Here is a 113,486-nt window from a genome sequence, read left to right as displayed (position 1 = left end):
ATCGGTTCATCCATATCGGAGCCGGCAACCAAAACGCTGAAGACCGCGGTTATATCACCCTGGTCTCCGGTGCCGGGACCTGCTCGTTCGCACATGCCCGTGATCAGCGGCGTGACCGAGGGTGGGAAGCCGCGCAGGGCCGGCGCTTCGCCGGAAGCCGCCGAGATTTCGCGGTGGGCTTCGGCAAAACGCGTAACCGAGTCGGCCAGCAGCAGGACGTTCTTGCCTTGGTCGCGGAAATGTTCCGCAATCGTCATCGCCGCCCAGGCACAGCGCCGTCGCACCAGCGGCGATTGATCGGATGTCGCGGCAACAACAACCGCGCGGCGCATGCCTTCCGGCCCCAGAACCTGCTCAACAAAGTGATTTACTTCGCGCCCACGCTCCCCGATCAGCGCCATGACGACCACATCGGCCTCCATATGCTGTGCCAATTTTGCCAAAAGCGTCGATTTACCAACACCAGACCCCGCAAAAAGGCCAATCCGCTGACCACGCACAATCGGGAGAATCGTATTGAACACCGACAAACCCGTATCCAGACGCTCTCCCATATGGCGGCGTCCGGCGGCTTTTGGCGGCGGCGTCATCAGGTCACGTGCTTGTGACCCCCGCAGCAATGGCCGCCCATCAAGAGGCTCTCCGAAAGGATCGATAACCCGACCGATCCAGTTGTCACTTGGTGCAAACTGCGGCGCAGGATAGAGAAGAACCGCATCCCCGATCGCGACACGATCCGGAGTTTTGTCTGACAACATACTGATTTTGCTTGCTTCAATCTTCAGAACCTCGCCATGAAGTTCGTCATTTGGACCGCGACGCAACACCAGGCGATCCCCGATGCGGGCGATATTCTGCAGGCCTGCAATCTCGATCTCACCGCCAACAATACCAATCACACGCCCGACCGGCGTCGACAGTCGTTTGCTGGCGATTTCTTCAGTCATGGCTTTTAGCTCAGCAATCATTGTCCTGGCCTCCAATTGTTTCCTGCAACAATTTCTAAAGGAATCGGGGTTAAGCCTTGATTGAAATTGATCGAGGGAGAAGCCCCGGTGTTTACGGAACTGAATGTTTTTAAAATCGCATATGCCATGGCGACCCATGCGGGTAAGCGCCAGGCTCTGGTGTCGCAGAACGTCGCGAATGCGGACACCCCTGGCTATCATGCCAAGGACATCAAACCCTTCAAGGAAGTCTACGCTGCAAAGGCACGGCCCGGCGACATGATCGCCAGCCGCGGCTCTCATCTGAATGGCGCCTCCGGCGTCGGCATGGATTGGGCCGTGACAGAATCGGTAGATGGCAGCGACCCCAACGACAACTCCGTCTCGATCGAGACAGAGATTCTGAAAGGGGTCGAAACGAAGCGCCAGCACGATCGGGCACTGGCGATCTACAAGTCGTCGATGAACGTCCTGCGCACCAGCATCCGCACCACCTAGACCGAGGGCTGATCCATGAGCGAATTTGCCAAATCCCTGAGCGTAACCGCCAGCGGCCTTCAGGCCCAAGCCAAACGTCTGCGCCACGTATCTGAGAACATCTCCAACGCCGACACCCCCGGTTACCGCCGCAAGACCGTGCCGTTCCAGGCCGTGCGCGACATCAACACCGATGTCGAAAGTGTCAAGGTCGGCCGCGTGTCGCTGGACCGCAGCGAATTGGAACAGGTCTATGACCCCTCGCACCCGCTTGCCGATGAAAGCGGCCACTACAAGGGCTCCAACGTAGATCTGATGATCGAAATCGCAGACGCCCGAGAAGCCCAGCGCAGCTACGAAGCTAACCTCAAAATGTTCGACCAGACGCGGCAGATGTCCTCGTCCTTGATGGACCTGTTGAGAAAATAAACTCCCCCTGAACCAGGAGATCCAGAATGGATATTCGCACTCTTTCCGCCGCAACCGGCTATGCCGCCGCCCGCCCTGCAACGCAGGCAGATCCGGAATTCACCGGCGCCACGCCGGGTGAACGGGCCAAGGCGAGCTTTGAAAACTTCACCAACACACTGCAGCAGGGTGAACAGATGTCCGTGCAGGCCATGACTGGCAACGGCGACCCCCACGCGCTGGTGCAGGCGCTGGCACAAACGGAACTGGCGGTAGAAACCGCAGTGACCGTCCGCAACAAGGTGGTCGAAGCCTACCAGGAAATCCTGCGGATGCCGGTCTAAGCCATGATGAGTGAGGGCGTTTTCTACGACACGTTGCGGCAGGCCCTTTGGGCAGCCGTGGTGATGTCGACGCCGATTCTGGTCGTGGCACTGGTCGTCGGCCTGGCCGTCGGCCTGTTTCAAGCTCTGACATCGGTCCAGGAAATGACGCTGACCTTCGTGCCCAAACTCGTCGCGATCCTCATCGTCTTCTGGATGTCGATGGGCTTCATGACACAAACACTCGTGGCGTTTTTCAACGGCCACGTCATTCCAATGATTTCCGGAGGTTCGTGATGGAAACCGCAGGGTATGCAACACTGTCCCGTCAAACCGGCCTGATGCGTGAAATGCGGGTGGTGGCGAACAATATCGCCAACTCCGCAACCACGGGCTATCGCTCCGAAGGGCTGATTTTTTCGGAATACGTGCAATCAGCGCCAGGGCAGCAATCCATGTCGATGGCACGCGCGAATATTCACAACACCTCGATGGAGCAGGGCCAGCTGACCAAGACCAACGGCACCTTCGATTTTGCGATCGAAGGCGATGCCTTCTTCATGGTCGAAACCCCGCAAGGTCAGCGGCTGACCCGCTCCGGCGCGTTTTCATCCAATGCCCAGGGGGATCTGGTCACCATGGATGGCCACCGGGTGATGGATGCCGGTGGCGCACCGTTGTTTGTGCCGACGGATGCCGAATCCTTCCAGGTCGGCTCTGACGGCACGCTCAGTGCCGATGGCCAGCCCCTGGGCCAGATCGGTTTGTTCAAGCCGGTCGAGATGCACACCATGTCCCGCGAAGACGGGGTGATGTTCCGCGTCGATGGCGAAATCGAACCCGCGCTTGAAGGCCGGGTCCTGCAAGGATTTCTCGAAGGATCGAACGTTAATGCCATTCAACAGGTGTCGCGCATGATCGAAATCCAACGGGCCTATGAAATGGGCCAAAGCTTTCTGACAACCGAAGACGAGCGCATCCGCGCCGCCATCAAGAACCTGATCAAGTAGGAGAAACACCATGCGTGCCCTTAAAATCGCGGCCACCGGTATGAGCGCGCAGCAGCTGCGTGTCGAAACCATTTCGAACAACCTCGCGAATATGAACACCACCGCCTACAACGCGCGGCGGGCGGAGTTCGCCGACCTGCACTATCAGCAGGTGTCGCGGGCGGGCACGGTGAATGCCTCGGATGGGACCGTTCTTCCCACCGGTGTTCAGGTTGGCCTTGGTGTGCGTCCCGCTGCCATCTCGGTTCATCTGTCGCAGGGGCCGCTGCAGGAAACCAACAATGACCTGGATGTGGCCATCGACGGCAAAGGTTATCTGGAAGTCACCCTGCCCTCTGGTCAGACCGCATACACCCGCGATGGTGCCTTGAAACAATCTGGAGAAGGGCTGATCGTCACCTCTGACGGCTATACCGTTTCTCCTGAAATCACCATTCCCGATGATGCCCGCAGCATTTCGATCAACGCCGAAGGTGAAGTTTACGCCTATTTCGACGAAACCGCCGAAGGTCAGATCCTGGGCCAGCTGACCCTCGCGGGTTTCTCCAACCCCAAGGGGCTGGAGGCGATCGGCAGCAACCTCTTCACTGAGACCGAAGCTTCCGGGGCACCTCTGGTTGCCACCGCAGGCGAAGACGGTCTTGGCACCCTGCGCCAGGGTTATCTGGAGGCCAGTTCGGTCGATGCGGTGCGCGAAGTCACCGAACTAATCGAAGCGCAGCGCGGCTATGAAATGAACGCCAAGGTCATCTCGGCAGTCGACCAGATGATGGGCGCAACCACACAGGTCCGCTGATGAAACTCAAGCTCGCCCTCCTTGTGACGCTGATCGCGCAGACCGCCTGGGCCGATATCCTGGTCCCGGTTCGCACGGTACGCCCCAAGGAAATTCTGACGGCATCGGATCTGGCGCTCAAACCCGGCGAGGTTCTGGGTGCCCTGTCCGACCCCGAAGAGGTGATCGGTCAGGAAGCCCGCGTTGCGCTTTATCCGGGTCGCCCCTTGCGGCCCGGCGATGTTGGCCCCCCGGCCATCGTCGAGCGCAACGACATGGTGATTCTGACCTTCGTTCAGGGTGGGCTTTCCATTTCCGCCGAAGGGCGCGCGCTTGGACGCGGCGCCGAGGGCGAACTGATCCGCGTGATGAATCTGGCATCACGCACCACTGTAACCGGACGCATAGCAGCCGACGGATCCGTCGAGGTACGAAAATGAAACACACAGCATTCACTTCCAAAGCCGCCCTGGCAGGGCTGATCATTCTCGGCGCTTGTGGGCGGGCTGATCACCTTGGCAAGCCACCGTCGTTTTCGCCGGCCAATGAATCTTCCGAACATGTCGCGATGCTCTGGCAGGGCCTGCCGCAGGACAGCCAACCGCGGCGCGCTGTCGATAGCGCCTCTTTGTGGAGCGGTTCGCAACAGTCCCTTCTGGGCGACCGCCGCGCCATCAAGAAGGGCGACATCATGACCGTGGTCATCGAGATTGATGAAACGGCAGAGATCAAGAACGACACCGCGCGCTCCCGCTCCGGCTCGGAAAGCATGGCACTGCCGCAGCTTCTGGGGCTGCCTCAGCGCCTGGATCGTCACCTTCCGGATGGAGCCAGCGCCTCGAACGCGGTGGAACTTGGCAGCTCCAGCTCGGCTGCGGGCAAGGGATCGGTGAAACGCAGCGAAAAACTGGAACTGCGGGTGGCAGCCACCGTGGTTGACGTACTGCCAAACGGAGTTTTGGCGATCAGCGGCTCGCAGGAGTTGCGAGTGAACTTCGAAATGCGCGAACTCCTAGTGTCCGGCTATGTACGGCCGCAGGATATCAGCCGCCAGAACGAGATCACCTACGACAAGATCGCGTCGGCCCGCGTGTCCTACGGCGGACGCGGCCAGATCACCGACATGCAGCAACCGCGTTACGGCCAACAGGTCCTGGACGCCATCCTGCCATTCTGAGGTAAACCATGCTTGCAAAGATACTGCCTCTCATCCTGCTGATTGTGGGCACCGGCGCTGGAATTGGCGCCGGGATCATGATGGCGCCCGAACCGGCCCCCGAGCATGAAATGGCCTCAACCGGGGAAGAACACATGGCCCCGCCGACGGAAACTATGGACGACGGGCATGGCGCCGCCGAGTCCATGGAGGGTGGAGAGCATGATTACGTCAAGATCCCGAACCAGTTCATCGTTCCCGTTGTTGAACACGACGAACTGACCTCTTTGGTTGTGATCACTCTCAGCCTGGAAACAAAACCCGGTATGGCGGATAAAATTCGCACCTTTGAACCCAAACTACGCGATGTATTCCTGCAGGTACTGTTTGACCATGCAAACATGGGCGGCTTCAAAGGCGCGTTCACTCGCTCTGACGTGATGCACCCCCTACGCACGGCGCTGCGTGAAGCCGCACAGCGGCAGCTTGGACGTGACGTCTATGACGTCCTGATCATGGATATGACCCGCCAAGACGTCTGATACAACTTACCTATATACAACAAAAAGGCCGGACCTTGATTGGTCCGGCCTTTTGCGTTTCGCCTGTCACTGTTGCGTTTCGCCAATACGTTTCGCCTGCCACCAAAGCTGTGTGACCTTGCCTGAGACCTCTTCGCGCCGCTCTTGTTTCAGAGCTGGTCGGGCGCTCCCAGCACCCGGACTTAATTCAACAACTTTTCCTGCAGCGCCTTAATACGCGCGGCCTTGTGCAGATCGCGTTCGGCCTTGGCCATGTCCGCAATGGCGGTCTTGCGGCCAAAGGATTTGCGCAGTTTGTCCATTGCCATCAGCTTCTTTGCCGTGACCTGGGCCAGTTCGGTGTTCAGTTCCCGCTTTGCCCGGGTGTGCCAGCCTTCCCACAGCAGATCAGCGCCCAACGCTTTCATCATGTGGTTTTCATCTGCTTCACTGCGTGTGGCCTGCACATGGGCGTTCAGCTTGGTAAGCTGCCCACGCAAACGGGCTTCCTCATCCAGAATCGGCTTCACCCGCGCATGTTCGCGCAGATATTGCGCCGCAGTCACCGCTGCCATTTGATCCAGCATCTTCTGTTTCATCAGACCCCTCCTTTCGCCCGCTGGCGCATGGCCTCGGCAAACCGGATGGCCGCCGCAACAGGAGCATAGTGCTCTTCCATGATTTCCTCACCGATTTCGATGGTGGCGTGCAACGCCCGGGCAGTGGGCGGATCACTGTGGATCGGTACCGCATGTTCGTTGGCAACCCGCCGGATTGCGGCGGCAACCTCATCCACCCCTTTGGCAACGCATTTCGGGGCAGAGCCTTTTTCCCGGCTCCACTGCAGCGCAACCGCATAGTGGGTCGGGTTGACGATCACCACATCGGCCTTGGGAACATCAGCCATCATCTGACCCATGGCGATTTGTTGGCCCTTCTGACGGCGTTGCCCCTTCACATGTGGATCGCCTTCGGAATCCTTCACTTCATCCTGGATTTCCTGGCGCGACATCATGTTCTTACGTATGTGCTCGGCGTGCTGAAACACCGCATCCACGACACCGACCGGCAATGCGAGCAACAGGGCGATAATAAGAAATTCCATTCCCAGCTGCGCCAACATCGCGACGACGGAAAAGGCACCCGTTCCGGAGGAGGCAATCATCTCTGGCAACCGGTAACTAAGATAGACACCAAGACAAATCGAATAGAGAACTAGCTTTACGAAGCTCTTGAGAAACTCAAACAATCCAGCACGGCCGAATTTGTTCTTCGCGTTCGAAATGATAGAGATCTTTGACATCTTCGGCTCCAGCTTGCTGGGCGCAAAGACCAGCGCGCGCTGTGCCAGGATCGACAACAGCACCGCACCAAAGGGCAGAATGAAGATCGGCAAAATAGGTATCACCAAAGCCATCAGGATCCCGCCGACGGGGGCGCTTGCGGCGCCGGTGAACATTTGCTGGGCCAGCCGGTCGGGTTGATCCAACAGGGATATCAGCACCGTTCCGAAGCCCTCGACCATGCCACTGCCAGAAACATATAGAGCCACGACCAGCCCCAGATAGGCAGCCGCAACCGACAGATCGGTGGATTTGGCAACCTCGCCTTTTTCCCGTGCCTTCTGAAGCTTCTGCGCCGTCGGCTCGAATGACTTATCTGAGTCGTCGTCACCACCGCTCATGGTATGTTGCCTCCCGGATTTGCAAGGAACGTCATCAACGCCCGAACCCAGACATCCAAGATCACCGGGCTGCCGACCATCAAAATAAACAAGCCGCCAAAGGTGATCACCGGCGCCCCGACAAAGGCCACCATCAGCTGTGGCATCGCACGGTTAATGACGCCAAGTGCCAGATTGTAGATCACCGCCGTAATCAGGAAAGGTGCCGCAAGGGTAAATGCCATGTAATAGCTTTTGGCAACCCGGTGGACGCCCCATTCGGAAAGACCGCCCGCCGCCGGGAAAACCCCGGCCGGAAAGGCGTCGTAGGAATAGATCATGAACTCTGCCACCCGCACGTGCAGGCCCATCATCACTGCCAGCGCCAGGCCAGAGATCAATAGAACAGCGCCAAGGGCCGGCATCGGTTCTGCGCCGATACCGCCCAACACCTGCGACAGCGAGGTACTTTGCGCGGCGATGGTGCCGGCGGTCTGGAGACCGTGAACAAAGAACCGGATCCCGACACCAAGCGCCAGCCCGACGACAGCCTCGCTGGCGGCGTACCCTGCAAACTGCAAGGCGCTTGTGGGCTCGGGGATTGCGGGCAGCGCAGGGGCCACAATCGCGGTAAAGGCAATGGATAGCGCCAATTTAACCCGCATCGACACATATTGCTCACCAAAGGCGGGCAGCACGGACACGATCGCCGAGATCCGTAAAAACACGATGGCCGCGTGCCAGAAGCCCGCCCCCAGAAGCGCAACCAGCCCTGGGGGAAGATCCAGCAGGTTCATGCTTGCACCATCCCCACGAGCGCCGGGCGGGCCTCCAGCCCGATTTCCTCGAAGGACAGCACCGGGTTGGTAATGCCGCGCGACTTCAGGATCGTGCGCAGATAACGGCGGCGGCGGGTCGAGGTGACAACCGCAGCAAAAATCCCCTGCTCGGTAATCGTGTTGAGCCGCTCGCTCAACCCTTCGGCCAAGCGGTTGAACATGTCGGGCGGCAGCGCGATATCCATCCCCCCGCCCTGGATGTCCACCTGATAGGTCGAGAAGGTGTCTTCCCATTCCGGCGCCAGTTGGATCAGCGGAATGGTACCATCTTCGCGCTTCATCTCTGCCACCAGTTGGAACCCCATGCGCTGACGCACGTGCTCGCAGATCAGTTCGGGCTGGGTGGTGTGCACCCGTGCCTCTGCAATGGCTTCAAGGATCAGCGGCAGATTCCGGATCGACACGCGTTCATCCAGCAGCAGGCGCAGCACCGAATGTAGCGTGTCCATTGGCACCTTGTCCGGCACCAGATCATCCAGGAGCTTGCGGTTTGCCTCGGCCCGGAAAGCATCCGACAGCTCGGTCATTTCGTTCAGCAGACGGCGCAGCGATTTCAGGGTCAGCAGCCGCGAGAAGTTCTGTTTGATCACCTCAAGCAGGTGGGTGGCCAGGATTTCGGGCGGCGTTACCACGGTCGCGCCCGCAACGGCAGCCGCATCCTGATTCTGGGCTCCGATCCACCGGGCGGGAGCGCCGTAGACAGGTTCTGTCACATCGGTACCGGGCGGCAGTGCCGAATGGTTGTCCGGCATCAACGCCAGCACCATATCCGGGTGCAGCGTGCCACGGGCCTGTTCCACACCCTGAACCTTCACCACATAAGTTCCCATCTCAAGATCCGCCTGATCCGTCAGCCGGATTTCCGGCAGGATCAGACCGAAACTGGTGGCGATATGGGTTCGCATATTGGCAATCCGCGCATCCAGCCCGGTGCCCTCATCCAGAACCATGCTCACCAGATCCGGTGCGAACTCCAGGTGCAGATCGTCAAGGTCAAGAATATCACCAAGCGCCTTGGACGGCGCCGGATTGGCCGCCTCTTCAAGCTGTTCTTCAACCTCGGCCTCTTCGGCGCTCTGTTTTTTCATCTGAATGCGATACGCCGCAAAGCCCAGAGCCGCGCCGCCAACGATGAAGGGCAGGAACGGCAAACCGGGCACCAGCGCGAAGAGAACCATCAGAACCGCAACGGTGGTCAACGCCGCCGGGTGTTTGCCGAACTGTTCGAACAGGGCGATATCGGTGGCGCCGGTGGCACCGCCGCGCGCCAGCAGCAGGGCCGCGGCAATGGAAATGATCACCGACGGGATCTGCGAAACCAGACCGTCGCCGACGGTCAGGATGGCGTAGGTTTCAAAGGCGCTGCCCACCGGCATGCCATGCACCAGAACACCCATCACCAGACCCATCACCAGGTTCAGCAGGGTGATCAGCAGACCGGCAACCGCATCGCCTTTGACAAACTTCGATGCACCATCAAGCGAGCCAAAGAATGTGGTTTCGCGCTGGTCATTTTCACGGCGAGCCCGGGCGGTGGCATGGTCAATGGCACCAGCGGACATATCGCTGTCGATGGCCAGCTGCTTACCAGGCATACCGTCCAGTGCGAAACGGGCGCCCACCTCGGCCATCCGGGCCGCGCCCTTGGTGATGACCATGAAGTTCACGATCAGCAACACCCCAAAGACCACAAGGCCCAGGAAAACACTGCCGCCCATCACGAATTGGGCAAAGCCCTGGATAACATCACCAGCCGCATCGGTCCCGGTGTGACCCTGACCAATGATGAGTTTCGTGGAGGAGACGTTCAGTGACAGCCGCAACATCAGAGAGGCCAGCAGGATCGTCGGGAAGGACGAGAAATCCAGTGGTCTTTCAATGAACAGCGTGATGGTGAAGATCAGAATCGCCAGACCAAAGGAGGCAGCAAGACCAACGTCCAGCACCCAGGACGGCATCGGCAGAATCATCATCACGATGATCGCCATCAATGCCAGCGCCAGCAGCACGGTGGGGCTAAACAGCTGTTGAGGTGTGATTTTGGGCACCTGTAATGTCCCCTATTTCAAAGATGTCAGTGCAGGCCGGGCAGGTGCCACGGCATGCTGGGAATATGTTGAAGACCGCACGGCAGAGGGCAGCTGCCCGGTCCTGGACCGCCGCCGCGAGCGTAGCGAACGGGAAGGACGCAGCGCGCAGCTGTTCGTGCGGGGGAGACCAACCCCTGCCTGTTCAAGCGTTGAGAAAGCGGAGAAAGCGACAGCCGTGTCGCCGGGGCGCAGCCTGTCGAGTGAAGCAGAATCACCCAAGGACGGCGGGACCTGCTCAAGGTGCAACGGCTGCCCAAAGCGCCGCCGCCCAATCAGGCGTATTCTATGTTGTTTTTCCGGCATTCTGCCCGTTCCAATTGCGGATTCATCCGCGGTTCAAGCTAGGCAAAGACGGTTTACAAACCGTTATCGCCCAACGCAAAGACCGCCCTCAAAAGAGAGCGGTCCATGATCTAAAGGAGCCTTCGATTACTCTGTTTCAGCGCGTGCGGCTTTCAGCTGTTTCAGCAGATCTTCGATCCCGCCGCGGGTGCCCTGGCTGCTTTCGACAAGTGCACGGGCATGGGCCAGCGGTGTCAGACCTTCGGGATCCTTCGCAGTCTCGCCGATTTCTGTGGTCATGTCGGCAACTTGCCGGAACGGAGTTCCCTCATCCGCTTCCAACGACTGGATCGCTTCCAGGTTCTCGGAGTGCCAGAAGCCGCGGGCCGCCGCGTTCTTGTCCTCTGCGACCTGCATGTATTCACCCGACCGGCCGTATTCACCATTGCGCCACAGCGCCTCGGCGCGCAGACGGTTGGCCTCGGTACTCTCCAGCCCCATCAGTTCAACCAGAGCCCGCTGAGGCTTATTCAACGCCAGAGCTGCTTCGGCCAGCATCTCGCGGCGTTTCTCGTTTTCGGGCTCCAGCGCCAGTTTCTTCAGCAGGGACATGGCCTGCTCTGCAAATCCGAGATCCAGCAACCGGCGCGCGATGATATCTGCGACCGGCGCCGCTTCTCTGGCGGTGGATTGCATCGCAAAGACGAGCGCATACTGAAGGAAGGTTACGTCGTCCGCGCGCTCTGTGAGAAGAGTCATCAAAGGTTCCAGAGCGGCCGTGCGGGCGGCCGGACCATCGCGGTTGCTGAGTTCCTTCAGCTCTTGGAATGCATCGTGGAAACGTCCGGTGAGCGCCAGGGCTGTGATCTCGGCCTTGCGCAGATCCGCCCCCAGTTCGCCGTCGCGATTCTCGTGCTCATAAGAGCCGACAACATCCGGCACGTCCGGCGACAGAGCCTTGTCTTCCTTATAGCTGAGCGCAATCAGCTCAATCAGGGCAACCGGAGTATTCTCTGTGCGTTCCGCAACAGCTTCGGTCAGTTTTTCCGCGGCCTTTTCCGTGTCCCCTTCCAGATCCGCAATCGCGGCCTCGGCCATATTCAATTCCGGCACGTGATCAACACCGGTCCGGTTCACCGACCTCAGGATCGCCCCGGCTACATGATATTGCTCTGCCTCGGAAAAGAGAGAACTAACCTTGGGGCCAAGGTGCACCCGCAGATGTACAGGCAAACGCCCAAACGCCTGCTGAATGGCATCGGTATTGGCACCTTTCTTGATTTCACCATCCGCCAATACCGACCACAGGGTAGTGTCGCCGTCACAGATTTGCTGTCCGGAAAACGGATGGTTTATCGGCAATGTCTCGCCTTCAACGAGATCCGCCAAAGCATTCAGGATATTTTTGTTTTCCGGTGTCAGCCGGTCCTCGGGCATGGCCTGGATCATCGCCTTGGCTTCGGCGCCAAAGCCGAAAAAAATGTAGAGTTTCGCCAAGGCCAGCACACCTGCCGGATTAACGTCGTCAAACTCGCGAACTAACGCACTGCGCAGCGGTCCCACCTGATCGGCAAAGGAGCTGTCATTGCCCCAGTTGTATACGGCGATACCATGATCAGGCAGGCACAATTCGGATTCATCCTCTTCGTCACGGGCGCGGGCAAGAAGCCCCGCCTCCCGATCGACTGCGGATGTAATGGAGATATTATCCAGTGGATCCAGTGGGCGCCCATCCCGGTCCAGCGGATTGATCTGCCGCTGTCCGGCATCGATCTGCCCACCTGCGATGGCGATGTCCAAAAGACCCTGGTTCGCGGCCCGGCCAATCTGACGCAGCAGGCGCTGTTCAGAGGCGTTCACGGTCGCAGCGCGGGCCGATTCTTCCATATCGAGAAGCAGATTCACTTCCGGCAACGTCATCGGCTCCTGCGGCTCGCCCATATTGGCCTTGACGGGATCCGGCGTCGGCACATTGCTTGCTTCGGCACGCGGCTCCAACGGCAATAGCGTCGGCAGACGTAACTGTTCGGCGCTCGTTGCGGCGTGCATTTCGGACTGGGCAACGGGCGCCTCTACACGAGTTGTACTGGTTGCTGGCGCGGGTGGTGCGCTGCGTTCCACCGCAGCAGCGAGATCCAGCGCCAGGCGGGCATCCGCGATGGCGCTTTGTCCCAGATTGAACCGGTAACCGGATGTCGGTTGCTCGGTTTTCGGCTCCTCGGCGGTTTGCAAAGGAAGGGAGGGCACGAAGGGCCGACCATTGCCTACGGCGGCACCACTGCCTGCCGTGGAATAGACTGGTTCATCGTTGCCATCACGGATATCGATCACGAGATAGCCATCGCGTTGCACGTAAGACCGGATTTCGCAGTTGCAGCCCAGATCCATCCGCAACGGCTGCCCGGGCGCGGCCTGCCCGATGGCCTGCAACCGGTCCCTCGGGATCAGGTTGAAAACGCGGGACGTGTCATAAACGATGTCCCGGGCGCCGATGTTCAATGTCGCACTTCGCCCACTTTGGGTCAGAGACCAGTCCGCCCCATTCGGCAGACGCATAACCAGCCGGGAAAATCCGTCGTGTTCACCTGAGCGGGCCACGATCGTCTGGGCCCGGGCTTCGCCCGAGACCAGAAGACTGGCCAAAACTGTGGCAGTTATCGCGAGTGCGCGCCAAATCATGCTGCGTCCTGTTTCACCGATCTGAGAGCTTCTTCCAGTTCCGAAAAACCGGGGCGGATGTGAGACGGGGTATTCTGACGCCCGACCTCGATGCAGATTGCTGCCGCGTGGTTATGCAGGTTGGCCACCAGTACTTCGCGGATCAGCTGATAGAAATGCGCGTCTTCCTCGGTCACCGATTTGACCTTGCTGGCGAAGGGGCCAACCAGGCCATAGGCCAGGAACACGCCAAGGAAGGTACCGACCAGGGCGCCGCCGATCATCTTGCCCAGAACCTCTGGCGGCTGGTCGATCGAGGCCATGGTCTTAATCACACCCAGAACCGCCGCAACAATCCCCAGGGCCGGCAGGCCATCTGCCATGGTCTGAAGCGCGTGGCTGCCGTGCATGGCGTGATGCAGGTTGGCTTCCATCCGCTTTTCCAGAACTTCCTCGACCTGATGCGGGTCGTCGTAGTTCATCGAGGCCGAGCGCATGGTGTCGCAAATCAGGTTCACCACCTCCTTGTCGGCCACGATTTTAGGGTATTTGTTAAACACCGACGAATTTTCCGGGTCTTCGATATGCTGCTCCACCTCGACCGGGTTCGCACGGGCGATCCGGATCAGGGAAAAGAGCAGGCACAGCAGATCCCGGTAATCATCCGGCTTCCACTTGGGGCCCTTGAAGACTTTCCCAACATCCTTGAGCGTGTGTTTGATACCGCTCATGTCATTGCTGATAAGAAAGGCACCGACCGCTGCCCCGCCAATCATCATCAGCTCAAAAGGAAGCGACTTCAGGATGATGCCCATCTTGCCGCCAGCCATCAGATACCCGCCAAAAACCATGGCAAAGATGACGACAATACCTATAATCCCGATCACAGGTTCACTCCGAATTGTGTTGCTTTATAGAAGCTTAGGTGAGTCTGATTAAAAAAGACTAATCAACTGGGCCAAGTTCGACCGGCCCAAGTTATTCCGTCGGTACGGCGCCATTTCTTCCGGCCAGCACAACGCTGATCGTATAGGCCGCTTCGGGGCTCAGACCGGCCATGATGCCAGCTGCTGCCTCGGGACGCATGCGCGCCAGAAATCCGGCCGCAAAAGTCGGATCCATCTCTTCAAACAGTGCCGCAGATTCTTTCGGCTTCATCTGTTCGTAGACGGTGGTCAGCCGGGCCACATCCGCCTCGGTCGCACCATCGGCCAGGGCCAGAGTGGATTTCAGCTTCTCCTCGGCATCCTGAAGCGCTGCGAGTTTGGTGTCGATCGCCTGGTCCGCGATCTCCAGCGCCTTCATACGGTCCTCGATTTCAGCCTCGCGGGCTGCAAGAGCCGCTTCGCGTTCCTTGAACGCAGCCAGCATCGCCTGCAGCTCTGCCGAAGACGGCATCGATTCGCTGCGCATCTCGCCTTTATCTGCGTGATCTTCGTTGCCTTCCTTTTGAAGGCTGGCAACTTCACGAGCAATCGCCGGACCTGCGTCGAGACCGAGGCGAAGAATCGCTGACCCCATCAGCAGCAATGCAATCATCATCAGGGTGCCGCTTTTTGCGCGAGCGCCCTTCTTTGATTTCTTTTTCTTCTCGCTCATCACGCCACCCGATTCTGACCACGAGCGTGACGGACAAACATCAGGCCGGAGGAGCTGGACGTATCCTCGGCCGGTTTTTCCGGCTCACCCTGCGATCCGTAGGCTTCCGCCAGAGCATCGTGCTCTTCGGTACCCTGGGCTGTGGGCTGCGGCGCTTCGGGCACTGCGGCTTCGGGCATGTCATGCATCGAGGCCATCATCAGCTCCAGCCGCTGGGCAACCGTCTCTGCGCGTCCGGTGAGCTGTTCCAACGCCTTGCTGGAGCCATCCGACACCTTCTGGGCCGATACGAGAGATTTGTTCAGGTCATCCACCTGCGCCGAAAGAACCGCGACGGCACCGCCGACGCCCTTTTCCAGATCGTTGAACCGTTTCAACCGGCGCGACAGCACCAGACAATAGAAACCAGCTCCAAGAGCTCCGGCTGCAAGCAGGATATCAGCAATAAGGTCCATCCTGTCCTCCTAGTTTAGTACGAAATCCATGATCAGCAGATCCCTCACGCGACCCTGTCCGGTCGCGATATTGATCCGCCGCAGCATCTGTGCGCGCAGTTTTGGCAGGGCCATCGGATCGGAAAGATCCTTAACCTCCAAAGCGCGTAGATAGCTGTTCAGAACATCGACAACTCGTGGGAGGACTTTTTCGACCTCGGCCTGATGGGCCAGATCGACCTCTAGTTGTGCACGGAACCGCAAATGCCGAATGCCGCTGGGACTTTGCAGCGATATTACAATCGGTTCCATTTCGATGAAGGCGAGATTGGCAATATCCTCTGCCGTCTCACCACTATCCACGCCTTCTGGCGCCTCTTCGGTCATATGCGCCGATTCGGGCGCTGCTTTGTGACCAAAAGGAAGAAGGCCTGACTGAACGGCGAAGAATCCGCCGCCCGCACCAGCTACCGCAAGCACAACCCCAATAATCAGGGGCATTTTGCTTTTTTTGGCTGGTTCTTCTGTATCTACTACAGCGTCTGTCATGGCTATCCCTAAAACGTCGTGCTCCTCTTCATAACCCGTGAGGAACTAACCGAATGTTAAGGCCGTTCGTTCAAAAAGGTTGCACGCCGGACAGAACGCCGGTGCGACGGAGGTTAATGTGCAGCAGATCAAGAATGTCTGGGCAGGTTTGGATACGCGGAAGCGCCTGATCGCAATTGGCGCGACTTTGGCCGTGATTCTCAGCATCCTGGCGATGTCCAATTTGGCAACCAAGCCAACAATGCAATTGTTATACGCCGGGCTGGAAAGCGGCACGGCCGGAGATGTGGTGAGCTCGCTTGAGCAGCGCAACATCCAATATGAAGTCCGCGGCGGCTCTATTTATGTGCCCTCGGACAAACGCGACGAGCTTCGGATGACCCTGGCAAGCGAGGGGCTTCCGGCAAATGGCGGGCGCGGTTACGAACTCCTCGATTCGCTCAGCGGGTTCGGAACAACTTCGCAGATGTTCGATGCCGCCTACTGGCGTGCAAAAGAAGGCGAGTTGGCCCGGACCATCGTCGGCAGCCCGCATATCACCCAAGCGCGAGTCCATATTGCCAATACTGGAACGAATCCTTTCCAGCGGACCGCAGATGCCACCGCATCGGTATCCGTGGTGCCGATGGGGTCGCCCATTACACCGGCGCAGGCCAACGCGATTCGCTTTCTGGTTGCCTCGGCCGTCACCGGCCTTGCGGTGGAAAACGTCGCCGTCATCGATGCCAATGGTGCCCTGATCGGATCCACCGAGGCTGCAGCAGCAGCGGGTGCAGGCTCCGATGACAGGTCGCAATCCATCCGCGATCGGGTCATGCGCCTTGTTGAGGCCCGAGTCGGCCATGGCAACGCAGTGGTTGAAGTCAGTGTCGAGACCGTAACCGACACCGAATCCATCCGCGAAAAGCGGGTCGACCCGGAAAGCCGTGTTGCGATCAGCACGGATGTGGAAGAACGCGCCGACTCGTCTCAGAACCAGGCCGGAGAGGTGACCGTCGCCTCGAATATTCCCGATGGGGATGCTGCATCAGGCCAGGGTTCCAAGGCGAACACCAGCGCAACGCGGGAACGGGTAAACTACGAAATCTCTGAAACCGAAAAAGAGATCGTGCGCGGCCCCGGTGCCATCAAGCGTCTCACCGTCGCGGTGCTGGTCAACGGTGGCATGGCGACCAACGAAGCCGGTGAAACCGTCTTCGAACCGCGCCCCGAAGAAGAACTGCAAGCCCTGCGCGAGCTGATTTCGGCCGCTGTCGGATTTAACGCGGACCGCGGTGATGTGATTACCCTGAAGTCGATGGATCTTCCCTCTGTCGAGCCGCAGGGCACGGTGGCAACCAGCTCCTTCATGGACAATCTGTATTTCGACGCCATGTCGCTGATCCAGATGGGGGCCCTGGCACTGGTTACCCTAATCCTTGGCCTCTTCGTTGTCCGCCCGATTCTGTCCAACAAAGGATCCTCTGTCGCCGCGCTGAGCGCACCTACCGGCGGTGCATTGCCTGATCTGCCCGCCTTGGGCGGAGGTGGCGACTTCATGTCGAACCCGGACATGGGTGCGAATCTCGCCCTGGACGGAGAAATCCAAGACAACATGGGCGGCGATTTTGCTCCACTTGGCGATATGCCCGGCATGGGTAGCGGCCTGGACGACCTGGGCGGACTGCCCGCACTGGGTGGTGGCGGCGAAAACCCCGTCGACAGGCTACGCTCCATGATCGGTGAACGTCAGGAAGAAACCGTCCAGATTCTGCGCGGCTGGCTGGAAGAGAACGAGGAACGAGTCTGATGAGTATCACGCACCTTCTGGAAGACTTCGGCGGCGGTTCAGCCGTCGAAGCCCCCGACCCCGGGCTTTCCGAGGAGGCCGTCGAAGAACAAAGGCTGGTGTCCTTTGAAAAGGGATACAGCGCTGGCTGGGAAGACGCCATCAGCGCAAAGGATCAGGAAACAACGCGGATTTCGGCCACGCTGGCCAGTTCGCTTGAAGACCTGAACTTTACCTACCACGAGGCCCAGGCCCAGCTCATCGAATCGCTGGACCCGATGTTCAAGGTACTGACCAGTTCGGTCCTGCCGGATGCGATGTCAGCCACCTTTGGCCACCACATCGTTGATCAACTGACCGATATGGCCCGGTTCCAGACCGATCAGGCGATGCAGATCGTGGTGTCGCCGAGCGAAAGCCATGCGGTCCGTGCCCTTGTTGCAGAAAACATCTCGGTTCCGGTGAAAGTTCAGGAAGACGATACCCTGGCCGAAGGTCAGGCCTATCTGCGTGTCGGCGCCTCCGAACGCGAACTAAACAGCTCCGCGCTGCTCGAATCTATTCATGGTTCGATCGACGCCTTTACCTATCATGTCAGAGAGGACAGCCAGTATGGATAATGCAGCCGAACTCAATATGAAAGCCACCGATGCAAGCAACCCCTTCGTATCGGTTCCAGTGGAAGTGGTTGTTTCGGTCGGCAAGGCCCGGCCACTGATCCGCGATCTGGTCAACCTTGGCGAAAACGCGATCCTGACTCTGGACAAACGGGTCGAGGATCCGGTTGACCTTTATGTCGGGGATCGTCTGGTCGCCCGCGGTCAGCTGGAAGAAATGGAAGGCGATCAGGCTGGCCAGCTTGCCGTGCGCCTGACCGAAATTGCCGATCTGCAAAACGGGCTGGGATGACACACAAACCTATCGCCTATGCGGCGCTGGCGCTTTTTCTGGCGCTGGCCCTGCCGCAGGCCGCCGTTGCTCAAGAATTGAGCCTGTCATTGGCGGATGGACAGTCGATTTCGGCGCGGTCCATCCAGCTGATTCTGCTGATCACCGTGCTGAGCCTCGCGCCCGGCCTTTTGATCATGGTTACCTGCTTTCCGTTCCTCGTAACGGTGCTGTCGATCCTGCGCCAGGGCATGGGTCTGCAGCAGGCGCCGCCAAACATGCTGATGATTAGCCTGGCGTTGTTCCTGACCTATTTCGTGATGGAGCCGGTATTCAACGAAGCTTGGGTGAACGGGATCAGCCCGTTGATCGAAGAACAGGTGGACGTCGAAACCGGCATTACCCGGGGGCTGGAACCCTTCAGAGCCTTCATGGCAAACCGGCTGGATCCAGACACCTTTTATGCCATCGCAGATCTGCGCCCAGCCACCCAAGGGATCGATCCAACAGCCGATGCGCCGCTGTCTGTTCTGGTCTCCAGCTTTCTTCTGTCGGAAATCGCGCGGGCATTTCAGATTGGCTTTCTGGTCTTTCTCCCCTTCCTGGTTATCGACCTGGTGGTCGCCGCTATCCTGATGTCCATGGGTATGATGATGGTGCCACCGGCAGTGGTCTCACTGCCGTTCAAACTGGCGTTCTTCGTCGTCGCCGACGGCTGGAGCCTGATCGCAACCGCCCTGGTACGCAGTTACTATCCATCCTAGCCAGACTGGCAGACAATCAAGACAGATCTCAGCCCTCCGAACAGCGATTCGGGGGGCCTTTTATGTTATGTTCCGTGACGCGCTCAGTTTGTTTTTGGAGAAGATCCTCGAATCCTCGATTCCTTTGAAACTGCTCCGTGTCTGCTTGCGAAACGATGCGCATTCCTCACCACGTGCATCAGCCACAAGCAACGAAGCAGGGTCTACAAAACATGTAGGTTTATTGTGCGGACGTTGCCGCCGTTGAAGTGACGCGGGCGGATGGCAGCTTTTGCTGCGGCTTGGCTACTGGTCCTGAAGCAGTAGATGCACGCTGCTTGGGCACGCCATATTGACCTTGGCCAAAACGTCCGATTAGAGAAACTGCCGTGCTCCCTAGATTTGGAATGTCCCGTTCAGGCCTGACACTCAGAATATTGATTGAGCATCGAGATTTTTTTATTCAGTTGCAACCTGACTTCGGGCGATTGGGATGATCAACGCTTCCGGGAGCTCTGAGTTCGCAGACCCGCGATAATAAGGTTTCGAAGTTTTCATTGGGAGAGATTGCGTATTCGATGAACGATTGGATAGCCAGGCTTTCTCTTTCTGCCATTTGTAAGGGCGTTTCTTCGAGACTGCTCCAGACCGTCCAGACAGCGATTAGACGGCTGTCTATGCGCATCGCAGCCGTGCAGAATCTTGTTCCCGAATTAGTGGCGGTGCCATCGCATTCAATCGAAGCGGTTTTTCGATGAATCTCCATCGCCCGAAGTTGGTCGCCGACGCGCTCTTTTCCGACGGTCCAGTGATTGTCAAATGCCGCCAGTGCCTCAGCATCACTGAGATAAAACCGGTTGCGCGGCAGGGCTTGAGTGAGAGGGGCCCAGGGATCGTCGCAAACTGACTTTGCCCAGTGCGTCGTCAGTTGACTACAAATATTACTGAATGATGGATTAAAATCATTCCACCCAAAAGCTCGCACACGGATTTCCAGCTTGTCGAGTTCCGGGGCGGTTTCGCGACGATCCGCTGCCTCTCGAAAGGCTTCCAGGCGAGCTTTGGACCGCTCGCGGTCCCCAGAGCGGTCCAAGCTAAAACTTTGCTTCGATGCTGTATAACCAGGGAGCGCTATATATGGAATTCGTATAGTACGCTCGCCAACTATTACGTGGGCGTCCGAAGCCAAGAACGCAATATACTCCGTTTGTTTCCGTTCATCATTGACGCGATTACTGATCGTCCAGGCCGTCCAGGCCGCTGCGGCTATAGCGAGCAAGAAAAATATGCGAACAACTCCCAAATCAAACTCCTGCCCACTCAGGCTGCCAACATGGTAACTGGGCGAATTCTTAGTCAACTGTTTCAAATTATCTTTGGAGAAGTTTTGCAGAAAACGTGCAGCGCTGAAACGCACCTCTTGATAAATACCCGACCTTCGAACGTCATGCAGCATCGGGCGATAAGGGCTCAAAGCCGAAAAACGCGCTTTGCATACTTGGCCAAAGAAAAGCCCAGACCGCGCAAGCGATCCGGGCTTTTGTAATGTGCTTTGGCTGGCTTCAGCGCACAACGAATTCCGCGTGCAAAGCTCCCGCCGCTTTCAGGCTTTTCAGGATATCGATCATGTCCCGTGGAGAGACACCCAGCGCATTGAGCCCTGCAACGACCTCGGACAGAGACGTGCTCTCCGGAACCTCGGCCAGTTGGATGCCCTCCTCCTCTTCGATGGCAGCACCAGTGCGCGGAACGACAACCGATTCGCCATTTCCGAACGGGTTGGGCTGTACCACAAGCGGTGCTTCTTCTATCCGGAGGGTCAGGTTACCTTGAGCCACGGCCACCCGCGAAATCCGCACGTCGCTGCCCATTACAATGGTGCCGGAAGCCTGATCAATGACAACACGCGCCTTGCGCTGCGGCTCGACAAGGATGTTTTCGATCCGGCCGACCGCATGGGCCGTGGATCGCGCCCGGGTGCGCTGAATATCTACCTCAACCGTGCCAGAGTCCCGCATCAGGGCAACGCTGCGGCCGAATTCAGCGTTAATGGCCCGTTCGATCCGGCCTGCGGTGGTGAAATCCGGTTCACGCAGCGCCAGACGCATCGACGAAAGAGAGGACAGATCGAAATCGATCTCCCGCTCAACCCGGCCACCTGCCGGGATCACACCAGCGGTCGGCACGCCCTGCGTCACACTGGCGGCCTCCCCCTCGGCGACGGTGCCACCGGCCAGGATGGTCCCCTGGGCCACGGCATAGATCTGACCATCGGCCGCATTGAGTGGCGTCATGATCAGGGTGCCGCCCATCAGGCTTTTGGAGTCGCCAATGGCCGAAACCGTCACATCGACGTTGCCGCCAACCCGCGCAAACGGTGGCAAAGTTGCCGTCACAAACACTGCGGCCACGTTCTTCGGACGGAATTGTTCGCCCGTCACGTTAACGCCCAGGCGCTCCAGAATGTTCGACATGATTTCTTCGGTGAAAGGCGAATTGCGCAGACCATCACCGGTGCCATCCAGCCCCACAACCAGGCCGTAACCAACCAGATCATTGCCGCGCACGCCATCAAACTCCACCAGATCCTTCAGCCGGATCGCGCTGGCCTGAGCCATCGCAGGCAGAAGCAGACAGGCGATGAGGAGACGTAGAAATTTCAACATTACATGTACCTCAGCAGCGACAGTTGGGAACTACGCGAGGTCACCGAGTAGAGGCTTTCCAGCTGCAGCTGAGCTTCTTCTAGGCGTGTATGCGTTTCATAGGGGTCCGCGTTGATCAGGTTGTTTTTGGCGATGCTCAGGCTGGTTTCGGTCGCGGTGTTGCGTGTACTCACGCGCTCCAACTGCCCTTCGATAAAGCCGATGCTAGCCTGTTTATCGATGAGCTGTTCGGTGCTGTTGAGCAGTTCCGTCCCAGTCATCTTGGCAAGCTCAACCTTGGTGGTGTCGCTCAACCCCAGCGCGCTTTCGTTGACCAGAGCCGCGATGGCAAAGCTTTGCAGCGGGTGCTTCAAAGCAGGATCATCGGCGCGCAACGCAAGCGATACGGTTTCCCCATCGGCGACCTCGACCGGTGACAGATCCTTGGTGGAGCCCACATACATGGCATCGTCAAACCCCATCGGATCGGCGAACCAATCCTTTACCGCCTGCACGATGTCCGTTGCGCTTGTCAGCCCCGAAACCTCGGACACCAGTTCGGTCATCAGCGTACCTGCATCATTCAGCGGCGAGGTAGAGGTGGCGGTGCCGGCAAACAGGCTGCGGCCACCAGCCCAAGAATTCAGCTTGCTGATGGCATTATCCAGCTGGATCCGTCCTTCCGCACCGAAACGCTCTGCATCGTCAGGCTTGAGCGTTGGTGTCAGGCCCAGCAAATTGTCACGCATGGTCTGAGCCGAAGATTGAATCAGTTCCAGGCTGCCCTGCATGCCCGTTGCAAAAAGCTTTGCCTCGTTGGTGGCAATCACATGGCTTTCCAGGCGGGTCAGGTTGGTTTCGATATCGGAAAGATACGTGAAATCACCACCCAGCCTGGCGGTAATATCAGAGAGTTTCCCGCTGGCAAGCTCTTGCCCCAGCCTTTCGATATCCTGCTTCAGCTCGGCGTTGCGGTTACGCAAGAACATATGCTGCGCCATGTCGCCATAGGACTTAATAATCATTGATCAGATCCCCAGAATAGTTTCCAGCAGGCCATCCACGACGGACAACACCTTGGCATTTGCACCATAGGCTTTTTCATACAGCATCAGGTTCTGCAGCTCGGCATCGGTATCGACACCAAAGCTCGCCTCGGTCTGGGCCATTTCGGTATAGCTGGCTGCCGCAAAGGTCAGCGTGTTCGACGCGCTGTTGTCGTCGCGGGCAAACCGGGACAGCAAGACGGAACTCAGCGTCGAGGCATCGCCACTGACACTGCCAAGACCTGTCGAACTCAGAGAACGGTTTTCCTTCAGGGCCTCTGCGTAGCCATTGATCAGACTGCCGTCACCGGGATCACCCTGCGTGGCTGCGTAAAGCCCGTCCCGGAAACGCCAGGTTTCCGCCTGACCATCCATGGCAACCAGATCATTTAGCTCCAGTCGGCCGGAAATCCCAACCGTGTCGGCGCTATCGAAGAAGTTGCCACCATCAGTGAAGATACCCGCATCCGTGGCGCCGATCGTGGAATCGAGTGCCGGATCCTGGAACCGTTCGATCAGATCGCGGGCAAAGGCATCAAGATCGTCCTGCGCCTTCACGGCCAGCACGTCACGGACCTGGAACTGAGCAACCAGTGTTCCGCCTCGGATGGGGCCGTTTGCGCTTGTGCTGATCGGTTTGCCATTCACCTCAAGCCCTGACAACAGCCCGTTGTCCTGGGTCATATGAGGCAGCATGTCACTTTTGGGAGAGAAGCTGAGCTCAGAAGCTTTACCCTCCAAGAGCGCAGTGCCACCGGAGGAATAGAGCGCGATCCTGCCACCATCCCGGTTGATAACATTGACCGGGATGATCGCGTTGATTTCATCAACCAGCATGCTGCGTTGGTCAAGCAATGTCGTGGTGTCGGCGCCCGCAGCTTTGGCCACGACAACGCGGGCATTCAGCTTTTCAAGCTCCTTCAGGGTGGAATTCACCTTGTCGACCTGAATACCGATCGAGGTATCGGCCTGAACCCGCATATCGCGGAGCCCGTCAGCCGCGTCGGTGATCGAGCGGACCAGAAGGTCCGCCTTCACCGCCAGATCGTTCAAACGCGGCGTGGAGTCGGGCCGAGACAACGTCTCGACCAGACTGCCGTCGAAGTTGGCCATCTGCGATGCGATCGAAGATTCATCGTCAACGCTGCCGACAAGGCTACTCATCCGCGCGTAAAAAGTCGCGTTGACCTCAGCCACGGCATATTCAGCCTCAGAATCGCGGCGCGCAGAGACCACCCCCGGATCGACCATGCGCTGGACCGCACCGATTCTCACCCCCGGAGAGTAGGCATTCGCATTCAGATCCAGTGTCCGCCGCGTGTAACCCGGGGTCAGCGCGTTGGCGAGGTTCTCGGACACGATCTGTGAAGATCGCGACGCAGCATTCAATCCGCTCATCGCGGAGTTAATTGCACTTGTGATAGACATGATCAGCCTGCTCTTTCTAAGCCGGGGTCATTGCGCATCAGCGCCTTAACGCTTGATGTTGGTGGTTTCCTGAAGCATCTCGTCGACGGTCTGAATGACCTTCGCGTTCGAGGAATAGGCCCGCTGCGTCTGGATCATGTTGGTCAGCTCACCCGCCACATCGGTCGAAGATTCCTCACGCGTGAAGCCAGCAATTTCACCGGTGGGTCCATCGCCCGCATTCCACAGGAAGAACGCACCGCTATCTGCTGACGGGAGGAAGGTCTGATAGTCCATCGACACCATACCATTGGGGTTAGGCATATCGACCAGCGGGATCTTGTAGAGGATGCGGCTGGCGCCAGTGCTATAATTGGCCCGGACAAAGCCCGACGTGTCTACATCAACCCCCAGAAGGTTGCCCGCAGTCGCACCATCCTTGGTGATGGTCGCGGGTGCAAAGGTATCGGAAACTTGGGTGAAACCATCATTTTCGCCGATCAGGCCGATATTGATTTCGATCGGGCCGCCATCGACATCAACAATCACACTGCCGGTCGAGGAATCATAGGCACCGCCGGCCGAACCCAACGTGACCGAAGCCAGATTGCCACCATCAGTGCGGCTGTCGTCAAACTCTAGGGTATATTCACCGACAACCGCGCCACCGCTGGCAGTGTCGGTAATGGTCATCGTCCATGTGTTGGATTTACCGGTCGCGGGCACCGTCGGAGTGAACTCGATATCCAGATTTTCCGAGGATCCAAGGTTGTCGAAATACTCGATCGACAGGGATTCAACTCCTGAGGTTGCGCCAGCCTCCGTCGCTGTCGCAGGCAAGTTGGCACCAATCTGCATTGAGGTGGTCGGTTCGCCGACCAACTGGTTCTTATTCAGATATACCGGCTCCAGACCATCGCTCGAGTCGACAGCGCCGGCCAAGGTGTTCCCCGCGGCATCTGTCGGCCATCCAAGCAGTGCCAGCCCCGATTCCGTTGCGAGATAGCCATCGGAATTCATGCTGAAGGCCCCTGCAGTCGTCAGCCGCATCGTCGGTGCGCCATTGCCTGCTGCAATTTCCGAAAGGGTCGTCACAGGCAGGAAGCCGCTGCCACGCACTGCCAGGTCTGTCGGATTATCTGTCGTCACCAGGGGACCGCGCTGATCAACCAAACGCACATTGGTGGTCCGCACACCGCCCGCACTATAGGCACCGCCAGAGGACCCCGCCACGATCGAATGGAAATCCGTCTGGACGCGCTTGTAGCCAGCGGTAGAGGAGTTCGCGATGTTATCGGAGATGGAGGCCAGTCGGCTGGCATTCGCGCCGAGCCCGGATACACCCGCATATAGCGACGAAGAAATGGTCATAGCACGCCTTTCTGCTGCTTCAAATTCTTGATGCAATAGCTAGCGCACGAGCACTTAACGGGCGGCTAACAGATAAAATCCAATCTATCTGTCGCCGCCCGGTGGTGGTTAATTGTCATGTTTTACTTGCGCAAAAGGGTGATTTCGACGCGGTTGTTGCGAACCCGCATGGGGTTTTCAACGGCCAGAGTACGGTCGGCATAGCCCGTGATCCGATGGATTCGGCTAGATTTCAGACCACCCGATTCGAGTAGCTGGCGGGCCGCATCAGCGCGGGCGTGCGACAACTCCCACACCGGGTTCTTGGCAAGCACCACAGGCTGGGACCGGATGTGCCCGCCAATGGCGATACCGTTGGCCACCGTACCGCTGACCCGGGCCACCATGCGCACCAGATCGCGGAACAAGGGCGTCGGTTCTGCTGTACCATCTTCGAACAGCGCTGCGTCTTCGGTTTCGAACAATTCGATGATCAGACCTTCGTCGGTGACCCGTGTCACGATATGGCGCGCCAGGTCGGTCGAGACCATGCTTTCACCGCCAAGCCCTTTCAGCTCCTCTTCGACGACCCGGAAAACCTCCTCTTGGGCGGACTGCTCGCTTGCATCCATCAGCCCGGTCGCGCCTTGAGCCTGCCGCGCATTTGTCGGGTGTTCGTCCGTCGCGCCAATGCCGCTTTGCGGTTTGACGTCCTCGGTGAACATGCTGTCCCCGCTGAACGCGCCGTTGCCGCCACCGGAGACCCGGCTGAGCGGAATGGACGGCGAGAAATAGTCAGCCAGACCTTTGCGCTGCTTTTCAGTGGTCGCATTCAGGAGCCACATCAGAAGGAAGAATGCCATCATCGCGGTCACGAAGTCGGCGTAGGCCACCTTCCATGCACCGCCGTGATGACCATCGCCACCACCTGACTTTTTCTTCTTGATAATTATCGGAGCTACATTGCTTTGAGCGCTCATTTCAACCACCACTTTTTTTCACCCACAATCGGGGTATCAGGCAGTGTGTTAATCAGATCTTAACAGCTAAAATTGGCTGCTATTAAGACATCTAAACAAATGATTTAAGGGCATAAATGTGGTTTTCAGGGGTGAACCGAGACGACCTCAAGTCAACGATGTGGCAGCTTTGTGGCGAAGGTGTGGCGGAGGTCTGACCCCGCCACAAAAAGGGCGGGATCAGAAGGGCGTTTCAAGCGTCCAAAAGGATGTCGCCGAATGATTCGCGCAGCTTGTTCTTGAGCACTTTGCCGGTGCCGCCCAGCGGCAGATCATCGGTAAAGACCACGCGGTCCGGAATCTGCCAGCTTGCAACCTTGCCTTCGTAATGCGCCAACAGCTCTTCTTCGGTCAGACTTTCGTCGGAACGCACCGCAATCACCACCGGACGTTCATCCCACTTGGGGTGCCGGGCCGCGATGGCAGCCGCCTGGGCGACCTTGGGGTGGGACATGGCGATGTCTTCCAGCTCCACCGTCGAAATCCACTCTCCGCCCGACTTGATGATGTCCTTGGACCGGTCGCGGATGATCATATAGCCATCGGCATCGATGGTGGCGACATCGCCGGTATCGAACCAGCCATCCATGGTCAGCGCGCTGGTGTCATGGCCAAAGTAGGTATCGATGATCCAGTGACCACGGATCTGCAACTCGCCCTGGGTCTCGCCATCCTCGGGCAGGCGTTTGCCCGCCTCGTCCACGATGCGCAGTTCGACACCATAGGGCGGACGCCCCTGCCCTTCGCGGATCTTGCCCTTTTCCTCGACGCTCAGGTCGTCGTGTTTCTGCAGAAGGTTGTTGAGCGTACCCAGCGGGCTGGTTTCGGTCATGCCCCAGGCATGGATCAACTCCACCCCGTATTTGTCGCGGAAGGTCGGGATCATAACCGTCGGCAGGGCCGAGCCGCCAACAACTGTACGCTTCAGGCTTTCTGCCGTGCTGCCGGTCTTCTCCAGCGCCTGCAACAGCCCCATCCAGATGGTCGGCACACCCAGCGCAAGGGTGACCCGCTCGCCATCGATCAACTTGACCAGGCTTTCCCCATCAAGATGCGGCCCCGGCAGAACCAGCTTGGCGCCGACAGCGGCCGCAATGTAGGGAACACCCCAGGCGTTGACGTGGAACATCGGCACCACCGCCATAACCGTATCGCGCGCCGAGATCGCCAGCCCGTCCGGCTGGTTGCCGCCCATCGAGTGCAGAACCGTGGTGCGGTGGGTATATTGCACGCCCTTGGGGTTGCCGGTGGTGCCAGAGGTATAGCACAGGCTCGACGGCGTGTTTTCATCCAGGTCGGGCCAACTGTTGTCATCGCCTTCGGCGGCCAGCAGTTCGTCATAGAACAGGATGCCTGGCACGGCCTCGGCGGCCGCCTCATCCCGCGGGCCCATCAGCACGATGTGCTTCAGCGTTTTCAGGTGCTCTTTCAGCTTGCCCACCGCAGACACAAAGGTGGCGTCAATGAACAGCACCTGATCCTCTGCGTGGTTGATAATATAAATCAGCTGTTCCGGCTTCAGGCGCGGGTTGATCGTGTGACAGATCATCCCGCCACCGGAGACACCGAAATAGATTTCCAGATGGCGGCGGTTGTTCCAGGCGATGGTGCCGCAGCGCTCTCCTGCCTTGATGCCAAGACGCTTCAGCGCGGCGGACAGTTTGCGGGCATTCGCCTCGATCTCACCCCAGTTGGAATGCACGACCTCGCCCGAGGTTTCGACCGAAGTCACGGTGGTGTTGCCGTGGTACCGGCCCGCATGTTCGATCAACGAGCTGATCGTCAGCGGTTTGTGCATCATCTTGCCAAGCATTTTGCCTTGCTCCTCCAAAATTCACTCGGCGGCCAGAGCCGCCCGGTTGCGGATCAGATCCGCGGCTTTTTCTGCGATCATGATGGTCGGTGCGTTGGTGTTGCCCCCGATCAGCCGCGGCATGACCGATGCATCCACAACGCGCAGGCCCTCCATGCCGCGCACTTTCAATTCCGGATCGACGACCGCCATTTCGTCCTGCCCCATCCTGCAGGTACCCACCGGATGATAGATCGTATCCGACCGCGCCCGGATGTGCTGCTCCAACGCTGCGTCATCCGGCTCACCTTCGATGAACAGCTCCTTGTGGATGTAGCCCTGCAAGGGTGGCGTCTGCATGATCTGCCGGGTCTTGCGCACGCCCCTGATCAGGGTGGTCAGATCCTCGGGATCGGACAGGAACTGCGGATCGATCCGCGGCGGCGCCATCGGATCGCCCGAGGTCAGCCCGACCGAGCCACGCGATTTCGGTCGCAACACACAGATGTGACAGCTGAAGCCATGGCCCAGGTGCAGCTTGCGGGCGTGGTCATCGACGATGGAAATGACGAAATGCAGCTGCACATCGGCGCGCTCCAGTGTCGGATCGGTTTTCAGAAACGCCGCCCCTTCGGCAAAGGGAGTCGCCAGCATCCCCTTGCCCGTCTTGCGCCAGTCGTTGATGTGCTTCAGCAGGCTGACGCTGCCCGGCAAAGAGATCCCGAAATTGTCCCGGTCCTTGCTTTTGTAGGCGAGGGTGAAATCGAGATGATCCTGCAGGTTCTGCCCGACGCCGGGCAACTCGTGCACCATACCAATCCCATGCGGCGTGATATCCTCAGCGCGCCCCACCCCCGACAGCTGCAAAAGCTGCGGTGAATTGAAGGCGCCACCGCAGAGGATCACCTCGCGCCCGGCGTTGACCGTCAGATCCTGCCCACCTTTCCGGTACGCAACGCCGGTGGCGCGCTTGCCCTGAAACAGCACCTTGGTGGCGTGGGCACCGGTGATCACCGTCAGGTTCGCGCGATCCATCACCGGGTGCAGATAGGCTGCCGCGGCCGAGCAACGCTCGCCATTCTTCTCCGCCGCGTGGAACTGCGTCACCTGATAAAGGCCGATGCCTTCATTATCTCCAGTATTGAAATCCGCCGTCTCGCGGATCTGCAGCGCCTTGCCCGCCTCGACAAAGGCGCGTGTGATGGGGCGCGGGGATTTCTGGTGACTGACCTGCAGGGGGCCATCACCGCCATGCACCGCATCGCTGCCAGCTTCGTTGTTTTCGGCGCGCTGGAAATAGGGCAGCACGTCACTCCAGCCCCAACCATCACAGCCCAGCGCTGCCCATTCATCATAGTCACCCGCATGACCGCGGACATAGAGCATGGCGTTGATCGCGCTGGAGCCGCCCAGCGCCTTACCGCGCGGCTGGTATCCCTTGCGCCCGTTCAGCCCCGGCTGCGGCACAGTCTCAAACGCCCAGTTGTTGATCTTGGGACGGCCCGGCAACATGGCAACCACCGCCGCCGGTGCGCGTACCAGAATGCTGTCACCGCGCCCGCCTGCCTCCAGCAGGCAGACGCTGGTGTTCGGATCCTCGCTGAGCCTTGAGGCCAGAGTTGACCCTGCTGAACCGCCCCCCACAATCACATAGTCGAACTGCATCGCTCCCCTCCCAAGGCTGCATCCTGTTCCAAGGTGAGCGCAGGAAGGGGTATCCTGTCCACGTTTACTGTGCGTAAACCATGATTGCGCGGATCCCGGCTTAGCTGCCCTCGCGCGCGCCGGTTACCGGACGGGCCGAAGTCGCATAGCGCTCCGAGGCTTCATAATAGTCGTCAAATCCGATCCGGCGGCGCAGCTCCATGAAATCCATCAGGTTGCTACGTGGCTGACCCACTTTCATCTCGGCCAGCGTCTGCATCATTGCCTGCATCGCCGAGGCCATCAGCGACAACGGGTAGGCCGCAATACGGTATCCAATCTCCTCCAGCGCCTCGGGCGGCAGGTCGGGGGTTTCGCCACCTTCGACGATATTGGCCATATTGGGCGCATCCGTTGCCGCGCAGACCTCGCGCATCTCCGCCTCGGACCGGGGCGCCTCGACAAAGATGATATCGGCGCCCAGCTCACGGAACTTCTGCGCGCGGGTCAGCGCCTCATTCAGCCCGTGATCATGACGGGCATCGGTGCGCGCGAGGATCAGGATGTCCTGTCCCTCGTTGCGCGCATCCACAGCGGCGCGGATGCGGTCAAAGGCTTCCTCGCGGCCCACCACGGCCTTGCCCGGTGTGTGACCGCAGCGTTTCGGCGCCAGCTGATCCTCGATCATCACGGCGGCGCAGCCCGCATTCGCCATCCCCTGTACCGTGCGGCGCACGTTCATCGCATTGCCATAACCGGTGTCCCCGTCGGCAATCAGCGGCATGGTGATGGCACCCGCTATATTGCGGGCCTGATCCAGCACCTCACCATAGCTCATAAGGCCCAGATCCGGCGCCCCGATCCGCGAGGCAGAGGCGCCAAACCCGGTCATGAAGGTCAGATCGAACCCGGCCTGTTCGATCAGCTTGGCAGACAGCGCATCATAGGCGCAGGGCATGGTGTGAAGGCGGGGCTGCGCAAGAAGCGCGCGCAGGCGGTCAGCAGGTGTCGTCATGTCACTCACAATTTGAAGGGGATATAAAGGGCAAGGTCGGGCACCAGATAGAGCAGCACCACACAGAAGAACATCAGGAGCAGGAAGGGGATCGCCCCACGCGCCACATCGCCAAGCGTGGCCCGCGCCACGGCCTGGATCACGTAAAGGTTCAGCCCCACCGGCGGCGTGATCAGGGCCGCCTCGACCATGACCACCATGAAGACGCCGAACCAGATCGGATCAAAGCCCAGCCCCATGGCAGCAGGCAGCAGCACCGGGGTCATGATCAGCACCATCGACAGCGCCTCCAGTACCAGACCCATCACCACGAGGATACCGGCCACCAGCAGCACGAACATCACCGGGCTGGACACCGCGTCCGAGATGAAGGCGCTGATTTCCTGCGGGATGCGATACAGGGTGATCGCCTTTCCGAACACCTTGGCACCCGCGATGATCAGCAGGATCGCGACCGTGGTCGCCATGCTGTCCACCGCCGCCTCCCAGAAGGCTTTCCAGGTCAGCGTACGCAGGACCAACGCGGTGATGACCACGGCAAAGGCAAATCCGATGGCCGCGGCCTCGGTCGGGGTAAAGGCACCGGAATAGATGCCCGCCACAACCACGGTGGCCAACGCAATCGACGGCAGCGCCCGCAGGGTGGCGCGGCGGCGTTCGGCGCCGGTCGCCTTTTTACTGCGGCCCATGCCCTTCATCGAGGCATAGATCATCGAATAGCCCGCAAACAGCACCAGCAGCGCCAGACCGGGGCCGACACCGGCCAGGAACAGGGCAATCACCGATTCCTCGGTGACGAAACCGTAGATGATCATCGGGATCGACGGCGGGATCAGGATCCCCAGTGTGCCGCCAGCGGCCAACAACCCGTAGACAAAGCGCCGCTCGTAGCCGCGGTTAATCATTTCCGGGATGGCAACGGTGCCAATGGTAGCGGCCGTCGCCACCGAAGAGCCGGAGATCGCGGCGAACAACCCGCAGGAAATCACCGTCGCCACGGCCAACCCACCAGGCCAGTGGCCGACCCAGGCCTGCACGGCGGCATATAGATCACGCCCAACGCCGCCTTTCAGCAGCACATTGGACATCAACAGGAACAGCGGCACCGCCAGCAGAATGAAGCCATCCAGAGTGGAGAGGATCGCCTGCGGCGCCATCAGCGGAGAAAACCCGCCAAGGATCAGCATCGACAGCCCGAGCCCACCAAGCGCAAAGGCAACCGGCACACCAACAAGCAGCAGCGCGAACAGGGCGAAAAGGATCAGGAAAACCGTCATTATTCATGCTCTCCTTCAGCCGCGATATGCCCCTGCGCCGCGCGCCAGACCTCGATCACGGATTGCAGCAGCAGCACCGCAAAGCCGAAGGGCAGCGACAGTTCGACGTACCACATGGGCATGTCCAGCATGGTGCCGGTGGTGCGCCCGCGCATGAAACTGTCGTGGAAAATCTCATATCCGTAGACCAGCACGACAGCGGAGAACACCGCCACCACCGCCATGGCAAAAACATCCGCACCGATCCTGGGACCACGCGGCAATCCGGAGATCACCGCCGTGATGCGGATATGGCGCCGTTCGCGCAGGCACCAGGGCGCCGCGATCAGCGATCCCCAGATCAGGCAGAACTGGCTCAGCTCCGCCGCCCAGATGGTGGGGCGGACAAAGAAATAGCGGGCCATGACCTCATAGGTCAGCATGACCCCCGCAAGAACAAAGAGGACCGCCGCCACAAGGGCCAGCGCGGTCACGAACCTGGCAAAAACGTGCATGGAATTTCCCGAAGAATAAGATGGACCGGCCCCGGATGCGGCGCCAGTCCGTGACTGTCAGGCTCAGAATTTCTCGGCAGCAGACAGGATTTCTGCGCCCAGATCACCGGCCTTGGCGCGGAAACCGTCATAGACGGGCGCGGCAGCCTCTTTCCAGGCAGCGATCTCTGCGTCGGTCGGTTGGTACACCGTCATCCCGGCCTTTTCTGCCTCGGCATAGGCGGCAGCCTCGATCGCGGACATCTCGTCCCGGACCGCGATTTCAGCCTTGCGGGCGGCATCGGCCATAATCTTCTGATGCTCAGCCGACAGACCATTCCACCAGTCGGTGTTGGCCACGACGATGAATTCGATATCGGCGTGGTTGGTGACGGTGATAGTGTCCATGACCTCCCACAGTTTGCGGGATTTCACGCCCGAAACACCGGTCATGCCGATATCAACGGTGCCGCGCTGATAGGCCAGATACTGCTCGGAGCCGGAAATCAGCGTCGGTGCACCGCCGGTCGCAGTGACGAAATCACCCAGCGTCTTGCCGAAGACGCGGGCCTTCTTGCCCTCCATATCAGCAGGCGTTTTCACCGGACCGTCCTGGGACAGCATGATGGCGCCGCCATAGGCCTGCCACCACAGAACCGTGGCCCCGGTATCGGCGATGGCCGCATCGATGGGTCCGCGCACCGGGCTGTCCGGCGCAACCGCCTTGCGCACCTTTTCCTCTGAGTTGAACAGGAACGGCATATAGAAGACATCCACCGCCGGAATATCCCCGACATAGCGCGTCAGCGAAGCTACGCCCATCTCGATGGCGCCAGAGCCGACAGCGGCAGGCACTTCCTTGTCCTTGTAAAGCTGCGCGGAGTCGTAAATCTCCACCGCGATGTCACCGTTCGAGGTCTTTTCGACCTCTTCCTTGAACATCAAGAGGTTCTGGCCAAGGTGGCTTTTGAGCGGCAGCTGCAAAGAGATACGTGCAGTCACATCCGCAGCAAATGCGGGCAGTGCAGTGCACAGCGCCAGCGCGGCGCCTGTCAGCGTCGAAGTCAGTTTCATGAATTTTCCTCCCGTTAATAAAAGAATGTTCCATCAAGGACTTACCTTTGGTCAAGGAAAATGCCGGGGGCCTGCCGGGTGCGATAGTCGAACTTTAAAAAATTTATACAATTCAATTATTTGACTGGTTTTGCAGCTCAATTTTTTTTGGGAAGGCCGCATCCAAAGCGCCCTCAGCCGGGCGATAACGCGCAGCGGCTGCAACAAAAAGAAAGGCGCCGCGCAAATTGCGCGACGCCTTTCTTTTTGCCGGGCCCAACGGGAGAGGATCCTCCCGCAGGGGATCCGATCCGGGCGGGAGCCCCCCGCCCGAGGCGCATCCGGACCTCAGCCCAGGGTATTAGCCCAGAACCGCTTTCACGGCCCGCGCGGTTGCCGCAACCACGGTGTCGGCCTCTTCACGGGTCAGGCAGAAGGGCGGCGCAAAGCCCAGGATATCACCCTGCGGCATGGCGCGGGCAATCACCCGGTCCTGCTCCAGGAGATTGGCCGAGATCTGCGGACCGATCTTGTCAGCCGCGTCAAAGAAGGTGCGGCTATCCCGATCCTTCACGAATTCCACCGCACAGAGCATGCCTTCGCCGCGGATGTCGCCGACATGGGCATGATCGCCCAGCGCGTCCTTCATCGACTGGTTCAGGTAGGCGCCCACGCTGCCTGCGTTTTCAACCAGATTCAGTTCATCGATCAGCTTGAGGTTGGCAACGCCCGCCGCAGCACCGATGGGGTGCGCCGAATAGGTCCAGCCGTGGCCGATGGGGCCGTTCTCATCGGTGCCCTGCTCCAGCACCTTCCAGACCTTGTCGGATACGATCGAACCGGACAGCGGCGCATAGGCCGAGGTTAGGCCCTTGGCGATGGTGATGATATCCGCTTCCAGCCCGTAGTGATCGCTGCCGAACATGGTGCCGAGACGGCCAAACCCGGTGACGACCTCATCCACGACCAGCAGGATGTCGTGCTTTTTCAGCACGGCCTGGATCGCTTCCCAGTAACCGGCGGGGGGCGGCACGATGCCACCGGTGCCCAGAACCGGTTCACCGATGAAGGCGGCGATGGTGTCGGCGCCTTCGCGCTCGATCAGCGCTTCCAGTTCTGCGACGCAATGGGCAACGAATTGTTCTTCGGTCTGGTTCTGATCCTCGCGGCGGAAATAATAGGGCGCATCGGTGTGCACCACCTGCGCCAGCGGCAGGTCGAATTTCTTGTGGAACAGCTCAAGCCCCGTCAGCGAGCCGGTGACCAGCCCAGAGCCGTGATAGCCGCGCCAGCGCGAGATGATCTTCTTCTTCTCGGGGCGACCCAGTATGTTGTTATAATACCAGATCAGCTTGACGTTGGTTTCATTGGCGTCCGAGCCGCCGAGGCCAAAATAGACCTTGGACATATTCGAAGGCGCCCGGTCCAGGATCATCTTCGAGAGGGTGATCGACGCCTCGGTGCCATGCCCGACATAAGAGTGGTAATAGGCCAATTCGCGGGCCTGATCTGCGATGGCTTCGGCGATTTCCTGACGACCATAGCCCACGTTCACGCAGTACAGCCCGGCAAAGGCGTCCAGCAGCTTGGTGCCGTCGCGGTCCTCGATATGCACGCCGCTGGCGGTCTTGATCACCCGGTTCGGGCTTTCACCGCGCGCGTGCTGCGCCAGATGGGTCGAGGGGTGAAAGAAGTTGTCGCGGTCCCATTGGTCCAGTTGATCGTTTTTCAGCATATCTAGTCCTTCTGCGTTTCCCGGTGCCCGCACGGCCCGGGTGTGATCGTTTGATATTCAATTGCCCGGCAAGGGGCCCGTCACGCCCAGTCGCGGCAGACGTATTTGACCTCGGTGAATTCTTCCATGCCCAGACGCGCACCTTCGCGACCCAGACCGGATTGCTTGGCGCCGCCAAAGGGGATCGGCGCACCGGTCACCTTGGTCCGGTTCACGGCCACCATGCCAAATTGCAGCGCCCGCGACAGCCGGTAGATACGGCGCGGATCCTGCGTATGCACATAGGCCACCAGCCCGTATTCGGTGTCGTTGGCACGCTGGGTGATTTCCTCTTCGCTGTCAAAGGGGGCCACCGGCGCCACCGGACCAAAGGTTTCCTCGTGCATGATCTTGGCATCCTGCGGCACGTTGGTCAGCACGGTCGGCTGATAGAACAGCGGCCCCATGGCGTGGCGTTCGCCGCCGCAGGCCAGTTTGGCGCCCTTCTCAATCGCGTCGCGCACATGTTCTTCCTGCTTGGCCACGACCCGGTCGTGCATCAGCGGCCCGATGTCCGGGTCGTCCATGCCTAGACCAACGGTCAGTTTCTTGGTCGCCGCCGTCAGACGCTTGCAGAACTCCGGGTAGACGCTGCGCTGCACGAAGATCCGGTTAGCGCCGAGGCAATCCTGACCCGAGGTCGCGAACTTCGCCTTCATGGTCTCTTCGACCGCCTGATCAAGATCGGCATCCTCGAAGACGATCACCGGTGCGTGGCCGCCCAGCTCCATCACCAGCCGCTTCACCGTATCGGCGCTTTGCCGGTACAACAGCTTGCCCACTTCGGTAGAGCCGGTGAAGGACAGCGCCCGCACACGGGTATCTTCGGTCCAGGGTTTGACCACAGTGGGCGCATCGCCGGTGACGACGTTGAACACCCCGGCAGGCACGCCCGCGCGTTCGGCCAATTCGGCCAGGGCCAGAGCGCTGAACGGGGTTTCCGCCGAAGGGTGCGCCACAACGGTGCAGCCCGCCGCCAGCGCCGCTGCTGCCTTGCGCGTCAGCATTGCGGAGGGGAAGTTCCACGGCGTGATCAGCGCCACCACGCCAACCGGCTCGCGCCACAGCTCGACCTCGGCATCGGGCAGGTGGCTGGTGACGCCTTCGATGTTCGGACGCTTGGCCTCTTCGGCGTAGAACTCCACAAAGCCCGCGCCGTAGTCGATTTCGCCCATCGCCTCGGACAGGGGTTTACCCTGTTCCAGCACCATGATCCGGGCCAGATCCTCCTTATGATCGAGCTGCAGCTGATACCACCGGCGCAGGATGGCCGAACGTTCCTGCGGCAAAAGCCCCGCCCAAGCGGCGAAAGCATTCTGCGCGGCATCGACCGCAGCAGAGGATTCTTCTGCCGAAAGGCTCGCGACATGGCCAACCACATTTCCGGTTCCGGGGTCCTTCACGGCAAAGGTATTGCCGTCTTCAGCCGTCTGCCACCGGCCATTCACATAAGAAAATGAACGGACTAGCGTTTTGTCCGCGATATCGCTGCGGGCAGAAAGGGCGGTGTCGGCCATGGCAAATCCTCCTGAAGTTCAGGAGGACATTCCTCTGCCAGACCCAGAAACAGTAGCCAAAGTTCCCCCATGAAGGAGAAGATTCAGCTGCCAGCCCCCCGTCCCAGCAAAATATCCAGCGGCGGACCGCCCGGACCTTTGACCGGTTTGGTCACGATATAGGTGAAATAGCGCGACAGGCCGATGCGGGCATCCAGCATCGAATCGATCAGCCGCTGATAGGCATCGATGTCATGGGTGACGATCTGCATCAGGTAATCGAAGCCGCCGCCCAGCGCCCAGCAGGCCGTGACCTCATCATAGCGCTGGATCGCCAGCTCAAACGCCTGAAACCGGGCCGCCGTGTGATCGGCAATTTCCACCGCCACAAACACCGTTATATGCGGCGCCAGTTTGCGCAGGTTGATGCGGGCGCCGTAACCTTCGATCAGCCCGGCCTTTTCCAGCTTGCGCAGCCGGTCCCAGCACGGTGTCGGAGACAGGCCGATGCGTTCGGCCAGGGCCGCTTTGGTAATGCGCCCCTCCTGCGTCAGCACGCGGAGAATGGCGATATCCCGGTCATCAAGACGTATCATGCGTCAGGGCTGTATCACGGGTGTGATCACTGGAAAAGCACCCCGCGAATCTGTGAACACTGCGCCACCTGCCGTGCCGGAGAGAACACAGGTGACCGCGATACCGGCGTAGGTTCTACTCTGGACCAAAACTGTCCAAAGATTCGCCAGTTGTGCACAACAATCACGCAACCTGCCGCTCACGACGTCGTAAATGCCGATTATGCGTGTCGTTTTGAGCAAATCCTTTGCCGCGAATAGATCGGAATCGGAGGATGTACTCATCTACAAAGATTACAGTCCCTATTTCCGACACCCCTCCTTTGAACAGAGGTCCCCATGCCACTGGAACTTGCTCCGTTTACTGAGGGCGAATACGCCCGCCGCATCGCCAAGACCCGCAAAGCCATGGAGGCTGCCGGGATTGACGTTCTGTTCGTCACGGATCCGTCCAATCAGGCCTGGCTGACCGGCTATGACGGATGGTCCTTCTATGTGCATCAGGGTGTCATCCTGGGGCTGAATGGTGATCCAATCTGGTGGGGCCGCACGATGGACGCCTTTGGCGCCCTGCGCACCGTCTGGATGGAAGAGCGCAGCGTCATCGGCTACGACGACCGCTATATCCAGTCGACCACCTGCCACCCGATGGAAGATCTGGCCGCGCATCTGACCCGGCTCGGATACGGCAAGGCCCGCGTCGGCGTGGAAATGGAAAACTACTATTACTCTGCCAAGGCCCACGCTGTCCTGCAAAAGAACCTGCCCAACGCCAGCCTGCATGACGCCACCGCGCTGGTGAACTGGCAGCGTGCGGTGAAGTCCGACGAAGAGCTGATGTTCATTCGCCGGGCCGCCCGCATCACCGAAAACATCGTCAATCTGGCCATCGAACGCGCGCGCCCCGGTCTGCGCAAGAACGAGCTGGTCGGCGACCTGCTGCAAGCCGGCACCTACGGGGTTGGCGAAGACTGGGGTGATTACCCGGCCATCGTGCCGCTGACGCCCTCTGGCCTGGATGCCACCGCCGCGCATATGACCTGGGACGGGCGCGAGATGCAGACCGGCGAGGCAACTTTCTTTGAACTCTCTGGCTGCTACCGCCGTTACCACGCGCCGCTGTGCCGTACCGTGCACCTGGGCCAACCGCCGCAGGAGATGCTGGACGCTTCTTCCGCGCTGAACGAAGGGATCGAGGCCGGGATCGAGGCTGCAAAGGCCGGCAACCGCGCCTGCGACATTGCCAATGCCCTGAATGGCGCCCTGAAAAAGGCCGGGATCGACCGCAACGGACGCTGCGGCTACCCGATCGGTCTCAGCTACCCGCCGGACTGGGGGGAGCGGACCATTTCGCTGCGGGACACCGACGAAACCGTGCTGATGCCGGGGATGACCTTCCACTTCATGCCCGCGCTCTGGATGGACAGCTGGGGGCTTGAGACCACCGAGACGATCCTGATACGCGAGAACGGACCAGCCGAAGCCCTCTGCGATGTGGAGCGTAAAATCTTTGTGAAAGACGAGGTTCTGAATGACCTTCCTGCCCCGAACGACGGATTTGTTGGGAGAACTCATCGCGCAACCGACCGTGTCCGCGAGCAGCAACCTGACATTGATGTCGCTATTGGCGGACCGGCTGGATAGCGCAGGCGCACAGGTTCATCTGTGGACCGACGACACCGGCAGCAAGGCCAATCTTTTCGCCACCATCGGTCCTGATACCGATGGTGGCATCGTTCTCTCGGGCCATTCGGACGTGGTGCCTGTGACCGATCAGGACTGGTCCAGCGATCCCTTCGAGATGGTGGAGCGCGACGGCAAGCTGTTCGGGCGTGGCACCTGCGACATGAAGGGATTCATCGCGGCAGCAACCGCGATGGCGCCGCATTACGCGGCGCTGAACCCGACCCGACCGATCCACTTCGCCTTCACCTATGACGAAGAGGTCGGCTGCTTTGGCGCGCAGGCTCTGGCCAAGTCGCTGAAAGAACGGGAGATACGCCCCTCGGTCTGCATCGTCGGAGAGCCTACGATGATGCGCATCATCGAAGGCCACAAAGGCTGCTATGAATATTCGACCCACTTCACAGGGCTCGAAGGACACGGATCCGGGCCGGATCTGGGGGTCAATGCTGCGGAATACGCGGCGCGCTATGTCGCCCGCCTGCTGGAGCTGAAGGACGCCCTGCGCGCCCGCGCCCCCGAAGGCAGCCGGTTCGAACCGCCCTGGACCACAATCAACACCGGCGCGCTGGTCAGCGGCCACGCCCATAACGTGATCCCCGGCAAAGCGCGGGTCGACTGGGAAATGCGCCCGGTGCAGAAATCCGATGCCGACTTCGTCAAAGAAGACCTGCACCGGCTATGTACTCACTCCCTGATCCCGCAGATGCAGGCGGTGTTCCCCGAGGCAGGCATCGTCACCGAGGTGATCGGAGAGGTCGACGGTTTGGAGCCAGTGACCGACAACGAGGCCCGCGAGATCCTGCAGGAGCTGACCGGGGCAAATGGCGCCGATCTGGTGGCATTCGGCACCGAGGCCGGGATTTTCCAGGGGCTTGGTATGAATGTCGCCGTCTGCGGACCGGGATCGATCGAACAGGCGCATAAACCCGACGAATACGTCTCGCTCGACCAGCTGTCGCAATGCCTCGGGCTGCTCGAAGGGCTCTCTGCCAAACTGGTCTGAACAGATATTTGCGCCGACGGGCGGGGACAGGTACACAGGCACCCAACCAAGGGAGGCCTCCAATGACCTCATCCTCGCCCAACATGGCGCTGGATCTCGACAATGCCGACTATAGTGCCCGTGACCGGTTCGAATTGATGCACCGGGAAATCCGGGATCGCATCTGTCTGCTGGACTATGCGCCCGGAACCCGCCTGTCGGAAACCGAACTGGCCGAGGAATTCGGCGTCAGTCGCACCCCGCTGCGCCGGGTTCTTGCCCGGCTCGAAGACGAGGGACTGGTGCAATCGGTACACGGCGTAGGCACCTTCGTCACCGATGTGAACCTTGAGGAACTGGCGCAAACCTACCAGCTAAGGATGGAACTGGCCGGCATGATGGGCCACATCATGCCCCTGCCGCCCAGCGACGCGCTGCTTGCCGAGTTCCGCGCCCTGTCGGATCGCTCCCAATCCCTGCTGCAGGACCCGGCCCCGCGCGAATTTGCCCGGCTGATCACCGATTTCTTCCTCGCCACGCTGAAACTGACCGGCAACATGCCGCTGCGCACCACGGCCGAGCGGCTGTATTACCAGACCTCGCGGATCTGGCTGACCTCGGTGATCGATTCCGTCATCGACCTGTGCGATGAAATGCGCATCTTCGATGGCGAGATCAGCACCGTCACAGCAGCGCTGGAGGCTGGCGACCTTCAGGCTGCCGCGATGCTGCAACAGGCTCATATCTCGATGAGTTTCAGCCGCATGAGAGCTGGATAAAGACTGCCGGATCGAATGCTTTGGCAGGTTTCCTATTTGGCTGACCTGCCTTAAACCGCATGTTAGCAGAAATATCGTCCAGTGCTGCCCGACACCAAGGGCGGGGCTGGGCTACAGTTGAGTTCAGAGGCTTTAGCCCCTATTTCGGCAGAAAGGCGGGCCGCGCGCCCTGCCCAGACAAAGGACCGCTCCATTGGCCAATCATCTTTACAAAAACGACCTGCCGGACGGGCTTGACCTTGGCCCGGTTGTTGCAATCGATTGTGAAACCATGGGGCTCAACCCCCACCGCGACCGGTTGTGCGTGATCCAGATGTCCGGCGGTGACGGCAACTCTCATATCGTTCAGATTGAGAAGGACCAGAGCGAGGCACCGAACCTGTGCCGTATGCTGGAAGATCCAAATGTGCTGAAGCTGTTCCATTTCGGGCGTTTTGACATCGCCGCCATGTACCACGCCTTTGGCGCGCTGGCAGCGCCGGTTTACTGCACCAAGATCGCAAGCCGCCTGATCCGCACCTATACAGACCGCCACGGATTGCGGAACCTGTGTCAGGAGCTGATCGGTGTCGATATCTCGAAACAACAGCAGATGAGCGACTGGGGTGCCGAAACCCTGACCGAAGCGCAGCTGGACTATGCCGCCTCGGACGTTTTGCACCTGCACCGCCTGCGTGAAGAGTTGGACAAACGTCTTGCCCGTGAAGGCCGCACCGACATGGCGCAGGCCTGTTTCGACTTCCTGCCGATGCGCGCGCGCCTTGATCTGGCGGGCTGGCCCGAAACCGATATCTTTGCGCACTCATGAGCGGGCCGGAACACTTCCTCGCCACGGCGCGTCAGGTCGTGACCGACGAAGCCCGCGCATTGGATGCGCTGGCTGCCGGTTTTGACGAGCGGTTCGCCGATGCGGTGCGCCTGATCCTGAAGGCCGAAGGGCGGGTGATCGTCAGCGGCATCGGCAAATCCGGCCATATCGGTCGCAAGATCGCAGCCACATTGGCCAGCACCGGCACCCCTGCCCATTTCGTACATCCGGCCGAGGCCAGCCACGGCGACCTTGGCATGCTGTCCAAGGGCGATGTGGTTCTGGCCATCTCCAACTCGGGCGAAGCGCCGGAGCTGGCCAACCTTCTGGTCTTTACCCGCCGCTTTGACATTCCGCTGATCGGCCTCTCCAGCAGGCCGGAAAGCACCCTGATGACCCAGGCCGATGTGCAGCTGGAAATTCCGGCCCTGGGCGAGGCCTGCGGATACGGGATCGTGCCGTCGATTTCGACCACGCTGACGCTGGCCATGGGCGATGCGCTCGCCATTGCCATTATGAAGCACCGCGATTTCCGCCCCGAGAACTTCCGCGATTTCCACCCCGGTGGCAAACTCGGCGCGCGCCTGTCCAAGGTCCGCGACCTGATGCACGGCGGAGATGCCCTGCCGCTGGTCGGTGAAGCCAACCCGATGTCCGAGGCGCTGCTGGAAATCAGCCAGAAGGGATTTGGCGTGGCCGGTGTCACCGGTGCTGAGAACGCCCTGACCGGCATCATCACCGACGGCGACCTGCGCCGCCACATGGACGGGCTGCTGAGCCAGACCGCTGCCGATGTCATGACCTCCTCGCCGACGACCATCGGCCCCGACGCCCTCGCCGAAGAGGCGCTTGCGGTGATGAATGCCCGCAAGATCACCTGCCTGTTTGTGGTGGATGCTACCCAGGGTCCGCAGGCACTGGGCCTGATCCACATCCACGATTGCCTGCGCGCGGGCCTCGGCTGAACCGCAACGCCAAAAAGAGAAAGGGGACACCGGATGGACCGCTATTCGCGCACAGTCGCCTATCTCAAGGTGCTGCTGCCGCTGGCCGCGCTGGCGCTGCTGTCGACGCTGTTCCTAATTTCGCGCGGTGTCGACACCGAGGCGGTCATCCCCTTTGCGCAAAAGGAGATCGAGGAACGCATGCGCGGGCAGCAGGTTACCCGCCCCTTCTTTTCCGGCACCACCGCGCAGGGCGATGAGATCATGGTTATGGCCTCGGTTGCTCAGCCCAACAGCGACAGCGGCGGCGCCACGGCCACCAATCTGCAGGCCGAAATCCGCATGGCCGAGGGCGGCCGGATGACGTTGGTCTCTGACAGCGGGGCGGTGCATCCCGATCAAGGTCTCGCGCGGTTCAGCGGCAACGTCAAACTGACATCCGCGGATGGTATGACGGTTGAGACCGAACTACTGGAAACCGCCCTGGACGGAGTGCGCGCAGAAAGTCCCGGACCGGTTCATGCCACGGGCGCCCTTGGTGTTCTGACTGCGGGGCAGATGCTGGTGACGGCAAAAACCGAAGGCGGGCCGGTGCAAATGGTATTCAAAAACAGAGTCAAGCTGGTATACGATCCCAATACTAAAGAAAGATAGCCCGTGTTCAGATTGCCCACCTTGCTGATTTTCCTGTCCTGCGCCCTTGCGTCGGTTGCTCCGGTTGCGATGGCCCAGACGGACGTGATTGCCTTTGGCGAGGTCAAGGCCGATCCCAAGGAGCCGGTCGAGGTGACAGCCGATGCGCTGGCGGTCAACCAGGCCGATGGCTCTGCCGAATTCACCGGCAATGTGCTGATCATCCAGGGGGTGATGCGGCTTTCTGCGAACCGGGTACTGGTGATCTACAAGACAGACGACACCGGCAAACGCGGCATCGACCAGCTTGAGGCGACCGGCGATGTGCTGCTGGTCAGCGGCCCGGACGCCGCAGAGGCCGAAAAGGCAGAATACACCATCGATAGTGGCACCATCGTGATGACGGGCAATGTCCTCCTCAATCAGGGCGACAGCACGCTGACCTCGAACCGGCTGGAGGTGAACCTGACCACCGGCACCGCCAATATGGCCGGACGGGTCAAAACCATCCTGAACCCGGATGGCGGCAACTGATGGCGGCAAAACCCGAGCTGAAAGTCACCGAAGGCTCTTCCGGCCTCAGGATCGACCACCTGCGCAAAAGCTATCGCAAGAAGGTGGTGATTCGTGACGTGACCATGCGCCTGGATCGCGGCGAAGTTGTCGCCCTTCTGGGGCCGAACGGGTCGGGCAAGACCACCAGTTTTTATGCCATCGCCGGCCTTGTCTTTCCCGAGGCCGGCACGGTCACCATCGACGGTCAGAACGTCACCACCCTGCCCATGTACCGCCGCGCGCGGCTTGGCATCGGTTACCTGCCGCAGGAAATGTCCATTTTCCGGGGCCTGTCGGTCGAGGACAATATCTCGGCGGTGCTGGATATCGCCGTCAAGCACGAGCACAAGCGACGCGAGCGGCTGGAAGAACTGCTGTCGGATTTCTCCATCGAACACCTGCGCCGCGCGCCTGCGCTGGCCCTGTCGGGGGGTGAACGGCGCCGGGTGGAAATCGCCCGCTGTCTGGCTGCGGATCCGAAATACCTGCTGCTGGATGAACCTTTCGCCGGGGTCGACCCGATTTCGGTTGGCGATATCCGCCATCTGGTCGCGGACCTGAAAAAACGCGGCATCGGCGTGCTGATCACCGATCACAACGTACGCGAAACACTGGAGATCGTCGATCGCGCCTATATCCTGCACGACGGGCAGGTGCTGATGTCCGGCACCCCCGAAGAGGTGGTCGAGAACGAGAACGTGCGCCGCGTCTATCTGGGCGACAATTTCCGCATTTCCTGACCTCCACCGGAGGCCTCTTGAATCCGGCTTTTTCCTGCCGTTTTTCTATTCCTTCACCATCCGCATCGCTTCTCCATTGACTCTTTTCGTCACTTGGCATGGAATTGAGTTATGGCAAATGTGCAGTCCGATGCAGTCCGCAAGCTGGCCTTGGCAACAGGGTCCGCATGCTTGCTTCCGGCGTATTTGCCTAATCCCCTCATCCGCAGCTGACGATAGTCTGCCGGGCTTGGCCCCGGCGGTGTTGCGGGTGGTATTATTGTGAAGGAGATCACATGCGTTACAAAATCAGCGGTCAACAGATCGACATCGGCGAAGCGTTGCAGTCCCACGTTAAGGATGAACTGGGAACGGCTGTCGCGAAATACGCAGAGCGCCCGACGGACGCCACCGTGGTCTTTTCCCGTTCGGCGCATGAATACGTCTGCGAGGCCACCGTTCACCTGTCCACCGGTCTGACCGCTCAGGCCAAGGCTCATGCCACTGAAATCTATGCGTCTTTCGAAGGCTGCTGCAACAAGATGGAAAAACAGCTGCGCCGCTACAAACGCCGCCTGAAGGACCATCACCGCGACCGCAGCGAACCGGTTGAACATTTGGGCGCCAGCTCTTATATCCTCGCCTCTGATGAAGCGGAGACCGGGACCGAACCCGACTCGCTGCAGCCGATCATCGTGGCCGAGATGGAAACCAAGATCCCATCCCTGTCCGTTGGCGAAGCAGTGATGCAGATGGAACTGGCTGGGGCGCCCGTTCTGGTTTTCCGCAACGAAGGCAAAGACGGATTGAATGTGGTTTACCGCAGGGATGATGGCAACATTGGTTGGATCGATCCTTAAGCAGTAGCCCAGCGGCCCACCGGATAAGGTGGTCGAGCGGAGCAAATGACCGAGATGCAGATTTCCAAGATCCTCAAACCGGACGCCGTCCGCGTGATTGGTGCAGCCTCAAGCAAGAAGCGGCTGTTTCAGGAGATCGCCGAGGTTGGGCATCTCGCCTATGGTCTCAATCCGCAACCCACGGTTGAAGCGCTGCTTGATCGGGAAAGCCTGGGCCCGACAGGGGTAGGACACGGTGTTGCCCTGCCCCACGCCCGCCTTGATGGCCTCTCCGAGGTCTGCGGCGTCTTCGTGACTCTGGAAAAACCCTTGGATTTCGCGGCTGTCGACCGGCAACCCGTCGATATCGCCTTTGCGCTTTTCGCGCCCGAGGATGCAGGCGTTGAACATCTAAAGGCGCTGGCTCTGGTCTCTCGCACCCTGCGGGAGCAGAATTTCTGCACCAAACTGCGCGCCAATAACGATCCGGCGACGCTGTTCACCATTCTCACCGAAAACCAGCCGGTTCAGGCTGCCTGAGAGCGGCATTGAACAGTCTATGGGGAAACTGCCCTTGTTCAGGGCAGACACTCGTCAGCGCTGCGGCCTCCAGGCATCGAACCCCAGCATCATATAATCCCGCTGATAGAGCGCTGTGATCATCTCCTCCAGCGCTGCATCATGAATATCGCCCAGCGTATAGGGCTGCGATCTCGGCTGTGACGGCGCATAGGCGGGCGCGGAGGCTGCAAACCTTTTGGCTAGTTCGGGAAGTTCAGTCGCCAGCTCCTCTTCGCGCAGGATCAGGTCGGGCGGGCCAAGTTCGGCAAAGCCCGACAAGGCCTGTGACTGGCTGGACCATTCGGCATCGACCCGGATCGAGGTCTGCCCGGCAAGGTTGGCTTTGACAAAGCTCAGGAACCCTTCAAAGGCGGCGCGGTGATCGGCGCGGGAATAATTCTCATCCGGGCCGTCCTGGGGCAGCGGCACCTTGAACTGGCGGCGCAGGGTTTCGCGAATGGCGCCATAGCTGCCCGGCCCCTTTTGCAGAATGCGGTGACAGAACACCTGGTGAATACGCTCGGCTGGATGGCGCAGAACGGTAAAGCTGCGAAAGCCTTTGTTCTGAGTTTTCCACTGGCGGAGCTCTTTCTGGTTCATTCCGGAGATCAGATCCTCCGACGCCACACCATCCAGCGCTGCCAGCCATTCCGTCACGGCTTCCTCGGGCCCGCCCCGCATCGGCATGTAAAGGAGCGGCGTCTTGGCGGCGGCCAGATAGCCGCGCACCGCCGGACCACGGCGCGGTTCGAAATTAGGCGTGCGCGACAGGTTGAACCAATCCATTGCCGCAAGTGCTGCCGTCATCTCATCCGGGTTGGCCACCTTGGACAGGGTCGGCGCCGGGTTCTGCCGCTTCAGCTTGTCATCCAGTGCCACCAACCGGGAGTTGACGCCCAGCCATTGTGCCAGACCGTTCATCAAATTGAGGTTCTGCAGGTCTTCATAATCCACGTAGAATGCGGTCTGGCCTGAGGACTGAAGCCGGTTCATCAACGTGATCTGAAACGCCTGAAGATCCTCGACATGGCGGGAAAACTCCACCGCATCGAACTCCGCCTGCGCTTCTTTGCGGCGCTTGATATTGGTCAGCTTCCACTGGCCGGTGGCCGCAGCGATCTTGCGCGAGACGTAGCTCTCCAGCGGGTTGCGGGTCAGGATGATCTTGGCGCAGCGAGGATCGTCCAGCGCAATGTCCAGAACCCGCGGATCGTGATCGTGGAAATACCGAAAGCCGCCAAAGGCATCGGGCTGCGACCGGATCCGATCGATCAGCTTGCCAGGGTCCGCTTCGCGCATCTCCTGCGTCAGGCCCAGGATTTCGGTGCGGTTCGGGTAGCCGATGAAATGAGGATTAAAGGCCTCTCCGTGGCAGATCACCCCTTCTAGCGCGTTGAGGTTGGCCTCCAGAAAATTGGAGCCCGTGCGCATTTCGGCAAACACAACGAAGTAATCAAAGGGTTTGGTCATCAGAACCTATCGCACCAAATAAGGTTTTCGGGGGGACTTTGGCATGCTCACCGGCCCTTGTTCCACCGGGAAATCCCCCATCAGATAGGGGTGCATGCCCTGGTTCTTGAGGTTCTGCAGAAACTGTCCAAAGCCCTCCAGATCCGCCATCGTCGGCGCCTCGTTCAGATGGCGCGGGCCCTGCGCCCCAAGATCGTCCAGAATGGCCTGCAGGGGCTCCATCGGTGCCTCGACAAATTCCGCCATGGTCCAGATGCGGACGCGGGCCTTGGTATGCTGATCACGCAGCAGATGCAGATGCGCAGCCTCGATCCGCTGCAGGCGCGCCGCGATGCGCCGCAATTCGGAAAAACTCTGCGTCGAGCGGAACAAGGGCACCGCCCAAGCGCCGCTGATCACCGACACATGCGCATTGGGATCGCCTGCGATAAAGGCGCCGATTTTCTGGTTGTCCTGCGGGCCAAACTGGAAGCTTTGCCGTTGCCCCCGAGTATTCCAGATCAGATTGGTGAGGAAGCTTTCGGGATTATAGTCGCGCAATTTCGCCGTATCGCTGAGTGCGCCATTGATCATGCTGTCGCCATCGGCGAATTCGGCCCTATCCGGCGCAAACAGATGGCCATGCACCCGGCTGCCCGTGGTCCGGTTCAGCCAGCTTTCAAAATCGACGAAGAGTTCAGCAAAGCCCTGGAACACCGAATAGGGATTGGCGGTCACATTGCTCACCGACCATTTGCTCGGGAACCGGCTTTGCATGTAAAGACCCGGTCGCCCCCGGGTGCGCCGCTCCACCGCCTTAGAGAAGACCCGGTCGATCTTGCCTGGGTTGGGTTCCGTCCGCTTCATCGTACCTGCCGGATCGGTCAGGAAGGCATCATAAAGCCGCTGCGCTCGTGGCCAGATCTTGCGGGCGACGAAACAGTCGGACCGGCGCAACAGCTGTAGGTGATCGTCATAGAAGATATGCGGTTTGCCCTCGAAATCGAACTTCGACAGGGTCAGCGAACGGCTTTCGATCTGCGCCGAATGCTGCCGCGCGAGGGTCTGGAAACAGCTTTCGTCGGGGATCCAGACCTTCTTGAAGTAGCGATCATGGATTGGCCGGTCCGGGTCCTCAAGAATCGCCGACAGGGTGCGGCGGGTCAGGCACCACCATTGGCTGCCCATATGGGGCACCAGACCGGGCGGGATGCGCCGCTTGATCCGCAGCCTGCGCTGCAGATTGACATAACCATCGAATAGCGCGCGCTGTTTTTTCCAGGAAAAGGGAAAGCGCAGGGTGAAACGTTCCACATCCAGACCACCCACGATCCAGGGCACATCCGCAGTGGTCGCGCTCTCGATGAAATCGGTTTGCGGGCGTGCGGCCAGATAATCGACAAGTTCCTGCACCGGTCTGAGCGGCAGGCAGGATCCCGACGACAAGTAGACGTGGCGCACGCCGGGACAGGAGCGCAGCATCATCTCCGACGCCGATTGCGAGGCGGCGACGATGCCCCAGGTGCCCCATTCGCAGGTGTGGCGCGGCGAAAACCGGATCAGCTCCTGATCCGACAGCCCGTCGCGGAAGGTTTTGAACGTGCTCTGCGGCACCTTACGGTCCACATGGATCACCACGGGGCAACCCGCCGCCGCCCAATGGCGCGCCACCTGTTCCGCCCGCTCCAGCGCCGTATGCACCAGCATGACGATGCCGACCGTGCCCTTGGTTGCCTCTTGATCGCCAAGATGGCTTGCGCTGCTCATGCCCAGTTGCCTTTGGACATGAGGCCCAGAATCTCAAGCTGGCGCCAGTTGATGTATTTCTCGCTCCATTTGCACCACAGGTCCGGTTGTTCTGCCAGGGCGGCGGCATAGGCTTTGTATTCGGCCGATTGGGCATAGTGCTGGCTGCGCGTCACCTCTTCGCGGGCCTTGTCGCCGAAGGTGTCCAGAAACTTGGTATGAAGCAGCGCCCCGCTGGTCTTTTCGCCGCCATTGGTTTCATAAACTCGGTTCAACCCGCGTGGCAGAAGTGCGTGGGTCGAGCTGACATAAGCGTATTTTCGGTCCCATTTGACCAGTGGTATCTTGTTCAGCGCCGGTGCCTTCTTTGGCCGGTCGGCAAAGAACATGCGCGCACGGGGGCCGCCCTGGATCCACAGGTTGCCATAGGTCGGGTTCGGGCTGATCGTGTAATTTCCGCTGTCGAACCAGTTGGCGATTTCCAAAGGATCCTGACCGGGCTGATAAGCCGCATCGGTGACCTGCCCCTTGGGATAAACATCGATCAGCATGGCGGCAAAACTGCGGATCGCGGAATTGTCCAGCCAATCGGTCAGCGCCCGGATCGGGCGTGTGTCGCAGAAGGGATAGATGAACAGCTCATCCGGGTCGACCACCAACACCCAATGCCCATGGGCATAGCGGCGTTTCAGCGCATTCATCCAGTCCACGCCGTAGTTTGCCCGCCGGTAGCTCGCGTCGCTGTGCCAGAGGGACACATCCGGCATGCCCTGCAGATAGTCACAGGTGCCGTCCTGCGATCCGTTATCGACAAGGAGAAAGTGATCGACCCCAAGGTCCCGGTAATAGTCGAGAAAATAGGGCAGGCGGATCTTCTCGTTCCGCATCGTGGAAACCAGCAGGATATCATCCGGCCGGATCTGGCCGGTGTTGTCCTGAATGGTCTTGAGTTCACGGGATTTGCGCAAGGCCCGGGCCAGCCTGTACCTGCGACGCACACGCATGCGGTATGAATCCCAAAGACCCACGGCTACTCCATATCCGTCTGTTTCCGACCCCGTATGACCCGCGCGGGCACGCCCCGGCGCGCGACTGCCTGCGCGCAATATGTCACGCGCCGATTCTATTAACAACGAATTTAGAAACAGTTACGGGGGCTACACGCACCACCGAACTCGGGTAATTCACACCCTACCACTCGGGCGCCCGCATCAACCCCAGATCGGCCAGTTGCTCTGGCCCCGTGTATTTCAAAGCGTTCTCAAACCACAGGTCCGGGGCCGAGGTCAGGTGATCGTAATAAGGATCGAAATCCTCGGGCGTATGGAAGTGCTGTTTTCGCTGCTTTTCTGTTGCCGATTTTGCGACAATTTCGGGCAGGAATTTTGTGTGCAGCAGCACGCCCGACGGCTGCGGCCCGCCCGGCCCGTCGTATAGGGCGTTCAGCGCCGGCGGCAGCGCCGCATGAGTCGAATTGACATAGGCGTAGCGGCGGTTCCAGCGGATCAGCGGGATCTTGTTCAACGTCGGAGAGCGATGTGGCTCCCCGGCAAAGAACACCCGCTCCCGCGCGCCGCCCTGCAGCCACAGGTTTCCCATCGGGTGCTGCCGGACCGCACGGTAAGGCACCGCATCGAACCACTGCAAAACCTCCAGCGGGTTCTGACCCGGCCTGTAGCTGACCTGATTCAGCGGCCCGCGCGGATAAAGATCCAGCATCATGGCGCCAAACCCGACCTGCCCGCTGCGGTCCAGCAGTTCGGTCAGCGCACGCAGATCATGGGTGGCAATGCCGCCATAGGTCAGCAGTTCATCCGCATCCACCGTCAGGCACCAGTGATCCCTGCCATAGGTCATCAGCAGGAAGGTCAGCCAGTCTAGCCCAAAGCGGGAGGCCTTGTAGCCCGCGGAAGTCTGCCAGAGTGAGACATCGGATTGCTGCCGCAGCATCTCTGCGCTGCCATCATCACTGCCGTTGTCGATGATCAGGAAGTGCCCGACGCCGAGGCGCCGGTAATAGTCCAGGAAATACGGCAGCCGCGTCGCCTCGTTACGCAGCACAACAAAGGCCAGAATGTCCTCTGCCCCGATTGCCGCTGTCTGATCGCGCAACAGGCTCAGCTGGTGACGAGAGCGCCAGGAGCGCCACAGAAGCCGCCGCCGTTTCCACCGCATCCGGTAGGCCGCACGCCAGCCGATATCCGGCATCTCGGCGGCGGGGCGGAGCGGCTCCATGCTCAGGCCTCGTAATTGCCCGTCTGATGCCATTTCCAGGCATCAGCGATCATTATCTCAAGACTGGAACGCTGTGGGTTCCAGCCCAGATCTGTGATCGCCCGGGTCGATCCCGACACCAGTTTGGTGCAATCGCCCGCCCGGCGCGGCCCCACGGTGCAAGGTACCTTGCTGCCGGTGACCTCTTCAGCCTTGTCCATGACCTCGCGCACCGAAAACCCGCTGCCGGTACCGAGGTTGAAGATCTGGCTGCCCTTGCCATCCTTCAGCCACTGAAGGCCCAGAACATGGGCATCCACCAGATCGCAGACATGCACATAGTCGCGGATGCAGGTTCCATCGGGAGTGTCGTAATCAGTACCGAAGATGGTCAGCGCATCGCGCTTGCCGTCGATCGCATCCAGCACCAGCGGCACCAGATGGGTTTCGGGACGGTGGAATTCGCCGACTTCCGCCTCGGGATCGGCGCCAGCCACGTTGAAATAGCGAAAGATCACCGAACGCAGCCCATAGGCGGCACCGAAATCCTTCAGGATATCCTCGACCGCGCGTTTGCTGGCGCCATAGGCGTTGAGCGGCAGCTGCGGTGTGTTTTCATCCAGCACCACGTTATCGTGCTCGCCATAGGTGGCACAGGTCGAGGAGAATACGAAATCAAGGCACCCGGCAGCAACCGCGGCTTCGATCAGGTTCAAGGATCCACCTGTGTTATTGGCCCAGTAGCGGCCTGGCTGGCTCATCGCCTCCCCGACTTGACTAAGGGCCGCAAAATGCATCACCGCGACCGGCTGATAGGTGGTGAATACCTCGTCGAGACGAGCACGATCCGCAAGGTCGCCCTTTTCAAACGGGCCGAATTTGACCGCGTCCTGCCAACCGGTGACCAGATTGTCATAAGTGACGGGTGTACACCCCGCCGCCTTCAGCGCCTTACATGCATGCGAGCCAATATAGCCGGCACCGCCGGTCACCAGAACATTTGCCACTGTCCGTATACCCCTAATTCGATCCTGTATTACCCGGTCTCAAAACCAGAGGCTGGCCAGTGTATCCTACTCGGCAGCCTGTCCGACCTGAGCGATTTCGGTGATATACTGCAGCAGCTCATCCCGCAATTCCTCACGCCCCAGGGCAAAGGCGACAGTGGCCTGCAGGAAACCTGCCTTGGAACCGCAATCAAAGCGCTGGCCGCGGAAGCGATAGCCATAAACAGGCACATCTTTTTGGATGTCCTGGGCAATGGCGTCGGTCAGCTGAATCTCTCCGCCCGCACCCTGCTTCATCTTGTTGAGATTGCGCAGCACCGAGGGCTCCAGAATGTAACGGCCAATCACCGCCAGATTAGAGGGCGCCTCGCCCATAGCCGGTTTTTCGACCATGCCACGGGCCTCGACCACCGATCCCATGTCGTTCTTCACATCCAGAACACCGTAGGCACCAGCCTTCTCCGGCGCGACTTCCATTGCGGCCACCATGTTACCGCCGGTTTCAGCATAGGCCTCAACCATCTGCTTGAGACAGGGAGTTTCCGCCGCGATCACATCGTCGGGCAGGATTACCGCGAAGGGCTCGTTGGCGATCAGCCGCCGCGCGCACCAGACCGCATGGCCCAGACCCAGGGCCTGATGCTGGCGGATGTAGGCGATGGCGCCGCTTTCCATATTGGTGTGCTTCAGAGTTTCGAGCAGCGCATCCTTACCTTTCTTGCGCAGTTCCTGCTCCAATATCGGGGCCTGGTCAAAATAGTCTTCCAATGCCCCCTTACCGCGCGAGGTCACGAAGATGAATTCCTTGATCCCCGCCTCGCGAGCCTCGTCGATGGCATATTGCACCAGGGGGCGATCCACCAGCGTCATGATTTCCTTGGGCACCGATTTGGTCGCAGGCAAAAACCGTGTACCCAGACCCGCCACAGGGAAAATCGCCTTCGTTACTTTTTTACGCATGGTGTTCTCTCAATTATTTTCGGGGCATACTGCCCTCACTGGTTCCGGCCCCACAGGGTCGCGCACTTCACCTGCTGCGCAATCCCTGTCCGTTTCACCCTATACAAAAACACCAAAAAAAGGGTTTTTGATGACATTGGGCCATGTTTTACCCCTATTCAGAGACCTCCCGTTGGCCACCCTTTGGTTAGGCCGCTCCCATTCGAGACATCATCTCCTCTATCCTGGGCACATCTTCCGGATTGTTCAGCTCCCAGAATTCGCGCCCCCGCGCGGTGACCTCGACACACAGAACCTTGCGACCGTTTTCAAGAAAACGAAGCTGCTCCAGCCCTTCCAAGGTTTCCAGCGGCCCTGTCTGCCAATCAGGATAGGCGGCAAGTGCGTCGGGACGGTAGGCGTAGACGCCGACATGGTGGAAAACTGGCGTATTTTCGCCATCCTTATAGGCATTTGCACAAAAAGGCAGCACTTCTTTGGAAAAATAGAGTGCGCTGTGGTCCGCCGCGAAGACTGCAGTGGTGCCACCGACGCGACCCGCGCGCCGATCTGCCAGAAGACTGTTGAGCGTTGCGCCATCACAGCGCAGCACCGGCGTCGCCAACCCCATGCCCGGGGCTGCGCGCAGAGCTTTGACCAAATCTTCGATGAACCAATGCGGCGTCAGCGGCGCATCCCCCTGAAGGTTCACGACGACCTCGTAACCGCCGCCCAGCGCCGCATGGGCCTCGGCGCAGCGCTCGGTGCCGTTGGCGCAGCTTTCCGAGGTCATCACGACCTCGGCGCCAAAACCTTCTGCCGCGCTGCGAATCCTGTCGTCATCCGTCGCGACAACGACCCGGTCGACCCCATCGACAGCACAGGCCGCCCGCCAGGATCGTTCGATCAGGGTCTGCTTTTCACCGGTGGCTCCGGTCAATTCCACAAGCGGCTTGCCCGGATAGCGTGTCGACGCGTAGCGCGCGGGGATGACGATCAGGACAGACATCAGGCCTCTTTCAATTCAACGCCCGGAGCGTAAGCGATGAAAAACGGGTTCGCATAGCCCTCTTTGCCGTAAACAAGGGGGGAATGATCGTCGAAACGCACCACTTTGCCACCTGCACCCGACAGGACCGCGTGGCCGGCCGCTGTATCCCACTCCATGGTGCGGCCCACGCGGGGGTAAAGATCCGCTTCGCCGGTGGCCACGAGGCAGAACTTAAGCGAAGAGCCCGCGCTCTTCATGTCCTTGACGCTGTACTTGTTGATGTAGTCGTCGGTCGCCTGATCCCGGTGCGATTTCGAGGCCACCACCATCAGCGCCGCATTGTCGCTGGAGGCAACGCGGATCGGAGATGTGGCTCCAACAGTCTCAGGGTCAAAGGCACCGGTTTCCTCTACCGAAGAGCCATCAGCGAGAGTGAAGAACATGCGCTCCTTGGCCGGGGCATAGACGACGCCGCGGGTCGGCACGCCTTTTTCCACCAGCGCGATGTTCACGGTGAAATCGCCGCGGCGGTGAATGAATTCCTTGGTGCCATCCAGCGGGTCGACAATCAGGAAGGTGTCACCGCGTTCCTTGTGCGAGGCGCTCTGCTCTTCGGTGACCAGCATCATGTCCGGGAACGCCGCGCGAAGACCTGCAGAGATCAGAGCATCCGCGGCCTCGTCAGCGGCGGTGACGGGGCTGTCGTCCGATTTCACCTTCACATCGAAATCATCCGAATTGTAGATCTCCATGATCTTGTTGCCGGCTTCGATCGCCAGCCGGCGGATCACGGGTACGAGCTCTTCATAGGTCAATTCGGCGTCTCCCAGACCAGGGGTTAATTGAAAATTTTCCTGCGCCCCCTTATGGTGGCTCTGTTTTGGAACGGCAAGCAGCCCGTCCCCCAATCCGCAACAAACGCAGATTACAGGCCACATGTTTCAGGTTCGCACGCAAAAAACGTCGGTTTCCGGACTCATCGCCATGGGCGAGGTGGTCTTTCATTCGGTCGTGCGGAGCGTACGGTCGAAACACAACAACGCGCTGATCGCTCTGGGGCTCAACCTGTTGCAGGCTGTTCTGTTCGTCGCGGCCTTTTACATCATGTTCGCGGTTCTGGGCATGCGCGGCTCTGCCATTCGCGGCGACTTTCTGCTTTATGTGCTGTCGGGGATCTTCCTGTTCCTCACCCATACCAAAACCGTCAGCGCCGTCGCCGGCGCAGAGGGGCCCAGCAGCCCGATGATGCAGCACGCGCCGATGAACACCATGGTGGCGATCCTGTCAGCGGCGCTTGGCTCGCTTTATATTCAGGTGCTGTCGCTGCTGATCATCCTGTTCGTCTATCACGTCGCCTTTACCCCGGTGCATATCGAACAACCCATCGGCGCCTTTGGTATGGTTCTGCTGGCTTGGTTCACTGGCGCGGCGGTCGGGCTTGTCTTTCTGGTGATGAAGCCCTGGGCGCCCAGCCTCGTTGGTATCTTCTCGATGATCTACCAGCGCGCCAACATGATCGCCTCGGGCAAGATGTTCCTCGCCAATACCCTGCCGACCTTCATGCTGGCCATGTTCGACTGGAACCCACTGTTCCACTGCATCGACCAGTCGCGCGGCTATGTCTTCATCAACTACAATCCCCACCACAGCACATGGCAATACGCCGCCTCGGTGGGGCTGGTGCTAGTGATGATCGGCCTAATGGGTGAATTCTACACCCGCCGCCACGTCTCGCTCAGCTGGAGCGCGCGCCGATAGTGGCGCACCCACACCACGTTCTTGCTTCGGTCAACCTGCCTGACGGCACCAACAGCATCTGCGTCGATATCTTCCGGCGGGATGATGGCTCGTTCGGGTTTGACCTGTTCCGGCGCGAACCCGAAGACGGACGTGGCTGGTTCTCCATCGGCTATTTTGGTGATCGCCGTTTCAACAGCGCCGCAGGGGCAGCTGTGGCAGCCTGCGCCGACGTACATTGGCTGGAAGACGCAGCCCCAGACCTGGCCCAACGCTTTAAGTCACAACGCGCAGCGTCAGATTGAGCCGCCCACCTTTGGGCAAGAGCCGCGAAGACTTGAACCGGATCCGGTCCACCCCATGATAGGCCAGCCGCGCCTCTCCGCCCATGACCACCACGTCGCCGGAATTGAGCCAGAGCGAATCCGTCTTGCCGCCGCGTGTCGGATTACCAAGGCGCAGCAGACCGTCATCACCAAGGGAAATGGACACAACCGGATAGGAGAAATCCGCCTCGTCCTTGTCCTGATGCAGACCCATGCGCGCGTCTTCGCCGTAGTAGTTGATAAGACAGCAATCGGGCAGACGCTCCAACCCCGTCAGTTCCCGCCAGATGTCGAGAATCGGTTCTGGGATCGCGGGCCAGTCGCTGCCGCGCGGGTGCTTTGGAGCGTAGTGGTAGCCCTCGGCGTCGGAATACCAGCCGAACGCCCCAGCCGAGGTCATGCGCACCGACATCTGCCCGCCTCCAGGCACCACAGGCGAAAACAGCGGCGCCGCCTTCAGAACCGGGCGCAACGCCGCGATCAGGTTCCGCTGCGCATCGGGGGTCAGATGGCTTTTGTAAATCTCGAACCCGCGCAGGCGCAGCTTGCTCATCGCCGTTATTCCATTCTTAACCACGGCCCATGCAAAAAAGCGCATTGAATCGTCTTTCTCGACGCGTTCAGGCGCTTGCAGGGGCAAATTCCGCTCCCTATATACGCCGTGACGCCGGGAGATGCAGACCTCCTGGCACCGAAATCGGGGTCTGGATGCCAAAACGGGTCCAGGTCTCGGGAAATCGCCTTGAAAAGAAAAGGGATCGAAAATGAGCAAAGTTATCGGGATCGACCTCGGGACCACCAACTCCTGCGTTGCCATCATGGATGGTTCGCAGCCGCGCGTGATTGAAAACGCCGAAGGGACCCGCACCACTCCGTCCATCGTCGCATTCACCGACGAAGAGCGTCTGGTTGGCCAGCCCGCCAAACGTCAGGCCGTCACCAACCCGGACAACACCATCTTCGGCGTCAAGCGCCTGATCGGCCGCCGGTTTGACGATGCGGATCTGGCAAAAGACAAGAAAAACCTGCCGTTCAACGTGATCAGCGGCGGCAATGGCGACGCATGGGTCGAAGCCAAGGGTGAGAAGTATTCGCCGAGCCAGATCTCGGCCTTCATTCTCGGCAAGATGAAAGAGACCGCGGAGTCCTACCTCGGTGAGGAAGTGACCCAGGCCGTCATCACCGTGCCTGCCTATTTCAACGACGCACAGCGTCAGGCCACCAAAGACGCAGGCAAGATCGCCGGTCTTGAAGTCCTGCGTATCATCAACGAGCCGACAGCCGCCGCGCTGGCCTATGGCCTCGACAAGGAAGACACCCAGACCATCGCGGTTTATGACCTTGGTGGTGGTACCTTCGACGTGACCATTCTGGAAATCGACGACGGCCTGTTCGAAGTGAAGTCGACCAACGGCGACACCTTCCTCGGTGGTGAAGACTTTGACATGCGCATCGTCAACTACCTGGCAGATCAGTTCAAGAAAGAGCACCAGGTCGACCTGACCAAGGACAAGATGGCCCTGCAGCGACTGAAAGAAGCCGCTGAAAAAGCCAAGATCGAACTGTCCTCCAGCTCGCAGACCGAAATCAACCAGCCGTTCATCTCGATGGATCCGTCCTCGGGCCAGCCGCTGCACATGGTCATGAAACTGACCCGCGCCAAGCTGGAAAGCCTGGTTGGCGACCTGATCAAGGCTTCGATGAAGCCCTGCGCCGCAGCTCTGAAAGACGCCGGTCTGTCCGCGTCCGACATTGATGAGGTGGTTCTGGTCGGTGGTATGACCCGGATGCCGAAAGTCATCGAAGAGGTGACCAAGTTCTTCGGTAAAGAGCCGCACAAGGGTGTGAACCCGGACGAAGTGGTTGCCATGGGCGCCGCCATTCAGGCCGGTGTTCTGCAGGGTGACGTGAAAGACGTTGTTCTGCTCGACGTGACCCCGCTGAGCTTGGGTATCGAAACCCTGGGTGGTGTCTTCACCCGCCTGATCGACCGCAACACCACCATCCCGACCAAGAAGTCGCAGGTGTTCTCGACCGCGGAAGACAACCAGAACGCCGTGACCATTCGTGTATTCCAGGGTGAGCGCGAGATGGCTGCCGACAACAAGATGCTCGGTCAGTTCAACCTCGAGGACATCCCACCGGCACCGCGCGGCATGCCGCAGATCGAAGTGACCTTTGACATCGACGCCAACGGTATCGTTTCGGTCGGCGCCAAGGACAAGGCGACCGGCAAAGAGCAGACGATCACCATTCAGGCTTCGGGCGGTCTGTCCGATGACGACATCGAAAAGATGGTCAAGGACGCCGAGGACAACGCCGAGGCGGACAAGGAACGCCGCGAACTGATCGAAGCGAAGAACCAGGCCGAAAGCCTGATCCATTCGACCGAGAAGTCGCTCGAAGAGCACAGCGACAAGGTGGACCCGTCCACCGTCGAAGTGATCGAACTGGCGGTTGCCGCGCTGAAGGACGACCTGGAAAGCGACAAAGCCAACGCCGAGAAGATCAAGGCTGGCATCCAGAACGTCACCGAAGCGGCGATGAAACTGGGCGAAGCGATCTACAAGGCGCAGGCTGAAGAAGGTGAAGAAGAACCCACAGCCGCTGACGAAGCCAGCGGCCCGGGCGACGACGACATCGTGGATGCCGAATTCGAAGACCTGGACGGCGACAAGCGCTAAGGTCTGAATCATTGGCTTGACCCTCGGGCCGGTCCGGACCCCGGACTGGCCCGTTTTACGTTGAGGCAGAAGGGGTAAACCGATGTCAAAACGCGACTATTACGACATTCTCGGGGTGGCCAAAGGCGCCACCGCCGAGGAAATCAAAAAAGGCTATCGCAAGAAAGCCAAGGAACTGCACCCGGATCGCAATGCCGATAACCCGGATGCCGAAGCGCAGTTCAAAGAGGCCAACGAGGCCTACGAGGTTCTGAAGGACGCCGAGAAGAAGGCAGCCTATGACCGCTATGGTCATGCGGCCTTTGAAAACGGCATGGGCGGTGGCGGCGGTCCCCGTGGCGGCCATCCGGGCGGCGGAGATTTCTCCTCTGCCTTCTCCGATGTCTTCGACGACCTGTTTGGCGATTTCATGGGGGGCCGTGGCCAGGCCGGCGGGCGTCAGCGCGCATCGCGCGGCGCGGATCTGCGCTATAACCTGCGCGTCACCCTGGAAGAGGCCTTCTCCGGGCTGCACAAGACGATCAAGGTTCCGACCTCGGTCGCCTGTACCTCCTGCGAGGGAACCGGTGCCGAAGGTGGGGTCGAACCCACCACCTGCCCGACCTGTTCGGGCATGGGTAAGGTCCGTGCGCAACAGGGCTTTTTCACGGTGGAGCGCAGCTGTCCGACCTGTTCGGGCCTGGGCCAGATCATCAAGAACCCGTGCAAAACCTGCCACGGCCATGGCCGCGTGGAAAAGGACCGCTCGCTGTCGGTGAATATTCCGGCGGGCGTGGAAACCGGCACACGGATCCGTCTGGCGGGCGAAGGCGAGGCGGGCCTGCGCGGCGGGCCTCCGGGCGACCTCTACATCTTTGTCGAGGTTTCACCGCACGACCTGTTCGAACGCGACGGCAACAATCTTTATTGCCGGGTGCCCGTGTCGATGGCCAAAGCTGCCCTGGGCGGTGCCATCGAGGTGCCGACCATCGACGGCGGCCGTGGACGCGTCCAGATCCCCGAAGGCAGCCAGTCGGGCCGTCAGATGCGCCTGCGCGGCAAGGGTATGCCCGCGCTGCGTGGCGGCAGCCCCGGTGACATGTTCATCGAGCTGGCCGTGGAAACACCGGTCAACCTGACCTCCCGACAAAAGGAACTGCTGCGCGAGTTCGAAGATCTCTCGGAAGAGAACACGAACCCGGAATCCCGCAGCTTCTTCTCCTCGGTCAAAAGCTTCTGGGACGGAATGAAGGGGTAAGCCCCTGAACCCTCCCCGGCTTTCGGGTCGAATACCATCGCAAAAACGCCCCCTCGTGGGGCGTTTTTACTTTGTGCAGCCCACTGCGCTGGCCCTTAATACCGAGGACAGGCCTGATACCTTCAACGATGGTGATCGTGGTGAAAGCTGGCGCATTCCGGGACAAGACCCTGCCACTGTTTGATTGCAGTGACGAAGCGCGCGATGCGCTGGTGCCTGCCGGACGCCTACCGTCCTATATCAAGGATCACCGCGCCCGGCTGCGCCTGCGGTTCATGGAGGGCGGCGCGGCAGCCATGCCAGATTATGAGCTGCTTGAGCTGATACTGTTCCGGTCTATCCCGCGTCAGGACGTCAAACCGCTGGCACGCCGACTGATGGATACCTTTGGCGATTTCAACCGGGTCATCACCGCCCCGGCAGAGCGCCTGTTGCGGGTGAAAGGCATCGGCGAAGCGGTGATCACCGACCTTAAGGTGCTGGAGGCCGCCGCCCACCGAATGGCGCGTTCCCGCATCATGCAGCGGCAGGTGCTATCCAGTTGGGATGCGCTGCTGGACTACTGCCACACCACCATGTCCCACTCTGAAGTCGAGCAATTCCGGGTGCTGTTCCTGGACCGCAAGAACGTGCTGATCGCGGATGAGGAACAGGCCCGCGGCACCGTCGATCATGTGCCGGTCTACCCGCGCGAGGTCGCCAAACGGGCGCTGGAGGTGAACGCCAGCGCTGTGATTCTGGTGCACAATCACCCCTCGGGCGATCCGACCCCCTCGGAAAGCGATATCAGCATGACCGCAACCATTGAGAACGCCCTGACCGCGCTTGACATCACCCTGCACGATCACCTGATCATCGGAAAATCATCCGAACTCAGCTTTCGCAGCCACGGGTATCTGTAGCTCTGGCACCCACCGCAGGGGTCAGCGTACCCAGACTTCGACCCGGCGGTTCACCTCGCGGCCCCAGGCGCTGTCATCGCAGGCCATGGGCAGAGCCTCACCAAAGGCAGCCACGTCGATCTCTACCCGGTCGAGATTGGCGGTCTCTGCCGCTGCCGCCACCGCATCGCGCACCGCATTGGCCCGCTTGATGGCGATCTTGCGGTTTGTCTCAGCCGGTCCCACTCCGTCGGAGAAGCCGACGAAGAGCAACCTGTGCGAATCGTAGATCCCGGCCTCCAGCGCCCGGCCCAATTGCTCGATATTGCTGCGGGACTGGGCATCAGGGCGGGTTGAACCCGGTTCAAACCGGAAGGATGTTGTCAGCCTCTGGAGCCCGCGCAGAGTAGATGTCAGCCGCTGCAGTTCTTCCAGATCCACCTCTGGCCCTGCCGCCTCTATCGCGTTGGCCAGCCGGTCCCCCTGAGCAGCGATCGACACGCGTTCCGGCGCCTGATCGACGAATCCCGCCCTGCGGATCACAATCTGCGCGCCGGGACCACGCACGTAGCTGAGGAAATCCCGCGCCACCTTGGGCAGCCGTCGTTCCGGCAGGTAAAGGAACATGGGAGAGGTCAGCGGGTAATCCTCAGTCTTGATCGACCGGCGCGTCGCGCGCAGGGAGAACCCACATGGCCCGGTCAGGGTCAGCGCTCGCGCGGTGCCCGTATTGGCAAAACTGCCGATAGCGAGTGCGAAGGGGTCCGTGGCAACCATGCGCACCATCGTGCTGTGCCGGTCATGGCGACGCAGATCAGGCATTAATGTCGCCTTGGCCGGGGCCAGCAGCTTGTCCTCAACCGCCTGGGCCAGGCCGGAGCCTTCGACCGGCAGGTGCAGGGAAATCGGTGCATCGGCGCCGCCCAGCTCGGACCAGTTGGTGATCTCACCGGAAAGGATCGCAACCAGCTGCGGCAGAGAGATACGCTGCACCGGGTTTTCCGGCGACACCAGCGGCACCATCGCATCAAGCGCCAGAACCCGGCTACGCGACGGGCCCGTCATATCCCCCATGCCAGCCGCCTGCGCGTGTTCGCGCTCGGCCGGGCGGATTTCCCGCAGCGCCATGACGATATCGGCCTCATCCGCCAGAAGATCAGCAAAGCCTTCGTCGGTATTGCTGACGAAAAAATCGAACCGGGCGGCGGGACGATCCCCGCGCAGCAGAACATATTCGAAATTGTCGCCGGGCAGCGGATCGCGGCGCGTCTGGTAGCCGTTGCGCAGGGCAAACCCTTCGATCAGGGCGGGCAGCAGGACCTCTGCCATGGTCGAGGACCCCGATAGAGTGATCTCTGCCACGTAATCCGACAGGCTGGGACAGCCCGGCCCGTCACAGCTGACCCCGGATCCGTCGACGGTCAACTCGCCGAACTTGGTGTCGACGCGGTAATATTCTCCGTCGAATCCCAACAGGTTGCCGGTGATTTCCACGGCCCCATCGGGAGAAGACAGCGTGACATCCTGGGCGGCCAGCGATGTGACAGTTCCGGACAGAAGAAGTGCGGCGCAAATCGCCGCACGAAAGAAAGCCATGAGAAATCCTGGAATGAATGCGGATCAGTTGGAGGCGATTTTCAGGTTTTCCAACAGATTATTCAACACCAGAAAGTCACCCTTGGCCGCGCAATCGGGGATTGCCAGCGTCAGGTCACGGGTCTGCAATTTGCTCTGCCCGCCAGCCCGATGCAGGGTCAGGGCCTGCGCCTCAACATCACGGCCACAGTTGATCGCGGTGATCTCTGCCTCGACGCTGATTTCCACCGTTTCACCGGCTTGTTCGGCGGCGCGCGGGAAGCTGTAAACCTCGGCCAGACGCGGCGCCAACTGGCTGTCATCACCCAGCCGCACCATATGGCCCATGCCAGAGGCCGGATCAGAACCATGCCAGACATGCCCCGGCGCGCCATAGTCGGCGCCGTTTTCGCGGGCATGAATTTCAAAACCGCTGTTGCCGGTCCATTGCAGCGCGACGCGGTCGATTTCGGAAAGGTCCGGCACCGGTACCACCGCGACTTCGGCCATCCCGTCCTGCGGCTCGATGATGAATACCGCCGAAGTGGCCAGGGCTGGCACCTCTTGTGTCAGATGGCCCGCATCATCCAGCGCTACCGTGAACATCATGCCCTGATGATGCACCGTCAGCCGCTTTCCCGCCTGGCAGGGCGCGGATACGTCGAGTTTAACCATGGCACCGGGCAGTGCATTAGCTGCGACCGACAGGGCGCAGTCATCCTTGGCGACGACCGCTTCGGCCTGCACGGTCTCTGCCTGCTGCGGCGCCGGATCTTCGTGCGGAACCGAGGTCAGCGTGATGTTCTCGATGGTCAGCTCGGACAGATCCGGATCGGCCGGGACCTGCACCGACGCGGCACTGATCTCCGGTGTTTCATAGATACGCGGAGCGGCGGACTGCTGCATGAAAAAGCCGATCCCCAGCGCACAGGCCACGGTTCCGCTGCTCAAGATCAAGATACGTTTGTCCATCATCACACACTCCACACCCTGGATAGGTTAAGGAAGTGTAGCATGGGAAAGGCGGCTAGTTTGTGGCCGCCTGCGGGAGAGATTCGGGCAGAATAAAGAGAATTTTAATATCTCTGTCTGAATGGCCCCCGCGTGCGGTCAGGCCAAATCAGGGGCCGATCCCCGGTCAAAACGGCTGGCGTTCAACCGGGGATGCAGGCGTATCTCAGGCCAGACGCCCGTGGCAATGTTTGAACTTCTTGCCCGATCCACAGGGGCATTTGTCATTGCGCGACGGGTTGCCCCAGGTTTCGGGATCATCCTCGACAAATCCGGGCGCGGGCTCTTCCGCGAGTTCAGCAACAGCTTCGCCTTCTGCAGCAGGCGCAGGTGCGCCGCCAGCGGAGGCCATTTGCTGCATGGCGGCCTGGCGGGCTGCCATTTCCATCATCATCTGGCGCTGCTCTTCTTCGTTCATCGGACGCACGCGGCTCAGCTGCTTGGCAACGTCTTCGCGCAGGGAGTCGAGCATGCTTTCGAACAGCTGGAAGCTTTCGTTCTTATACTCGTTCAGCGGATCACGCTGCGCATAACCGCGGAAGCCCACGACCGAGCGCAGATGCTCCAGCGTCAGCAGATGTTCGCGCCACTTGGCGTCGATGGTCTGCAGCAGCACCTGCTTTTCGATGTTGCGCATGTTTTCCGGACCGAAGGCTTCGGTCTTTTCCGCCATCAGCGCATCGCTTGCGACCTCAAGCCGTTCGCGGATCTGTTCGTCGTCGACGCCTTCCTCGGCAGCCCATTCGGCCACCGGCGCGTCGATGCCCAGCCCTTCAAGCACAGCAGCCTGAAGGCCTGCGGTGTCCCACTGTTCGGCGTAGGTCTTGGGCGGCATGTAAGTGTCGATCAGGTCGTCGATCACCTCGTGACGCATATCATTGACGATCTCGGACAGATCCTCTGCCGCCATGATTTCACGGCGCTGGCCAAAGATCACCTTGCGCTGGTCGTTCATCACGTCGTCGAACTTCAGCACGTTCTTGCGCATGTCGAAGTTGCGGCCTTCGACCTTGGCCTGGGCACGTTCCAGCGATTTGTTCACCCAGGGGTGAATGATCGCTTCGCCTTCTTTCATGCCCAGCGAGGACAGCACCTTGTCGAGGCGCTCGGACCCGAAAATCCGCATCAGGTCGTCTTCGAGGCTGAGATAGAACCGTGTACGGCCCGGGTCACCCTGACGGCCCGAACGGCCGCGCAGCTGGTTGTCGATACGGCGGCTTTCGTGGCGTTCAGAGGCCATCACGAACAGGCCGCCCGCGTCCAGAACCTTCTGCTTTTCTTCGGCGTGCTTGGCTTCCTCGGCGGCGCGTAGCTCGGCAGGATCGGCATCGGGGTTGGCCTCAAGCGCGGCCATCACCTTGATGTCGACGTTGCCGCCCAGCTGAATATCGGTACCCCGGCCAGCCATGTTGGTGGCGATGGTCACCGCACCAAGCCGCCCGGCATCGGCGACGATCTGCGCTTCCTGCTCGTGGTGGCGCGCGTTCAGCACGTTGTGTTCGATGCCTTCCTGCTGCAGCATCTGGCTCAGCAGTTCGGATTTCTCGATCGAGGTGGTGCCCAGAAGAACCGGCTGCCCCTTGGCATGGGCCTTCTTGGTCTCTTCGATCATCGCGCGGTATTTTTCCATCGCGGTGCGGTAGACCTGGTCGTCCTCGTCCACCCGTGCAATCGGCCGGTTGGTCGGAACCTCGACCACGCCCAGACCATAGATCTCGGCGAATTCCTCGGCTTCGGTCATGGCAGTACCGGTCATGCCCGACAGGCGGTCATAAAGGCGGAAATAGTTCTGGAAGGTCACCGAAGCCAGCGTCGTGTTCTCGGGCTGGATCTGCACCTCTTCCTTGGCTTCGATGGCCTGATGCAGGCCTTCGGACAGGCGGCGCCCGGCCATCATGCGGCCGGTGAATTCGTCGATCAGCACAACCTCGCCATCGCGCACGATGTAGTCCTTGTCACGCTGGAACAGTTTATGCGCGCGCAGGGCCTGGTTGACGTGGTGCACCACGGTGGTGCTTTCGGGGTCATAGAGCGAGGCCCCCTCTTCCAGCAGGCCGCGTTCGATCAGCTTCTGCTCAAGGTATTCGTTGCCCTCTTCGGTGAAGGTCACACCGCGGGTCTTCTCGTCGATCTCGTAGTGTTCCTCGCTCAAGAGCGGGATCACCGTGTCGATGGTGGTATAAAGCTCGGAGCGATCTTCAGCCGGGCCGGAAATGATCAGCGGCGTACGTGCCTCGTCGATCAGGATCGAGTCGACCTCATCGACGATGGCAAAGTTGTGATACTTCTGGAACACTTGGTCTAGGCTGGGCTTCATGTTGTCGCGCAGGTAGTCAAAGCCCAATTCGTTGTTGGTCGCATAGGTCACATCGGACTGGTAGGCGGCCATCTTCTGATCGTCGGGCTGACCGGACCAGATCACGCCTGTGGTCATGCCCAGCTGTTCAAAGACCTTGCCCATCCATTCGCTGTCACGTTTGGCCAGGTATTCGTTCACCGTAACCACATGCACGCCCTTACCGGTCAGCGCATTGAGGTAGGCCGGGAAAGTGGCGACAAGTGTCTTACCCTCACCCGTTTTCATCTCGGCGATATTGCCCTGATGCAGGAAGACACCGCCCATCAGCTGCGTATCAAAGGCCCGCAGACCCAGCGCCCGGCGGGCCCCTTCGCGTACGTTGGCAAAGGCTTCGGGCAACAGAGCGTCGAGGGCTTCACCATCCAGCGCGCGTTTGCGCAGCTCTTCGGTTTTCTCGATCAGACCCTGGTCGCTGAGCTTTTCGAATTCGGGTTCCAGCGCGTTGATCTTTGCGATCAGCGGCCGCGTCGCCTTGATTTTTCGGTCATTCGGTGTGCCGAAAATCTTTTTGGCGAGTGTTCCGATACCCAGCATGTGCTCTCCCACGGTCCTGTCATGGCTTCTGACCTAAGGCAGGCTTGCCCGCCCTGCCCGCAACCCATAAACAAAGGTGGAAACGACGGTCCTGCCATTGGCCCTTAGGCGATGTAAGCGGCAGGCATATAAGTGTCAACGCCGCGCCATGCTGCGGCCCGGGAATAGGAAGAATTGAATGCTGAAAGGTCTCACTTTTCTGCGAGGCGCGGCAACCGCGGCCGTAATGGCGCTGCCTTTGTCGGTACAGGCCGCACCGCATGCCAATACCGTGGTGGCCTCAGTCAACGGCGAAGAGATCACCTTGGGTCACATGATCATGGCCCGTGAAAACCTGCCACAGCAATACAAGCAACTGCCGGACGAGGTGCTGTACAACGCCATTCTGGACCAGCTGATCCAGCAGACGGCGCTGAAACAGCAATTGCATGGCGAAGTGCCCCATTACGTGGAGCTGTCGGTCGAAAACGAAAGCCGGGCGTTGCTGGCCGCTGATGTCATCGAAATGGTGATGGCCAACGCAACCGGTGAGGAAGCCCTGCGCGCGGCCTATGACCGTAAATACTCTACCGGCGATGGCGGCGATGAATTCCACGCGGCGCACATTCTGGTGGAAACCGAAGAAGAAGCCAAAAAGATCAAGATGGAGCTGGAAGACGGCGCCGATTTTGCCACCACTGCCAAGGCGCGGTCGACCGGCCCCTCCGGGCCAAGCGGCGGAGATCTGGGCTGGTTCGGGCTGGGTAGTATGGTTCCCGAATTCGAAGAGGCTGTACTTGCCATGCGGTCGGGGGATATCTCTGATCCGGTGAAAACCCAGTTCGGCTGGCACGTGATCCTGCTGCGCGAACGGCGCAAATCTGCCGCGCCCAGCTTTGACGAAGTGCGCGGCGAGCTGGAGCAGGAACTGCGGACACGCGCCGTCGAAGATCGCGTCAACGCACTGACCGCTGAGGCCACCATCGAACGACCCGAGATCGAAGGGCTGGACCCCGCGATGATTAAAGATCTTGGCCTGGTAAGGAACTGATCCGATGGCAAAACCTCTGCCCCGTTCTCCACTGGCTCCGGCCGGATTTCCCGATCTTCCCACGATCAAAGGCGTGCGGTTCGCCACCGCAGCCGCTGGTGTAAAATACCAGGACCGGACCGATGTGATGCTGGCGGTACTGGATCCGGGCACCACGGTTTCCGGGGTGTTCACTCGCTCCAAGACGCGATCTGCACCTGTGCGCGATTGTCAGGAGAAACTTGGGGCAGATCCTTCGGCGAGTGCCGCTATTCTGGTCAACTCGGGCAATTCCAATGCCTTTACCGGTCATCACGGGCAAACCTCGGTGGGAGAGATCGTCGCCGCCGTCTCCGGCATCACTGGGGCACCCGCGGGGCGCGTCTTTACCGCCTCGACCGGGGTGATTGGTGAACCGCTGCCGCATGATCGGATCGTCGCCAAGATCGCCGAGCTGAATGATGGGCTGAATGCCGATGCGCTGGAAGCAGCAGCCGCCGCCATCATGACCACCGATACCTTTGCCAAGGGCGCTGGCGCCACGGTCACCATCGACGGGCAGACCGTGAACATCGCCGGGATCGCCAAAGGATCTGGCATGATTGCGCCTGATATGGCGACCATGCTGGTCTATATCTTCACCGATGCCAAGGTCGAGCAAAGCGCGCTGCAGGCGCAGCTGGCCAAAATCTGTGACCGGACCTTCAACTGCATCACGGTAGACAGCGACACCTCGACCTCGGACAGCCTGATGCTCTGTGCGACCGGCGCATCGGGCGTTGATGCAACCGGGAACCCGGAGTTTGAGCAGGCGCTGGAGGGCGTGATGCTGGATCTGGCGCATCAAGTCGTCCGCGATGGGGAAGGCGCTACGAAGTTCGTCGAGATCCAGGTGACCGGCGCCGAAAGCGACGCAGATGCCAAGACCCACGGGCTGGCGATTGCCAATTCGCCTCTGGTGAAAACCGCAATCGCGGGTGAGGACCCCAACTGGGGCCGCGTGGTGATGGCAATCGGAAAATCCGGCGCTGCGGCGGACCGGGACCTGCTGTCGATCTCCTTCGGCGATGTTCTGGTGGCCGAAAAAGGCTGGGTTGCGCCCTCATACAAGGAAGAGGACGGCGCCGCGCAAATGAAACAGGACGAGATCACGATCAAGGTGGATCTGGGTCTTGGCGATGGCGCGGCAACGGTCTGGACCTGCGATTTGACCCATCAATACATCACCATCAACGCGGATTACCGGTCATGAAAACGGTTCTCGTCTCGGCCGTGGCCCTGATCGACGTCGAAGGGCGGATCCTGCTGGCGCAGCGCCCCGAAGGCAAATCCATGGCCGGGCTTTGGGAATTCCCCGGCGGCAAGGTTGAAGCCGGGGAGACCCCCGAAGTGGCGCTGATCCGCGAACTGGAAGAGGAGCTGGGCATCAACACCTGGCAATCCTGCCTGGCGCCGCTGACCTTTGCCAGCCACAGCTATGAAGATTTTCACCTGCTGATGCCGCTGTTTGCATGCCGCAAATGGGAGGGCATTCCGCAGGCCCGGGAAGGCCAGGTTCTGAAATGGGCGCGGCCGCAAGAGCTGCGTGATTACCCGATGCCTCCGGCCGATATTCCGCTGATTCCGATCCTGCGGGATTGGCTGTAGCGTTCAAAAACTGGCGGTCTGCCCGGCGGGTTGCCCTCTGCATACCCCCAACTTCCCCTCCAATCCGGACGCAATTTACTACCGGATATTGGAGATTTGTCGGTAGAAACACTAGCCATTGTAGCTTTGGCACATGTCGTCAAGATTTTGTTAACCAATTTGTCAAAAACTGGTTACACTATCTAGCAGTGAACCTTTTTGAACTTCTCCCTGACGAAGGATCAGACAACAAGTGGACCTATTTGGGCACATGTTTTCTGGTCCGGGACAGGTTCATGCAGGCACACATCAACGACCGCAACGGGGTGCCGGTAGGCGCGGCAGAACGCCTCCGAATACCACCGATTTTCGCGGCACACTGAAGACCAATCACTCACGGCAATAGAGGGCAGCCCGGCGGCTGCCCTCAGCCGTTTTGGCGGGCACTAGACCTCCCACCACCTCAAAGATGCAAAAACCCCGGCACAGAGGCCGGGGTTTTGACTGTTTCTGAGTGTCGCAGCGCCTTAGTCGAGCTTACGTTCAACTTCCTGACGCTCGAAGATCTCGATGACATCGCCTGCGCGAATATCTTCGTAGTTCTCAAAGGCCATACCGCATTCCTGACCGGACTGAACCTCTGCGACTTCATCCTTGAAGCGCTTCAGCGTTTTCAGCGTGCCTTCGTGGATCACAACGTTGTCACGCAGCAGACGCACACCAGCCGAGCGACGGGCAACGCCTTCGGTGACCAGACAGCCGGCAACCTTGCCGACGTTGGAGACCTTGAACACGTCCTTGATGGTCGCGTAGCCGATGAAGTTTTCCTTGATCTCGGCCGACAGCAGGCCAGAGGCCGCCGCTTTCACGTCATCCACAAGGTCATAGATCACCGAGTAATAGCGGATCTCGACGCCCTTCTGGTTGGCAGTGTTACGGGCCGAAGTATTGGCACGAACGTTGAAGCCCATGACCGGCGCACCGGAAGCTTCGGCCAGGCCGATATCGGTTTCGGTGATGGCACCAACACCCGAGTGCAGCACGCGCACGCGCACCTCGTCGTTGCCGATCTTCTCCATCGCCTGAACGATCGCTTCGGCAGAGCCCTGCACGTCTGCTTTGACCAGGATCGGCAGTTCGGAGACGTTTTCGTCTTCCTTAGCCTTGGCCATCAGCTGTTCCAGAGTGGTCGCAGCACCGGCTGCGGCGCGTTTGTCCTTGGCGGCCTGCTCGCGGTATTCCGCGATTTCGCGGGCCTGTGCCTCGGTCTCGGTCACGTTCAGCACGTCACCCGCTTCGGGCGTGCCGTTTAGACCCAGAACCTCGACCGGAACCGACGGACCGGCTTCCTTGACGCGCTCACCCTTGTCGTTGATCAGCGCACGGACCTTACCGTACTGCTCACCCACAACGAAGATGTCGCCCTGATGCAGGGTACCGTTCTGAACCAGAACAGTGGCAACCGGACCGCGGCCCACGTCCAGCTGTGCTTCGATCACGGCGCCTTGGGCGGCACGGTTCGGGTTGGCTTTCAGTTCCAGGATTTCCGCCTGAAGCGCGATGGCTTCCAGCAGTTCATCCAGACCCTGGCCGGTCACGGCGGACACTTCCACGTCCTGAACGTCGCCGGACATGGCTTCCACGATCACCTCGTGTTGCAGCAGCTCGGCACGCACCTTGTTCGGATCGGCGGCAGGTTTGTCGATCTTGTTGATCGCCACGATCATCGGAACACCGGCAGCCTTAGCGTGGTTGATCGCCTCGATGGTCTGCGGCATGACCGAATCGTCGGCAGCCACAACCAGAACCACGATATCCGTCACCTGAGCACCGCGAGAGCGCATCGAGGTGAAGGCCGCGTGGCCCGGCGTATCGAGGAAGCTCAGTACGGTACCGCTATCGGTGGTCACCTGATACGCACCGATGTGCTGGGTGATACCGCCTGCTTCGCCAGCCACAACCCGCGCATCGCGGATCGCATCCAGCAGCGAGGTTTTACCGTGGTCGACGTGACCCATGATGGTGATCACCGGCGGACGCGGCTGCAGATCTTCTTCCTTGTCCTCGACCTCTTTGATCACGTCTTCGACGTCAGAGTCGGAAACGCGGACAACTTTGTGGCCGAATTCTTCGATGATCAGTTCAGCCGTATCGGCGTCGATCGACTGGTTCTGAGTGACCATCATGCCCATGTTCATGAGCGATTTGACCACGTCACCAACGCGTTCCGCCATACGGTTTGCCAGCTCGGAAACAACGATGGTTTCCGGCAGCTGCACGTCACGGATGACCTTTTCACGCTCGACGGTGCCCATTGCCTTCTGACGCGCGCGCTCCTGCTTGCGCTTCATTGCGGCCATGGACCGCTGACGGCCACCTTCGCCGGTTGCCTGACCCAGTGTCAGTTTGCCGGAACGACGGCCCTGATCGCGGCCTTTGCCACCACGGCCACGCTCTTCGCGTTCGCGGTCGGCTTTGCGCGGGGCCTGGGCTGCGGGTTTGGCCGCAGAACGACCTGCGGCGGGACCGGCAGATTTTGCCTTCTCCGGCTCTGCTGCCGGAGCCGCTGCTGCACGCTTGGCCGCTTCTTCAGCTTCGAGGCGCTTACGCTCTTCCTCTTCCGCCTTGCGACGGGCTTTTTCCTCGGCTTCGCGCTGTTCGCGTTCCTTGGCTTCCTGCTCGGCGCGGCGGCGCTCACGCTCTTCGGCACGGGCCTTTTCCTCGGCCTCGCGCTGCGCGGCTTCTTCGACTTCACGCGCCTTGGCAGCCTGCAGCGCCTTCAGGCGGCGGGCCATTTCCGCGTCGGTGATGCCGGCAGGTCGACGGGATCCATCCGTCGCGGGAGACGCACCACTGCCGCCTTTACCCGCACCCGGCTTGGGAACCACAACGCGTTTGCGCTTGGTTTCCACTACGACATTCTTGGTCCGCCCATGGCTGAAGCTTTGTTTCACGTTCCCAGGCCGGGAACCACCACGCAAACCCAATGTCTTTTTGCCGTCACTATCGCTCATAAAGCTCTTTATCCTTCCGTGCGGCCCTTGCCGCCCACCATTTCGCGCAAACCCTGCAATCGTTGCGCTTCCTCTACAACACGTTTGCTGAGTCCACCAGAGGCCAGCGCCGCATGTATCACAGTTTGACGCCCAAATGCCATCCCCAGCTCATCCGCAGAGAGGCAACCGATATAGTTCCCCCGGTGCGGCGTGCTCAGTTTCGACTTTCCACGCCCGGATCCGTCAGCCGCCTGAATCAGCACACTCGCCTCTTCCTTCAGCAGCCAATCCTTGACTTTTTCATAGCCGCCGACCGCATCACCCGACTTGCGGGCCAGGCTGATCAGATCAACGAGACGGCGCAGAACCTGCCGCTCCACCTCGTCTGCAAGGTCTTCGGGCACCTTCACCTGGGCCTTGAAGCCACGGGCGAAGAGTTTCTTCTTTACCGCCGTATCTAACGCAGAACGGCTGGCGGTCACATAAACACCCCGACCGGGGAGTTTACCGAACACATCCGCAACGACCTGCCCGTCGGGGCCCATCACGAACCGGATGAGACCCTGCTTGGGCTGGATCTCACCTGTTGCGATGCACTTTCGCTCCGGGCCGTCTGACCGGTCTTTTTCGGCGCCTCCGCGAGCCATTCAGCGTCTCCTTTCAGGAGCAGCGGGGATCAGACCCCGGCCCCTGTGTCAGCGGCTTCTTCGTCACCTTCGGCCTCGTCATCTTCCGAGACTTCCGGTTCCAGTTCGGCGGGATCAACCCAGCCCAGCAATACGCGGGCTGTCATGACCATATCCTGTGCCTCTTCCAGCGACATGCCGAAAGGTTCCAGAATACCGTCGTCCTTGATCCGTTCGCCGCCATCCGTGGTCCAGCCGCCGGCCAGTTCCCAGTCCGCGCAGGTGGCAAAGTCTTCCAGCGTCTTGATGCCGTCCTTTGCCAGTGCCTCAATCATCTGGGGTGTCAGACCGTCAAAGTCAATCAGGCTATCCTCTGCGCCCAGCGCACGGGCCGCATCAATCGCCGCCTTGGCCTTGGCTTCGAGGTAGTCACGGGCCCGGGCCTGCAGCTCTTCGGCGGTGCCTTCGTCAACACCATCGATGACCAGCAGTTCGTCCAGCTCCACATAGGCAACCTCTTCGAGGCTGGTGAACCCTTCGGAGACCAGCAGCTGGGCAAAGAATTCGTCCAGATCCAGAGTTTCCATGAACAGGCCGGTGCGCGCTTCGAATTCCTTCTGGCGACGCGCCGATTCCTCTTCCTCGGTCATGATGTCGATGTCGAGACCGGTCAACTGCGAGGCCAGACGCACGTTCTGACCACGGCGGCCGATGGCCAGGCTCAGCTGTTCCTCGGGGACCACGACTTCGATCTTGCCGGCTTCTTCGTCCAGAACCACTTTCGACACTTCGGCCGGCTGCAGCGCGTTAACGAGGAAGGTCGGCTGATCTTCGTTCCACGGGATGATGTCGATCTTTTCACCCTGCAGCTCGTTCACAACGGCCTGCACGCGGCTGCCGCGCATACCAACGCAGGCACCCACGGGGTCGATGGAACCGTCATAGGAAATCACGGCGATCTTGGCGCGCGAACCGGGGTCACGGGCCACGGCTTTGATCTCGATGATGCCGTCATAGATTTCCGGCACTTCCATCTTGAACAGCTCGGCCATGAATTCCGGCGCGGTACGGCTGAGGAAGATCTGCGGGCCGCGCGGTTCGCGGCGCACATCCTTGATGTAGCAGCGGATACGATCGTTCGGACGATAGCTTTCGCGGCCGATCTTCTCGTTGCGGCGCAGGATCGCTTCGCCAGCGCCCACATCGACGATGACGTTGCCGAATTCTTCGCGTTTGACCAGACCGTTGATGATGGTACCGGCGCGGTCCTTGAATTCTTCGTACTGGCGGTCACGCTCTGCTTCGCGGACCTTCTGCAGGATGACCTGCTTGGCCGATTGGGCCGCGATACGGCCCATTTCTACCGGCGGAACCTCTTCCACATAGGTGTCGCCCACCTTGGGATCAGCCATGTACTGCTTGGCCTGTTCGACGGTCATTTCCGACTGGTAGTTTTCCAGCTCTTCATCTTCGACGACCGAGCGGACGCGGGTAAAGGTGGCCTTGCCGGTCTTGCGGTCGATGGACACACGGATGTCCATTTCGCTGCCGTAGCGGCTTTTGGCCGCCCGGGCGAGGCTTTCTTCCATGGCTTCGACCACTAGGCCGGGGTCGATCATTTTCTCGCGCGCCACGGCTTCGGCGGTTTGCAACAGCTCAAGCTGGTTTGCAGAGGTGATGGCCATTACTTGTTCTCCTCTTCGGACCCTTCGGTCACCTCGCCCTCAAGGGGCGTATCTTCGATAACGTCGTCAAAAGCATCTTCGTTCAGCGTGCCAGCCGCCTTGCGCTGGCGCAGCATTTCCTTGATCAGATCGTCGGTCAGCACCAGCTTGGCATCGCTCAGCCAGTCGAATTTCAGACCGATGGTCACGGGCTCGCCATGTTCCTCGATATTGATCAGAACCTCGTCATCCTCGACACCGGCCAGCTCGCCCTTGAAGCGGCGACGACCGTCGATCAGTTCGGCGGTTTCCAGCTTGGCCTCATAGCCTTCGAACATGTCAAAGTCCTTGAGACGCGTCAGGGGGCGGTCGATGCCGGGGCTGGAGACCTCAAGCGCGTAGGCGTCAAGGATCGGATCCTCGACGTCCAGAACTGCGCTGACGGCATTCGAAATATCGGCACAATCATCAACTTCGATCCCGCCATCGGGTTTGTCGGCCATGATCTGCAGGGTTGTCGTCTTGCCGGACATCAGCCGGATACGGACCAGCTCATAGCCCAGATCCTCGATCACCGGGGTGATGATCTCGGCAAGGCGGCGGTCAATCGCGGCTTTGGCAATCAGGTCGTTGGTCATTCGGGTTCCAGCTGTCTTTCGGACACAAAAAAACGGGCGCGCGGCCCGTTGAAAATCCCGGTGGAGCCTTGGACCAGAGCCCAACGCGCCGCTGTTGTGAAAGGCATATACGCTTGATGGGGCGAATCTGCAAGGAGAAGTTCGAAACCGGGCCTGCGCCCCGGTCAGATCCGCCACCAGCGTTCGGCAATACGGCCATCATCCAGCGCCGCGCGGCGGCCCACGGTGCGGGGCATGCCCACATCGCTGCGCGCCGCCAGCGCCATGTCGCTGGCCGAAGGATGATACAGGAATCCGCCCTTTTCGATCAGCCCCTCTGGTGCAGGCAATGCGGCCACATCCACATAGCCATCACGCAGCGCCTCGGTCCGCACACGGGCATCCGGGATGACGATCACCTCGACCGTATCCACCCAGCCTGCCTGCCCGGCCTTGTAGTGATCGGCCAGTTTTGCAGCGCGGAAATGCCGCCCGTCCTGCGCCCGCTCGACGCGGTAGCAACCGGTGCCCACTGCCTGTGCCAGTGGCAGGTCCACCTGCCCCGCCGGAGCGATGACATGCGCCGCATCCGCCAGAAGATAAGGAAGATGGGGGTTTGCGGCCGTTAGCTGGATCTCAATGCGGTGTTCCGCGACCTGCTGCACCAAGGCAACCTCGGCGCCGTCGATACCGCGCCCGCTCAGCGAGGCAACCACATCCGCCGCCGTCATGGCCGCACCATCATGGAACCGCACGTCGCTGCGCAGATCAAAGGACCAGGTCCGGGCCGCGTCGCTGCTGTGCCATCCCTCGGCCAGCTCGCCCCGCAACACGCCATCGGGCGCGATCTCTGTCAGGGTGTCGAAGACGGCGCCACGCGCCACCTGCTCCATCAGCCCATCCTGACGCGGCACCGCAAGACGCAGCACCCCGCCCGCCCGCGGCGCAGCCGCCAATGACGTGCCCGTCGCCGCCAGCAAGGCAGCCGCAGCACCAGAGGTGAACAGCGCGCGGCGGTCGATACGGGTCATGGCAGCATCTCCTCGGCAATCCGGTCCATCGTGCGCACCAGTTCGGCACTGATTCCCGGCTCCGACAAGGCATGACCTGCATTGCGGATCATTTTCAACTCGGCATTTGGCCACAGCTCGTTCAGGCGCCAGGCCGAGGTTGGCGGGCAGATCATGTCGTAACGGCCCTGCACGATGATGCCCGGAATATGGGAAATCCGCCCCATATTGGCGAGGATCTGCCCATCGAAATCCAGAAAACCGCCATTGATGAAATAGTGGTTTTCCAGCCGGGCAAAGGCGCGGGCATAATCGCCGGGGCTTTCGCCGCCATGACCGTTAGAATGGACCGAGGCCAGGGCGTTCTCCCAGGATGACCAGGCACGACCGAATCGGATTTCCTCGTTCACATCGCCGGAAAATAGCCGCTTGTTATAAGCGGCGATCATATCGTGTCGCTCGTCATGCGGGACCAGCGCGACAAACCGCGCCCAGGTTTCCGGCCAGAACCGCCCGGCGCCGCCCCCGTAAAACCAGTCGAGTTCGCTTTGTGTCATCAGGAAGACACCGCGCAGGATGATGTGCTGCACGCGCTCCGGGTGCGTCTGCGCATAAATCAGCGCCAGCGTCGCCCCCCAGCTGCCACCGAACAATAGCCAGCTGTCGATCTCCAGCAGGCGGCGGATCTCCTCCATGTCGGCAACTAGGTGCCAGGTGGTGTTATCCTCGCAAGAGGCATGCGGGCGCGAGCGGCCGCAGCCGCGCTGATCAAAAAGAATCACCCGATAGATATTGGGATCGAAATAGCGCCGCATCGCCGGGCTGCTGCCGCCGCCGGGACCACCATGACAGACAATCACCGGAATGCCCTTGGGGTTACCCGATTGCTCAACATAAATGCTGTGGCCCTGCCCCACATCCAGCATACGCTGGTCGTAGGCATCGACCGGAGGATAAAGATACTGCACTGCGCGCTTTTGGTCCGAGTATTTGTCCATTACTGACCTAACTAGTCTGTTAGACACAAAAGAACACACGGAGACAGGAATGCAAGCGCCTCAGTCCACGGTAGACCCGTCCGAGATCGCCAAATTCGAAGCAATGGCCGCGGAGTGGTGGGATCCCAACGGCAAGTTCAAGCCGTTGCATATGCTGAATCCCTGTCGGCTTGACTACATCACCCAGCAGATCGCCGGGGAATTCGGCCGTGATCTGACGCAGCCGGAGCCATTCAGGGGCCTGCGCCTTCTCGACATTGGCTGCGGCGGCGGGTTGTTGTCGGAACCGATGGCGCGCCTTGGCGCCGAGGTCGTGGGGGCCGATGCCGCCGCCGGGAACCTGCCGGTGGCGCGGATTCATGCGGAACAATCCGGCCTTACCATCGATTACCGCCACACCACTGCCGAGGCCCTGGCCGAAGCCGGTGAACAGTTCGACGTGGTTCTCAACATGGAGGTGGTTGAACATGTGGCCGATCCGCTGAGCTATCTGACCGCAACGCGGGAGTTGCTGAAACCGGGTGGTTTGCAGATCTGTTCCACCATCAACCGCAATCCCAAAAGCTATGTCATGGCCATCTTTGGCGCCGAGGTGGTGATGCGCTGGCTGCCGCGTGGCACGCATGAATGGAACAAATTCATTACCCCGGACGAGCTGTTCGAGCTGCTGCGCAAGGCGGGGCTGGAGCCAGTCGACCGTAAGGGGTTCGTGTTCAACCCGGTGACCTGGGGCTGGTCGATTTCTCCGCGCGATCTTTCGGTCAACTACGTCACGGCCAGCACCAAACCCGCCGCGTAACAAGGTGGCGGATAACCGCCTCCTATCCTTTCGTATAGGAGACCTAATCCCTCTGCGTACTTGGCGTTTGACTCGATTTAGTATAAAACCGTCCGATCGGTTGGGTTTTAGTCTGACCGATACCGGGCCTTGGCCCTTAACAGAGTGAATGCTGTACCCGATGGCCTATCGGCGCAATGCGAAATGATCGCTGCCACCACTCACGCGGCCAGATGGGAAATTGAGGAAGGGATGCCCGTTACACGGCATCCCTTTCTTTTTGGGGCACAGGCAAACGCAAGGGCATGGAGGCCGCGCCGGGCGGCGCTTAGTCGTCTTCCAGCTTGCTGCGCAACTCCCGCAGGATCGGAAGTGCGGCACGCACACGCTCACCGCCCAGCTCATCCACCACTTCGGAAATCACCGGCACGATACTGGCCAGCGCCGCATCGCGGGCCTGCCGACCAGCGGGGCTGATCGCCACCATCTTGCGACGGGCATCGTCCCAGTCGGGGCGGATATGCACATAACCCGCCATCTCCAGCTTGTTCAGCGTATTGGTCATGGCACCGCGGGTGACGTGAAACGCCTTCGCCAGCTGCGCCGGAGAGCGTTCCAGCCCGGCCCGTGCCAGATGGTTCAGAACCGAAAAATGCGACAGTTCCATTCCCTTGGGCAGGGCCTTGCCCAGCCGCGAGCGCGCCAGCTGGTCGGCCATCAGGATTTCACTGAACAGCGAAACGGCCAGAGAATGTGATTCTTCCATCAGGGTCCGTCGAACTCTCGATCATGGGTCAGCGCAGGAACACGTTTGCGTGCTTCTGCCACTTTTTCCATATCAAGATCAACGCAGACAACCCCGGGATCGGTCCCGGCGTCCGCCAGAATCTCTCCCCAGGGCGCCACAACCAGAGAATGCCCGAATGTGCGGCGCGATGCGCCCCTGCTGGCTGGATGGGTCCCGGTCTGGGCAGGCGCCAGCACGTAGCATCCCGTCTCTATCGCGCGGGCCTGCAGCAGCGTGTGCCAATGGGCGGCGCCGGTCACATGGGAAAATGCTGCCGGAACCGTCAACACCTGCGCCCCGGCCTGCGCCAGCGTCCGGTGCAGATGGGGAAAGCGCACATCATAGCAGATGGTCATGCCGATCTTTGCAAACGGTGTCTCGGCCAGCACCGCGCGGGTGCCGGGGCGATAGCCATCCGATTCGCGGTAGGTTTCCTCAGGCGTGACCTCCACATCGAACATGTGGATCTTGTCATAGCGGGCGGCGATCCCGCCATCGGGGCCGATCAGGAACTGGCGATTAGCAAAGCGCCCATCCGCATCGTGGGTCTTGATGCCGAGCGAGCCGAGCACCAGCCAGACGCCCAGTTTCGCGGCCTCGTCGCGCAGGGCAGCCAGGGTCGGATCGTCTTCTTCGTGATGCAGGACGGCTTTCTGATGCGCGCGGCTGGTCGAAAGGCAATTGGTGACCTCGGGCGTCAGCACGAAACCGGCGCCCTCGGCCACCGCTGTGGCCATCATGGCGCGCACGCTGCCCAGATTCTCGGCTGGATCATCGCTTGAGGTCATCTGCAACAGGGCTGCGCGCATCAGGTGGGTCTCCGGTTTCAGGCGGACAGCAACTGATCCAGTTTGCCGGCCTGTTCAAGCGCGTAAAGCTCGTCACAACCGCCCACATGCGTGTCGCCGATAAAAATCTGCGGCACCGTGCGGCCCCCGTTCGCGCGCTGGATCATTTCAGGTTTGCGTTTCGGGTTCATCATAACGTCGACCTCGGAAAAGGTCACACCCTTCTGGTTCAAAAGCCGTTTTGCGGCGTGGCAAAAGCCGCACAGAGGCGAGGTGTAGATTTCCACCGGTTTCATGCAGGTCTCCAATATATTCGGGTTTTTGCGTTTGTGAGGGATATGGGGCCGCAATGCAATCTTTGCCAGAGGCCCCGGCAAAGCGGTCACGCATGCGTGACGCGGGCCAGAACGACGATCCGCACCTCTTCCGCACCAGCGCGCAGGCAGGCATCCGCGCAGGCCGACAGGGTCGCCCCGGAGGTCATAACATCATCCACCAACAAGACGTTGCGACCGCTCAGGGCAGGCGCCTTGCGCGGCGGCACCCCGATCACATCACCCAACAGCCGGAACCGTTCGCTCCGCGACCGCCCGTCCAATGACGGTGTTCTGCGGTGGCGGCGCAGCAGATCGGGGCAATATTGCAGCCCAGCGCGGCGTGCCAACGCCCTGGCCAGCACGGCGGACTGATTGTAACGGCGTTTCAGAAGTCGGCTCCAGTGCAGGGGCACCGGGCAGACCAGCGGACTATCCTGCAGCAAAGGTTCCGCCACCCGCGCCATCCAGGCCGCCGCCGGAGGAGCAATATCAAGCCGGTCCCCATGTTTCAGCGCCAGCACCAGCTCGCGCGCCTTACCGCCATAGACAAGCGCGGCACGGCCCTGGCTCCACGGGCGGGGCGTCGCCATGCAATCATCGCATTCGATGCGAAATCCGTCGCTCTCCCCGGGCAGGGGCACCCCGCAGCCTTCGCAAACCGTGCCGGAAATGAACTCCGTCTCGCGCCAGCAGGGACCGCACAGGCCCGCGTCCTGCCCGACCACCCCACCGCAGCCCAGACAGCGCGGCGGATAGATCAGTGAAACAGCGGTTTGAAACTGCGCCAACAGCATTTAAGTAGCCCCCCATGACGCAAAACACACAACACCAGCCACAGCTGTTTGACAGGCAGGCTTTGGCAGCGCATCGGGCTCGGCGGCAGCAAGAGGCCCTGTTCCTGCACCAGATGGCACGGGACGAGGTCGAAGATCGCCTCAGCATGGTTAACAGAACCTTTACCGCCCCTGCGGTGGTGTCTCCTTTTGCGGAGATTTGGGACGGTGCCCTTGGCGGTGCGACCTGCGTGGCCGACGATGAAGTTCTGGATCTGCAGCCCGGCGCCCATGACGTGGTGATCCATGCGATGGGCCTGCACTGGGCCAATGATCCGGTTGGCCAGCTGATCCAGTGCCGCCGCGCCCTGAAGGAAGACGGGTTGCTGCTGGCGGTGATGCTGGGCGGGCAGACATTGCAGGAGCTGCGCGTGGCGCTGGCCGGAGCAGAAACCGAGGTACTGGGCGGGTTGTCTCCGCGCATCGCCCCGATGGGCGAGGTCCGCGATCTGGGCGCCTTGCTGCAACGGGCCGGGTTCGCCCTGCCGGTGGCCGATGTGGTGCCGCTGACGGCGGAATACCGCGACCTGATGCATCTGATGCGCGAATTGCGGGCCATGGGAGAGACCAACGCCCTTACATCCCGCCTGAAACGCCCGGTCCCGCGCCGCCTGTTCCACCGTGCCGAAGAGATCTATCGCCAGCACTTCGAGACCGAGACCGGCCGCCTGCCCGCCAGTTTCGAACTCATCTGCCTGACCGGCTGGTCGCCCTCTGAAAGCCAGCAGAAACCGCTGCGCCCCGGCTCGGCCCAGATGCGGCTGGCGGATGCCCTGAAAGTGCCGGAAACCAAGCTGCCCGACTAGGCCCGCGCCACTGCGGACAATAGGCAAACGCGATGGCTGCACAAATTTGATCCGATTGGTCTTTGACCGCGTATGCCATTACTATTGCGCCGAAACACAAAGCCTCAACCGCACAGGACACATCAATGCTGGATTCGACCTCAACTGCAAAATGCCCTGTTCACGCTCCTGCCGACCATCCCAAGGTGCAGCCGGAAAAGGTGGGCATTCTGCTTGCGAACCTCGGCACCCCGGATGATTATAGCTACTGGCCCATGCGCCGCTATCTGAGCGAATTCCTGTCGGACAAGCGGGTGATCGACTACCCGTCGTGGAAATGGCAGCCGCTGCTGCAGCTGATCATCCTCACCAAACGCCCGTTCAGCTCGGGCGAGGCCTATAAATCCATCTGGAACCATGACAAGGGCGAAAGCCCGCTGATGACCATCACCAAGGACCAGACCGCCAAGATGGCAAAGGTCATGTCCGACCGGTATGGCGATCAGGTCATGGTCGATTTCTGCATGCGCTATGGCAACCCGTCGACCAAGTCCAAGGTCCGCGAAATGGTCAAGGCAGGCTGCCAGAAGATCCTGTTCGTGCCGCTCTATCCGCAATATGCCGGCGCCACATCGGGCACGGCGAATGACCAGTTCTTCCGCGCTCTGATGGAAGAAACCTGGCAACCTGCCGCCCGCACCATTCCTGCCTATTTCGATGAACCCGCCTATATCGATGCGCTGGCGCGTTCCGTTGAAGAGGCCTACGCCAAGGCGTCGAGTCGCCCCGATATCCTTGTCGTGTCCTACCACGGGATGCCGAAACGCTATCTGATGCAGGGCGATCCCTACCACTGCCAGTGCCAGAAAACGACGCGCCTTCTGAAGGAACGCCTTGGCTGGGATGACACCCAGATTACGACGACCTTCCAATCGGTCTTTGGCCCCGAGGAATGGCTGAAACCCTATACCGTCGACCACGTCGCCACGCTGGCCAAGGAAGGCAAAAAGAACATCGCCGTGATCGCCCCGGCCTTTTCCGCCGACTGCATCGAAACGCTCGAAGAGATCAACGAAGAGATCAAGGAAAGCTTTGAAGAGGCGGGTGGCGAGGACTTCCTCTATATCCCCTGCCTCAACGATGATGACGATCACATCGCCGCACTGGCCGGTGTCATCGAACAGAATTTGAAAGGCTGGGTGGACTAACGCCGCGCCCCGGTTCAAATAGGATCCAATATTGGGTTACCGCCGAAGCGGCGGATCGGGGGGTTTTATGACACAGGCGCATTGGGCGGCCGCATTTGCGGCACATTGGGGGATCGAGGCGGAGCTAACCCGCCTTGATGGCGAATACGATCTGAACTTTCTGGCGCTGGCGGCGGATGGCCCTGGCTATATCGTCAAGGCGATGCGCCCCGGCTGCCCGCAGGGTCTGGTCGATATGCAGGTGCAGGCCCTTGAGCATATCGCCAAGGCCGCACCGGACCTGCCCTGCCCGCGTGTAATCCGGGCCAGCAACGGCGCCGCAATGTGCGCGATTGCCGATGAAACCGGCGCCGAACGGCTGGTCTGGGTCATCAACCAACTGCCCGGCCGCTGCTACGCCAAGGCCGCACCGAAATCCGCCGACCTGATCCACGAGGTCGGCGCGGTGCTCGGCCAGACCGACGCGGCGCTGGCGGATTTTCAGCATCCGGGCCTTGAGCGGGATTTCAAATGGAACCTGATGCAGGCCGGGTGGATTGCCGATGATCTGGATTGCATTGCCGATCCGGCCCGCAGGGCCCTGCTGACCGATATTCATGGCGCCTTTGCCGAACTGGCACCCGACCTTGCCAAGCTGCCGCAGCAGGCAATCCACAATGATGCCAATGATTACAATATCATCGTATCGGGAGAACTCAGCGAACCGCGCCGGGTGTCCGGCCTCATCGACCTTGGCGATATGTGCAACGCGCCGCGCGTCTGCGATCTGGCGATCGCGGCCGCCTATATCGTTCTGGACCATCCCGACCCCGAGGCCGCGCTGGCTGCGCTGGTATCGGGCTATCATTCCGCCTGCCCACTGACCCCAGCGGAGGTAGACATGATCTGGCCGCTGTTGCGGGCACGGCTTGCGGTCTCAGTGGTGAACTCCACCTTGATGGCTGCAGAGAACCCCGATGATCCTTACGTGACCATCTCGCAGGCGCCTGCTTGGCGGTTCCTCGAAGGCTTTGACCTGAACGCCAAGCTGGTGAACGCCCGCCTGCGCGCCGCCTGCGGTCTGCCGGTGGTGGAGGGCGCCGATCGGGTGCTGGCCTGGCTTAATGCAGAACGCGGCAATTTTGCTCCCCTGATGGGCGCGGACCTGAGCGACGTGCCGATGGGGTCGCTCTCGGTCGAAAACGCCACCTGGCCGCAGAACCCGTTCGATATGCCGCTGGAAGAAGCCGCCCGCGTCGGCGAGGAATACGGCACCGGCATCTGGCTGGGCTATTACAACGAACCCCGGCTGATCTATACCGCGCCCGCCTTCCGCAAGGGGCGCTGGAAGGCCAGCAACCGGCGCACCGTGCATCTGGGCGTGGATGGCTTTGCCCCGGCGGGTGCGCCGCTTTATGCGCCGCTGGCGGGCGAGGTCTTCATCGTCGAGAACCGGGCGCATCATCTGGACTATGGCGGCACCATCATTCTGCGCCATGAGACACCGGCGGGAGACACCTTCTACACCCTTTACGGCCATCTGGATCCGGAGTGCTGCGACCGCCTGAAACCCGGCGATACCGTGGCCAAGGGCGAAGCCTTCTGCCGCTTGGGCGATCCCACCCAGAACGGCGGTTGGGCACCGCATGTGCATTTCCAGCTGGCGATGACCACCGACGGGATCGAGGCAGACTGGCCCGGTGTCGGTGACCCGGACGAGATGTACCTGTGGCACGCGATCTGCCCCAACCCGGCGGCGCTGATGAACCTGCCCGATGACAAGACCGGCTATCAGCCCACCGACAAGGGTGAAGTCCTGAAAGGGCGCCGCGCGCATTTCGGCGGCAATCTCAGCCTCACCTACTCCGATCCGGTGATGCTGCTGCGGGGCTGGAAACACCACCTGTTCGATGAATGGGGCCGACCCTATCTGGACGCCTATAACAACGTGCCGCACGTGGGCCACGCCCATCCGCGCATTCAGGCGGTGGCGGCGGATCAGCTGAAGCGGATGAACTCCAACACACGCTACCTGCACCCTGCGCAGGTCGCCTTTGCAGAGAAGGTGCTGTCGAAACTGCCAGCCCCTTTCGAGGTCTGTTTCTTCGTCAACTCCGGCACTGAGGCGAACGAGCTGGCCCTGCGGCTGGCCCGCGCCCATACCGGCGCCAAGGGCATGGTGACGCCAGACCACGGCTATCACGGCAACACCACCGGCGTGATCGACATCTCCGCCTACAAATTCAACGCCAAGGGCGGCGTCGGCCCAACGGACTGGGTGGAACTGGTCGAAGTCGCGGACGACTATCGCGGCAGCTTCAAACGCGACGATGCGAACCGAGCGCAGAAATTCGCGGACCTCGTCGATCCTGCGATTGCCAAGCTGAAGGACAAGGGACACGGGCTGGCCGGGTTTATCGCCGAAACCTTCCCCTCGGTCGGCGGGCAGATCATCCCGCCCAAGGGGTACCTGCCGGCGGTCTATGAAAAGGTCCGCGCCGCCGGGGGCATCTGCATCGCCGACGAAGTGCAGACCGGTCTGGGGCGGCTCGGGGACTATTACTTCGGGTTTGAACACCAGGGCGCGCTGCCCGATATCGTGGTGATGGGCAAGCCCATCGGTAACGGCCACCCGCTGGGTGTTCTTGTCACCACCCGCGCCATTGCCGACAGTTTCGCCAAGGGGCCGGAGTTCTTCTCGACCTTCGGCGGGTCGACCCTGTCCTGCCGCATCGGCAAGGAGGTGCTGGACATCGTCGATGACGAAGGGCTGCAACAGAACGCCAAGGCCATGGGCGACCAGCTGATGGCAGGACTGCGGCAGCTTGAGGCGAAACATGCCTGCGTCGGTGATGTGCGCGGCATGGGGCTGTTTCTGGGGCTGGAGCTGATCAACGCAGATGGCAGCGAGGCGACCGGGATCTGTTCATACGTCAAGAACCGCATGCGCGATCACCGCATCCTGATCGGCAGCGAAGGACCCAAGGATAACATCCTGAAGATTCGTCCGCCGCTGACCATCGACAGCGATGACGTGGAGATGATCGTGCAGACGCTCGATCTTATTCTGGATGAGGTCGCCGCCCTCTGAGGGCGGCCCCACCGGACACTCTGTTTCCGGCCAGCAGGCAATAAAAAAGGCGGTGGAAAACCACCGCCTTTTTAAATCTTGCAAGAAGCAATTAGTTGCTTGCGACAGCTGCGCCAACCAGGACCAGCAGCAGCAGCGGCAGCAGGATGCCGGAAGACGAGCTTTCGGCCTGCTCAACGATTACCGGTGCTTCGATAACGGGCTCTGCCAGGTTGCCAGCAGAAGCGGTGGAAGCGGCGGCAGTCAGAGCAGCTGCGATAACGAGTTTTTTCATGTTAACCTCCAGAATTCGCGTCGGACACAACAATGGCCTACGCACCCAAGACTTATCTCGTATTTTTTTCTAACCAAGTAACCCTCGGGAATGCAAATGCTTGTTTAAAAGGGCAGCCTTGCGCGTGCGGCAATGTCGTCAAATTAGCAACACTTGCGTGCCCACCTTGGTCAGCTGAAACAGCTGCGCGATGTGCTCGTTATAAAGCCCGATGCAGCCGTTCGACGATTTCCGCCCAATTTTGCGCGTATCGTGGGTCCCATGGATGCGGTAGAACTTCCAGCTGAGATACAAAGCATGTGATCCCAATGGGTTATCCGGTCCTGGCGGGATGTATTTTGGCCATTCAGGGTTCCGTTTCAGCATGTTCGGCGTCGGCGACCAGCTGGGGCCATCAACCTTGCGGATGACCGAAGTCCGACCCCGGCGGGTCAGGTCATCGGACAAGGGCACCGAAGAGGGGAACAATTTGTAGACCGATTCATCCTCTGACCAGTAATGCAGCGCCCGGCTGTCGATATCGACGAGAATCGCTCCTTTGCGCAGATTATCGAAATAGGGCCTCCAGTTTTTGGCGCGGAAGGCCGAGATATTGCGTTTGACCGGCGGTTCCGGCTCTGGCGGCGGGCGCAGGGGATCATAGGCAACATCCTCGTCCTGCGCGACACCTTCGGCGAGGGCCGGAGAGGACAGCAGCGCCGCCGACCCTGCCAGAAATTGGCGCCGGGACGGTTTATCAAACAGACTGTGGGTCATGGTCTTTCCCTGCAGGTAAACATCAAAATACTGGCGGTATATTATGGCTCTTAAGCCTCAGTCGCAAATCAAACCGCCGATTAAGGGTCCCGAATGGCCGACGCAGGTTTGCACCTGCGCCTCAGGAAGGCTAAGTGCAGGAACAATGAAACTGAGCGAGATGCATGATGACGCGTGTTTTCCTGATCCTGGCTGCTGCCTTCGTTACCCTTGCTGCGGCCTGCACTCCGGTCCCTCAGACGGGTGAGGGCGGCGGAACAGTCTACAGGATCCGCAATGCCGACAAAGTACAGATCCGTATGCTCGATTCGGTTAATGCGCTGCGCCAGGCGGCCTCTGCCCCGCAGGTCCAGCTGAATGCCCAGCTGAACGCCGCTGCCGCCACCCATTCGCGTGACATGTCAGTTCAGAACCGTCCCTGGCACTTCGGCTCAGACGGGTCCTCGCCGCTGGATCGCGTCGCCCGCACTGGCTACCCCGGCTCCATGCTGGGCGAGGCGATTTCGGAAACCTACGAGAACGAGCTTCAGACCCTGACCGCCTGGATGGAAGACCGCGGTACCCGCGCGGTGATTCTGGATCCCAAGGCCACCAACATGGGCTTTTCCTGGTACCAGGAACCCAACGGTAAGATCTGGTGGACGCTGGTGATGGGCAACTAAAAGCCCGCTCACCGGGCAGCTCTGCCCCAGGCTATCGGGACAGGCTGCGGCTTCTCGACGCCCTCAGGGGCGCAGGGAAATCAGGGTGCCGGTCTGAACCATGGCGTAGACCTCTTCGATCTCGTGGTTCTTGACGGCGATACAGCCTGCTGTCCAATCCTTGACCCGCGCCGCACGCTTGCGGTCCTTGTGGTCATTCGGCTCTCCGTGAATGAAGATCTCTCCACCCGGCTTTTTCCCCAGGGATTGAGCATGGGCGACATCCGCCGAGTTGGGATAAGAAATGCCCACCGACAGGTGAAAACTGCTGTTCGGGTTGCGACGGTCGATCAGATAGGTGCCTTCCGGCGTCTTACCGTCGCCTTCGACACGCTTGGCCCCGTCCGGCGCAAAGCCAAGATCGACCTCATATTCGCGCAACACATCCTCGTTGTTGAGAAGATACATTTTACGCGCGCCCTTGTTGACCACGATTGAGGTCACCTCGGGGCCTGAATAGCTTTTGAACTTGCTCTCAGCCTGGCTGCACCCTGCAACCATCGCACAAGAAACCGCTCCGAGCCCGAATAACCGCCTGTCCATTTTTGAACCTGTTTTTATTGACTGCCTGAGGCGCAGAATACCTGAAAATTTCCGAACTCGAAATCACTTCTTTGTCTGCTGATCCGCGGCCGCGCTGTCGGAAAGGCGCCGTTCGATGGCCTCCAGCCGCGCCAGAACCTCGTCCCGGTAGGCGCCAGTGCGCTGGTCGTCTTCTTCGGAATGGGCATCCTGCATGGAGTTCACAATAAGACCCACCAGAAGGTTTACCACGGCAAAGGTCGTGACCATGATAAAGGGCACGAAGAAGGCCCAGGCATAGGGGTAGACCTCCATCACCGGGCGCACGATTCCCATCGACCAGCTTTCCAGCGTCATGATCTGGAACAGGGAATAGGCGCTGAGGCCAAGATCACCGAACCATTCTGGGAAACTATGACCGAACAGTTTGGTCGCCATCACCGCGCCAATATAGAAAATGATCGCCATCAGCAGGAACACCGAGCCCATCCCCGGCAACGCGGTAATGAAACCCTCCACCACGCGGCGCAGGCGGGGGGCTACCGAGATGACCCGCAAAACCCGCAGGATCCTGAGCGCCCGCAGCACCGACAGCCCCTGTGCCCCCGGCACCAGCGCGATACCGACGATGACGAAATCAAAAACGTTCCAGCCGCTGACAAAGAACCGCAGCCGCGCCACCAAAAGCTTGGCCAGAATCTCGGCAACGAAAATGGACAGGCACAGGTAGTCGATGAAATGGATGATCGGACCGATCCGCTCCATGATCCCGGCCGAGGTCTCCATCCCTAGCGTGACCGCGTTGATCAGGATGACCGTCGTCACGAACCGGCTGAACCGGTGACTGTCCAGGATCTTGCGAAGGGTCTGCATCACGCTCATCAATCCCGTCTGTTGGGTGCCTGTCAGCTGTCCAGCGTGAAACTGGCAGCCAGTTCGGTATGGGCGGACCAGCGGAACTGGTCAACCACCTGGACCCAGTTCAGACGATAGCCCGCAGCGACCAGCGTCTTTGCGTCGCGGGCAAAGGTCACCGGGTTGCAGGAAACATAGGCAATGACCGGCGTGCGGGCCTGTGCCAGCTGGGCAATCTGCGCCTCGCCACCCGCGCGGGGCGGGTCGATGACCGCAGCGTCGAAATGGGCGCCAAAGGGGTTCAGATCCTCAGGCAGCAGCGGATTGCGGAACAGATCGCGGACTTCGGAGGTGATCTTTTTCAGCCCCTGCGCCCGGCGCCAACCCGCATCCAGCGCGGCAATCATGTCCCGCTCGCCCTCGACTGCGTGAACTTCGGCATCCTGCGCCAGCGGCAGGGCAAAAGTGCCGCATCCCGCAAAAAGGTCGACAAGGCGTTTGGCGCCTTTGGTGATTTCCTGAACGGCGGACAGCAGCGCCGCCTCGCCATCTTTGGTGGCTTGCAGAAACGATCCCGGCGGCGGGCAGACGCGGGCGGGACCAAAAGCCTGCACCGGGGGCTGCTCCATCAGCACCTGCTCATCCCCCCAGGTCAGTCGGGCCACGCCGTTCTGACCGGCGATGCGCGCTAGTTCCAGCCGCAGGGAGCCATCCAGGGGCTTGCCCTCCCGCACCATCACGTCCAGCCCGACCTCGGATGTGGTCAGCGTGACAGAAAGGGGCGCCTTGCGGCTGGCCCCGGCCATGGCGAGTTCCTCGGCCAATGGAATGGCCCGGATCAACGCCGGATCCAGCAGCTGGCAATCCGGAATCGGGGTGATCACATCCGATGCACGCCCGTGAAACCCGGCCATCGCGCCCTTCTTGGTGCGGCGCACGGTCAGGGTGGCGCGGCGGCGGCTGCGCGACGGCGAGGTATGGATGGGGCGGAATTCGGTCTCAAGCCCCTGCGCCCGCAGCGCGGTTTTCACCACCTCGACCTTCCAATCGGCGACAAAGGCATCGCTGGCGTGCTGCAACTGGCAGCCACCACAGGATTTATAGTGTCGGCACGGCGCCTGCACGCGGGTTTCGGAGGGCGTTTCGATCCGCACTTCGGTCAGCTGGCTGCCGCTGACTATGCCGCTGACCACCTCTCCCGGAAGGGTGCGGGGGGCGAACAAGGGGCCTTCGGCGACCCCGTTGCCCTGTTGGCCAAGACGGGTGATCGTAGCTGTGGTTCTGGCTGCATCTGTCATGCAGCGTAGATAGCCTGCGCAGACCCCGCGCAAAAGAGCCAAACGGCACGGGGCGGGCAAAGCCTCCTGCGCCGGTGGCTATTCGGCAGCTTCGGTCGAGTCTTCGTCGGTGCAGATAAATCCGCCGGACTGACGTGCCCAGAACTGCGCATAACGCCCGCCCTGCGCCAGAAGATCCTCGTGGCTGCCCACCTCAACCATCTGGCCCTGATCCATCACGATGATCCGGTCCATTTCGCTGAGCGTGGACAGGCGGTGGGCAATGGCCAAAACCGTCTTGCCCTCCATCACCCGCTCCAGCGCTGTCTGGATCGAGGCTTCGACCTCGGAATCCAGCGCCGAGGTTGCCTCGTCCAGAACCAAGATCGGCGCATCCTTCAGGATCGCGCGGGCCAGGGCGATGCGCTGCCGCTGACCGCCGGACAGTTTGACGCCACGCTCGCCCAGATGCGCCTCATAGCCCTCGCGCCCCTGACCGTCCGCAAGGTCCTGAATGAATTCATGCGCCTCGGCCTTTTCTGCGGCCGCGATCAGCTCTGCCTCGCTGGCATCGGGGCGACCATACAGGATATTGTCGCGGGCGGAACGATTGAACATGGCAGTTTCCTGCGTGACCATGCCGATCTGCCGCCGCAGGCTGTCCTGGGTGACGCCAGTGATGTCCTGCCCATCGATCAGAACGCGCCCCTCTTCGGCATCGTAAAGCCGCAAGAGCAGCGACACCAATGTCGACTTCCCGGCGCCTGAAGCCCCGACAATGCCCAGTTTCTCCCCCGGTTTGATGGTCAGGTCGATGCTGCGCACGCCGCCGATATTGCGGCCATAGGAGAAACTGACGTGATCGAAATGCACCTGTCCCTCGCGCACCACCAGATCGCAGGCATCTTCGGAATCGGTGATGCGGTCGAACCGGGCCAGCGTCTTGATGCCGTTCTCCACCTCGCCCACGTTGGCGTAAATCCCCATCAGCGCAAAGCTGAGCCAGCCGGTCATCTGTGCCAGCCGGATCGCGATGGTGCCCGCCGCCACGATATCGCCTTCGCTGGCCTGTCCGCCCTGCCACAGGAGCAACGATGCACCGATCATCATCACCGGAAGAACACCGGCGCAGCCCATCAGGCAGAAGCGGAAGCTCGCCGACAGGGTGCCAAGATGCAGCCTTGCATCGCGGTAGCCCGCCATGGCATCCTTGGCGCTTTCTTCCTCGTTACCAGCATGGGCGAAAAGCTTCACCGTCTTGATATTGGTGATCGTGTCGACCACCTGCCCCGACACCATGGCCCGCGCCCCGGCCATCTTACCCGAGCGTTCGCGGACGCGCGGTAGGAACCAGCGGATCAGGCTGAAATAGCCGATGAGCCAGATCGCAAACAGCCCGGTAATCCGCCAATCGATCGACCCCAGAAGGGCAAAGGTACTGATCAGCGCCGCAAGGCCAAAGATCACTACATTGATCCCCTCGACCGCGACCTGGGTCATGGCATTGGCGGTCTGCATCTGCTTTTGCGCAATGCGCCCGGCAAAATCATCGTCGAAATAGCTGACCGACTGGCCCAGAACCCAAGTGTTGATCCGCGACAGGATCAGCGGCGAAATGAAAGGCTGCACCAGCACCGCATTGGCAAAAGCGCCGAGCCCCAGAATTGCGGGGCGAAACAGCAGGAAGAAGGCCGCAAAGGCCACCACCACCAGCATATGTTCGGCAAAGAAGGCCTGCGGCCCGGCATCAACCGCCGTGTCGATGATGAATCCCAGAAGAAAAGCGTTGAGCGTATCCATACCGCCGGCCATCACCGACAGGATCGTGAACAGCCCCAACACCGGCCAGGCCCCCGCCAGCGCCCAGCGCGCAAAGGCCACAAGCGTTTCCGGCGGCGGCCCTGCGGCAGGCCGGAACGGATTGAAACGCCGGTCGAGAAAGGATTTCAGCATTGTTCTTCTGCCTCTGCGTTCAGAAAGCCACCCGATTGGCGTGCCCAGAATTGTGCATATAGGCCGCCCTGCTGCAAAAGCGCGTCATGGCTGCCCTGTTCGGCAATCCGTCCCTGATCCAGCACCAGAATACGGTCCATCTGGGCGATGGTGGAAAGGCGGTGGGCGATGGCAATCACCGTCTTGCCCTCCATCATGCCATAAAGGGTCTCCTGAATGGCGGCTTCGACCTCGGAATCGAGCGCCGAGGTTGCCTCGTCCAGTAACAGAATCGGTGCGTCCTTCAGAATGACCCGCGCCAGGGTGATCCGCTGACGTTGCCCCCCAGAGAGTTTCACGCCGCGCTCGCCCACATGGGCGTCATATCCTGTGCGCCCCTGCGGGTCCTCCAGATCCAGAATGAACTCCTGCGCCTGGGCCTGCCGGGCGGCGGCGAGCATCTCTTCCTCGCTGGCATCAGGACGGCCATAGAGCAGATTGTCCCGCACCGACCGATGCAGCAGCGCGCTGTCCTGCTGCACCATGCCGATATTCTGGCGCAGGCTGTCTTGCGTCACCTGCCGGATGTCCTGCCCATCGATCAGAATTTGCCCCCGGTCCGGATCGTAGAACCGAAGCAAAAGCTTCACGAGCGTCGATTTGCCCGCACCAGAGCGCCCGATCAGGCCGATCTTCTCACCCGGTTTGATGGTCAGGCTGATGCTGTCCAGCCCACCCGCCTCGCGGCCATAATGGTGCGACAGATCCCGCAGCTCGATCTCTCCCGCGCTCAGTTGCAAAGGCTGCGCTTCAGGCTGATCGACCAGCGTGATCGGCTGAGCAATCGTACGCATCCCCTCGGCCACCACGCCCAGCTGGCGGAAAAACGATGTCAGCGCCCACATGATCCAGCCGGTCATCGCGTTGAGCCGCAGCGTCAGCGCGGTGGCCGCCGCCACCACCCCGACCGAGGCCGCGCCCTGCATCCACAACAGGAAGGCCCAGCCGACGACGCCAACGATCAGCAACCCGTTCAGCATGACCAGAACCCCATCCATCACGGTGAAGATCCGCATCTCGTCCTGAAAGGTGGTGCGCGCGTCCTCGATCGCCTCTTTGGCATAGGAAAGCTCACGATCGTCATGGGCGAACATCTTGACCGAGTGGATATTGGAATAGCTGTCCACCACCCGCCCCGTCACGGTGGAGCGCGCATCGGAGGCCGCTTCGCTGGCCGGGCCCACGCGCCGCACGGTCCAGCGCACCAGCAGCGCATAAAGCGCGAACCAGATCGCCAGCGGCAGCATCAGCCGCGCGTCGGCGGCAAAAAGCAGCACCGCAGCCCCCACCAGATAGGCCAGTGAAAAGGTGATCGCGTCAAAGACCTGAAACACCACCTCTCCGGCGGCCGGGGGCGTCTGCATGATCCGGTTGGCGATGCGGCCGGCAAAATCGTTTTCGAACCAGCTGACCGATTGGCGCAGCACATGCCGGTGCGCCCGCCAGCGGATGAGCGTGCCGAAATTGGGTAGAATCGCATTGTTCAGCAGCAGCACATCCACCAGCTGCAGGGCGGGCCGCAGGAATAGGATCAAAAGGGCGACGACGATCAGCTCAGTGCCGTGATCCTGCCAGACCTGAGCGGGCGTTCCCCCCAGCAGATCAACCACCCTGCCCATGTAATAGATCAGCCCGATCTCGATGGCAGCCACCACCACCGACATCATCGCCGTCAACACAAAGACGCGTTTGAAGGGCTGGGCATAGTCGCGCAGAAACGGCCAGAGCTGCGTCGGGGGCACGTCTTTTTCGGGATAGTCACAATAGGGATCAATGAGGTTTTCAAAGAAACGAAACATGGGCGGGTGCTCCAATCACTTGAGCAAATTATGGAATGCGGACATGCGTCAGATGGGTGCCGTCAAGGCCCCCTGACAAACGGGTGGTATCGGCGTTAGCTGTACCAGATCCCGTAATACATGAGCATTCCTCCCGGTGCCTGTCGTCCACGACTGCCCAATGGATAATCACCCATCCTGCCTTTGTCACCCCGTTTGTCTCAGCTTGCGACTCCGCGGGGGGAGGATCAGCCGTTCAGCCGTGCCAGCAATGCCGCGCGATCAAGGGAAAACCCCGAGGCGATCCAATCCGATTCCAGCTGTTTCAACGCCGCGCCCAGCGCCGCACCACTAAGGTCTGGCATCAGGTCCCGCGCCGCCACCGGGCAGGTCTGGGCGCTGCCGTGATCCGCTGCCGACAGCGCGTCCGGCGCCAGGGGCTCTTCCAACAGCGCCGCACGCAGGAGCAGCGCATCACGCCCCTGTTCCGCGCCTAGCCGGTAGCCCAGCTCACCCGCGCCCAGGGTGCCGGTCGCAGCCTCATAAAGACGCTCCAGCCTGCGCGCCTGATCCTTGCTGAGCCGGAGCGATTCTTGCAGGTCTGCGCCGCCACTGATCGCAGCCAGCCGCCGGATCGGATCGGCAGGCAGCCCAGCCTCGCCCTCAAGATGGACAAGCGGCGCCAGAGCGCGATCATCCGCCCCCGGCAGGATCTGTCCCAGAACCCCGGTCTGGCGCATCACCGCCACCTCAGGCGCCGGATCCGGCGCGCCGAGCAGCTTCAGCAGTTCGGCCCCCACCCGTTCGCGCGACAATTTTCCCAGCCCGTCGAGGTTAGCCGCAATCGCAGCAAGCGCATCGGGGTCAAAGCCTGCAGCCTGATCGCCATACCAGGCATGGAATCGGAAATAGCGTAGCGAGCGCAGGTAATCCTCGCGGATGCGGTGGTCTGCTGTGCCGATAAACCGGATGCGCCGGGCCTGAAGGTCGGGCATCCCGCCCAAAGGATCGACAATGCTGCCGTCTGGGCGCGCATAAAGCGCGTTCACGGTAAAATCCCGGCGCGCGGCGTCCTCGGCGATATCGGTGGAAAAGGCAACGACGGCGCGGCGGCCATCGGTGTCCACATCCTTGCGAAAGGTGGTGATCTCATGCGGGATACCGCCCTTGATCAGCGTCACGGTGCCATGGTCGATGCCGGTCGGAACGGCGCGGATCCCGGCCTGTTCGGCCAGCGCCAGCACGGTGTCCGGCGGTACGTCCGTAGCGATATCAAGATCGGAAACTGGCACCCCCAGCAGTGCATTGCGCACGCATCCGCCCACGAACAATGCCTGCGCGCCCGCCTCTGTCAGCGCGGCGCAGACGGCCTGCGTCTCGAGCGCATGCAGCCAGGGTTGGTCGATCCGCATCAGCTCTGCATCCGGTCTGCAAACTGGCGCAACATCCGCGCGGTGGCCCCCCAGATGTAATAGGGACCATAGGGCACAGTGTAATACCGCCGCCGCGTACCCCGCCAGCGGCGCGATTCGATGATGTAATTGGCCGGATCCAGAACATGAGAGAGCGGCACCGAGAAGACCTCGGCCACCTCGCCCGCCTCGGGGCGGATGTCAAACTCTGACCTCAGCAGTGCCACCACCGGCGTGACGGTGAAACTGGTGACCGTTTCATGGGTCGGCAGCGCGCCCAGAACCTCGGGCAGATCCTGCGGCAGACCGATCTCCTCCCAGGCTTCGCGCAGGGCAGTATGAGTGACATCCCTATCGCCCTCGTCCACCTTGCCGCCCGGAAAGGCGATCTGCCCCGGGTGGTGTTTGAGCGCAGAAGACCGTTTTGTCAGGATGACCCGCGGGGCACCTGAGGCCAATGAGATCGGCACCAGAACGCCGGCCGGGCGCAGCCTGCGCGCCTGCGGCAGGGACATCTCCGGATTGAGGTCAAAATCCGAGGACCCCGCATCCGGGCCGCTTTGCACGGCCATGGAAAGGCGCTGTTTCAGGTCCTCGGGAGTGTCATACATATTGTCGGTCGCTCAGCTCGCTTTGGTCAGGACGGCGGGTTTTCGGCCTCAAAGCCCAGCGTCTTCGGGTCCAGATCGTAATGGGCGCCACAGAACTGGCAATCGGCGGTCACCCGGCCGTCCTCTGTGGTCATCGTCTCCAGATCCTTGGCCGAGTAGATCGACAGGCTGTTGCGCACCCGCTCTTCCGAGCAGGTACAGCCAAACTGCACCGCCTGCGCATCATAGACGCGCGGCTGTTCCTCGTGGAACAGTCGGACCAGAAGATCGGTCGGCGAGACCGTTGGGCCGATCAGTTCCAGATCCTCAACCGTGGCCAGCAGCATATTGACCCGGTTCCAGTTTTCCGCGGTCTCTTCCGGGATCAGATCCGCCGCATTGAGGATATCCCCGGTGCCCTGCAGTTCTGCCGCAAAGGGCGACGCCTTGGGCATGTGTTGCAGCATCATGCCACCCGCGCGCCAGCGTTCGGAGACGCCCGGTTCGGAAGATTTCCCAAAGCTGAGGCTGAACCGCGTGGGCAGCTGCTCGGACTGGGCGAAATAGGCCTCGGCGCAGGCCGAAAGCGAGCCGCCCGCCAGCGGTGTGATCCCCTGATAGGGCTGCATATCGTGGCCCTGGTCGATCATGATGGCAAAATACCCCTCGCCCACCTGATCAAAGGGCAGGCCGGGCTCCAGCCGGGAGGGATCATAGCTGGCATAGGCGCGGATCCGGGCCGGATCGCCCTCTTTCTCTGGTGCGTAGTAATCGGTGGCGATCATCCGCACGGCGGCGCCCTTGGACTGCACCTGCAGCGACAGTTTCCAGCGCAGTTTGATGGTCTGGCCGATCAGAGCGGTCAGCAGGGCCATTTCGGCCACCAGCGCCTCCACCTGGGGCGGATAGTCGTGCTGTTTCAGAATACCATCCAGAACGCCGTCAAGACGCGCGACGCGGCCGCGCATGTCCGAGGCATCAAGCTGGAAGGGCAGGACCGTATCGTCCCACGCGATTTTCGAACCAAGTGTCATGGGGTTTCCTTACACGCCGGAGGTTGGCATATCGAGCCTATATAGGGTTTTGCCATTCGGAGTGAAGGGGGCGCATGTGATCAGACGTTTTGGAAAGCCGCCCGAAGCGGGGCGAAGCTACAGGCTGCGGCCCGGAATCTATGCGCTGCTTCCGCGCGACGGGCAATTGCTGCTGACCTGCCAGATGGATCCGGGGCCGGACATCCAGCTGCCCGGAGGCGGCATTGACCCCGGCGAATCGCCCCTGCCCGCGCTGCATCGGGAGGTTTATGAGGAAACCGGATGGAGTATCGCCGCGCCACGTCGCCTTGGTGCGTTCCGGCGGTTCGTCTTCATGCCGGAATACGATCTCTGGGCGGAGAAACTCTGCCATATCTATATGGCCCGGCCCCTGCGCCGCTTGGGCCCTCCGCTGGAGCCCGGCCACGAGGCGCTGTGGATGCCCGCTGATGAAGCCGTAACGCACCTCGGCAACCCCGGGGATCGCCATTTTGCCGCCCGGTTCTGCCCGTAGGGAAAATGGGGACCGTCCACCACACAACATAGCCCCGGGGGCACTCCCGCGCGTGACTTGAACGGCCCACTGGGCCTTCGGTCCCCCTTGGGCATGGCAGCGCGCAAGCGCGCTGCGGTGGGATTCCATAGGGTTGGTTGTGTTTATGAGTGGCGTTAGAAGCATGACCGCTGCACGCCCTGGCGTGCAGCCCGGCCCAACAAGAGCCGATGATCGTTGATCATCAGGCGATTGGCGGGAGAGCCCTGCCGAGGCGATGCCGGTGCAGGGATGCGGTCCGGATTACGGTCCTTCGTATTCGAACAGGGTGGCGGAAACGTCATCCTCCAGCCCGTGCTCTGGCGATAGGATCTGGGTCAGGTTCCAGTAGAGATCGTCCAGGAATTCCTTGCCGGACTGGCTGCTGTCGCATTTGCGGATCAGTTCGAGCAGCCCCTCGGCCTCCAGCATCTCACCGGATTCCAGGCGCGCTTCGGTAAAACCATCGGAGTAGAGCAGCAGCCGGTCGCCCTTTTCCATCACCAGCTCTTCCTGGCTGTAGCCGATATCCGGCACCAGACCGACGGGGACCCCGCCTTTGCCGATGAATTCAGCGGTTCCGTCCTTGCGCAGCAGCAAGGGGTGCGGATGCCCGGCCTGCACCATCTTCAGTACGCCACTGCGCAGATCGACTATGCAATAGGCCATGGTGAAGTATTCTTCGATGCCGGTATCCGCGATCAGGCGGGCGTTCAGCATGCTGGCCACCTCTTCCGGCTGCCGCAGCGCATAGAATCGGTTGAACCGCTTTTCCATGCCGACGTTCTGGTCGAAATAGGTCGAAGACAGGTAGCCACCCAGTCGTGCGGTCATCATCGCCGAGGTGATACCGTGGCCCGATACATCGATGGAATAGAAGCCGATTCGGTTGACGCCCGGACAAAACATGCCCACCAAATCGCCACCGATATGGCCACAAGGCTTCAAAAGCAGGCTGACGGTCGAGGAGCCAAACGACTTGGACAGCTCCGGCACCAGTGATTCCTGAATCTTGCGCGCCTGAATCAGATCTTTGTCGATCGCATCATAAACCCGCTGCAGCTCACCCAGGGTTTCCGAGACGATCCGGTTCTTCTCGGACAGCTCACGCTGCATCCGCAGGATCCGTTCTCCGGCCGAAATCCGCGCCCGCAGCTCATCCGAGCTGACCGGTTTGGTGAGGAAATCATCAGCCCCTGCATCCAGGCCTTCGGCGACTTCGTTCTTTTCGCTCTTGGAGGTTAGAAGAATAAAATAGCTATATTTATCAGTGCCCTGAGCCCGGAATTCACGGCAGAACTCGATACCGTTCATGCCAGGCATCATCCAGTCACTGAGGATAAGATCCGGCGGATCGTTCCGGCAGATTTCCATCGCCTGTTCGCCGCCCTCGGCTTCCAGAACGTCAAAACCCCATTTCTTCAGAGACGCGACAAGAATCCGGCGCTGCAGCCGACTATCATCGACAACCAGCACACGGTTGATCGATCCGCTCATAGCGTCTTCCTCATGGTCCACGGGACTGTCTGGCAGCAACTAACGACACCTCAATACACTAGCAAGGAATTTGCCCACAATAGCGGGCATTATCCAGCCAGTTCTTTAACAGGTTATGAAGCGGAAAGATTGAACTCACCACCTGCTTTCACTTTAAATTTACCCGTGGGACGTTATGAAATACTTACCGGGAAACAAGAAGCAGGACTTGGATTATGATTAACTGGCCTCGCGTCAAGGAACTTCGCCAGGAAGTAGGGGAAGAGGACTTCGATGAGGTTGTGGAGCTCTTCCTGGAGGAGGTAGAGGGCGTCATCAGCAAACTTCGCACTGGAGATCGCGGCGCCTTGGAGCAAGACCTTCATTTCCTCAAAGGCAGCGCAATGAATCTGGGTTTTGATGCCTTCTCTGACCTCTGTCTTGCCGGGGAGCGCCAGTCGGCAAGCGGCGCCGCCGGATCGGTCGATCTGGACGCGGTGATCTCTGCCTATGAGAATTCCAAGACGCAGTTTCTGGCAGAACTGCCCAACCTGAGTTGATCGACTGCCGACCTCAGCTACCGGTCTGAGCGTACCCCCTCTGCCTGAGAAGAACCTTTCAGATCAGAAACTGCGCCAGCGTTTCGTCATTGGTGATATCGGTATAGGTCATGCCTGCCTCATCAAGGCGGGCAAAAAGCGCGGCAAAATTCTCCGGGCGCTTGGTTTCGATCCCGATCAGAACCGAGCCAAAGTTGCGCGCCGACTTCTTCAGGTACTCAAACCGCGCAATATCATCCTCGGGGCCAAGGATGTTGAGGAACTCCTTCAGCGCGCCGGGCCGTTGCGGCAGACGCAGCAGGAAGTATTTCTTGATGCCCGAATAGCGCAGGGCACGTTCCTTGACCTCTGGCAGACGTTCGAAATCGAAATTCCCGCCCGAGGTGACACACACGACGCTTTTACCGCGAATCCAGGAGCGCACATCGTTCAGCGCCTCGACCGACAGCGCGCCAGCGGGTTCCAGCACGATGCCTTCGACATTCAGCATCTCGATGATGGTGGTGCAGATCCGGTCTTCGGAAATGGCGATCACATCCGGCAGCGGGATGTGTTTCAGAAGGTCAAAGGGCTGCGCGCCGATGGTGCCCACCGCGGCGCCATCGACAAAGGTATCAACCTTGTCCAGCGCCACCGGATGCCCCGCCGTCAGCGCCGCGCGCAGGCAGGCCCCGCCTGTGGGTTCGGCAAAGAGGCAATGCACCGCATCGCCAAAAAAGGTCGCAACGCCCGAGGACATGCCACCCCCGCCCACCGGCAAAATCACATGGTCGGGGATCCCGCCAAGCTGCTCTTCGATTTCCACCGCGATCGACGCCTGACCTTCGATCACATCGCTGTCGTCAAAGGGCGACAGGAAATGCCCACCCTCCCGCGCGCACCACTCTTGTGCAGCAGACAGCGTGTCGTCGAAATAGTCGCCGATCAGGTGGACCTCGATATTGTCACCGCCGAACATGCGGGTCTTCTGGATCTTCTGCTGCGGCGTTGTCACCGGCATGAAGATCACCCCGCGCTTGCCCAGATGCTTGCACATGAAGGCAACGCCCTGCGCGTGGTTGCCGGCCGAGGCGCAGACAAAGAGATCCTGATCGGGCTGCTTGCGCATGGCGTTGAGCGCGCCGCGAATCTTGTAGGAGCGGACCGGGCTCAGATCCTCACGCTTGAGGTAGATATCCGCCCCGAACCATTCGGAAAGGTGAACATTGCGCTGCAAAGGCGTTGCGGGAAACACCTCGCGCATGGCCGCCTCGGCGGCGCGGGCGGCATCTTTAAACCGGGTCTGAAAATCGCTCATACCCTTTCAGTGGCGCAAGCCCGCCCCCAAGGCAAGGGGCAGGCGCACAGCATGCAAAAGAATACCGGTGAGCGGGTCGTCGTCAGATCGGGCGACCCTGCACGTAATGGCCATAAAGGGTGGTCAGGATACTCACATTAACCAGCGTCATCACCAACGCCGCGCCAAGCGAGAAGATGAAGCCAAGCGGCGCAAAGACCATCATCGAGGCCCCGACGATGAACTGCAGCAACAACTGCACGAGGATCAGAACCACGAACAGCATGATCGCCGTTCCCGCCGTCCCGCGCGTCGCCTGTAGGGACTGACTCATGCTGAGCCGTTCGCCGATGGCCGCCGCCGGCAACATGGGCAACAGCCGGAACAGAAAAACGCCCACAAAAACAAAGGCCGCAATGGCCAGGATCATCGCGATAACGGGCGGAAAGACCGCAGCAGACATCATCACGACCATTCCGATGACAACAGCGGAAACAAGCCCCATCACAAGCGCAAGGATCAGAGACACACCGATGTAGGCCAGGATGCGCCCGCCACGAAAAGGCGGGATCCAGCCTTGGGGATATTCCTCAAGCAACACGAAACGGTGCCAGTTCACAAACACCCAGAGCTCCAGGATGATGAAAACCACGGCAGCCAGAAACAGCGGACCGGCAAGAGCAGGATCCACGGTCGGAACGCCGTTTGCGTCCATATGCATGGCTTCTGACATCAGCCCACCAAGGAAGGCCACAAACAGCACAACTCCGATCAAAACGGGCACAAGAGCGATGCGGAGGGCGTCGCGCCAGTTGCGCAGCACCATGTTGAGGGAATGCGAAAAAATCTTCCAACTGATCACGGGAAATGTCTCCTGAAAAACAACTTTCCTTTCTTCTTGCACGTATTGCGCGCAGCAAGACAAGGAAAACCCGGCGAACCTTGCCCTTCTCTGCAAAACCCGCTACCCCGCAAACGTTCTGATCAAGAGGAAAACCCATGTCCGCGCCCAAAAAAGTTGTGCTGGCCTACTCTGGCGGCCTTGATACGTCGATCATCCTGAAATGGCTGCAGACCGAATATGGCTGCGAGGTGGTGACCTTTACCGCCGATCTGGGCCAGGGCGAAGAGCTGGAGCCCGCCCGCAAGAAGGCCGAGATGCTGGGCATCAAGCCGGAAAACATCTACATCGAAGACGTCCGCGAAGAGTTCGTGAAAGACTTCGTCTTCCCGATGTTCCGTGGCAACGCGCTCTATGAGGGCGAGTACCTGCTGGGCACCTCGATTGCGCGCCCGCTGATCTCCAAGCGTCTGGTTGAAATCGCCGCTGAAACCGGCGCCGATGCCGTGGCCCACGGCGCCACCGGCAAGGGCAACGACCAGGTGCGGTTCGAACTGGCGGCCTATGCGCTGAACCCCGACATCAAGGTGATCGCGCCGTGGCGGGAATGGGACCTGACCTCGCGCACGCGCCTCTTGGAATTCGCCGAAAAGAACCAGATCCCGATCGCCAAGGACAAGCGCGGCGAAGCGCCTTTCTCGGTCGATGCGAACCTGCTGCACACCTCTTCCGAGGGCAAAGTGCTGGAAGATCCCGCCGAGCAGGCCCCCGATTACGTCTACCAGCGCACCGTGAACCCCGAGGATGCACCGGATACGCCGGAAATCATCACCATCGGTTTCGAGCAGGGCGATGCGGTTTCGATCAACGGCGAGGCGATGAGCCCGGCCACCATCCTGACCGCGCTGAACGACTATGGCCGCAAGCATGGCATTGGTCGTCTGGATTTCGTGGAAAACCGCTTTGTCGGCATGAAATCCCGCGGCATCTACGAAACCCCCGGCGGTACCATCCTGCTGCAGGCGCACCGTGGCATCGAGCAGATCACCCTCGACAGTGGCGCAGGCCACCTGAAGGATTCGATCATGCCCCGCTATGCCGAGCTGATCTACAACGGTTTCTGGTACAGCCCCGAGCGTGAAATGCTGCAGGCCCTGATCGACAAGAGCCAAGAACACGTCACCGGTACCGTGACCCTGAAACTCTACAAAGGATCGGTCTTTGTGGTGGCGCGTGACTCTGAACATTCGCTCTATTCCGAGGCCCACGTGACCTTTGAAGAAGACGCCGGCGCCTACAATCAGGAAGACGCGGCAGGCTTTATCCAGCTGAACGCCCTGCGCCTGAAACTGCTGGCCGCACGCGACCGTCGGCTGAAAAAATGAGTGACGACTACGACATAGACGGCGATTTCGAGGACGATTTCGAAGAAGAGCTGGAAATGTTCGTCGAAGCCCAGGACACGGTCTGGTCCGATGTCCTGAGCGAACTTTCTGCGGGCAAAAAGACGAGCCACTGGATGTGGTTCGTCTTCCCGCAACTGGCCGAGCTTGGCAAATCCCACATGGCGCAGCTTTACGGGATCGAGGATCTGGCCGAGGCCAAGGCCTATCTGGGTCACGAGGTCCTCAGCGCCCGTCTGGTCGAGGTGTCCCGCCTGATGCTGTCGCACGCAGATCAGGATGCCGCCGAGATCCTGGGCAAGGTCGACGCCAAGAAACTGCGCTCTTCCATGACACTGTTTGCTGCCGTGCCGGATGCACCGGGCGAATTCAAACAGGTCCTTGATGAATTTTACAGCGGCAGCCCCTGCCCGCTGACGATCGAGGCACTGGCAAGCGCCTGAGGCCCACCTCCCCCTTGGTCATGCTTGCCCAGCGCGCACCCCTTGCCTAACCCGAAGATCAGGCAAGAGGAGATCCCAGATGGCCCTTCACGACATCGCCGCCGGAATCCAGTCCGGCCTGTCCGGCAAAAGCTTTGACGGTTCGCTGAAATTCGACTGCGGCGAGGACGGTGTGATCGTTCTGGCCGATGGCACCGCAACCACTGAAGACAGCGACACCGACTGCACCCTGCGCCTGTCCGAGGATAATCTGAAAAAGCTGCTGACCGGCAAGCTAAACCCAATGACCGCCGTGATGATGGGCAAGATCAAGATCACCGGCGACATGGGCGTGGCGATGAAACTGGGCAAGCTGATCGGCTGACCAGCCTGCCCGTGAAGCGGCCTTAGATCTTCACCGCCTTCAACTGCTCGTAATAGGGCATCGCCTCCTCCAGCACCGGTTGCAGGTGTTCGGGCACCTCGGGCAGATCGCCTTCGGGACCGGCAAAACCGGTAGAGGTCCAGACCGCGCCATACCAGACCTCGGCCCAGACGCCATCATCCTTATGGCCGCCCTTGGGCCAGCTCAGCATCTTGGGCGAATAGGCAAGGCCGATGGCATCGCACATCTGTTCCAGCTTGACTGCAGGGTCCTGGCGGATGTCATAGCTGTCCACAACCACCGGCGTCTGCCCCCAGCTACGGCAAAGCTCATAGAGTTCAGCCTGCTGACGAAAGCCGATATCGTCCAGGTTAGGGTTCTCGCGTTTCGCCGCATAAGAGGCGATGACCCGCGCCGGATGGCGAATGAGGAACACATTGGTCACCTCCCTCATCCAGTCGCGCGGCATGCCGGGGATCATATGCTGACTCATATGCTTTTGATAATAAACCGGTTTCGCGGCCGGAATATCTCCGATCAGCATATCGGCCACCACTTTTGGATCCTGGCTCTGGCTGTCCATGATCTCTTCGCGCATGGGATGGTCGAGGCCGGTCATCTTCAGATAGGCGGCGTAAAAGGGCTCATCGACCACCGCGCAATCGCCACGGTTGCCAAAGGAATACATCATCGCCGTCGACAGGTTCCGCGGCCCCGACCACATTGCAATCCGCATCAGGCGCACTCCTGCTCGATCAGACCCTTGTAGAGCGCCCTGATCCGTTTGGTCACCGGACCCATTTCGCCCGTGCCGATCTGGCGTCCGTCGATATCGCCCACCGGGGTCTGCGCCCCGAAGGTGCCAGTCAGAAACGCCTCATCGGCGCCATAGGTATCGACCAGCGAATAGTTCCGCTCAAACACCGGGATATCATTGGCGCGACACAGGTCGATCACCTTTTGCCGGGTGATGCCGTTCATGCAGTAATCCCCGGTCGAGGTCCAAACCTCGCCACCGCGTACGATGAAGAAGTTGCAGGCGTTGGTGGTGTTCACAAAGCCATTCACATCCAGCATCAGCCCTTCGTCCGCGCCCGCCTTTTCGGCGGCGATGCAGGCGAGGATACAGTTGAGTTTGGAATGGGAATTCAGCTTGGGGTCCTGGCTCATCGGCAGGCCGCGAATATGGGGCACGGTCGCGAGCCGGATCGGGCGCGGCAGATGCGGGCGGGAATGCTCCATGATGATGACCATGGTCGGCCCCTGCTGCGACAGGCTGGGGTGCTGGAAGGGCCGCGTTTTCGGGCCGCGCGTCACCATCAGCCGGGCATGGGCATCCGTGGTCATGCCGTTGGCCTTTTGCGTATCCAGCACCGCCTGTTTTACACCCTCCGGGCTCAGGCCTATGTCCAGATCGATGGCCTTTGCTGCCTCGAACAGACGGTTCAGGTGTTCGTCGATGAAGGCCCAGGTGCCGTTGTAAAGGCGCAGCCCCTCCCAAACGCCGTCACCCAGCATGAAACCGCTGTCATAGACGCTGACGGTGGCTTCGGCCTTGGGCACGATCTTCCCGTTCAGATAGATGAGGATCTCTTCGTTGCGCTGATCTTCTTCAGCCTGATGGGTACTCATTTTTTCAGTCATAGGACCCTCCTTTTGCGGCACGCTAGCCAGATTGGATCCAATTTCCAAGCGATAACTTGTGCTCACCAGTGCGTGACATTTGATGACATGGGTTGAGCGCAGGCGCGCCCGGCGGCAGGGTTTCAAAAAACGGAGGCGATGATGAAGACATTGCATCACATCAAACAGGTTTCCCTGGCCATCCTGATCCTGGCTGCGGGCCTGTTGCGCGGATATGAAGCCCATGCGGCCGAGCAGGAAACGCTGACCGTAGCGGGCGGCTGTTTCTGGTGCGTCGAGAGCGATTTTGAATCGGTTCCCGGCGTCTCCGAGGCCGTTTCTGGCTACACCGGCGGCACCACCAAGAACCCCACCTACAAGGAGGTCGGCCGTGGCGGCACCGGTCATTACGAGGCGGTGCAAATCACCTTTGACCCGGCCAAGGTAAGTCGCGCGCATCTGCTGGATCTGTTTTTTCGCTCCGTCGATCCCACCGATCCGGGCGGCCAATTCTGCGATCGCGGCGAAAGCTACCGTACCGCCGTTTTCGTGTCCTCCGACGCGGAAAAAACAACCGCAGACCAGGCAAAGGCCAAGGCGCAGGCAGAGCTGGGGCAGACCATCGTCACGCCAGTCCTGCCAGCCGGTCCCTTTTACCGGGCCGAGGATTACCATCAGGATTATTACAAGGGCGACAATCTGGTCTTTACCCGCTTTGGCCCCAAGAGACAGTCCAGCGCCTATAAACGCTACCGTGAGGCCTGCGGCCGTGATGCCCGTGTGCGGCAGCTGTGGGGGGATGCAGCGCCCTTTGCCAACGCTCACTAGGCGAAACACCACTGACCCAAACCCTATTGGACCAGTTCCCGCACGCTAAGGCGCATTGCCCGCCTGCCTGAGGGCAAGATCGCGCGCGGTGTTTATTAAATTTCTCTCTATAAAACGACCGAAAATCACGGTGGTTTTGCGTTTTGCCGGGCAGGTACTGAGATTCATTTAACCCGTCTCGCGCAGTCTGACTGTTACTTGTTTTTAGGAGGTAACAGTCGCATGCGGAGTGTCCGTCCCATCCGTGCCAGATCAGCGATGAATGTTCTGGCTGCACTGTTGTTGCTAGGGACGCCTGTCAGCGCGGATGTCATTGACCTGCGCGCTGACGCCTGGTGTCCATTCAACTGCGATCCGGCCAGCGACCAGCCGGGGTATATGGTGGAAGTGGCACAAGAGGCGCTGGCGCTTTTTGGGCACGAGGTACGTTATACGTCGATGACCTGGAGCCGCAGCCTGTCGCAGGCTCTCAGCGGCGACATTACCGGTGTCATCGGCACCGATCAGGAAGAATCACCTGATCTGATCCTTGGCCCGCCCATGGGCAACTATCAGGAGGCTGTCGTGTTCCGCGCCGGGGAAGCCCGGTCAATCGCGACCGCTGAAGATCTGGAAGGTATCCGGATCGGGGCGATCCTGGACTATGAGTACAACACCGTGATCGCCGCCTATGTTGCAGAGAACGCCAGAAACCCCGAGCGGGTTCAGATGATCGGCGGCGATGATGCCCTGAAGCGAAATCTGCAAAAGCTGAAGGCCGGGCGGATCGACATGGCAATCGATGAACGTTCGGTTGTGACCTACATGATCGATCAGCTGGAATTGCAGGACGATCTGCAAGTCGCGAACTATGGCGAGGCGACCGAGCTTCACATCGGTTTCTCCCCGGCGCTGGAGGCATCTGCACTTTATGCGCAGCAGCTGACAGAAGGGGTAGCGCAGCTCAAGGCATCTGGGCGCTACGGTGAGATCCTGAAACGCTATGGACTGACTGAGTAATTCTGCCATGAATGTTGTCGGCCCCAAAACCCTTCGCACCCGCATTCTGTTGGGCGTCCTGATCCCAGTTTTTCTAATCCTGGCGGCAGGTCTGACCTACGAATCCTATGATCACAGAGCGCATCTGATAGAGCGTCAGCACCAGCAAGGGGACATGGTCGCCCGATTGACGGCAACGACCGTGACGCAGGCTCTGTGGGATTTCGACATTGTCCAGGTGGAACAATCGCTGCAACAGATCGTGGCCCTTGGCCAGGTCGCAAGTGTTGAAATTATTGGTCTGGCTGGCGAGCAGATCGCGGCCGCTACCGCACCGGGGTTCACCCCGAGTGAAGGGGATTTCATCACCACACATGTGATCGAGTATGTGCTGGGTGACCAACACGAAGAGCTGGGAGAATTACGGCTGACTCTCCCAGTGGAACACGTCACTGGTCCCTTGATGGACACGACGGTTCAGCATGCTGCGGTCTCGGTACTTATCTTTGCTCTGCTGGCCGTCAGCGTGTTTCTTGTCCTGACGCGGATTTCGCAGCCGCTGACCAAGATCGGCACAGCGATCGACGATATTTACAATGGTCGGTTTGACACGGTGGTTCCCTATCAGTCCCGTACCGATGAGATCGGCATGCTGGCACAGACGCTGGAGCAAATTCGCCGCAATGAGGTCGAAATGGCGGACCTGCGCGCCCACACGACCGAAGCAAGCAGGCGGGAAAGAAAACGGATCTACCGCGCCCTGAAATCCACCCGCGATGGCGTGATCCTGACGGATGAAACGGGTCACGTGGTGTTCTCCAACGCCAATGCCAGCATCTTCTTTGCCGATGCGCGGGACGGGGAAAAACTAAACTTCCGCTCCTGGCTGCCGCAGGACGTGGCCGAACAGATCGAAGAACGCGTCGCCGCCAATCAGGATTTTGCCGCCGAGGCAAGCGTCACCCATTTCAACAGCGGTGAAGAGCTGAACCTGTTGGTGCGGGGCGGTCCGATCCGGGACGAAGAGGGCCTGTACCTGGGCACACTGCTGCTGGCCACCGATCACAGCGATCAGGCACGTCAGGCCGCGCGCGTCAAATTCATGGCGGAACATGACAGCCTGACCGGCCTGCCGAACCGGCGCCTGCTAGAGCACACCCTCGGCAACTGGCTCAATCAGGGGGAACAGGTTTCAATCCTGCTGGCGGATCTGGATCATTTCAAGATGATCAACGACACGCTTGGCCATCCCACCGGTGACGCCCTGCTAAAGGTCGTGGGTGAAAAATTCCTGGGCAACTGCGGGAAAAACGCCTTGGCAGCGCGGCTTGGCGGCGACGAGTTTGCGATCCTCGTCAAAGGCGCCGCAAGCGAGGAACGCCTGAACAGCATTGCCAACTCGCTGGTCTATGATCTGTCGAAACCGCTAACCATCGACGGCAACGTCCTGCACACCGGCATGAGTGCGGGCATCGCAACCCTGTCTGGTTCTGAGGCCGGATCCACCGATGGCATCCGCTGCGCTGATCTGGCGCTGTATGAGGCGAAAAAGGGCGGCCGTGGCCGGGTCGAGATTTTCCACAAGGATCTGGAAACCGTCATCAAACGCAAAACCCTTCTGGAGCGGGAATTGCGCGGCGCCCTCAACGAAGGCAGCATCCGCCCTGTCTTTCAGGTCCAGACCGACCTCAAGACAGGTCAGATCATCGGATTTGAAACCCTTGCACGCTGGCATCACCGTCATCTGGGCAGCATCTCTCCGGCGGAATTCATCCCTGTCGCCGAAGACAGCGGGCTGATCCGCGAGCTAACCTACCAGATCATGACCCATGCCTTCCGCGCCGCGGCCCGCTGGCATGACATGGGCTGGACCGGCCGGGTGGCGGTCAATCTCTCACCCAAGCTGTTTGGCTCGCAGGTCGATGAATTCGTCAATGACTGCCTGTATGAAACCGGCTGCCCCGCCAGCGCGGTCGAGGCCGAAATCACCGAAACAGTGGTTCTGTCGAGCGGCCAGTCTGCGCTGAAAGAGATCGAAGCCCTGCAACGGCTGGGCGTGACCGTGGCGCTTGACGATTTTGGCATGGGCTACTCCTCGCTCAGCTACCTGCAGAAATTCCCGGTGAACAAGATCAAGGTCGACGCGGCCTTTGTCTCCAAACTGCCTGATTCCGCCGAAACCCGGGCCATCGTCGTGGCCATCGCGGAACTGGGGCATGCCCTTGGCATGCATGTCACCGGCGAAGGCGCTGAGACCGAAGTGCACCGGCAGCTGCTTCGGGAATGCAAGGTCGACTATCTGCAAGGCTATTTTGATGGCCCGCCCATGGCCGAACGTGCTGCGACCGCTCGTCTCTTCCCTGGCGCCGGTCTGCACCTACAAATGTCCAACTGACAAGCGCGCACCAAAATCCGCAGCAAAACCCCGGTCACGGGTTGGTTATTCCTGTCTCAATCTCACTGGCGCTGCCGCAGCCCGGCACGCCGGTTCTGGTATTGCTTTGACGCGGCGCAGGCTTTTGACCAGCCATCAGACCCCTCCCGACCTCGATTTGGCTGATTTTCTTGCGGAAAACGTTGCCTGAAGCAAAAAAACCGGTATCACCTGCCGAACCGATTTCGCCACGCCATCATCGCCACAAAGGAGCCCCGCGTTTTGAAACCTGCTGCACCGGACCAGAGGCTGGACAGCACAGGCGCGCCCACTGCCGACTCTGCCCGGGCTGCCGTGGTGGATCTGCAGGCGGTGCATGTGATCGCAGGCGAAAAGACGCTGTTGCAGGACATCTCATTTCGCGCCGATGAAGCGCGGGTTGGAATCGTCGGGCGCAATGGATCAGGAAAAACCACTCTGTCGCGCGTCCTGGCCGGCTTGATCGCGCCAGATCAGGGAGAGGCCCGGGTCGACGGCATCGACCTGTCGCGCGACCGCAAGGCGGCGCTGGAGCTGGTCGGCGTGCTGTTTCAGAACCCAGACCGGCAGATCATTTTCCCCACGGTGGAAGAAGAGATCGGTTTCGGGCTGCGCCAGATGGGTCTGAGCAAATTCGACACCGCCGCAGAGGTGGCGCAAACCCTGGCCCGTTTCGGAAAATCGCAATGGGCAAAGGCGCCGACACATCTTCTGTCGCAGGGGCAAAAACAACTGCTGTGCCTGATGGCTATTCTCGCCATGAAACCGCGAATCATCCTGCTGGATGAACCCTTTACCGGGCTGGATATCCCAACCCGCATTCAGTTGCAGCGCGCGCTGGATCAGGCCGAAGCACAGCTTTTCCACGTCTCGCACGATCCGCAGCACCTTGAACACTATGACCGGATCCTGTGGATTGAGGGCGGCAGGCTGCGCGCCGACGGACCGGCCGCAGACGTCCTGCCGGAATTCACCAGACAGATGACCAAATGGGGGGCAAGCGATGATCTCTCTGACCTCGCCAGTTGAAACCTGGGCGCACCGTTGGCCCGCGGGGCTAAAGCTGGCCATCCTCTGCGCCACCACGGTGGTTCTGTTCTCCCTGAAAACACCAGCGGCGCAGGGTGGCGCGCTGGCGCTGACGCTGGGTCTCTATCTCAGCGCCGGACCCGTCTTTGCGCGCAGCGGCGTGCGGAGCCTGCGCATTCTCTGGCCCTTCTTTGTGGTCATCGCGCTGTGGCATCTGATCGAAGGCACCCCGGCAACCGGGCTGACCATCGCGCTGCGGCTGACCACCGCAGTGGCACTGGCGAATTTTGTCACCATGACCACCCGGCTCACTGATATGGTCGGGGTTGCCGCATGGCTGCTGACGCCGTTTCGCCGGATTGGCCTCAGCACCCGGGCGCTTGAAACCGCAATCGCGCTGGTGATCCGCTTTGGCCCGTTGCTGACACACCGCGGCGCGGATTTGGCCGAGGCCTGGCGCGCAAGATCACCGCGCCGCCCGTCGTGGCGTATTGCCCTGCCGATGACCATTCTGGCGCTGGATGACGCCGACCACGTTGCCGAAGCGCTGAAGGCGCGCGGCGGCGTTCAATAATCTTAGGCCCGGCTGCGCAGCGGGGCATGCACAAGGATCGAAATCACATGGAACGTTCTATCGCCTATATCGCTCTTTTTGCGGCGCTGATCGCCGCATTGGGGCTGATCCCGCAGATCACCCTTGCCTTTGGCGTGCCCGTTTCGGCCCAGAGCCTCGGTATCATGCTCTGCGGCACGGTACTGGGCGCCCGGCGCGGATTTCTGGCCGTCCTCCTGTTCCTGCTTCTTGTCGCCCTTGGCCTGCCCCTGCTGTCCGGCGGGCGCGGTGGGCTCAGCGTCTTTTCCTCGCCCACCGCTGGCTTCCTTGTTGGCTTCCCGATTGCGGCCTTTGTCACCGGCCTGATCATGGAGCGGATGCGGGGTATTCCGCTGGTGGCTACAGCCATCATCGCCGCAATGCTTGGCGGGATCGTCGTCCTCTATCTGTTTGGTGTGGCCGGCATGGCCATCACCCTCGACAAGTCCTTTCCCGACGCTGCAGCCCTGGTCCTGATCTTCATTCCGGGCGACATCCTGAAGGCCGTGGTTGCCGGGCTGCTGACCGCCGGACTGGCGCGGGCGCGCCCCGGCAGCCTGCTATCGCGCAACAGCTAAGTTCCGACCCAAAGCCTCGGACACTCTGACATACACCGCAACGGAGCAGGCCCCATGCCTGCTCCGTTGATCAGATCGCCACGCCAGTCTAATGCCCTTCGGCGCCTTAGTCCTCTTAGACCTCCTCACCGCCGCAAAATTCATGCGCAAGATTGATAATCAGCCATTTGAACAGAGGCTTGGGCAGGATATCGATCATCCCCCATTCGGTGCCACGCTGGAATTTCTCCAGGTTGGCGCAATCTGACATCCCAATGATCGCAGGGCCCGCCGAACCACCCCCAAGCGCGGCAATCTTCCGGGAAATCTCCCCCACCAGATTGCCAGCGGGAAACCGGATATCCATCAGCACCAGACCATACGCCGACCGCCGGGCCGCGCAGCGCCGAAACGCCTCATGAGGATCCGCGCACAGCTCAAAAGGCACGCCCGCTTCGCGCAGGAATTCCTCCAGACGAAGGCGCACCCAGGGATCATCGTCAACGGCCAGGACCGACAGCGCCGGGATGGCGCGGGTTTCAATGGTTTCGGATCTCAAAGCAGACATAACAACACCCTCCCAAAGGCCGGGTTTCTACCCACAAACGTACCAACACCCCCAGATCCTGTCTGGGATCAGCTGCGATCTGGAAATGCGGATTTGCGACGCAAGGAAGACACGCTGAGAATCCGTATTCAGATTCAGCCCAACAATTCACATCCGGCGGAATGCGACATGTTGCACCCGCCCAGGTTGTTAACCTTAACACACCCCAAGACGATAAAACATACAAGTCGCCTAAAATTAACGACCAATTTTCCAAATATGCGAAAATCAGCCCGATGAGATAAAGCCAAATCTTAGGGAACACATCAAATCCCTAAAACGATTTCCACTATAAATCAATTGATTAGAGCAAATAATCAGAACGAAAAACAACACCCGCGAAAAAAATACCGTCAAACCTGAGGTGGGCATAATTTTGCTCAACTCAAAGCCATAAGCGCATATCACCGTAAATAGAATGAAAGGGCTGTAACGGTCCCAATAATTTTTGCAACCGAAACTGAAACCAACCCAGAAACCCTGCCCACCTGTCGGTGAGAAGAATATCGGCGCGTGACGCTTTCACTGCCTCAGTCACGAATCGCCGTCCATCTTCGACGGAACGCCCAGACCCCAACGGGGTGCCCTGAGGATCTGTGTTGGCCCGCCTTCACAGTGGTCGAATCCGGTTCCGGAAACTGACCCTCGGGGTGGTTTTATTGCTTGTAAAGCGTTGCGGTGTTAAGTGCGTGGCCAAGTTGAGGCTGAGCCAGAATGGAGTTGCCAATGGGCACGGATTACATCGTCAAAGACATCGCATTGGCCGGGT

At 60.3% G+C, this 113,486-nt stretch carries 110 protein-coding genes (1 of these 110 running past the window's edge); 47 read left to right on the top strand and 63 right to left on the bottom strand.

Annotated features, from left to right (window positions below; genetic code table 11):
• A protein-coding gene (locus SM764_RS04980) for a FliI/YscN family ATPase (RefSeq protein ID WP_368948597.1) crosses the window boundary here: on the bottom strand, positions 1–968 show its 5' portion. It extends 364 nt beyond the left edge of the window; only the first 968 of its 1,332 coding nucleotides appear in the window; it begins with the start codon at positions 966–968; its stop codon lies beyond the left edge, outside the window.
• Between the two features lie 87 nt (positions 969–1,055).
• On the opposite strand from SM764_RS04980, the gene SM764_RS04975 reads away from it, so the two are divergent.
• The 9 genes from SM764_RS04975 to SM764_RS04935 are packed head-to-tail and all read left to right on the top strand — an operon-like array spanning position 1,056 to position 5,638.
• Complete coding sequence (locus SM764_RS04975) at positions 1,056–1,445, top strand: FlgB family protein (RefSeq protein WP_274831686.1); 390 nt, start codon at positions 1,056–1,058, stop codon at positions 1,443–1,445.
• 15 nt (positions 1,446–1,460) lie between these two features.
• Positions 1,461–1,853, top strand: a complete 393-nt coding sequence (gene flgC / locus SM764_RS04970) for a flagellar basal body rod protein FlgC (RefSeq protein ID WP_065272140.1) — start codon at positions 1,461–1,463, stop codon at positions 1,851–1,853.
• A 26-nt stretch (positions 1,854–1,879) separates the two neighbouring features.
• Entirely contained in the window at positions 1,880–2,176 is a 297-nt protein-coding gene (gene fliE / locus SM764_RS04965; RefSeq protein WP_065272139.1) for a flagellar hook-basal body complex protein FliE, read from the top strand.
• Positions 2,177–2,179: 3 nt separating this feature from the next.
• Positions 2,180–2,452 (top strand): flagellar biosynthesis protein FliQ, encoded by a 273-nt coding sequence (gene fliQ, locus SM764_RS04960; protein ID WP_065272138.1) that lies wholly within the window; start codon positions 2,180–2,182, stop codon positions 2,450–2,452.
• Positions 2,452–3,165 carry a flagellar hook-basal body complex protein gene (locus tag SM764_RS04955; RefSeq protein ID WP_065272137.1) on the top strand — a complete coding sequence of 238 codons (714 nt, stop codon included), beginning with the start codon at positions 2,452–2,454 and terminating at the stop codon, positions 3,163–3,165. The genes fliQ and SM764_RS04955 overlap by 1 nt, the downstream gene beginning before the upstream one ends.
• Positions 3,166–3,175: 10 nt before the next feature.
• A complete protein-coding gene (flgG, locus tag SM764_RS04950; RefSeq protein ID WP_065272136.1) occupies positions 3,176–3,961 on the top strand; it encodes a flagellar basal-body rod protein FlgG in 786 nt (261 codons plus the stop codon).
• The gene (flgA, locus tag SM764_RS04945; RefSeq protein WP_065272135.1) at positions 3,961–4,380 is read left to right on the top strand and encodes a flagellar basal body P-ring formation chaperone FlgA; all 420 of its coding nucleotides are present in this window, start codon (positions 3,961–3,963) and stop codon (positions 4,378–4,380) included. Before flgG ends, flgA begins: the two co-directional genes overlap by 1 nt.
• A complete protein-coding gene (gene flgH, locus SM764_RS04940) occupies positions 4,377–5,117 on the top strand; it encodes a flagellar basal body L-ring protein FlgH (RefSeq protein WP_065272134.1) in 741 nt (246 codons plus the stop codon). The genes flgA and flgH overlap by 4 nt, the downstream gene beginning before the upstream one ends.
• A gap of 8 nt (positions 5,118–5,125) precedes the next feature.
• Positions 5,126–5,638, top strand: coding sequence for a flagellar basal body-associated protein FliL (locus SM764_RS04935; RefSeq protein WP_368948541.1), 513 nt, complete (start codon positions 5,126–5,128; stop codon positions 5,636–5,638).
• Between the two features lie 182 nt (positions 5,639–5,820).
• On the opposite strand, the gene SM764_RS04930 is transcribed toward SM764_RS04935, so the two are convergent.
• From SM764_RS04930 to SM764_RS04890, 9 genes are all read right to left on the bottom strand, one after another.
• Positions 5,821–6,216 carry a hypothetical protein gene (locus tag SM764_RS04930; protein WP_065272132.1) on the bottom strand — a complete coding sequence of 132 codons (396 nt, stop codon included), beginning with the start codon at positions 6,214–6,216 and terminating at the stop codon, positions 5,821–5,823.
• Positions 6,216–7,301 carry a flagellar type III secretion system protein FlhB gene (gene flhB / locus SM764_RS04925; RefSeq protein WP_065272131.1) on the bottom strand — a complete coding sequence of 362 codons (1,086 nt, stop codon included), beginning with the start codon at positions 7,299–7,301 and terminating at the stop codon, positions 6,216–6,218. Before flhB ends, SM764_RS04930 begins: the two co-directional genes overlap by 1 nt.
• Complete coding sequence (locus SM764_RS04920; protein WP_065272130.1) at positions 7,298–8,077, bottom strand: flagellar biosynthetic protein FliR; 780 nt, start codon at positions 8,075–8,077, stop codon at positions 7,298–7,300. Before SM764_RS04920 ends, flhB begins: the two co-directional genes overlap by 4 nt.
• Positions 8,074–10,107 carry a flagellar biosynthesis protein FlhA gene (flhA, locus tag SM764_RS04915; RefSeq protein ID WP_420480638.1) on the bottom strand — a complete coding sequence of 678 codons (2,034 nt, stop codon included), beginning with the start codon at positions 10,105–10,107 and terminating at the stop codon, positions 8,074–8,076. Before flhA ends, SM764_RS04920 begins: the two co-directional genes overlap by 4 nt.
• 531 nt (positions 10,108–10,638) lie before the next feature.
• Entirely contained in the window at positions 10,639–13,170 is a 2,532-nt protein-coding gene (locus SM764_RS04910; RefSeq protein ID WP_369001182.1) for a tetratricopeptide repeat protein, read from the bottom strand.
• The gene (gene motA / locus SM764_RS04905; RefSeq protein ID WP_065272128.1) at positions 13,167–14,036 is read right to left on the bottom strand and encodes a flagellar motor stator protein MotA; all 870 of its coding nucleotides are present in this window, start codon (positions 14,034–14,036) and stop codon (positions 13,167–13,169) included. Before motA ends, SM764_RS04910 begins: the two co-directional genes overlap by 4 nt.
• 91 nt (positions 14,037–14,127) lie before the next feature.
• A complete protein-coding gene (locus SM764_RS04900) occupies positions 14,128–14,748 on the bottom strand; it encodes a MotE family protein (protein ID WP_065272127.1) in 621 nt (206 codons plus the stop codon).
• Positions 14,748–15,203, bottom strand: coding sequence for a hypothetical protein (locus tag SM764_RS04895; protein ID WP_274829376.1), 456 nt, complete (start codon positions 15,201–15,203; stop codon positions 14,748–14,750). The genes SM764_RS04900 and SM764_RS04895 overlap by 1 nt, the downstream gene beginning before the upstream one ends.
• Before the next feature lie 9 nt (positions 15,204–15,212).
• Complete coding sequence (locus SM764_RS04890; RefSeq protein WP_065272125.1) at positions 15,213–15,731, bottom strand: flagellar basal body-associated FliL family protein; 519 nt, start codon at positions 15,729–15,731, stop codon at positions 15,213–15,215.
• 118 nt (positions 15,732–15,849) lie between these two features.
• Here SM764_RS04890 and fliF point away from each other — a divergent pair, with 118 nt between their 5' ends.
• The 4 genes from fliF to fliP are packed head-to-tail and all read left to right on the top strand — an operon-like array spanning position 15,850 to position 19,151.
• Positions 15,850–17,520 carry a flagellar basal-body MS-ring/collar protein FliF gene (gene fliF / locus SM764_RS04885; RefSeq protein WP_065273660.1) on the top strand — a complete coding sequence of 557 codons (1,671 nt, stop codon included), beginning with the start codon at positions 15,850–15,852 and terminating at the stop codon, positions 17,518–17,520.
• Entirely contained in the window at positions 17,520–18,119 is a 600-nt protein-coding gene (locus SM764_RS04880; protein ID WP_369001181.1) for an ABC transporter ATP-binding protein, read from the top strand. Before fliF ends, SM764_RS04880 begins: the two co-directional genes overlap by 1 nt.
• Positions 18,112–18,408: a FliM/FliN family flagellar motor switch protein gene (locus SM764_RS04875; RefSeq protein WP_065272123.1), complete on the top strand. Its 297-nt coding sequence runs from the start codon at positions 18,112–18,114 to the stop codon at positions 18,406–18,408. The genes SM764_RS04880 and SM764_RS04875 overlap by 8 nt, the downstream gene beginning before the upstream one ends.
• Complete coding sequence (gene fliP / locus SM764_RS04870) at positions 18,405–19,151, top strand: flagellar type III secretion system pore protein FliP (RefSeq protein WP_065272122.1); 747 nt, start codon at positions 18,405–18,407, stop codon at positions 19,149–19,151. The genes SM764_RS04875 and fliP overlap by 4 nt, the downstream gene beginning before the upstream one ends.
• A 442-nt stretch (positions 19,152–19,593) precedes the next feature.
• Here fliP and SM764_RS04865 read toward each other — a convergent pair whose 3' ends face one another.
• The 15 genes from SM764_RS04865 to SM764_RS04795 form a co-directional block, all read right to left on the bottom strand.
• Positions 19,594–20,586, bottom strand: coding sequence for a hypothetical protein (locus SM764_RS04865; RefSeq protein ID WP_369001180.1), 993 nt, complete (start codon positions 20,584–20,586; stop codon positions 19,594–19,596).
• A 106-nt stretch (positions 20,587–20,692) separates the two neighbouring features.
• Entirely contained in the window at positions 20,693–21,796 is a 1,104-nt protein-coding gene (locus SM764_RS04860) for a flagellar basal body P-ring protein FlgI (protein ID WP_065272121.1), read from the bottom strand.
• The gene (locus tag SM764_RS04855) at positions 21,796–22,800 is read right to left on the bottom strand and encodes a flagellin (protein ID WP_065272120.1); all 1,005 of its coding nucleotides are present in this window, start codon (positions 22,798–22,800) and stop codon (positions 21,796–21,798) included. The genes SM764_RS04860 and SM764_RS04855 overlap by 1 nt, the downstream gene beginning before the upstream one ends.
• 3 nt (positions 22,801–22,803) lie before the next feature.
• Positions 22,804–24,249, bottom strand: coding sequence for a flagellar hook-associated protein FlgK (gene flgK, locus SM764_RS04850; protein ID WP_369001179.1), 1,446 nt, complete (start codon positions 24,247–24,249; stop codon positions 22,804–22,806).
• A gap of 45 nt (positions 24,250–24,294) precedes the next feature.
• The gene (locus SM764_RS04845) at positions 24,295–25,599 is read right to left on the bottom strand and encodes a flagellar hook protein FlgE (protein WP_369001178.1); all 1,305 of its coding nucleotides are present in this window, start codon (positions 25,597–25,599) and stop codon (positions 24,295–24,297) included.
• Between the two features lie 122 nt (positions 25,600–25,721).
• A complete protein-coding gene (locus tag SM764_RS04840; protein WP_065272117.1) occupies positions 25,722–26,558 on the bottom strand; it encodes an OmpA/MotB family protein in 837 nt (278 codons plus the stop codon).
• 232 nt (positions 26,559–26,790) lie between these two features.
• On the bottom strand, positions 26,791–28,410 hold the full coding sequence (locus SM764_RS04835; protein WP_369001177.1) for a long-chain-fatty-acid--CoA ligase: 1,620 nt from the start codon (positions 28,408–28,410) through the stop codon (positions 26,791–26,793).
• Positions 28,411–28,431: 21 nt separating this feature from the next.
• Entirely contained in the window at positions 28,432–30,054 is a 1,623-nt protein-coding gene (locus tag SM764_RS04830) for a GMC family oxidoreductase (RefSeq protein ID WP_369001176.1), read from the bottom strand.
• A 100-nt stretch (positions 30,055–30,154) separates the two neighbouring features.
• Positions 30,155–31,048, bottom strand: coding sequence for an isocitrate lyase/PEP mutase family protein (locus SM764_RS04825; RefSeq protein WP_369001175.1), 894 nt, complete (start codon positions 31,046–31,048; stop codon positions 30,155–30,157).
• 5 nt (positions 31,049–31,053) lie between these two features.
• Positions 31,054–32,325 (bottom strand): TRAP transporter large permease, encoded by a 1,272-nt coding sequence (locus tag SM764_RS04820; protein WP_369001174.1) that lies wholly within the window; start codon positions 32,323–32,325, stop codon positions 31,054–31,056.
• Positions 32,325–32,819, bottom strand: a complete 495-nt coding sequence (locus SM764_RS04815) for a TRAP transporter small permease (protein WP_274831695.1) — start codon at positions 32,817–32,819, stop codon at positions 32,325–32,327. Before SM764_RS04815 ends, SM764_RS04820 begins: the two co-directional genes overlap by 1 nt.
• Before the next feature lie 63 nt (positions 32,820–32,882).
• Positions 32,883–33,872: a TRAP transporter substrate-binding protein gene (locus tag SM764_RS04810; RefSeq protein ID WP_274836083.1), complete on the bottom strand. Its 990-nt coding sequence runs from the start codon at positions 33,870–33,872 to the stop codon at positions 32,883–32,885.
• A gap of 340 nt (positions 33,873–34,212) precedes the next feature.
• Positions 34,213–35,586, bottom strand: a complete 1,374-nt coding sequence (locus tag SM764_RS04805; protein WP_368948553.1) for an aspartate aminotransferase family protein — start codon at positions 35,584–35,586, stop codon at positions 34,213–34,215.
• A gap of 80 nt (positions 35,587–35,666) precedes the next feature.
• The gene (locus tag SM764_RS04800; protein WP_274829366.1) at positions 35,667–37,142 is read right to left on the bottom strand and encodes an NAD-dependent succinate-semialdehyde dehydrogenase; all 1,476 of its coding nucleotides are present in this window, start codon (positions 37,140–37,142) and stop codon (positions 35,667–35,669) included.
• Between the two features lie 83 nt (positions 37,143–37,225).
• The gene (locus SM764_RS04795) at positions 37,226–37,714 is read right to left on the bottom strand and encodes an Lrp/AsnC family transcriptional regulator (RefSeq protein ID WP_065273657.1); all 489 of its coding nucleotides are present in this window, start codon (positions 37,712–37,714) and stop codon (positions 37,226–37,228) included.
• 321 nt (positions 37,715–38,035) lie between these two features.
• Between SM764_RS04795 and SM764_RS04790 the strand changes: the two genes are divergently transcribed.
• The 10 genes from SM764_RS04790 to SM764_RS04745 all read left to right on the top strand — a co-directional run bounded on the left by SM764_RS04790 (position 38,036) and on the right by SM764_RS04745 (position 46,181).
• Entirely contained in the window at positions 38,036–39,340 is a 1,305-nt protein-coding gene (locus tag SM764_RS04790) for a M24 family metallopeptidase (protein WP_347509898.1), read from the top strand.
• Positions 39,228–40,385, top strand: coding sequence for an acetylornithine deacetylase (gene argE, locus SM764_RS04785; RefSeq protein WP_369001173.1), 1,158 nt, complete (start codon positions 39,228–39,230; stop codon positions 40,383–40,385). The genes SM764_RS04790 and argE overlap by 113 nt, the downstream gene beginning before the upstream one ends.
• A 62-nt stretch (positions 40,386–40,447) precedes the next feature.
• The gene (locus SM764_RS04780; protein ID WP_065272108.1) at positions 40,448–41,143 is read left to right on the top strand and encodes a GntR family transcriptional regulator; all 696 of its coding nucleotides are present in this window, start codon (positions 40,448–40,450) and stop codon (positions 41,141–41,143) included.
• A 193-nt stretch (positions 41,144–41,336) separates the two neighbouring features.
• Positions 41,337–41,951 (top strand): ribonuclease D, encoded by a 615-nt coding sequence (locus tag SM764_RS04775; RefSeq protein ID WP_274868695.1) that lies wholly within the window; start codon positions 41,337–41,339, stop codon positions 41,949–41,951.
• Positions 41,948–42,916: a KpsF/GutQ family sugar-phosphate isomerase gene (locus SM764_RS04770; RefSeq protein ID WP_369001172.1), complete on the top strand. Its 969-nt coding sequence runs from the start codon at positions 41,948–41,950 to the stop codon at positions 42,914–42,916. The genes SM764_RS04775 and SM764_RS04770 overlap by 4 nt, the downstream gene beginning before the upstream one ends.
• 33 nt (positions 42,917–42,949) lie before the next feature.
• Positions 42,950–43,549, top strand: a complete 600-nt coding sequence (gene lptC, locus SM764_RS04765; protein ID WP_065272105.1) for an LPS export ABC transporter periplasmic protein LptC — start codon at positions 42,950–42,952, stop codon at positions 43,547–43,549.
• Positions 43,550–43,618: 69 nt separating this feature from the next.
• Positions 43,619–44,062 (top strand): LptA/OstA family protein, encoded by a 444-nt coding sequence (locus SM764_RS04760; RefSeq protein WP_369001315.1) that lies wholly within the window; start codon positions 43,619–43,621, stop codon positions 44,060–44,062.
• The gene (gene lptB / locus SM764_RS04755; RefSeq protein ID WP_369001171.1) at positions 44,062–44,823 is read left to right on the top strand and encodes an LPS export ABC transporter ATP-binding protein; all 762 of its coding nucleotides are present in this window, start codon (positions 44,062–44,064) and stop codon (positions 44,821–44,823) included. Before SM764_RS04760 ends, lptB begins: the two co-directional genes overlap by 1 nt.
• A gap of 275 nt (positions 44,824–45,098) precedes the next feature.
• Positions 45,099–45,662, top strand: coding sequence for a ribosome hibernation-promoting factor, HPF/YfiA family (hpf, locus tag SM764_RS04750; RefSeq protein WP_065272102.1), 564 nt, complete (start codon positions 45,099–45,101; stop codon positions 45,660–45,662).
• 54 nt (positions 45,663–45,716) lie between these two features.
• Positions 45,717–46,181 carry a PTS sugar transporter subunit IIA gene (locus tag SM764_RS04745; protein WP_065272101.1) on the top strand — a complete coding sequence of 155 codons (465 nt, stop codon included), beginning with the start codon at positions 45,717–45,719 and terminating at the stop codon, positions 46,179–46,181.
• 54 nt (positions 46,182–46,235) lie between these two features.
• Here SM764_RS04745 and SM764_RS04740 read toward each other — a convergent pair whose 3' ends face one another.
• The 8 genes from SM764_RS04740 to cysQ form a co-directional block, all read right to left on the bottom strand.
• A complete protein-coding gene (locus tag SM764_RS04740; protein ID WP_369001170.1) occupies positions 46,236–47,672 on the bottom strand; it encodes a sulfotransferase family 2 domain-containing protein in 1,437 nt (478 codons plus the stop codon).
• Between the two features lie 6 nt (positions 47,673–47,678).
• Positions 47,679–49,418, bottom strand: coding sequence for a DUF5927 domain-containing protein (locus SM764_RS04735; RefSeq protein ID WP_369001169.1), 1,740 nt, complete (start codon positions 49,416–49,418; stop codon positions 47,679–47,681).
• Positions 49,415–50,401, bottom strand: coding sequence for a glycosyltransferase family 2 protein (locus tag SM764_RS04730; protein WP_369001168.1), 987 nt, complete (start codon positions 50,399–50,401; stop codon positions 49,415–49,417). The genes SM764_RS04735 and SM764_RS04730 overlap by 4 nt, the downstream gene beginning before the upstream one ends.
• A gap of 187 nt (positions 50,402–50,588) precedes the next feature.
• Positions 50,589–51,632, bottom strand: a complete 1,044-nt coding sequence (locus SM764_RS04725; protein WP_368948560.1) for a glycosyltransferase family 2 protein — start codon at positions 51,630–51,632, stop codon at positions 50,589–50,591.
• Between the two features lie 2 nt (positions 51,633–51,634).
• On the bottom strand, positions 51,635–52,618 hold the full coding sequence (gene galE, locus SM764_RS04720) for a UDP-glucose 4-epimerase GalE (RefSeq protein ID WP_368948561.1): 984 nt from the start codon (positions 52,616–52,618) through the stop codon (positions 51,635–51,637).
• Between the two features lie 66 nt (positions 52,619–52,684).
• The gene (gene galU, locus SM764_RS04715) at positions 52,685–53,578 is read right to left on the bottom strand and encodes a UTP--glucose-1-phosphate uridylyltransferase GalU (protein WP_368948562.1); all 894 of its coding nucleotides are present in this window, start codon (positions 53,576–53,578) and stop codon (positions 52,685–52,687) included.
• 187 nt (positions 53,579–53,765) lie between these two features.
• Complete coding sequence (locus tag SM764_RS04710; RefSeq protein WP_369001167.1) at positions 53,766–54,566, bottom strand: 3-deoxy-manno-octulosonate cytidylyltransferase; 801 nt, start codon at positions 54,564–54,566, stop codon at positions 53,766–53,768.
• Positions 54,566–55,363: a 3'(2'),5'-bisphosphate nucleotidase CysQ gene (cysQ, locus tag SM764_RS04705; RefSeq protein ID WP_274831707.1), complete on the bottom strand. Its 798-nt coding sequence runs from the start codon at positions 55,361–55,363 to the stop codon at positions 54,566–54,568. Before cysQ ends, SM764_RS04710 begins: the two co-directional genes overlap by 1 nt.
• A gap of 121 nt (positions 55,364–55,484) precedes the next feature.
• Between cysQ and SM764_RS04700 the strand changes: the two genes are divergently transcribed.
• Both SM764_RS04700 and SM764_RS04695 read left to right on the top strand, forming a co-directional pair.
• On the top strand, positions 55,485–56,306 hold the full coding sequence (locus SM764_RS04700) for an ABC transporter permease (protein WP_369001166.1): 822 nt from the start codon (positions 55,485–55,487) through the stop codon (positions 56,304–56,306).
• Positions 56,306–56,590, top strand: coding sequence for a hypothetical protein (locus SM764_RS04695; protein WP_369001165.1), 285 nt, complete (start codon positions 56,306–56,308; stop codon positions 56,588–56,590). The genes SM764_RS04700 and SM764_RS04695 overlap by 1 nt, the downstream gene beginning before the upstream one ends.
• On the opposite strand, the gene SM764_RS04690 is transcribed toward SM764_RS04695, so the two are convergent.
• Positions 56,562–57,164 carry an alpha-ketoglutarate-dependent dioxygenase AlkB family protein gene (locus tag SM764_RS04690; protein ID WP_369001314.1) on the bottom strand — a complete coding sequence of 201 codons (603 nt, stop codon included), beginning with the start codon at positions 57,162–57,164 and terminating at the stop codon, positions 56,562–56,564. The genes SM764_RS04695 and SM764_RS04690 overlap by 29 nt on opposite strands.
• Positions 57,165–57,375: 211 nt before the next feature.
• Between SM764_RS04690 and dnaK the strand changes: the two genes are divergently transcribed.
• From dnaK to radC, 3 genes are all read left to right on the top strand, one after another.
• Complete coding sequence (dnaK, locus tag SM764_RS04685) at positions 57,376–59,295, top strand: molecular chaperone DnaK (RefSeq protein ID WP_065272089.1); 1,920 nt, start codon at positions 57,376–57,378, stop codon at positions 59,293–59,295.
• A gap of 82 nt (positions 59,296–59,377) precedes the next feature.
• A complete protein-coding gene (gene dnaJ / locus SM764_RS04680; RefSeq protein ID WP_065272088.1) occupies positions 59,378–60,532 on the top strand; it encodes a molecular chaperone DnaJ in 1,155 nt (384 codons plus the stop codon).
• Between the two features lie 128 nt (positions 60,533–60,660).
• Positions 60,661–61,434, top strand: a complete 774-nt coding sequence (gene radC / locus SM764_RS04675; protein ID WP_490363067.1) for a RadC family protein — start codon at positions 60,661–60,663, stop codon at positions 61,432–61,434.
• A gap of 21 nt (positions 61,435–61,455) precedes the next feature.
• Here radC and SM764_RS04670 read toward each other — a convergent pair whose 3' ends face one another.
• The 3 genes from SM764_RS04670 to secA form a co-directional block, all read right to left on the bottom strand.
• A complete protein-coding gene (locus SM764_RS04670) occupies positions 61,456–63,009 on the bottom strand; it encodes a substrate-binding domain-containing protein (RefSeq protein ID WP_274836071.1) in 1,554 nt (517 codons plus the stop codon).
• A gap of 24 nt (positions 63,010–63,033) precedes the next feature.
• A complete protein-coding gene (locus SM764_RS04665; protein WP_369001164.1) occupies positions 63,034–63,963 on the bottom strand; it encodes a hypothetical protein in 930 nt (309 codons plus the stop codon).
• A gap of 202 nt (positions 63,964–64,165) precedes the next feature.
• Complete coding sequence (gene secA / locus SM764_RS04660) at positions 64,166–66,892, bottom strand: preprotein translocase subunit SecA (RefSeq protein WP_369001163.1); 2,727 nt, start codon at positions 66,890–66,892, stop codon at positions 64,166–64,168.
• Positions 66,893–67,070: 178 nt separating this feature from the next.
• On the opposite strand from secA, the gene SM764_RS04655 reads away from it, so the two are divergent.
• The 3 genes from SM764_RS04655 to mutT are packed head-to-tail and all read left to right on the top strand — an operon-like array spanning position 67,071 to position 69,548.
• Entirely contained in the window at positions 67,071–67,922 is an 852-nt protein-coding gene (locus SM764_RS04655; protein ID WP_274831711.1) for a peptidylprolyl isomerase, read from the top strand.
• Positions 67,923–67,926: 4 nt separating this feature from the next.
• Complete coding sequence (gene argJ / locus SM764_RS04650; protein WP_369001162.1) at positions 67,927–69,153, top strand: bifunctional glutamate N-acetyltransferase/amino-acid acetyltransferase ArgJ; 1,227 nt, start codon at positions 67,927–67,929, stop codon at positions 69,151–69,153.
• On the top strand, positions 69,150–69,548 hold the full coding sequence (gene mutT / locus SM764_RS04645; protein ID WP_065272081.1) for an 8-oxo-dGTP diphosphatase MutT: 399 nt from the start codon (positions 69,150–69,152) through the stop codon (positions 69,546–69,548). The genes argJ and mutT overlap by 4 nt, the downstream gene beginning before the upstream one ends.
• A gap of 506 nt (positions 69,549–70,054) precedes the next feature.
• Here the strand turns inward: mutT and infB are convergent.
• From infB to pip, 6 genes are all read right to left on the bottom strand, one after another.
• Positions 70,055–72,541, bottom strand: a complete 2,487-nt coding sequence (gene infB, locus SM764_RS04640) for a translation initiation factor IF-2 (protein ID WP_065272080.1) — start codon at positions 72,539–72,541, stop codon at positions 70,055–70,057.
• 8 nt (positions 72,542–72,549) lie between these two features.
• A complete protein-coding gene (locus SM764_RS04635) occupies positions 72,550–73,170 on the bottom strand; it encodes an RNA-binding protein (protein WP_274831714.1) in 621 nt (206 codons plus the stop codon).
• Positions 73,171–73,199: 29 nt separating this feature from the next.
• On the bottom strand, positions 73,200–74,834 hold the full coding sequence (gene nusA / locus SM764_RS04630; protein WP_065272078.1) for a transcription termination factor NusA: 1,635 nt from the start codon (positions 74,832–74,834) through the stop codon (positions 73,200–73,202).
• The gene (gene rimP, locus SM764_RS04625) at positions 74,834–75,451 is read right to left on the bottom strand and encodes a ribosome maturation factor RimP (RefSeq protein WP_065272077.1); all 618 of its coding nucleotides are present in this window, start codon (positions 75,449–75,451) and stop codon (positions 74,834–74,836) included. The genes nusA and rimP overlap by 1 nt, the downstream gene beginning before the upstream one ends.
• A gap of 164 nt (positions 75,452–75,615) precedes the next feature.
• On the bottom strand, positions 75,616–76,461 hold the full coding sequence (locus tag SM764_RS04620) for an ABC transporter substrate-binding protein (protein ID WP_369001161.1): 846 nt from the start codon (positions 76,459–76,461) through the stop codon (positions 75,616–75,618).
• Positions 76,458–77,438: a prolyl aminopeptidase gene (pip, locus tag SM764_RS04615; protein ID WP_065272074.1), complete on the bottom strand. Its 981-nt coding sequence runs from the start codon at positions 77,436–77,438 to the stop codon at positions 76,458–76,460. The genes SM764_RS04620 and pip overlap by 4 nt, the downstream gene beginning before the upstream one ends.
• A 49-nt stretch (positions 77,439–77,487) precedes the next feature.
• On the opposite strand from pip, the gene ubiG reads away from it, so the two are divergent.
• Complete coding sequence (ubiG, locus tag SM764_RS04610) at positions 77,488–78,237, top strand: bifunctional 2-polyprenyl-6-hydroxyphenol methylase/3-demethylubiquinol 3-O-methyltransferase UbiG (RefSeq protein WP_274836062.1); 750 nt, start codon at positions 77,488–77,490, stop codon at positions 78,235–78,237.
• A gap of 307 nt (positions 78,238–78,544) precedes the next feature.
• On the opposite strand, the gene SM764_RS04605 is transcribed toward ubiG, so the two are convergent.
• The 4 genes from SM764_RS04605 to SM764_RS04590 all read right to left on the bottom strand — a co-directional run bounded on the left by SM764_RS04605 (position 78,545) and on the right by SM764_RS04590 (position 80,902).
• Positions 78,545–78,982: a MarR family winged helix-turn-helix transcriptional regulator gene (locus SM764_RS04605; protein ID WP_368948572.1), complete on the bottom strand. Its 438-nt coding sequence runs from the start codon at positions 78,980–78,982 to the stop codon at positions 78,545–78,547.
• Positions 78,982–79,812 carry a carbon-nitrogen hydrolase family protein gene (locus SM764_RS04600; protein ID WP_369001160.1) on the bottom strand — a complete coding sequence of 277 codons (831 nt, stop codon included), beginning with the start codon at positions 79,810–79,812 and terminating at the stop codon, positions 78,982–78,984. Before SM764_RS04600 ends, SM764_RS04605 begins: the two co-directional genes overlap by 1 nt.
• A 17-nt stretch (positions 79,813–79,829) precedes the next feature.
• Positions 79,830–80,087, bottom strand: a complete 258-nt coding sequence (gene grxC, locus SM764_RS04595; RefSeq protein ID WP_065273656.1) for a glutaredoxin 3 — start codon at positions 80,085–80,087, stop codon at positions 79,830–79,832.
• Between the two features lie 86 nt (positions 80,088–80,173).
• Entirely contained in the window at positions 80,174–80,902 is a 729-nt protein-coding gene (locus SM764_RS04590) for a double zinc ribbon domain-containing protein (protein ID WP_369001159.1), read from the bottom strand.
• A gap of 14 nt (positions 80,903–80,916) precedes the next feature.
• Here SM764_RS04590 and SM764_RS04585 point away from each other — a divergent pair, with 14 nt between their 5' ends.
• The 3 genes from SM764_RS04585 (at position 80,917) to SM764_RS04575 (ending at position 86,004) form a co-directional block, all read left to right on the top strand.
• Positions 80,917–81,747, top strand: a complete 831-nt coding sequence (locus SM764_RS04585; RefSeq protein WP_347510422.1) for a methyltransferase domain-containing protein — start codon at positions 80,917–80,919, stop codon at positions 81,745–81,747.
• Positions 81,748–81,872: 125 nt separating this feature from the next.
• Complete coding sequence (gene hemH / locus SM764_RS04580; RefSeq protein WP_369001158.1) at positions 81,873–82,934, top strand: ferrochelatase; 1,062 nt, start codon at positions 81,873–81,875, stop codon at positions 82,932–82,934.
• Positions 82,935–83,001: 67 nt separating this feature from the next.
• Positions 83,002–86,004, top strand: a complete 3,003-nt coding sequence (locus SM764_RS04575) for an aminotransferase class III-fold pyridoxal phosphate-dependent enzyme (protein ID WP_369001157.1) — start codon at positions 83,002–83,004, stop codon at positions 86,002–86,004.
• Between the two features lie 91 nt (positions 86,005–86,095).
• Here the strand turns inward: SM764_RS04575 and SM764_RS04570 are convergent, their stop codons facing one another.
• Both SM764_RS04570 and SM764_RS04565 read right to left on the bottom strand, forming a co-directional pair.
• On the bottom strand, positions 86,096–86,278 hold the full coding sequence (locus SM764_RS04570) for a hypothetical protein (RefSeq protein ID WP_065272066.1): 183 nt from the start codon (positions 86,276–86,278) through the stop codon (positions 86,096–86,098).
• Positions 86,279–86,416: 138 nt separating this feature from the next.
• A complete protein-coding gene (locus SM764_RS04565) occupies positions 86,417–87,034 on the bottom strand; it encodes a L,D-transpeptidase (RefSeq protein ID WP_065272065.1) in 618 nt (205 codons plus the stop codon).
• Positions 87,035–87,201: 167 nt separating this feature from the next.
• On the opposite strand from SM764_RS04565, the gene dalA reads away from it, so the two are divergent.
• Positions 87,202–87,696, top strand: coding sequence for a divisome-associated lipoprotein DalA (dalA, locus tag SM764_RS04560; RefSeq protein WP_065273655.1), 495 nt, complete (start codon positions 87,202–87,204; stop codon positions 87,694–87,696).
• A 63-nt stretch (positions 87,697–87,759) separates the two neighbouring features.
• On the opposite strand, the gene SM764_RS04555 is transcribed toward dalA, so the two are convergent.
• The 8 genes from SM764_RS04555 to hslO form a co-directional block, all read right to left on the bottom strand.
• The gene (locus tag SM764_RS04555) at positions 87,760–88,278 is read right to left on the bottom strand and encodes a L,D-transpeptidase family protein (protein WP_065272064.1); all 519 of its coding nucleotides are present in this window, start codon (positions 88,276–88,278) and stop codon (positions 87,760–87,762) included.
• Between the two features lie 63 nt (positions 88,279–88,341).
• On the bottom strand, positions 88,342–89,139 hold the full coding sequence (locus SM764_RS04550) for an ion transporter (protein ID WP_065273654.1): 798 nt from the start codon (positions 89,137–89,139) through the stop codon (positions 88,342–88,344).
• Positions 89,140–89,162: 23 nt separating this feature from the next.
• On the bottom strand, positions 89,163–90,410 hold the full coding sequence (locus tag SM764_RS04545; RefSeq protein WP_369001156.1) for a class I SAM-dependent RNA methyltransferase: 1,248 nt from the start codon (positions 90,408–90,410) through the stop codon (positions 89,163–89,165).
• Positions 90,411–90,488: 78 nt separating this feature from the next.
• A complete protein-coding gene (locus tag SM764_RS04540; protein WP_369001155.1) occupies positions 90,489–92,342 on the bottom strand; it encodes an ABC transporter ATP-binding protein in 1,854 nt (617 codons plus the stop codon).
• Positions 92,336–94,180 (bottom strand): ABC transporter ATP-binding protein, encoded by a 1,845-nt coding sequence (locus SM764_RS04535; RefSeq protein WP_369001154.1) that lies wholly within the window; start codon positions 94,178–94,180, stop codon positions 92,336–92,338. Before SM764_RS04535 ends, SM764_RS04540 begins: the two co-directional genes overlap by 7 nt.
• Before the next feature lie 227 nt (positions 94,181–94,407).
• Positions 94,408–95,571, bottom strand: coding sequence for a CCA tRNA nucleotidyltransferase (locus SM764_RS04530; RefSeq protein ID WP_369001153.1), 1,164 nt, complete (start codon positions 95,569–95,571; stop codon positions 94,408–94,410).
• Positions 95,571–96,143, bottom strand: coding sequence for a CoA pyrophosphatase (locus tag SM764_RS04525; protein ID WP_490363069.1), 573 nt, complete (start codon positions 96,141–96,143; stop codon positions 95,571–95,573). The genes SM764_RS04530 and SM764_RS04525 overlap by 1 nt, the downstream gene beginning before the upstream one ends.
• Positions 96,144–96,208: 65 nt before the next feature.
• The gene (gene hslO, locus SM764_RS04520) at positions 96,209–97,195 is read right to left on the bottom strand and encodes an Hsp33 family molecular chaperone HslO (protein WP_274829333.1); all 987 of its coding nucleotides are present in this window, start codon (positions 97,193–97,195) and stop codon (positions 96,209–96,211) included.
• Between the two features lie 76 nt (positions 97,196–97,271).
• Here hslO and SM764_RS04515 point away from each other — a divergent pair, with 76 nt between their 5' ends.
• The gene (locus SM764_RS04515) at positions 97,272–97,709 is read left to right on the top strand and encodes an NUDIX hydrolase (RefSeq protein WP_368948584.1); all 438 of its coding nucleotides are present in this window, start codon (positions 97,272–97,274) and stop codon (positions 97,707–97,709) included.
• Positions 97,710–97,991: 282 nt separating this feature from the next.
• Here SM764_RS04515 and SM764_RS04510 read toward each other — a convergent pair whose 3' ends face one another.
• Positions 97,992–99,224 (bottom strand): PP2C family protein-serine/threonine phosphatase, encoded by a 1,233-nt coding sequence (locus SM764_RS04510; protein WP_370570785.1) that lies wholly within the window; start codon positions 99,222–99,224, stop codon positions 97,992–97,994.
• Between the two features lie 215 nt (positions 99,225–99,439).
• Between SM764_RS04510 and SM764_RS04505 the strand changes: the two genes are divergently transcribed.
• Entirely contained in the window at positions 99,440–99,763 is a 324-nt protein-coding gene (locus SM764_RS04505) for an Hpt domain-containing protein (RefSeq protein WP_368948585.1), read from the top strand.
• Positions 99,764–99,821: 58 nt separating this feature from the next.
• Here the strand turns inward: SM764_RS04505 and ilvA are convergent, their stop codons facing one another.
• Together ilvA and SM764_RS04495 are read right to left on the bottom strand one after the other, a co-directional pair.
• Complete coding sequence (gene ilvA, locus SM764_RS04500; RefSeq protein ID WP_369001151.1) at positions 99,822–101,060, bottom strand: threonine ammonia-lyase IlvA; 1,239 nt, start codon at positions 101,058–101,060, stop codon at positions 99,822–99,824.
• An 82-nt stretch (positions 101,061–101,142) separates the two neighbouring features.
• Complete coding sequence (locus tag SM764_RS04495) at positions 101,143–101,901, bottom strand: hypothetical protein (protein WP_274831729.1); 759 nt, start codon at positions 101,899–101,901, stop codon at positions 101,143–101,145.
• 137 nt (positions 101,902–102,038) lie between these two features.
• Between SM764_RS04495 and SM764_RS04490 the strand changes: the two genes are divergently transcribed.
• From SM764_RS04490 to SM764_RS04480, 3 genes are all read left to right on the top strand, one after another.
• Positions 102,039–103,265, top strand: coding sequence for an argininosuccinate synthase (locus tag SM764_RS04490; protein ID WP_274831730.1), 1,227 nt, complete (start codon positions 102,039–102,041; stop codon positions 103,263–103,265).
• On the top strand, positions 103,262–103,726 hold the full coding sequence (locus SM764_RS04485) for a DUF1810 domain-containing protein (protein ID WP_274831731.1): 465 nt from the start codon (positions 103,262–103,264) through the stop codon (positions 103,724–103,726). The genes SM764_RS04490 and SM764_RS04485 overlap by 4 nt, the downstream gene beginning before the upstream one ends.
• Before the next feature lie 79 nt (positions 103,727–103,805).
• Positions 103,806–104,090, top strand: coding sequence for an SCP2 sterol-binding domain-containing protein (locus SM764_RS04480; protein WP_274829328.1), 285 nt, complete (start codon positions 103,806–103,808; stop codon positions 104,088–104,090).
• 22 nt (positions 104,091–104,112) lie between these two features.
• Here the strand turns inward: SM764_RS04480 and SM764_RS04475 are convergent, their stop codons facing one another.
• Positions 104,113–104,826, bottom strand: a complete 714-nt coding sequence (locus SM764_RS04475; RefSeq protein WP_369001150.1) for a sulfotransferase-like domain-containing protein — start codon at positions 104,824–104,826, stop codon at positions 104,113–104,115.
• The gene (locus SM764_RS04470) at positions 104,826–105,734 is read right to left on the bottom strand and encodes a D-amino acid aminotransferase (RefSeq protein WP_369001149.1); all 909 of its coding nucleotides are present in this window, start codon (positions 105,732–105,734) and stop codon (positions 104,826–104,828) included. Before SM764_RS04470 ends, SM764_RS04475 begins: the two co-directional genes overlap by 1 nt.
• Positions 105,735–105,875: 141 nt before the next feature.
• Here SM764_RS04470 and msrA point away from each other — a divergent pair, with 141 nt between their 5' ends.
• The 6 genes from msrA to SM764_RS04440 all read left to right on the top strand — a co-directional run bounded on the left by msrA (position 105,876) and on the right by SM764_RS04440 (position 112,131).
• A complete protein-coding gene (gene msrA / locus SM764_RS04465) occupies positions 105,876–106,541 on the top strand; it encodes a peptide-methionine (S)-S-oxide reductase MsrA (protein WP_065273652.1) in 666 nt (221 codons plus the stop codon).
• Between the two features lie 222 nt (positions 106,542–106,763).
• Positions 106,764–107,540, top strand: a complete 777-nt coding sequence (locus SM764_RS04460) for a substrate-binding periplasmic protein (protein WP_369001148.1) — start codon at positions 106,764–106,766, stop codon at positions 107,538–107,540.
• Positions 107,541–107,547: 7 nt separating this feature from the next.
• Complete coding sequence (locus tag SM764_RS04455) at positions 107,548–109,914, top strand: putative bifunctional diguanylate cyclase/phosphodiesterase (protein WP_369001147.1); 2,367 nt, start codon at positions 107,548–107,550, stop codon at positions 109,912–109,914.
• 261 nt (positions 109,915–110,175) lie between these two features.
• Positions 110,176–110,961, top strand: a complete 786-nt coding sequence (locus SM764_RS04450) for an energy-coupling factor ABC transporter ATP-binding protein (protein ID WP_369001146.1) — start codon at positions 110,176–110,178, stop codon at positions 110,959–110,961.
• Positions 110,936–111,535, top strand: coding sequence for an energy-coupling factor transporter transmembrane component T family protein (locus SM764_RS04445; protein ID WP_369001145.1), 600 nt, complete (start codon positions 110,936–110,938; stop codon positions 111,533–111,535). Before SM764_RS04450 ends, SM764_RS04445 begins: the two co-directional genes overlap by 26 nt.
• Before the next feature lie 47 nt (positions 111,536–111,582).
• On the top strand, positions 111,583–112,131 hold the full coding sequence (locus tag SM764_RS04440) for a biotin transporter BioY (protein WP_274868741.1): 549 nt from the start codon (positions 111,583–111,585) through the stop codon (positions 112,129–112,131).
• A gap of 115 nt (positions 112,132–112,246) precedes the next feature.
• Here SM764_RS04440 and SM764_RS04435 read toward each other — a convergent pair whose 3' ends face one another.
• Positions 112,247–112,678 carry a response regulator gene (locus tag SM764_RS04435; RefSeq protein ID WP_369001144.1) on the bottom strand — a complete coding sequence of 144 codons (432 nt, stop codon included), beginning with the start codon at positions 112,676–112,678 and terminating at the stop codon, positions 112,247–112,249.
• Positions 112,679–113,486: the final 808 nt, after the last annotated feature.

Origin of the sequence: Pseudophaeobacter sp. 1A16562 (assembly GCF_041008785.1) — a bacterium.
In the GTDB taxonomy this organism is placed as follows: Bacteria; Pseudomonadota; Alphaproteobacteria; order Rhodobacterales; family Rhodobacteraceae; genus Phycobacter; species Phycobacter gallaeciensis_A.
The sequence above is the reverse complement of the archived record's forward strand: the minus strand, read 5'-3'. Positions and strand labels throughout refer to the sequence as shown.

Excerpts from the sequence above, each read along its gene's own strand:
- fliP (WP_065272122.1), top strand. The coding sequence starts at position 18,405 with ATGACACACAAACCTATCGCCTATGCGGCGCTGGCGCTTTTTCTGGCG.
- SM764_RS04875 (WP_065272123.1), top strand. The coding sequence starts at position 18,112 with ATGGATAATGCAGCCGAACTCAATATGAAAGCCACCGATGCAAGCAAC.
- SM764_RS04900 (WP_065272127.1), bottom strand. The coding sequence starts at position 14,748 with ATGAGCGAGAAGAAAAAGAAATCAAAGAAGGGCGCTCGCGCAAAAAGC.
- SM764_RS04670 (WP_274836071.1), bottom strand. The coding sequence starts at position 63,009 with ATGGCTTTCTTTCGTGCGGCGATTTGCGCCGCACTTCTTCTGTCCGGA.
- SM764_RS04665 (WP_369001164.1), bottom strand. The coding sequence starts at position 63,963 with ATGATGGACAAACGTATCTTGATCTTGAGCAGCGGAACCGTGGCCTGT.
- grxC (WP_065273656.1), bottom strand. The coding sequence starts at position 80,087 with ATGAAACCGGTGGAAATCTACACCTCGCCTCTGTGCGGCTTTTGCCAC.
- SM764_RS04745 (WP_065272101.1), top strand. The coding sequence starts at position 45,717 with ATGCAGATTTCCAAGATCCTCAAACCGGACGCCGTCCGCGTGATTGGT.
- msrA (WP_065273652.1), top strand. The coding sequence starts at position 105,876 with ATGAAGACATTGCATCACATCAAACAGGTTTCCCTGGCCATCCTGATC.
- fliE (WP_065272139.1), top strand. The coding sequence starts at position 1,880 with ATGGATATTCGCACTCTTTCCGCCGCAACCGGCTATGCCGCCGCCCGC.
- SM764_RS04855 (WP_065272120.1), bottom strand. The coding sequence starts at position 22,800 with ATGATTATTAAGTCCTATGGCGACATGGCGCAGCATATGTTCTTGCGT.
- SM764_RS04585 (WP_347510422.1), top strand. The coding sequence starts at position 80,917 with ATGACGCAAAACACACAACACCAGCCACAGCTGTTTGACAGGCAGGCT.
- SM764_RS04740 (WP_369001170.1), bottom strand. The coding sequence starts at position 47,672 with ATGACCAAACCCTTTGATTACTTCGTTGTGTTTGCCGAAATGCGCACG.
- SM764_RS04840 (WP_065272117.1), bottom strand. The coding sequence starts at position 26,558 with ATGAGCGCTCAAAGCAATGTAGCTCCGATAATTATCAAGAAGAAAAAG.
- SM764_RS04710 (WP_369001167.1), bottom strand. The coding sequence starts at position 54,566 with ATGTCTGTCCTGATCGTCATCCCCGCGCGCTACGCGTCGACACGCTAT.
- SM764_RS04890 (WP_065272125.1), bottom strand. The coding sequence starts at position 15,731 with ATGACAGACGCTGTAGTAGATACAGAAGAACCAGCCAAAAAAAGCAAA.
- SM764_RS04565 (WP_065272065.1), bottom strand. The coding sequence starts at position 87,034 with ATGACCCACAGTCTGTTTGATAAACCGTCCCGGCGCCAATTTCTGGCA.
- hslO (WP_274829333.1), bottom strand. The coding sequence starts at position 97,195 with ATGACACTTGGTTCGAAAATCGCGTGGGACGATACGGTCCTGCCCTTC.
- SM764_RS04590 (WP_369001159.1), bottom strand. The coding sequence starts at position 80,902 with ATGCTGTTGGCGCAGTTTCAAACCGCTGTTTCACTGATCTATCCGCCG.
- nusA (WP_065272078.1), bottom strand. The coding sequence starts at position 74,834 with ATGGCCATCACCTCTGCAAACCAGCTTGAGCTGTTGCAAACCGCCGAA.
- SM764_RS04555 (WP_065272064.1), bottom strand. The coding sequence starts at position 88,278 with ATGGACAGGCGGTTATTCGGGCTCGGAGCGGTTTCTTGTGCGATGGTT.
- hemH (WP_369001158.1), top strand. The coding sequence starts at position 81,873 with ATGCTGGATTCGACCTCAACTGCAAAATGCCCTGTTCACGCTCCTGCC.
- lptC (WP_065272105.1), top strand. The coding sequence starts at position 42,950 with ATGGACCGCTATTCGCGCACAGTCGCCTATCTCAAGGTGCTGCTGCCG.
- SM764_RS04525 (WP_490363069.1), bottom strand. The coding sequence starts at position 96,143 with ATGGCCGTGCAAAGCGGCCCGGATGCGGGGTCCTCGGATTTTGACCTC.
- SM764_RS04635 (WP_274831714.1), bottom strand. The coding sequence starts at position 73,170 with ATGGCTCGCGGAGGCGCCGAAAAAGACCGGTCAGACGGCCCGGAGCGA.
- SM764_RS04545 (WP_369001156.1), bottom strand. The coding sequence starts at position 90,410 with ATGACAGATGCAGCCAGAACCACAGCTACGATCACCCGTCTTGGCCAA.
- SM764_RS04510 (WP_370570785.1), bottom strand. The coding sequence starts at position 99,224 with ATGAGCGGATCGATCAACCGTGTGCTGGTTGTCGATGATAGTCGGCTG.
- infB (WP_065272080.1), bottom strand. The coding sequence starts at position 72,541 with ATGAGCGATAGTGACGGCAAAAAGACATTGGGTTTGCGTGGTGGTTCC.
- mutT (WP_065272081.1), top strand. The coding sequence starts at position 69,150 with ATGAAAACGGTTCTCGTCTCGGCCGTGGCCCTGATCGACGTCGAAGGG.
- SM764_RS04725 (WP_368948560.1), bottom strand. The coding sequence starts at position 51,632 with ATGGAGCCGCTCCGCCCCGCCGCCGAGATGCCGGATATCGGCTGGCGT.
- SM764_RS04790 (WP_347509898.1), top strand. The coding sequence starts at position 38,036 with ATGCCACTGGAACTTGCTCCGTTTACTGAGGGCGAATACGCCCGCCGC.
- SM764_RS04570 (WP_065272066.1), bottom strand. The coding sequence starts at position 86,278 with ATGAAAAAACTCGTTATCGCAGCTGCTCTGACTGCCGCCGCTTCCACC.
- lptB (WP_369001171.1), top strand. The coding sequence starts at position 44,062 with ATGGCGGCAAAACCCGAGCTGAAAGTCACCGAAGGCTCTTCCGGCCTC.
- SM764_RS04815 (WP_274831695.1), bottom strand. The coding sequence starts at position 32,819 with ATGCACGTTTTTGCCAGGTTCGTGACCGCGCTGGCCCTTGTGGCGGCG.
- SM764_RS04730 (WP_369001168.1), bottom strand. The coding sequence starts at position 50,401 with ATGCGTGTGCGTCGCAGGTACAGGCTGGCCCGGGCCTTGCGCAAATCC.
- galU (WP_368948562.1), bottom strand. The coding sequence starts at position 53,578 with ATGCGTAAAAAAGTAACGAAGGCGATTTTCCCTGTGGCGGGTCTGGGT.
- rimP (WP_065272077.1), bottom strand. The coding sequence starts at position 75,451 with ATGACCAACGACCTGATTGCCAAAGCCGCGATTGACCGCCGCCTTGCC.
- flgK (WP_369001179.1), bottom strand. The coding sequence starts at position 24,249 with ATGTCTATCACAAGTGCAATTAACTCCGCGATGAGCGGATTGAATGCT.
- SM764_RS04760 (WP_369001315.1), top strand. The coding sequence starts at position 43,619 with ATGGCCCAGACGGACGTGATTGCCTTTGGCGAGGTCAAGGCCGATCCC.
- SM764_RS04880 (WP_369001181.1), top strand. The coding sequence starts at position 17,520 with ATGAGTATCACGCACCTTCTGGAAGACTTCGGCGGCGGTTCAGCCGTC.
- flhA (WP_420480638.1), bottom strand. The coding sequence starts at position 10,107 with ATGGCGATCATCGTGATGATGATTCTGCCGATGCCGTCCTGGGTGCTG.
- SM764_RS04780 (WP_065272108.1), top strand. The coding sequence starts at position 40,448 with ATGACCTCATCCTCGCCCAACATGGCGCTGGATCTCGACAATGCCGAC.
- SM764_RS04770 (WP_369001172.1), top strand. The coding sequence starts at position 41,948 with ATGAGCGGGCCGGAACACTTCCTCGCCACGGCGCGTCAGGTCGTGACC.
- ubiG (WP_274836062.1), top strand. The coding sequence starts at position 77,488 with ATGCAAGCGCCTCAGTCCACGGTAGACCCGTCCGAGATCGCCAAATTC.
- SM764_RS04835 (WP_369001177.1), bottom strand. The coding sequence starts at position 28,410 with ATGCTTGGCAAGATGATGCACAAACCGCTGACGATCAGCTCGTTGATC.
- flgC (WP_065272140.1), top strand. The coding sequence starts at position 1,461 with ATGAGCGAATTTGCCAAATCCCTGAGCGTAACCGCCAGCGGCCTTCAG.
- SM764_RS04805 (WP_368948553.1), bottom strand. The coding sequence starts at position 35,586 with ATGCTGAAAAACGATCAACTGGACCAATGGGACCGCGACAACTTCTTT.
- SM764_RS04535 (WP_369001154.1), bottom strand. The coding sequence starts at position 94,180 with ATGTTTCGTTTCTTTGAAAACCTCATTGATCCCTATTGTGACTATCCC.
- SM764_RS04575 (WP_369001157.1), top strand. The coding sequence starts at position 83,002 with ATGACACAGGCGCATTGGGCGGCCGCATTTGCGGCACATTGGGGGATC.
- pip (WP_065272074.1), bottom strand. The coding sequence starts at position 77,438 with ATGGACAAATACTCGGACCAAAAGCGCGCAGTGCAGTATCTTTATCCT.
- SM764_RS04735 (WP_369001169.1), bottom strand. The coding sequence starts at position 49,418 with ATGAGCAGCGCAAGCCATCTTGGCGATCAAGAGGCAACCAAGGGCACG.
- argJ (WP_369001162.1), top strand. The coding sequence starts at position 67,927 with ATGGCAAAACCTCTGCCCCGTTCTCCACTGGCTCCGGCCGGATTTCCC.
- flgA (WP_065272135.1), top strand. The coding sequence starts at position 3,961 with ATGAAACTCAAGCTCGCCCTCCTTGTGACGCTGATCGCGCAGACCGCC.
- SM764_RS04800 (WP_274829366.1), bottom strand. The coding sequence starts at position 37,142 with ATGGCCGACACCGCCCTTTCTGCCCGCAGCGATATCGCGGACAAAACG.
- SM764_RS04445 (WP_369001145.1), top strand. The coding sequence starts at position 110,936 with ATGATCTCTCTGACCTCGCCAGTTGAAACCTGGGCGCACCGTTGGCCC.
- SM764_RS04810 (WP_274836083.1), bottom strand. The coding sequence starts at position 33,872 with ATGAAACTGACTTCGACGCTGACAGGCGCCGCGCTGGCGCTGTGCACT.
- SM764_RS04490 (WP_274831730.1), top strand. The coding sequence starts at position 102,039 with ATGTCCGCGCCCAAAAAAGTTGTGCTGGCCTACTCTGGCGGCCTTGAT.
- secA (WP_369001163.1), bottom strand. The coding sequence starts at position 66,892 with ATGCTGGGTATCGGAACACTCGCCAAAAAGATTTTCGGCACACCGAAT.
- SM764_RS04480 (WP_274829328.1), top strand. The coding sequence starts at position 103,806 with ATGGCCCTTCACGACATCGCCGCCGGAATCCAGTCCGGCCTGTCCGGC.
- SM764_RS04605 (WP_368948572.1), bottom strand. The coding sequence starts at position 78,982 with ATGGAAGAATCACATTCTCTGGCCGTTTCGCTGTTCAGTGAAATCCTG.
- SM764_RS04550 (WP_065273654.1), bottom strand. The coding sequence starts at position 89,139 with ATGAGCGTGATGCAGACCCTTCGCAAGATCCTGGACAGTCACCGGTTC.
- SM764_RS04825 (WP_369001175.1), bottom strand. The coding sequence starts at position 31,048 with ATGACGACACCTGCTGACCGCCTGCGCGCGCTTCTTGCGCAGCCCCGC.
- dalA (WP_065273655.1), top strand. The coding sequence starts at position 87,202 with ATGACGCGTGTTTTCCTGATCCTGGCTGCTGCCTTCGTTACCCTTGCT.
- SM764_RS04895 (WP_274829376.1), bottom strand. The coding sequence starts at position 15,203 with ATGGACCTTATTGCTGATATCCTGCTTGCAGCCGGAGCTCTTGGAGCT.
- SM764_RS04935 (WP_368948541.1), top strand. The coding sequence starts at position 5,126 with ATGCTTGCAAAGATACTGCCTCTCATCCTGCTGATTGTGGGCACCGGC.
- SM764_RS04700 (WP_369001166.1), top strand. The coding sequence starts at position 55,485 with ATGTTTCAGGTTCGCACGCAAAAAACGTCGGTTTCCGGACTCATCGCC.
- SM764_RS04600 (WP_369001160.1), bottom strand. The coding sequence starts at position 79,812 with ATGCGCGCAGCCCTGTTGCAGATGACCTCAAGCGATGATCCAGCCGAG.
- SM764_RS04475 (WP_369001150.1), bottom strand. The coding sequence starts at position 104,826 with ATGCGGATTGCAATGTGGTCGGGGCCGCGGAACCTGTCGACGGCGATG.
- SM764_RS04920 (WP_065272130.1), bottom strand. The coding sequence starts at position 8,077 with ATGAACCTGCTGGATCTTCCCCCAGGGCTGGTTGCGCTTCTGGGGGCG.
- SM764_RS04485 (WP_274831731.1), top strand. The coding sequence starts at position 103,262 with ATGAGTGACGACTACGACATAGACGGCGATTTCGAGGACGATTTCGAA.
- SM764_RS04470 (WP_369001149.1), bottom strand. The coding sequence starts at position 105,734 with ATGACTGAAAAAATGAGTACCCATCAGGCTGAAGAAGATCAGCGCAAC.
- fliQ (WP_065272138.1), top strand. The coding sequence starts at position 2,180 with ATGATGAGTGAGGGCGTTTTCTACGACACGTTGCGGCAGGCCCTTTGG.
- SM764_RS04910 (WP_369001182.1), bottom strand. The coding sequence starts at position 13,170 with ATGATTTGGCGCGCACTCGCGATAACTGCCACAGTTTTGGCCAGTCTT.
- flgG (WP_065272136.1), top strand. The coding sequence starts at position 3,176 with ATGCGTGCCCTTAAAATCGCGGCCACCGGTATGAGCGCGCAGCAGCTG.
- SM764_RS04505 (WP_368948585.1), top strand. The coding sequence starts at position 99,440 with ATGATTAACTGGCCTCGCGTCAAGGAACTTCGCCAGGAAGTAGGGGAA.
- SM764_RS04690 (WP_369001314.1), bottom strand. The coding sequence starts at position 57,164 with ATGAGCAAGCTGCGCCTGCGCGGGTTCGAGATTTACAAAAGCCATCTG.
- SM764_RS04620 (WP_369001161.1), bottom strand. The coding sequence starts at position 76,461 with ATGACCCGTATCGACCGCCGCGCGCTGTTCACCTCTGGTGCTGCGGCT.
- dnaK (WP_065272089.1), top strand. The coding sequence starts at position 57,376 with ATGAGCAAAGTTATCGGGATCGACCTCGGGACCACCAACTCCTGCGTT.
- SM764_RS04845 (WP_369001178.1), bottom strand. The coding sequence starts at position 25,599 with ATGACCATTTCTTCGTCGCTATATGCGGGTGTATCCGGGCTCGGCGCG.
- SM764_RS04460 (WP_369001148.1), top strand. The coding sequence starts at position 106,764 with ATGCGGAGTGTCCGTCCCATCCGTGCCAGATCAGCGATGAATGTTCTG.
- SM764_RS04930 (WP_065272132.1), bottom strand. The coding sequence starts at position 6,216 with ATGAAACAGAAGATGCTGGATCAAATGGCAGCGGTGACTGCGGCGCAA.
- argE (WP_369001173.1), top strand. The coding sequence starts at position 39,228 with ATGACCTTCCTGCCCCGAACGACGGATTTGTTGGGAGAACTCATCGCG.
- SM764_RS04455 (WP_369001147.1), top strand. The coding sequence starts at position 107,548 with ATGAATGTTGTCGGCCCCAAAACCCTTCGCACCCGCATTCTGTTGGGC.
- SM764_RS04830 (WP_369001176.1), bottom strand. The coding sequence starts at position 30,054 with ATGCAGTTCGACTATGTGATTGTGGGGGGCGGTTCAGCAGGGTCAACT.
- SM764_RS04440 (WP_274868741.1), top strand. The coding sequence starts at position 111,583 with ATGGAACGTTCTATCGCCTATATCGCTCTTTTTGCGGCGCTGATCGCC.
- ilvA (WP_369001151.1), bottom strand. The coding sequence starts at position 101,060 with ATGAGCGATTTTCAGACCCGGTTTAAAGATGCCGCCCGCGCCGCCGAG.
- dnaJ (WP_065272088.1), top strand. The coding sequence starts at position 59,378 with ATGTCAAAACGCGACTATTACGACATTCTCGGGGTGGCCAAAGGCGCC.
- SM764_RS04820 (WP_369001174.1), bottom strand. The coding sequence starts at position 32,325 with ATGACGGTTTTCCTGATCCTTTTCGCCCTGTTCGCGCTGCTGCTTGTT.
- SM764_RS04655 (WP_274831711.1), top strand. The coding sequence starts at position 67,071 with ATGCTGAAAGGTCTCACTTTTCTGCGAGGCGCGGCAACCGCGGCCGTA.
- flgH (WP_065272134.1), top strand. The coding sequence starts at position 4,377 with ATGAAACACACAGCATTCACTTCCAAAGCCGCCCTGGCAGGGCTGATC.
- SM764_RS04955 (WP_065272137.1), top strand. The coding sequence starts at position 2,452 with ATGGAAACCGCAGGGTATGCAACACTGTCCCGTCAAACCGGCCTGATG.
- radC (WP_490363067.1), top strand. The coding sequence starts at position 60,661 with ATGGTGATCGTGGTGAAAGCTGGCGCATTCCGGGACAAGACCCTGCCA.
- SM764_RS04860 (WP_065272121.1), bottom strand. The coding sequence starts at position 21,796 with ATGTTGAAATTTCTACGTCTCCTCATCGCCTGTCTGCTTCTGCCTGCG.
- SM764_RS04530 (WP_369001153.1), bottom strand. The coding sequence starts at position 95,571 with ATGCGGATCGACCAACCCTGGCTGCATGCGCTCGAGACGCAGGCCGTC.
- SM764_RS04540 (WP_369001155.1), bottom strand. The coding sequence starts at position 92,342 with ATGCTGAAATCCTTTCTCGACCGGCGTTTCAATCCGTTCCGGCCTGCC.
- flhB (WP_065272131.1), bottom strand. The coding sequence starts at position 7,301 with ATGAGCGGTGGTGACGACGACTCAGATAAGTCATTCGAGCCGACGGCG.
- hpf (WP_065272102.1), top strand. The coding sequence starts at position 45,099 with ATGCGTTACAAAATCAGCGGTCAACAGATCGACATCGGCGAAGCGTTG.
- SM764_RS04435 (WP_369001144.1), bottom strand. The coding sequence starts at position 112,678 with ATGTCTGCTTTGAGATCCGAAACCATTGAAACCCGCGCCATCCCGGCG.
- SM764_RS04865 (WP_369001180.1), bottom strand. The coding sequence starts at position 20,586 with ATGCTGCATGACGTTCGAAGGTCGGGTATTTATCAAGAGGTGCGTTTC.